The 113,618-nt window shown below is 64.8% G+C and carries 104 protein-coding genes, 1 pseudogene and 1 riboswitch (2 of these 106 running past the window's edge); of the genes and pseudogenes, 56 read left to right on the top strand and 49 right to left on the bottom strand.

Going from position 1 to position 113,618, the window contains the following annotated elements; all coding sequences use genetic code 11:
• From LIN44_RS18845 to LIN44_RS18815, 8 genes are all read left to right on the top strand, one after another.
• Positions 1-951 carry the end of a type VI secretion system Vgr family protein gene (locus LIN44_RS18845; RefSeq protein WP_227315778.1) on the top strand. Its footprint begins 2,346 nt before the window's first position, so only the last 951 of its 3,297 coding nucleotides appear in the window; the start codon falls outside the window, past its left edge; it ends in the stop codon at positions 949-951.
• 31 nt (positions 952-982) lie between these two features.
• Positions 983-3,952: a phospholipase D-like domain-containing protein gene (locus tag LIN44_RS18840; protein WP_227315777.1), complete on the top strand. Its 2,970-nt coding sequence runs from the start codon at positions 983-985 to the stop codon at positions 3,950-3,952.
• On the top strand, positions 3,953-5,377 hold the full coding sequence (locus tag LIN44_RS18835) for a T6SS immunity protein Tli4 family protein (RefSeq protein WP_370641724.1): 1,425 nt from the start codon (positions 3,953-3,955) through the stop codon (positions 5,375-5,377). It begins immediately after the preceding gene.
• A 186-nt stretch (positions 5,378-5,563) separates the two neighbouring features.
• On the top strand, positions 5,564-5,704 hold the full coding sequence (locus LIN44_RS27650) for a hypothetical protein (RefSeq protein ID WP_370641747.1): 141 nt from the start codon (positions 5,564-5,566) through the stop codon (positions 5,702-5,704).
• Positions 5,705-5,814: 110 nt separating this feature from the next.
• Positions 5,815-6,258 (top strand): DUF3304 domain-containing protein, encoded by a 444-nt coding sequence (locus LIN44_RS18830; RefSeq protein WP_227315776.1) that lies wholly within the window; start codon positions 5,815-5,817, stop codon positions 6,256-6,258.
• Positions 6,259-6,459: 201 nt separating this feature from the next.
• The gene (locus LIN44_RS18825; protein WP_227315775.1) at positions 6,460-7,575 is read left to right on the top strand and encodes an NADH:flavin oxidoreductase/NADH oxidase; all 1,116 of its coding nucleotides are present in this window, start codon (positions 6,460-6,462) and stop codon (positions 7,573-7,575) included.
• Positions 7,576-7,604: 29 nt separating this feature from the next.
• On the top strand, positions 7,605-8,027 hold the full coding sequence (locus tag LIN44_RS18820) for a VOC family protein (protein ID WP_227316364.1): 423 nt from the start codon (positions 7,605-7,607) through the stop codon (positions 8,025-8,027).
• 207 nt (positions 8,028-8,234) lie between these two features.
• Positions 8,235-8,402, top strand: a complete 168-nt coding sequence (locus LIN44_RS18815) for a hypothetical protein (RefSeq protein ID WP_010812488.1) — start codon at positions 8,235-8,237, stop codon at positions 8,400-8,402.
• A 32-nt stretch (positions 8,403-8,434) separates the two neighbouring features.
• On the opposite strand, the gene LIN44_RS18810 is transcribed toward LIN44_RS18815, so the two are convergent.
• The 5 genes from LIN44_RS18810 to LIN44_RS18790 all read right to left on the bottom strand — a co-directional run bounded on the left by LIN44_RS18810 (position 8,435) and on the right by LIN44_RS18790 (position 14,496).
• A complete protein-coding gene (locus LIN44_RS18810) occupies positions 8,435-10,273 on the bottom strand; it encodes a hybrid sensor histidine kinase/response regulator (protein ID WP_227315774.1) in 1,839 nt (612 codons plus the stop codon).
• The gene (locus tag LIN44_RS18805) at positions 10,270-10,902 is read right to left on the bottom strand and encodes a response regulator transcription factor (RefSeq protein WP_227315773.1); all 633 of its coding nucleotides are present in this window, start codon (positions 10,900-10,902) and stop codon (positions 10,270-10,272) included. The genes LIN44_RS18810 and LIN44_RS18805 overlap by 4 nt, the downstream gene beginning before the upstream one ends.
• A 294-nt stretch (positions 10,903-11,196) precedes the next feature.
• Positions 11,197-12,807, bottom strand: a complete 1,611-nt coding sequence (locus LIN44_RS18800) for a hypothetical protein (protein WP_227316363.1) — start codon at positions 12,805-12,807, stop codon at positions 11,197-11,199.
• Positions 12,808-13,015: 208 nt separating this feature from the next.
• Positions 13,016-13,660, bottom strand: coding sequence for an AraC family transcriptional regulator (locus LIN44_RS18795; RefSeq protein ID WP_227315772.1), 645 nt, complete (start codon positions 13,658-13,660; stop codon positions 13,016-13,018).
• A gap of 119 nt (positions 13,661-13,779) precedes the next feature.
• Positions 13,780-14,496, bottom strand: coding sequence for a Crp/Fnr family transcriptional regulator (locus LIN44_RS18790; RefSeq protein ID WP_227315771.1), 717 nt, complete (start codon positions 14,494-14,496; stop codon positions 13,780-13,782).
• A 230-nt stretch (positions 14,497-14,726) separates the two neighbouring features.
• Here LIN44_RS18790 and LIN44_RS18785 point away from each other — a divergent pair, with 230 nt between their 5' ends.
• Positions 14,727-16,361 carry an acyl-CoA synthetase gene (locus tag LIN44_RS18785; protein ID WP_227315770.1) on the top strand — a complete coding sequence of 545 codons (1,635 nt, stop codon included), beginning with the start codon at positions 14,727-14,729 and terminating at the stop codon, positions 16,359-16,361.
• 33 nt (positions 16,362-16,394) lie between these two features.
• On the opposite strand, the gene LIN44_RS18780 is transcribed toward LIN44_RS18785, so the two are convergent.
• Together LIN44_RS18780 and LIN44_RS18775 are read right to left on the bottom strand one after the other, a co-directional pair.
• Positions 16,395-16,673 (bottom strand): hypothetical protein, encoded by a 279-nt coding sequence (locus LIN44_RS18780; protein WP_062803237.1) that lies wholly within the window; start codon positions 16,671-16,673, stop codon positions 16,395-16,397.
• Positions 16,674-16,913: 240 nt separating this feature from the next.
• Positions 16,914-17,162, bottom strand: coding sequence for a hypothetical protein (locus LIN44_RS18775; protein ID WP_092312527.1), 249 nt, complete (start codon positions 17,160-17,162; stop codon positions 16,914-16,916).
• A gap of 134 nt (positions 17,163-17,296) precedes the next feature.
• On the opposite strand from LIN44_RS18775, the gene LIN44_RS18770 reads away from it, so the two are divergent.
• Positions 17,297-18,424, top strand: a complete 1,128-nt coding sequence (locus LIN44_RS18770; RefSeq protein WP_227315769.1) for an AGE family epimerase/isomerase — start codon at positions 17,297-17,299, stop codon at positions 18,422-18,424.
• Positions 18,425-18,572: 148 nt separating this feature from the next.
• On the opposite strand, the gene LIN44_RS18765 is transcribed toward LIN44_RS18770, so the two are convergent.
• From LIN44_RS18765 to LIN44_RS18745, 5 genes are all read right to left on the bottom strand, one after another.
• On the bottom strand, positions 18,573-18,776 hold the full coding sequence (locus tag LIN44_RS18765) for a hypothetical protein (RefSeq protein ID WP_227315767.1): 204 nt from the start codon (positions 18,774-18,776) through the stop codon (positions 18,573-18,575).
• Between the two features lie 148 nt (positions 18,777-18,924).
• The gene (locus LIN44_RS18760; protein WP_062803234.1) at positions 18,925-19,293 is read right to left on the bottom strand and encodes a hypothetical protein; all 369 of its coding nucleotides are present in this window, start codon (positions 19,291-19,293) and stop codon (positions 18,925-18,927) included.
• 57 nt (positions 19,294-19,350) lie between these two features.
• Positions 19,351-20,043, bottom strand: coding sequence for an alpha/beta hydrolase (locus LIN44_RS18755; RefSeq protein WP_227315766.1), 693 nt, complete (start codon positions 20,041-20,043; stop codon positions 19,351-19,353).
• A gap of 120 nt (positions 20,044-20,163) precedes the next feature.
• Positions 20,164-20,448 carry a hypothetical protein gene (locus LIN44_RS18750; protein WP_010812500.1) on the bottom strand — a complete coding sequence of 95 codons (285 nt, stop codon included), beginning with the start codon at positions 20,446-20,448 and terminating at the stop codon, positions 20,164-20,166.
• A 145-nt stretch (positions 20,449-20,593) separates the two neighbouring features.
• Positions 20,594-21,538, bottom strand: a complete 945-nt coding sequence (locus LIN44_RS18745) for an alpha/beta hydrolase (RefSeq protein WP_227315765.1) — start codon at positions 21,536-21,538, stop codon at positions 20,594-20,596.
• Between the two features lie 332 nt (positions 21,539-21,870).
• On the opposite strand from LIN44_RS18745, the gene LIN44_RS18740 reads away from it, so the two are divergent.
• From LIN44_RS18740 to LIN44_RS18725, 4 genes are all read left to right on the top strand, one after another.
• Positions 21,871-22,257, top strand: a complete 387-nt coding sequence (locus LIN44_RS18740; RefSeq protein WP_227315764.1) for a hypothetical protein — start codon at positions 21,871-21,873, stop codon at positions 22,255-22,257.
• A 271-nt stretch (positions 22,258-22,528) separates the two neighbouring features.
• Positions 22,529-23,095 carry a TetR/AcrR family transcriptional regulator gene (locus tag LIN44_RS18735; RefSeq protein WP_012355888.1) on the top strand — a complete coding sequence of 189 codons (567 nt, stop codon included), beginning with the start codon at positions 22,529-22,531 and terminating at the stop codon, positions 23,093-23,095.
• A 393-nt stretch (positions 23,096-23,488) separates the two neighbouring features.
• Positions 23,489-24,109 carry a copper resistance protein CopQ gene (locus LIN44_RS18730; RefSeq protein ID WP_227315763.1) on the top strand — a complete coding sequence of 207 codons (621 nt, stop codon included), beginning with the start codon at positions 23,489-23,491 and terminating at the stop codon, positions 24,107-24,109.
• 208 nt (positions 24,110-24,317) lie between these two features.
• Positions 24,318-24,905, top strand: a complete 588-nt coding sequence (locus LIN44_RS18725; protein ID WP_227315762.1) for a TetR/AcrR family transcriptional regulator — start codon at positions 24,318-24,320, stop codon at positions 24,903-24,905.
• On the opposite strand, the gene LIN44_RS18720 is transcribed toward LIN44_RS18725, so the two are convergent.
• From LIN44_RS18720 to LIN44_RS18680, 9 genes are all read right to left on the bottom strand, one after another.
• The gene (locus LIN44_RS18720; RefSeq protein WP_227315761.1) at positions 24,891-25,643 is read right to left on the bottom strand and encodes an alpha/beta fold hydrolase; all 753 of its coding nucleotides are present in this window, start codon (positions 25,641-25,643) and stop codon (positions 24,891-24,893) included. The genes LIN44_RS18725 and LIN44_RS18720 overlap by 15 nt on opposite strands.
• Complete coding sequence (locus LIN44_RS18715) at positions 25,640-26,659, bottom strand: M14 family zinc carboxypeptidase (protein WP_227315760.1); 1,020 nt, start codon at positions 26,657-26,659, stop codon at positions 25,640-25,642. The genes LIN44_RS18720 and LIN44_RS18715 overlap by 4 nt, the downstream gene beginning before the upstream one ends.
• A 5-nt stretch (positions 26,660-26,664) precedes the next feature.
• Positions 26,665-27,552: a LysR substrate-binding domain-containing protein gene (locus LIN44_RS18710; protein ID WP_227316362.1), complete on the bottom strand. Its 888-nt coding sequence runs from the start codon at positions 27,550-27,552 to the stop codon at positions 26,665-26,667.
• 157 nt (positions 27,553-27,709) lie between these two features.
• Positions 27,710-29,866: a phosphocholine-specific phospholipase C gene (locus LIN44_RS18705; protein ID WP_227315759.1), complete on the bottom strand. Its 2,157-nt coding sequence runs from the start codon at positions 29,864-29,866 to the stop codon at positions 27,710-27,712.
• A gap of 46 nt (positions 29,867-29,912) precedes the next feature.
• Positions 29,913-30,146: a hypothetical protein gene (locus LIN44_RS18700; protein ID WP_227315758.1), complete on the bottom strand. Its 234-nt coding sequence runs from the start codon at positions 30,144-30,146 to the stop codon at positions 29,913-29,915.
• Positions 30,147-30,244: 98 nt separating this feature from the next.
• Positions 30,245-32,299 carry a LamG-like jellyroll fold domain-containing protein gene (locus LIN44_RS18695; RefSeq protein ID WP_227315757.1) on the bottom strand — a complete coding sequence of 685 codons (2,055 nt, stop codon included), beginning with the start codon at positions 32,297-32,299 and terminating at the stop codon, positions 30,245-30,247.
• Positions 32,300-32,524: 225 nt separating this feature from the next.
• Positions 32,525-32,680 carry a DUF2474 domain-containing protein gene (locus tag LIN44_RS18690; RefSeq protein WP_018007587.1) on the bottom strand — a complete coding sequence of 52 codons (156 nt, stop codon included), beginning with the start codon at positions 32,678-32,680 and terminating at the stop codon, positions 32,525-32,527.
• Complete coding sequence (gene cydB / locus LIN44_RS18685) at positions 32,680-33,687, bottom strand: cytochrome d ubiquinol oxidase subunit II (protein ID WP_227315756.1); 1,008 nt, start codon at positions 33,685-33,687, stop codon at positions 32,680-32,682. The genes LIN44_RS18690 and cydB overlap by 1 nt, the downstream gene beginning before the upstream one ends.
• A 4-nt stretch (positions 33,688-33,691) precedes the next feature.
• Positions 33,692-35,125, bottom strand: a complete 1,434-nt coding sequence (locus LIN44_RS18680; RefSeq protein WP_227315755.1) for a cytochrome ubiquinol oxidase subunit I — start codon at positions 35,123-35,125, stop codon at positions 33,692-33,694.
• A gap of 373 nt (positions 35,126-35,498) precedes the next feature.
• On the opposite strand from LIN44_RS18680, the gene LIN44_RS18675 reads away from it, so the two are divergent.
• Positions 35,499-36,299, top strand: a complete 801-nt coding sequence (locus tag LIN44_RS18675; protein ID WP_370641723.1) for a sulfite exporter TauE/SafE family protein — start codon at positions 35,499-35,501, stop codon at positions 36,297-36,299.
• Here the strand turns inward: LIN44_RS18675 and LIN44_RS18670 are convergent.
• The 3 genes from LIN44_RS18670 to LIN44_RS18660 form a co-directional block, all read right to left on the bottom strand.
• On the bottom strand, positions 36,296-36,892 hold the full coding sequence (locus tag LIN44_RS18670) for a 2-hydroxychromene-2-carboxylate isomerase (protein WP_227315753.1): 597 nt from the start codon (positions 36,890-36,892) through the stop codon (positions 36,296-36,298). The genes LIN44_RS18675 and LIN44_RS18670 overlap by 4 nt on opposite strands.
• A 74-nt stretch (positions 36,893-36,966) precedes the next feature.
• Complete coding sequence (locus LIN44_RS18665; RefSeq protein ID WP_227315752.1) at positions 36,967-37,695, bottom strand: SDR family oxidoreductase; 729 nt, start codon at positions 37,693-37,695, stop codon at positions 36,967-36,969.
• A gap of 95 nt (positions 37,696-37,790) precedes the next feature.
• Complete coding sequence (locus tag LIN44_RS18660; RefSeq protein ID WP_227315751.1) at positions 37,791-38,726, bottom strand: LysR substrate-binding domain-containing protein; 936 nt, start codon at positions 38,724-38,726, stop codon at positions 37,791-37,793.
• A 143-nt stretch (positions 38,727-38,869) separates the two neighbouring features.
• On the opposite strand from LIN44_RS18660, the gene LIN44_RS18655 reads away from it, so the two are divergent.
• From LIN44_RS18655 to LIN44_RS18545, 23 genes and pseudogenes are all read left to right on the top strand, one after another.
• On the top strand, positions 38,870-39,874 hold the full coding sequence (locus tag LIN44_RS18655) for a tripartite tricarboxylate transporter substrate binding protein (protein WP_227315750.1): 1,005 nt from the start codon (positions 38,870-38,872) through the stop codon (positions 39,872-39,874).
• Positions 39,875-39,897: 23 nt separating this feature from the next.
• Positions 39,898-41,421, top strand: coding sequence for a UxaA family hydrolase (locus tag LIN44_RS18650; protein ID WP_227316361.1), 1,524 nt, complete (start codon positions 39,898-39,900; stop codon positions 41,419-41,421).
• 34 nt (positions 41,422-41,455) lie between these two features.
• Positions 41,456-42,928 carry an NAD-dependent succinate-semialdehyde dehydrogenase gene (locus tag LIN44_RS18645; protein WP_227315749.1) on the top strand — a complete coding sequence of 491 codons (1,473 nt, stop codon included), beginning with the start codon at positions 41,456-41,458 and terminating at the stop codon, positions 42,926-42,928.
• Positions 42,929-42,965: 37 nt separating this feature from the next.
• Positions 42,966-43,772: a 4-hydroxy-2-oxoheptanedioate aldolase gene (gene hpaI / locus LIN44_RS18640; protein ID WP_227315748.1), complete on the top strand. Its 807-nt coding sequence runs from the start codon at positions 42,966-42,968 to the stop codon at positions 43,770-43,772.
• Positions 43,773-43,797: 25 nt separating this feature from the next.
• A pseudogene (locus LIN44_RS18635) lies at positions 43,798-43,947 on the top strand (FAD-binding oxidoreductase); the annotation flags it as partial.
• A 157-nt stretch (positions 43,948-44,104) separates the two neighbouring features.
• Complete coding sequence (locus LIN44_RS18630) at positions 44,105-45,193, top strand: MBL fold metallo-hydrolase (protein ID WP_227315747.1); 1,089 nt, start codon at positions 44,105-44,107, stop codon at positions 45,191-45,193.
• A 1,140-nt stretch (positions 45,194-46,333) separates the two neighbouring features.
• Positions 46,334-47,761, top strand: a complete 1,428-nt coding sequence (locus tag LIN44_RS18625; RefSeq protein ID WP_227315746.1) for a capsule biosynthesis protein — start codon at positions 46,334-46,336, stop codon at positions 47,759-47,761.
• A gap of 225 nt (positions 47,762-47,986) precedes the next feature.
• A complete protein-coding gene (locus tag LIN44_RS18620) occupies positions 47,987-48,778 on the top strand; it encodes an ABC transporter permease (protein WP_227315745.1) in 792 nt (263 codons plus the stop codon).
• Positions 48,775-49,440: an ABC transporter ATP-binding protein gene (locus LIN44_RS18615; protein ID WP_227315744.1), complete on the top strand. Its 666-nt coding sequence runs from the start codon at positions 48,775-48,777 to the stop codon at positions 49,438-49,440. The genes LIN44_RS18620 and LIN44_RS18615 overlap by 4 nt, the downstream gene beginning before the upstream one ends.
• Entirely contained in the window at positions 49,437-50,609 is a 1,173-nt protein-coding gene (locus LIN44_RS18610; RefSeq protein ID WP_227315743.1) for a chain-length determining protein, read from the top strand. Before LIN44_RS18615 ends, LIN44_RS18610 begins: the two co-directional genes overlap by 4 nt.
• 57 nt (positions 50,610-50,666) lie before the next feature.
• Entirely contained in the window at positions 50,667-52,379 is a 1,713-nt protein-coding gene (locus LIN44_RS18605) for a polysaccharide biosynthesis/export family protein (protein WP_227315742.1), read from the top strand.
• Between the two features lie 62 nt (positions 52,380-52,441).
• Complete coding sequence (locus LIN44_RS18600; RefSeq protein ID WP_227315741.1) at positions 52,442-54,673, top strand: glycosyltransferase family 2 protein; 2,232 nt, start codon at positions 52,442-52,444, stop codon at positions 54,671-54,673.
• A gap of 34 nt (positions 54,674-54,707) precedes the next feature.
• Positions 54,708-56,555, top strand: coding sequence for a glycosyltransferase family 2 protein (locus LIN44_RS18595; protein ID WP_227315740.1), 1,848 nt, complete (start codon positions 54,708-54,710; stop codon positions 56,553-56,555).
• A gap of 16 nt (positions 56,556-56,571) precedes the next feature.
• Positions 56,572-57,849, top strand: a complete 1,278-nt coding sequence (locus LIN44_RS18590) for a glycosyltransferase family 4 protein (protein ID WP_227315739.1) — start codon at positions 56,572-56,574, stop codon at positions 57,847-57,849.
• A 17-nt stretch (positions 57,850-57,866) separates the two neighbouring features.
• Positions 57,867-59,045, top strand: coding sequence for a polysaccharide pyruvyl transferase family protein (locus tag LIN44_RS18585; RefSeq protein ID WP_227315738.1), 1,179 nt, complete (start codon positions 57,867-57,869; stop codon positions 59,043-59,045).
• A gap of 67 nt (positions 59,046-59,112) precedes the next feature.
• Entirely contained in the window at positions 59,113-60,096 is a 984-nt protein-coding gene (locus LIN44_RS18580; RefSeq protein ID WP_227315737.1) for a GSCFA domain-containing protein, read from the top strand.
• A gap of 73 nt (positions 60,097-60,169) precedes the next feature.
• On the top strand, positions 60,170-61,552 hold the full coding sequence (locus tag LIN44_RS18575) for a hypothetical protein (protein WP_227315736.1): 1,383 nt from the start codon (positions 60,170-60,172) through the stop codon (positions 61,550-61,552).
• A gap of 5 nt (positions 61,553-61,557) precedes the next feature.
• Complete coding sequence (locus LIN44_RS18570; protein ID WP_227315735.1) at positions 61,558-62,286, top strand: GDSL-type esterase/lipase family protein; 729 nt, start codon at positions 61,558-61,560, stop codon at positions 62,284-62,286.
• The gene (locus LIN44_RS18565) at positions 62,283-63,389 is read left to right on the top strand and encodes a glycosyltransferase (protein ID WP_227315734.1); all 1,107 of its coding nucleotides are present in this window, start codon (positions 62,283-62,285) and stop codon (positions 63,387-63,389) included. Before LIN44_RS18570 ends, LIN44_RS18565 begins: the two co-directional genes overlap by 4 nt.
• Positions 63,376-66,525: a capsular polysaccharide biosynthesis protein gene (locus LIN44_RS18560; RefSeq protein WP_227315733.1), complete on the top strand. Its 3,150-nt coding sequence runs from the start codon at positions 63,376-63,378 to the stop codon at positions 66,523-66,525. The genes LIN44_RS18565 and LIN44_RS18560 overlap by 14 nt, the downstream gene beginning before the upstream one ends.
• A gap of 485 nt (positions 66,526-67,010) precedes the next feature.
• Complete coding sequence (locus LIN44_RS18555) at positions 67,011-67,352, top strand: hypothetical protein (RefSeq protein WP_227315732.1); 342 nt, start codon at positions 67,011-67,013, stop codon at positions 67,350-67,352.
• The gene (locus tag LIN44_RS18550; RefSeq protein ID WP_227315731.1) at positions 67,349-68,530 is read left to right on the top strand and encodes an alpha/beta fold hydrolase; all 1,182 of its coding nucleotides are present in this window, start codon (positions 67,349-67,351) and stop codon (positions 68,528-68,530) included. Before LIN44_RS18555 ends, LIN44_RS18550 begins: the two co-directional genes overlap by 4 nt.
• Before the next feature lie 19 nt (positions 68,531-68,549).
• The gene (locus LIN44_RS18545; RefSeq protein ID WP_227315730.1) at positions 68,550-69,929 is read left to right on the top strand and encodes a cytochrome P450; all 1,380 of its coding nucleotides are present in this window, start codon (positions 68,550-68,552) and stop codon (positions 69,927-69,929) included.
• Between the two features lie 18 nt (positions 69,930-69,947).
• On the opposite strand, the gene LIN44_RS18540 is transcribed toward LIN44_RS18545, so the two are convergent.
• Entirely contained in the window at positions 69,948-70,997 is a 1,050-nt protein-coding gene (locus LIN44_RS18540) for a hypothetical protein (protein ID WP_227315729.1), read from the bottom strand.
• 238 nt (positions 70,998-71,235) lie between these two features.
• On the opposite strand from LIN44_RS18540, the gene LIN44_RS18535 reads away from it, so the two are divergent.
• The 4 genes from LIN44_RS18535 (at position 71,236) to alaC (ending at position 74,676) form a co-directional block, all read left to right on the top strand.
• A complete protein-coding gene (locus LIN44_RS18535) occupies positions 71,236-71,946 on the top strand; it encodes a PadR family transcriptional regulator (RefSeq protein ID WP_227315728.1) in 711 nt (236 codons plus the stop codon).
• A gap of 78 nt (positions 71,947-72,024) precedes the next feature.
• Positions 72,025-72,852 carry a siderophore-interacting protein gene (locus tag LIN44_RS18530; RefSeq protein WP_227315727.1) on the top strand — a complete coding sequence of 276 codons (828 nt, stop codon included), beginning with the start codon at positions 72,025-72,027 and terminating at the stop codon, positions 72,850-72,852.
• A 127-nt stretch (positions 72,853-72,979) separates the two neighbouring features.
• The gene (locus LIN44_RS18525) at positions 72,980-73,318 is read left to right on the top strand and encodes a hypothetical protein (protein WP_370641746.1); all 339 of its coding nucleotides are present in this window, start codon (positions 72,980-72,982) and stop codon (positions 73,316-73,318) included.
• 131 nt (positions 73,319-73,449) lie between these two features.
• On the top strand, positions 73,450-74,676 hold the full coding sequence (gene alaC, locus LIN44_RS18520) for an alanine transaminase (RefSeq protein WP_227315725.1): 1,227 nt from the start codon (positions 73,450-73,452) through the stop codon (positions 74,674-74,676).
• A gap of 19 nt (positions 74,677-74,695) precedes the next feature.
• On the opposite strand, the gene LIN44_RS18515 is transcribed toward alaC, so the two are convergent.
• The 6 genes from LIN44_RS18515 to LIN44_RS18490 form a co-directional block, all read right to left on the bottom strand.
• On the bottom strand, positions 74,696-75,361 hold the full coding sequence (locus LIN44_RS18515; RefSeq protein ID WP_227315724.1) for a Crp/Fnr family transcriptional regulator: 666 nt from the start codon (positions 75,359-75,361) through the stop codon (positions 74,696-74,698).
• A gap of 14 nt (positions 75,362-75,375) precedes the next feature.
• Positions 75,376-76,509 carry an enoyl-CoA hydratase/isomerase family protein gene (locus tag LIN44_RS18510; RefSeq protein WP_227315723.1) on the bottom strand — a complete coding sequence of 378 codons (1,134 nt, stop codon included), beginning with the start codon at positions 76,507-76,509 and terminating at the stop codon, positions 75,376-75,378.
• Positions 76,510-76,519: 10 nt separating this feature from the next.
• Complete coding sequence (locus LIN44_RS18505) at positions 76,520-77,290, bottom strand: enoyl-CoA hydratase (protein WP_227315722.1); 771 nt, start codon at positions 77,288-77,290, stop codon at positions 76,520-76,522.
• On the bottom strand, positions 77,287-78,192 hold the full coding sequence (mmsB, locus tag LIN44_RS18500) for a 3-hydroxyisobutyrate dehydrogenase (protein WP_227315721.1): 906 nt from the start codon (positions 78,190-78,192) through the stop codon (positions 77,287-77,289). Before mmsB ends, LIN44_RS18505 begins: the two co-directional genes overlap by 4 nt.
• A gap of 117 nt (positions 78,193-78,309) precedes the next feature.
• Complete coding sequence (locus LIN44_RS18495; RefSeq protein WP_227315720.1) at positions 78,310-79,833, bottom strand: CoA-acylating methylmalonate-semialdehyde dehydrogenase; 1,524 nt, start codon at positions 79,831-79,833, stop codon at positions 78,310-78,312.
• A 43-nt stretch (positions 79,834-79,876) separates the two neighbouring features.
• Positions 79,877-81,010 (bottom strand): acyl-CoA dehydrogenase family protein, encoded by a 1,134-nt coding sequence (locus LIN44_RS18490; protein ID WP_227315719.1) that lies wholly within the window; start codon positions 81,008-81,010, stop codon positions 79,877-79,879.
• 166 nt (positions 81,011-81,176) lie between these two features.
• Here LIN44_RS18490 and LIN44_RS18485 point away from each other — a divergent pair, with 166 nt between their 5' ends.
• Entirely contained in the window at positions 81,177-82,190 is a 1,014-nt protein-coding gene (locus tag LIN44_RS18485) for an AraC family transcriptional regulator (protein ID WP_227315718.1), read from the top strand.
• Between the two features lie 8 nt (positions 82,191-82,198).
• Here LIN44_RS18485 and fghA read toward each other — a convergent pair whose 3' ends face one another.
• The 10 genes from fghA to LIN44_RS18435 form a co-directional block, all read right to left on the bottom strand.
• Positions 82,199-83,041 carry an S-formylglutathione hydrolase gene (gene fghA, locus LIN44_RS18480; RefSeq protein ID WP_227315717.1) on the bottom strand — a complete coding sequence of 281 codons (843 nt, stop codon included), beginning with the start codon at positions 83,039-83,041 and terminating at the stop codon, positions 82,199-82,201.
• 13 nt (positions 83,042-83,054) lie between these two features.
• Entirely contained in the window at positions 83,055-84,161 is a 1,107-nt protein-coding gene (locus LIN44_RS18475) for an S-(hydroxymethyl)glutathione dehydrogenase/class III alcohol dehydrogenase (RefSeq protein ID WP_227315716.1), read from the bottom strand.
• Between the two features lie 160 nt (positions 84,162-84,321).
• Complete coding sequence (locus LIN44_RS18470) at positions 84,322-85,698, bottom strand: NTP/NDP exchange transporter (protein ID WP_227315715.1); 1,377 nt, start codon at positions 85,696-85,698, stop codon at positions 84,322-84,324.
• A gap of 12 nt (positions 85,699-85,710) precedes the next feature.
• Entirely contained in the window at positions 85,711-86,628 is a 918-nt protein-coding gene (locus LIN44_RS18465) for an aldo/keto reductase (RefSeq protein ID WP_227315714.1), read from the bottom strand.
• Between the two features lie 85 nt (positions 86,629-86,713).
• The gene (locus tag LIN44_RS18460; RefSeq protein WP_227315713.1) at positions 86,714-87,094 is read right to left on the bottom strand and encodes a type II toxin-antitoxin system VapC family toxin; all 381 of its coding nucleotides are present in this window, start codon (positions 87,092-87,094) and stop codon (positions 86,714-86,716) included.
• A complete protein-coding gene (locus LIN44_RS18455) occupies positions 87,091-87,297 on the bottom strand; it encodes a type II toxin-antitoxin system VapB family antitoxin (RefSeq protein ID WP_227315712.1) in 207 nt (68 codons plus the stop codon). Before LIN44_RS18455 ends, LIN44_RS18460 begins: the two co-directional genes overlap by 4 nt.
• Before the next feature lie 211 nt (positions 87,298-87,508).
• Positions 87,509-88,870 (bottom strand): GntP family permease, encoded by a 1,362-nt coding sequence (locus LIN44_RS18450; protein ID WP_227315711.1) that lies wholly within the window; start codon positions 88,868-88,870, stop codon positions 87,509-87,511.
• Positions 88,871-89,104: 234 nt separating this feature from the next.
• Positions 89,105-89,497, bottom strand: coding sequence for a RidA family protein (locus LIN44_RS18445; RefSeq protein WP_012355941.1), 393 nt, complete (start codon positions 89,495-89,497; stop codon positions 89,105-89,107).
• Positions 89,498-89,549: 52 nt separating this feature from the next.
• Positions 89,550-91,004: an amidohydrolase family protein gene (locus LIN44_RS18440; RefSeq protein ID WP_227315710.1), complete on the bottom strand. Its 1,455-nt coding sequence runs from the start codon at positions 91,002-91,004 to the stop codon at positions 89,550-89,552.
• Positions 91,005-91,006: 2 nt separating this feature from the next.
• The gene (locus LIN44_RS18435; protein WP_227315709.1) at positions 91,007-91,912 is read right to left on the bottom strand and encodes a MurR/RpiR family transcriptional regulator; all 906 of its coding nucleotides are present in this window, start codon (positions 91,910-91,912) and stop codon (positions 91,007-91,009) included.
• Between the two features lie 226 nt (positions 91,913-92,138).
• Between LIN44_RS18435 and LIN44_RS18430 the strand changes: the two genes are divergently transcribed.
• The 3 genes from LIN44_RS18430 to eda are packed head-to-tail and all read left to right on the top strand — an operon-like array spanning position 92,139 to position 95,052.
• A complete protein-coding gene (locus tag LIN44_RS18430; protein ID WP_227315708.1) occupies positions 92,139-93,407 on the top strand; it encodes an amino acid deaminase in 1,269 nt (422 codons plus the stop codon).
• 13 nt (positions 93,408-93,420) lie between these two features.
• A complete protein-coding gene (locus LIN44_RS18425; RefSeq protein WP_227315707.1) occupies positions 93,421-94,356 on the top strand; it encodes a sugar kinase in 936 nt (311 codons plus the stop codon).
• Between the two features lie 51 nt (positions 94,357-94,407).
• Complete coding sequence (gene eda, locus LIN44_RS18420; RefSeq protein ID WP_227315706.1) at positions 94,408-95,052, top strand: bifunctional 4-hydroxy-2-oxoglutarate aldolase/2-dehydro-3-deoxy-phosphogluconate aldolase; 645 nt, start codon at positions 94,408-94,410, stop codon at positions 95,050-95,052.
• Positions 95,053-95,124: 72 nt separating this feature from the next.
• Here eda and LIN44_RS18415 read toward each other — a convergent pair whose 3' ends face one another.
• The 3 genes from LIN44_RS18415 to LIN44_RS18405 all read right to left on the bottom strand — a co-directional run bounded on the left by LIN44_RS18415 (position 95,125) and on the right by LIN44_RS18405 (position 98,320).
• Positions 95,125-95,256 carry an entericidin A/B family lipoprotein gene (locus LIN44_RS18415; RefSeq protein ID WP_012355947.1) on the bottom strand — a complete coding sequence of 44 codons (132 nt, stop codon included), beginning with the start codon at positions 95,254-95,256 and terminating at the stop codon, positions 95,125-95,127.
• A gap of 143 nt (positions 95,257-95,399) precedes the next feature.
• Entirely contained in the window at positions 95,400-96,716 is a 1,317-nt protein-coding gene (locus LIN44_RS18410) for a GGDEF domain-containing protein (RefSeq protein ID WP_227315705.1), read from the bottom strand.
• Between the two features lie 290 nt (positions 96,717-97,006).
• Positions 97,007-98,320, bottom strand: a complete 1,314-nt coding sequence (locus tag LIN44_RS18405; protein WP_227315704.1) for a hemolysin family protein — start codon at positions 98,318-98,320, stop codon at positions 97,007-97,009.
• A gap of 193 nt (positions 98,321-98,513) precedes the next feature.
• Between LIN44_RS18405 and LIN44_RS18400 the strand changes: the two genes are divergently transcribed.
• Complete coding sequence (locus tag LIN44_RS18400) at positions 98,514-99,407, top strand: helix-turn-helix domain-containing protein (RefSeq protein WP_227315703.1); 894 nt, start codon at positions 98,514-98,516, stop codon at positions 99,405-99,407.
• Here LIN44_RS18400 and LIN44_RS18395 read toward each other — a convergent pair.
• Positions 99,382-99,906 (bottom strand): acyloxyacyl hydrolase, encoded by a 525-nt coding sequence (locus LIN44_RS18395; RefSeq protein ID WP_227315702.1) that lies wholly within the window; start codon positions 99,904-99,906, stop codon positions 99,382-99,384. The two genes, LIN44_RS18400 and LIN44_RS18395, sit on opposite strands and share 26 nt — an antisense overlap.
• Positions 99,907-100,269: 363 nt before the next feature.
• Positions 100,270-100,428, top strand: a riboswitch (FMN riboswitch).
• Between the two features lie 166 nt (positions 100,429-100,594).
• Between LIN44_RS18395 and ribB the strand changes: the two genes are divergently transcribed.
• Positions 100,595-101,302, top strand: a complete 708-nt coding sequence (gene ribB, locus LIN44_RS18390) for a 3,4-dihydroxy-2-butanone-4-phosphate synthase (protein WP_227315701.1) — start codon at positions 100,595-100,597, stop codon at positions 101,300-101,302.
• Positions 101,303-101,405: 103 nt separating this feature from the next.
• Entirely contained in the window at positions 101,406-101,993 is a 588-nt protein-coding gene (locus LIN44_RS18385; RefSeq protein ID WP_227315700.1) for a surface-adhesin E family protein, read from the top strand.
• 36 nt (positions 101,994-102,029) lie between these two features.
• On the opposite strand, the gene LIN44_RS18380 is transcribed toward LIN44_RS18385, so the two are convergent.
• The gene (locus tag LIN44_RS18380; protein WP_227315699.1) at positions 102,030-102,455 is read right to left on the bottom strand and encodes an RT0821/Lpp0805 family surface protein; all 426 of its coding nucleotides are present in this window, start codon (positions 102,453-102,455) and stop codon (positions 102,030-102,032) included.
• 196 nt (positions 102,456-102,651) lie between these two features.
• Between LIN44_RS18380 and LIN44_RS18375 the strand changes: the two genes are divergently transcribed.
• From LIN44_RS18375 to mdoH, 3 genes are all read left to right on the top strand, one after another.
• Complete coding sequence (locus LIN44_RS18375; RefSeq protein WP_227315698.1) at positions 102,652-103,023, top strand: hypothetical protein; 372 nt, start codon at positions 102,652-102,654, stop codon at positions 103,021-103,023.
• Between the two features lie 367 nt (positions 103,024-103,390).
• On the top strand, positions 103,391-104,989 hold the full coding sequence (locus tag LIN44_RS18370) for a glucan biosynthesis protein G (protein ID WP_304524193.1): 1,599 nt from the start codon (positions 103,391-103,393) through the stop codon (positions 104,987-104,989).
• Positions 104,962-107,586, top strand: coding sequence for a glucans biosynthesis glucosyltransferase MdoH (gene mdoH, locus LIN44_RS18365; protein ID WP_227315696.1), 2,625 nt, complete (start codon positions 104,962-104,964; stop codon positions 107,584-107,586). Before LIN44_RS18370 ends, mdoH begins: the two co-directional genes overlap by 28 nt.
• Before the next feature lie 67 nt (positions 107,587-107,653).
• Here mdoH and LIN44_RS18360 read toward each other — a convergent pair whose 3' ends face one another.
• On the bottom strand, positions 107,654-108,241 hold the full coding sequence (locus LIN44_RS18360) for a hypothetical protein (protein WP_227315695.1): 588 nt from the start codon (positions 108,239-108,241) through the stop codon (positions 107,654-107,656).
• Between the two features lie 278 nt (positions 108,242-108,519).
• Between LIN44_RS18360 and LIN44_RS18355 the strand changes: the two genes are divergently transcribed.
• The gene (locus LIN44_RS18355; RefSeq protein WP_227315694.1) at positions 108,520-109,743 is read left to right on the top strand and encodes a Bcr/CflA family multidrug efflux MFS transporter; all 1,224 of its coding nucleotides are present in this window, start codon (positions 108,520-108,522) and stop codon (positions 109,741-109,743) included.
• Between the two features lie 20 nt (positions 109,744-109,763).
• Here the strand turns inward: LIN44_RS18355 and LIN44_RS18350 are convergent, their stop codons facing one another.
• Together LIN44_RS18350 and LIN44_RS18345 are read right to left on the bottom strand one after the other, a co-directional pair.
• Entirely contained in the window at positions 109,764-110,633 is an 870-nt protein-coding gene (locus LIN44_RS18350) for a mechanosensitive ion channel family protein (protein WP_227315693.1), read from the bottom strand.
• A 214-nt stretch (positions 110,634-110,847) separates the two neighbouring features.
• Positions 110,848-112,050, bottom strand: coding sequence for an ammonium transporter (locus LIN44_RS18345; RefSeq protein ID WP_227315692.1), 1,203 nt, complete (start codon positions 112,048-112,050; stop codon positions 110,848-110,850).
• A 497-nt stretch (positions 112,051-112,547) separates the two neighbouring features.
• Here LIN44_RS18345 and LIN44_RS18340 point away from each other — a divergent pair, with 497 nt between their 5' ends.
• The 3 genes from LIN44_RS18340 to LIN44_RS18330 form a co-directional block, all read left to right on the top strand.
• Positions 112,548-112,829: an HU family DNA-binding protein gene (locus tag LIN44_RS18340; RefSeq protein ID WP_010814166.1), complete on the top strand. Its 282-nt coding sequence runs from the start codon at positions 112,548-112,550 to the stop codon at positions 112,827-112,829.
• A 148-nt stretch (positions 112,830-112,977) separates the two neighbouring features.
• The gene (locus LIN44_RS18335) at positions 112,978-113,463 is read left to right on the top strand and encodes an acyl-CoA thioesterase (protein ID WP_012355963.1); all 486 of its coding nucleotides are present in this window, start codon (positions 112,978-112,980) and stop codon (positions 113,461-113,463) included.
• A 24-nt stretch (positions 113,464-113,487) separates the two neighbouring features.
• Positions 113,488-113,618, top strand: the 5' end (the start) of a protein-coding gene (locus tag LIN44_RS18330; RefSeq protein WP_227316455.1) for a CreA family protein. The gene runs 352 nt beyond the window's last position; only the first 131 of its 483 coding nucleotides appear in the window; it begins with the start codon at positions 113,488-113,490; its stop codon lies off the right edge, out of view.

Here is a 113,618-nt window from a genome sequence, read left to right as displayed (position 1 = left end):
CAGGCCGCCGCAATGGTCCACCTGAACGGCCGTGCCGGGCTGACCATGGTTGCCGGCCAAGACTTGCAAATGGCCAACGGGGAGAGCGTGGCACTGGCCAGCGGCCTGGACAGCAACATCGCGGTTGCCGGCCAGGCACGCGTCCATGCGGGTCAGGCAATCGGCATGGCCGCGGGGTTGTCGGGGGCGGGGGATAACAACATTGGCTTGCAGCTGACGGCGGGCCAGGATGATATCGATATCCAGGCGCAGCATGATCTGCTGAAGCTGGCGGCGCGGGATGATCTGACCGTGGTCTCGGCCAATATGAACGTGGATTTTGCCGCGGCGAAGCGAATCCGTATTGCCACCGCCGGCGGAGCTTCGATCTTGATCGAGGGCGGGAATATTACGGTGGAGTGTCCTGGGGCGATTACTTATAAGGCGGCGCAGAGGAAGTTTGAGGGGGCGGTGAATACTGCCTACCCGCTCCCGGAGTTTCCCCAAGCCCCGATGCCGTACAAGCCCATGGAGTTCCGCATGCGCCTAGCAAATACGCCGGGTGAGGGCGGGCACGCCCTGGCACATGCGCCCTGGAAGATCGCCGTGGGCGAAGCGCCGCTGGGGCTTAGTATGGTCGGTGACGACGAGTTGGTGGTACAGGGAATCACCGACGCGGATGGTAACGTGGTGCTCAACCAGGCCCAGCAGGAAGCCCTGGCGCGCGCCTATTGCGCCAGTCCAGCCAATACCTGGCTGGTGTATCCGGGGCAGACTGTTCGCGTGCACGTTGCCGAGCAGGATCCGGCCTGGACGGACGCAGAGGCGGCCCGCCACGCGCTCAATGCCGGTGACTTCAGTGGTGGACTACCGCAATCGATGTCGGATGACAATACGCAGCAACGGCTGCGCTATGCGCGCGATGCGCTCGCCGCAGGATCGTCCAACCAGATCTACAAGAAAACTCAGTAAATAAGAAGCTATGGGTGCGCCAGACAAGCAGGTGTATCAGATCCTTGGTGAAGACCAGAAGGCCGTAAAGACGGCGACTTCTGCGCCCGGCTGCTTCGTGCACGGCAAGGACGTCTTCTCCGAACCCGTGAAGGGCAACGCGGTGCAGTTCTTTGTCACGGGCACAGAGTACTTTGACAACGTTGCCAGGGCGATAGAAGGTGCGCAGTCCAGCGTATTTATCACTGGCTGGCAAGTGAATTTCGACGTCGTGCTGACTGGAAAGAAGACGCTCTGGACTTGTCTGCGTACCGCCGTAAGGAACGGTGCCAGCGTCTATGTCATGCCCTGGATGTCTCCCAAGGTTGGGGTCGATACGGGAGACCTGGAGACCGCGCTGACGGTGATTCAGCTCAACGCCGGTTTGGCCGCACCGCGCGCCTTCGTCCTTCCGGCAGTATCGCAATGCGATCAGCCAGGTGCCTTGGGCATTGCCTTCTCGCATCACCAGAAGCTGGTGGTCATCGATAACAAGTTTGCGTACGTGGGTGGCATCGATCTCGCTTATGGCCGTCGGGATGATGGCAAGTATTCGCTCAAGGCGGAGGGGCGGCAGGGCAGCGAGTTCTATAACAGCTGCGTGCCGCCGATCCATAGTCTCAGCAGCGTCGAACAAACGGCATACCTGACACGCGCCGAACTGGTGGCGGCTTGCTTCGATAACAAGGCGGGTCGTGCTGCGCAGTTCTTTCTATCCGCACCGATGAAGCCGCTGGCTGGGGCAATGGACGCGTATTCCGCGGCTAGTGACAAGATCAAGGACGTCAACAAGCAAATCTCTGACTGGTGGGTCACGAGCGACGTCGTACCGGAATTCGTTCGCAAGGCCCAGGACCAGGTCATCGATGCGGCCCAGGAAACCGCAGCCGATGTAAGCAAATGGGCCAATCAGCAACTGGGTGCGATGCTGCAGACCAAGATCGAAAAATTGCGCGAGTACGGCGGCGCACAGCTGAAGGACGCAACCACCGCGCTGATGGCATGGCTGAATGGCGCCACGCTTGACAGCTTGCCGCCTACCCTGCTGCAGAGTACAGCCGATACGATCCAGGCCTTTGTCATGCGCCTGGTGCTGGCCCTTCAGGCGGAAGGCAGTCAGCGCAAGCAGTGCTATGCGAACCTGGAGAAGCTCGGCAAACTTTTGCCCGCCGGCGGAAAGTGCCCTGACAGCAGCGTACAGCCGCGCATGCCCTGGCATGACGTGCATTGCCGAATCGAAGGGCCGTCGGTTTATGACCTGAGTCGCAATTTCGTACGGCGCTGGAATGGCGTGGCTCTGCAGTACGAGCGCAGCGATGGCAGGACAGTCGACCCGCTGCTGCGGCAACTCGGTATCGCGGCTCGTCTCAAGGTACCCCGCATCGGGGCTGCACACCGGCCTGCCCGATCCAAGGCTCAGCCAGGGTCATGCTGGGTCCAGGTGCTCCGAAGCGCTCCGAAGAAGATGCGGGTGGCCGAAGCGGCCGGAGAGGCGGAAAAGACTGCGCCGAGCGTTGCGGAAAGTAGTTGCCTGAGCGCAATGCTGAAGAACATCGAAGGCGCGTCTCATTTTATCTATATCGAGGGTCAGTTTTTTCAGTCCGATTATGGCAGCACGATGATCGGGGAAGCGGAAGCGGAGGCGGACGGCGGTGCCCCTGTTTCAGGACCGATGCATGCGTTGATGGACGTCAAGGGCTCACCGGGATATCGGAAATATGCAGCGCAACTTGGCATACTTGGCGTGCCGCCAGGACAGATTCACAAGTCCCTCAAATGGAGCCAGCTCGATGATGTCCAGCGGGACATCAAGGGAGGTGGTGCAGATTTCGTCAATGACCTGAAGCGGGTCATGGCCACGCAAGCCCAAATTGCCGGATTTGCTGCACTGGGACCGTCTCAAAAGTCCCTGAAGAATCCGATTTGCCAGGCGTTGGGTGATCGTATTACACGCGCCATCTATGATGGCAAACCGTTCCATGTGTACATGGTACTGCCTGTGCATCCGGAAGGGACCCTTGACACTGTCAACATCATGACGCAGCAGCATCTGACGATGCAGTCGCTGGTGTTTGGCAGCCAGAGTCTGGTGAATCGGATCCGGCGTGCGCTGTTGGCGATGAAGTATGTGCGTGAGCGGAAGATGGAGGTGAAGAGGGCCCAAGAAGCTGCAAAAAACGCAAAGCTCAAGGAACTCGACGAGCAGATACCTCAAGAAGATTGGGAGCGTTACTTGACTCTGCTCAATTTGCGAAATTGGGATAGGCTAAATGGCCGACCTGTGACAGAGCAGATCTATGTTCACAGTAAGCTTTTAATCGTTGATGATCGTGTTGTTGTCTTGGGGAGCGCCAATATCAATGATCGTAGCCAGCTTGGTGACCGCGACTCGGAATTAGCAATCATCGTTCACGATGACACGCCTTCTTCTGTGCGACTAGATGGCCAACACTTGCAGTCGGTCAGCACCTTTGCCTGCCGTTTGCGTAAGGCATTGTGGCAGAAGCATTTCGGCTTAATGGACGGGGCAGCCAGGGGTAACAATTTGGCTTTATGCTTGGAACAGCCGGCTGCAAAAGAAACATGGGAGATGATTCAGGCGGTAGCTCGGCGTAACGCCAGCGCTTATGAAAGAGCATTTCCATTCCTTCCCAGACTAAATGAGCCCACTTCGATATGGCCAACCTGGAATAGGGCGAAGGGTGAACTCCGTGGCTATATGCCATTCAATGATCGGTTCTGGCGTGGCCCTGAACCCCGCGACGAGGGTTTCACATGGGATGCCAAACTATTGTTGCCTGAGCGTGCTCCCACTGGTATTCGCGGATTCATCGTGGCCTTGCCTGTAATGTGGATGCAGGGCGAGAACAGCAATTCGGGTATGAATTTGACTACGCTTGCTAATGTCGGCCCAGAAGAACGAGGTGAGTCTATGCAAACGGCGACTTTGAACACGTCGTCACAAGATCGATTAAATGCCTGAATGTTGAAGTTGGAGCAGAACTTGATGCGAATAATAATGCCCAGGCTTAAATTCGGTTTTGGCGGCATTTTTATGGCTATGATGAGTTTGGTCGCTTGTGGTCAAAGCGGGCAAGCTCAAGAACCGAAGACGGTAATTGGTACCGATCGATTTGGAAATCGTGTGGAGGTGCCGAATCCGACTCGCGAGGATCGGTTGCAGGCCACCGCGCCGGGCCATACTAGCCCTGATGGTACTCATACAGAGTGCTTTGGGCGGCTAATCATCGATGTACCGAAAAAAGTGTCATTGGAATGGGCTGTTCCAGTTGAGACCAGTGATATGGGTGCCTTTGATGGGCTTTCTCAGCATTTTAATGATGGTACCGGCAAGGGATACATCGAGATAGAGACTAAAGAATTAATTACCACGTTTGCCGTATATGGACCGGTTTCGCCAGAATTACGCGACGAAGTATTTTCATACAGGAATCGCCGGAATATTGCTTTGCTAGATAATCTACAGCGATTGCTGAAGGAAAAGAAGGAGCGGCGAGAGCGCTTTCGTGCGAATCATGTTGATCCTGATACGATAGCAAGTGTCGACGAGGATATTGCCACGTCTGAGAAGCGCATTGCCGATCTCAAGGCAGACCGTTACCGAAAAGCAATTGATCTTGGCCGTCCCCATAGCATGGCGTTTCGACATGACCAGCGTCGTGGCGGCGTTTCATACCTACGGGGCGCTATCATTTTAGGCAATCATTTGATCGCTTTTGAGTCGATGCTCAGAGCAGACATCCCGCAGTTCGAAGAGCCGACGGAAGCTCAATGGCAAGTGGCAGAGAATGCCCTGCGCCAGCTAATTGGCCAACTCCACCCCCGCGATCTCTACGAGATTCCCAAGGACCGAGGCTTCTGCCTGCCCTATGCCTTCCTGCGCGACGACGGCACCTATGGCAACAAGATCTCCACCTCCTTTCGCTTTGCCGACAGCCCGGCAGTGATCTACACACTCAGTGTTGCCTCGATTCCCGGCGGTGGGGCATCGGAGACCACGATCCTGAATGCAACAGGCCGCTCGGCGACCGGCATCCTGAGCCAACTACCTGAGAACACCACGGTGAAGCAACGTTTGGGTCCCCGTCCTGCCAAGATCGGTGCATTGAGCTCGGAGCAGGGCGGCATCGTCGTAGAAACCAAGCGTCCAGGCCAGCAACCGCGAGAGGGCTATCACGTCTACACGGGATACGCGGGATGGGCAGGATCACAAATCTTGCCGACCATCGAGGTAACGATGGAGTCTGCAGCGCGAGCTGCCTACCCCAAGCTGACGAAGGACGCGCCACCCTATGAGCAGGCCCGGCCGCGGCTGGACGCATTGCTCAAGAGCATCCGCCTGCGGCCGACGACGCCGCCGATGCCGGAGTTGGTGGGTATCCAGTAGTGTGGGTACCAAATTGCGAATTCAGCAAATGGCAATGGGTCAAGCATCGAGGCCCAAGCACGCATGGCAGTTTGGCATACTACCTCCTGGTGGCCACGACAATGGCTGCGTGCATGTAGTGCGAGCACTGCATGAAGGCAAGACGGGAAAGATGATCGATCGAATGAGTTTTGGAAAAGTAAAGTCATAAAAATTCCATATTATGGGTCGACGGGTCATTGCGCGGTGCATTTTTTTCCTCACGAAGAGGTTAGGGTTATAGATGACGTATATATTGGTCATGTGCGATACCCATTTCCATCTCCGTTTTTAAGGGGAAGCCAATGAGGCTATTTTCTGTTAGCTATTTTCGAAAATAGATTTCGCTTTTTTGGCTAGGATCCATGCCGCCAAGGTTTTCAAATATTTTGTTCGCGCGAAAATGGCGTACCCTAGGCTTGGGCCTGACGATCTCAATACTTGCCGCCTGCGGCTCGCAAGACATCGGTGTCAATGTCGTTGGATACAACCATACCGCGCGGGATATTGGTCACTTCACTGTGAATGGTCGTGGAGGTAGCTTTGTTGCTGCCCATGAAGGCGGCGGAAAATTCGCCTGCTGCGTTTCTGTCCCGGACCCATGGAAGCCCGGACTAACCGCGACAGTAGGTTGGACAGATGAGTACGACCAAAATTATCAGGAACGCATAGTACCCGTGCCGCGCTACGACAAAATGGGGGACGTTGCTGTCCATTTTTTGAGAAACGGGGAAGTCAGAGTGTTCGTCACCATGTACGCGTTATGGCACCCGGACTATCCCTTGAAAGGACCGGATGCCCAACTCGCGCCTCGCCGCGAGGTCACCGGGCCTTTCGGACGAACAAAGGGCATTACGAACTGAAGAGAGCATCACAATGCGCGAAGTGGGCGCTTCACGCCACGAGCTTGCGCTGATTCTTTCCACCGCGGTTACAAGGCCACATCCACCCGCGACCCTGACCGCTGGCGATCGTAAGCCACTGCCTGCAGCCACCCCCGCATCGGCCTAAAATCAGGCTTCTTGCCTGCCAGGCCAGCAAGATTCCCGCAAGGAGCACTACACATGAGCCAACTGTTCGAGCCGCTCGCGATCGGCGGCCTCACCCTCGCCAACCGCATCACCATCGCGCCGATGTGCCAGTATTCCGCGCAGGACGGCAATGCCGGGGACTGGCACATGATCCATCTGGGTTCGCTGGCGCTGTCGGGCGCGGGCATGCTGATCGTGGAGGCTACGGCGGTTTCTGCGGAAGGGCGGATCACGCCGCATGACCTGGGCTTGTATTCCGACGATAATGAGGCGGCGCTGGGCCGCGTGATCAACGCGATGCGCGCGCATTCGCCGATTGCGATCTCGATCCAGCTGGGGCACGCCGGCCGCAAGGCGTCGAGCCAGGCGCCGTGGGATGGCGGCCAGCAGATTGCCCCCGATGCAGCCGGTGGCTGGCATACGGTGGCACCTTCTGCGGTGCCGCACGGCGCTACGGAAGTCGCGCCCGTTGCGCTGGATCGCGCAGGCATGGACAAGGTGCGCGATGACTTTGTCGCTGCGGCCAGGCGCGCGGCACGGCTCGGGCTCGATGGCATCGAGATCCACGCGGCGCACGGCTACCTGCTGCATCAGTTCCTGTCGCCGCTGGCCAACCATCGCGACGACGAATACGGCGGCAGCCTGGAGAACCGCATGCGCTTCCCGATCGAGGTGTTCGATGCGGTGCGCGACGCGTTCCCGGCGCAGCGGCCGGTGTGGATGCGCATTTCGGCAACGGACTGGGTGCCGGGAGGATGGGATATCGAGGGAACGGTGGCGCTGTCGCAGGCGCTGAAGGCCCGCGGCTGCGCGGCGATCCATGTGACGACGGGCGGCGTGTCCCCGCAACAGGCCATCAAGCTTGGGCCAGGCTATCAGGTGCCCTACGCGCAGCGCGTGAAGGCAGAGGTAGGCCTGCCGACGATTGCAGTCGGTCTGATCACCGAACCAGAGCAGGCCGAAGCCATCATCGCCAACCAGGAAGCCGACGCGGTGTCGCTGGCCCGTGCGATGCTGTATGACCCGCGCTGGCCCTGGCATGCGGCGGCCCGGCTGGGTGCGAGCGTGCAGGCGCCAAAGCAATACTGGCGCTCGCAGCCGCGCGAACTGAAGGATCTGTTCGCCGGCGCGGCGTTTGGACAGCGCTAGGTTGCCAGCCCATCATGTAAGGAACTGCCATAAAACCGCGGATTACCCTGATTACGCTGGGCGTCGACGACTTGCAGCGCGCGGTGCGCTTCTATCGCGACGGACTTGGCTTGCCTACCGCCGGCATTGTCGGCGAACAGTTCGAGCACGGCGCCGTGGCGTTCTTTGACCTGCAGGCTGGCCTCAAGCTGGCGCTCTGGCCGCGCGCCAGCCTCGCGCATGATGCCGGACTGCAGGTTACGGCGCGCGCGCTGACCGATTTCTCGCTGGCCCACAACGTCGCCGACAAGGCTGAGGTGGATGCGGTGATGGCGCAGGCACTGGCCGCGGGGGCGAACGTGGTCAAGCCGGCACAGGACACCTTCTGGGGCGGATACGCCGGCTACTTCCACGATCCGGACGGACATCTGTGGGAAATCGCCTGGAACCCCGAGATGCTGCCGGCCGATTGATCTGACCTTTGCCGCGCTGGTGCAGCGCCGCAAAGGGATTTCCATAATTGCCACGCTCCGTCGAAGTGGTGACTATCCTTTGAACAGACCGCCATAGCATGCTGTCGACGGAGCGCCCCCCACGCAGTTCCGCAACACCCCACGCATCTTGCCCCGTCGGCAGCCCACCGAAGTAAAGCAATAAGAACAATGGCAAGGGAGACGTCCATGCAAGTCTATGACAGCCTGCTGTATGTGACTGCGATGGTGCTGGTGTGTTTGTATGTGTATCTGGGCGTGCTGTCCCGCAGCACGGCGATCCGCCTGGGTTCTCCGGCGATCGTGGCGGGACTGGTGCTGGCCTATTCGCTGTCGCCGCTGCATTCGGGCGGCTGATGGCCCTGACCCCGGCGTGACCGGGGCGTAGTTCATTGCGTGACCGCCGCCTGGCGGTCCGCCGCGCCGCTGACCTGTGCCGGGAACTCGCGCAGCAGGGTGTCGATGGCCGCCTGCAATTCCTGCGGTACCACCGGTTTGTGCAGCAATGCGGTACCGGTTGCGTGCGCGGTGCGCAGGCGGTCGGCCGCGGTATCCCCCGTGATGATGATGGCCGGCACGTGGCGGCCCAGCCGCTGCCGGATCGCGTCCAGCGCCTGCTGGCCGGTGCGGTGTCCGCGCAGGCGGTAATCGGCAAGCACCAGCTTGGGCGTGAATTCCGCCAGCGCTGCCAGTGCCTGTTCTTCCGATTCGACCGTGCGGCACTCGCAGCGCCAAGCCGACAGCAATTCGGACATCGCGCTGCGGATGGCTTCGTCATCATCGATCACCAGCACGCGCAGCCCGTCGAGTGCGCGCGCCGGCGGGCGCGAGCTCTCTTCGGGCGATTCCCGGGCCTGCGGCATGCCGAAGCGAAACACTGAGCCACGCCCGGGGCAGGACGCGAGCGTCACGCGCGTCTGCATGGTGCGCGCCAAGCCTTCGACGATGGCCAGTCCCAACCCGAGCCCCTTGCGCTGATCGCGTTCGGGATTGCCCAGCTGGTGGAATTCCCGAAAGATGTCGCGGTGCTGGGCGGCGGGGATGCCGATGCCGGTGTCCCAGACTTCGATCGTCGCGCGCGCGCCGCGCTGGCGGCAGGCCACCAGCACGCCGCCGCGTTGCGTATAGCGGATGGCGTTGGCAATCAGATTGCGCAGCACCAGTTCGACCAGCGTGGGGTCGCCATGGAGGGTCACCGTCGTATCGCGCGTGCGATACACCAGCCCGCGCGCTTCGGCCTGCGGCGCGAACTCGTTCTCCAGCTTGTGCAGCAGCGGCTGCAGGCGGAACGCGCGCGCGCGTGGCGTGATCACGCCGGCCTCGAGCTTGGAAAAGTCAAGCAGCGAGTTCAGCATCTCGCGCGCGGCGCCGGAAGAGGCTTCGATATGCGCCAGCAACTGGCGCTGGCGTTCGTCGAGGCTGGTGCGGCCCAGCGATACCAGGAACAGGCCCATCGCGTGCAGCGGCTGGCGCAGGTCATGGCTGGCGGAGGCCAGGAACACCGATTTGGCCCGGTTGGCTTCTTCGGCCGCGTGCTGCGCGGCCTCGGCGCGCGCGGTTTGCTCGCGCAGCTGCGAGATCAGTTCGACGTTCTCGAAGCGCAGCGCGATCGATTGCCGCGCCACGCGCGCATAGTTGCGCGCAAACACCAGCAGCACGCACAGGTACAGCGGCGTGGCCAGGAACATCGGCAGGAATTCGATATCGCCGGTAGCCAAGAACGCGATCCAGACCGGCACGATTGCCGGCACGAAGAAACCGATCGCCACGGGCAGGCATGCCGAGAATACCGCGAGCGCCGCCGCGCTCATGCCGGCGATCAGCGAGAGGATGCAGATCACCACGGCCGGCATGCGTACGTCCAGGTATAGCCATGCCACCAGTCCCCACAGCGCGCCGATCAGCATCAGCATGGCGGTCATGCCGCGCGCATAGCTCGCCGCACCGGCTTCGGTGAGCCGCCCGGGCAGCCGCAGCCGCCCGAAGTACGCCACGGCGCAAGCCAGCACCATCGCGGCGGCCCAGGGCAGGGCGCCGGGGCGGTTCCAGTTCAGGACCAGGCCCGCCGCCAGGAAGATCGCTGCCAGCGAACTGCCTGCCATCGCGCAACCGAAGCTTTGGTCGATCAGGCTCATCTGCGCCGCCAGAATGCGTGGCGCATCGTAGCGGGGCAGCCAGCGCAGCCGCGCGCGCGCGGGAACGGCTGGGGCTGTGGTCTGCGCCGTCATCGCACCGCCTGCACCAGGCCGCGCCGCTGGGCTTCGAGGATGGCTTCGACGCGGCTGACCACGCCGAGATGATCGAGGATGGCCGCGACATGGACGCGCACGGTGTTCTCGGACAGGCCCATATGGTGGGCAATGACCTTGTTCGAGCGGCCCAGCGTCAGCTGATGCAGCACCTCGAGCTGGCGCGGTGTGAGCGTGCTGGCAGCGTAGGACGCCTGGGACGGTGCGCCGGCATTGGCCTCGCCGGAAAAATGCGTGCCGCCGGCCAGGCAGCATGCAATGGCTTCCTCGATCTCGTTCGCGTCGGCGGATTTGGGCAGGAAGCCTGCGATCTCGCGCCGCACCTCGGCCGGGATGGTTTCCAGCCCCGACGTGCCCGACACGATCAGGATCCGTGCCGCCGGGAAATGCCGGCGCAATACCTTGACGCCCTCGATGCCGTTCAGGCCCGGCATCTGGATGTCGAGCAGCACGATGTCGACCGCCGCGCCGCCGTGGTCCTGCACCGCCTGCATGACCGAACCGGCCTCTATGATATGAGCCACGCTCGGGCTGTCGGCCAGCACCAGGCGCAGCCCGGTGCGGAACAAGGTATGGTCGTCGATCAGCAGCAGGCGGGCGTGGGGCATTGAAGGAAGGGGGGCGCGAGGGGCGATCCATTGAACAAGAATCGCGGGCGCTTGTCCATGCAACCGCTGTGGGGGCGCAACTAGTCCGGAAAGATTATTGGCGGGCTGGAATGTCGATGCAAAGATGCGAGCCGTGGGCAGTTCCGCGACGTGCCCGCACCACTTTGTTACCCACTACCACCCGGCTGTGGGTATTTTTTTGCCGGCGAGAATAAAAAAAGCCGGCACCGCATGGCGGCGCCGGCTTGGTTCGGTTCAGGTGCAAGGCACCCAAACGCGCACCTTGTGCCGAAGTTAAGGACGGTTGACCGAGATATCGTAGTACGAACCGGCAACGGAGATCCCCACGCTCAGGCCGGTATTGCCCGGGACCAGCGTGATCATCTCGGGAGCTCCGATGGTGGCTGCACGGTAGCGCAGGCCAATTGCCGGGCTGTTTATCTTCCAGCTGTCCAAACGGCTGTCTTGCAGGCGCTTGCGGGTGTAGGTGCCGGTTTGTGTATCCACCGAGGTGACCTCGTTCGACAACGCGGTAGGGCCGTCCAGCGTGGGCGTGATGCCGGAAAACAAGACCGAGTCCCAGTACGAGTTGGTCGTGCCCACCGCCGGCAGGGGGCGCACCACCTGCTTGGCGGCGATCATGAAGCCATCGTCGTGCGTGATCACGACTGTCACCTGGCCGTCGGTGCCCTTGAAGGCATAGGCAAGCTGCGAGCCGAAGCTGTCGCTGATCTTGAAGCTGCCGTCGGCGTTGGCGCTGAGCGTCGGCAGTTCTTCAGGCAGCCATGCCTCGCAGGTGTTCACGCCGGAGCAGTCGGCACCCTTGGTCAGCTTGCCCGCGGCATCGATGCTGAAGGTCACGCGGCGCGATGCGTAGGGCGTTCCGCTGTTGTCACGCTCCATGCCGAGACCGTTCCAGTCGCCTGCCAGGTCGGCCAGGGCAACGGACTGTGCGGGCACCAGCAGGGTGGGCAGATCACTCATCGGGCCCGCAGGCGGCACGGCCAGTGCGATGCCCGATTTGGCGACCATCACGGTGTTGGTGGTCCCGTTCGCGCCCGGCACGGTGAAGCGGCAGGCATCGTTGGCAACGGCGGTGAAGGGGACGGTCTCGTTGCCGACCTGCAGCTTGAGGGCGGCGGCGTCGAGGTCGCCGGCTTCCGCCGCTGCGGAGCCCAGTCCGATTACATGGTATTTGCCCGTCTTCAGTCCCGCGCAGCTCGACGCCGCCGGCTGCAGCGCGGTCTGGATCGCCGCCGCACCGGCATTGGAACCCACTGCCGAAGACAGCTCGCCCAGCGTGGTCTTCGACGCTTCCAGGCGATCGCCGAGCTGGTCCAGCAGCTTGTCCTGGGCATTGCCGGCGTTGGCGCCGTTGGCGGCCACCAGCGGATCCTTGAGCGGGTCGACGCTGGTCAGGTCCACCACGCCGGTCAGCACCAGACGAACCGACTCTGTGGCGCTGGTCAGGTTGCCGGAAGTCAGCTTGGCCTGCGCGGCGGCGTCGAACTGATCGAAGAAGGCCGTGGTGCTACCCTGTGCCAGCGATGCGGTCACCAGTTCGGTCAGCGGGGTGATGTTGGCCACGGCGGTGGTGCCGGTACCGGCCTCGACCACCGAATGCAGCGTGGTGCCGTCAGGCGTCTTGACGCTGAGCACGCACGGTCGCGTGGCGCCGTCGATGCTGAGCGTGAAGGTGCCATCGGCGGCGGTGGTGGCCGTGCCGCTGCCCGAGGCGCACTTGGCCTGGACCGTGGCACCGCCCAACGCGGCGCCCACGGCCGCGGTGCCGCTGATCTTCGTGGCGGCGGGCGCCGTGGCAGGCGCCGAGTCTCCGCCGCCGCCTCCGCAGGCCGTCAGTACGGCCGCCGCCAGACCCGTCAAAAACAGATGTTTTGTTTTCATCCCTGTGTTGTTTTCTGTGGTTTTTGTTATGGCCGGGCGCTGCGTGGTGGAACACTGGCTCATGCAGGACCCCGCCCACAGGGAGGCTGACCCGCCCTGCGGGCGCGATTTTGCGGGAAAGGCGTCGACCTGCCCAACCCGCGTTGAGGTGATTGACAAAGCGCGCGAGGCGTGGCGGATGGCTTGCCGCCAAGGAAAAGAAAGCGAATCAGGCTGCCGCCTGGGCCAGCCCCGGCCACGTTGGCCGTTCTGCAAGCGCCCGGCGACCACCGCGGCAATCTTCAACCAGCCGCTCGGCATCGATGCCGAACCAGTCGTGCCAGGCGCGCGCCAGCGCGTTGGCCGAACGCAGGCCCGCATGCATGGCCAACCGGTCCAGCGCGGGCACCAGGCCGCCTGCGCCGGCCAGCGCGTGCAGCGCATGTGCGGCGCGTTGCTCGCGCAGCAGCGGATGCAGCGCCTCGCCTTCGGCAAAGAGCCGTGCGCGGACCAGGCGCGCCGGCACTTGCCATTGCGCGGCCAGGCGCTCGGCGTTCCAGTCGGTCTCGGGGCGGGAAAAGACCAGGCCGGCGAACTGGCGCGACCACGGACGATCCGCGGGCTTGCCGGCCAGGCGGGGACAGTCGCTGTCCGGTACGGCGGTCAGGACGATGGCGCAGGGTTGCTGCCAGGTGCCCGGCAGGTCGCAGTCGAAGTGGGCGAAGGCGTGCACCACGAACGGGTCGCCGGGCCGGACTTCACGCCGCGCATTGGCGTCGCGCAGGCTGGCGGTGCCGTGCAGGGCTTGCACATGGACGGCAAAGGGAAAGCGCAGGCGGGCAAAGCGGAGGTGGTGACGGCTGACAAGCGGCATGCGGAAGACGACCCGGAAGCTGGCGGCGTTGCGGCGGGTAACTGTCGCAGGATTCCGTGGCCAGCGCAAGGCCACGGCCAGCGCGTTAGAAGCCAGCGCAGCCGCCGGCGTCTGCGGCGTTACAGGTCCGATATCCCGAAGTGGCGCAGCCGTGGCAGGTCGGTCACGCGGATGCTTTGATACGACAAGTGCACCATGCCCGCATCCGCCAGCCGCCGCAGCGCCTGGTTGACGCGCTGGCGCGAGAGCCCGGTAAGCAGGCCGATCTCCTCCTGCGACAGTTCCAGTACCGGGCTGGTGCGCGGATACAGGTCGGGATGGAACAGCTGTGCGATGGCTTGCGCCACGCGCGCATCGGCGCCCAGCAGGCGATCGTTCTGCACGGTGGCGATGAACTGGCCCATGCGTTCGTTGAGCTGGCGCACCACAAAGCTGGCGAACGGCAGGCTCTGCGCCAGCAGGGTGTTGAAGACCGGTTCGGGCACCAGCAGCACCTGCGAGTCGCGGATCGCGATCACGTCATAGCGGCGGTGTTCGCGCTTGATCACGCTGCCTTCGCCGCACCAGCCGCCGGCAGGCACACCCGAGAAGGTGCAGCCGCGGCCATCGGGCGTGTACACCGCCAGCTTGATCAGGCCGCTGTCCACGCCGATCCAGTGGCGCGAGGGCTCGCCGCGCCGGGCGATAAAGCTGCCCGCGGCAAAGGACTGCAGCAGGGTTTCGCGCGCGGCAAGAGACTGGTGTGCCGGGGCGAGTTCGCCGAACCAGGCATGGCCGGCCAGCACCGCGGCGGGGGCCAGCACAGGGAGGGAAGTGGGGTCTGCGGGTTCGCTCATGGCATGGACGGGCGCACTGCGCCGCATCCTGTAAGAATCGTGTAAGCCTTGCCTGGCGCGGGTTTGCGGCAGGTTTGTCGTCTCGACGACAGTGCGCCGGCGTGTGCGATGATAGCCTTGTGCAAGAAAAAGTGACAGCGCCGCAAGGCGCCACATCGACAGCGCCCGAACGACCCGGAATGACCCCGGAATGACCCCGGAATGACCCCGATAAGGCGGAGACACTAGCAATGCCAACCGATTTCGACAGCGGCCTGGCCCGCAACGCAGCCAATTTCGTGCCGCTTACCCCCATTGATTTCCTGGTGCGCGCCGCCGAGGTGTATGGCGACCGCCTGGCCATCGTGCATGGGCCGCTGCGCCAGAACTGGCGCGACACTTATGCGCGCGCACGGCGCCTGGCCAGCGCGCTGGCACGCGCCGGCATCGGCAAGGGCGATACCGTGGCCGCGCTGCTGCCCAATACGCCGGCCATGGTCGAAGCGCATTTCGGCGTGCCGATGGCCGGAGCCGTGCTCAATGCGCTGAATATCCGCCTCGACGCCGCCAATCTGCTGTTCATGCTGCGCCATGGCGAAGCGCGCGTGCTGCTGGCCGATACCGAGTTCGCCGACCTGGCGCGGCAGATGGCGCTGGAACTGCCGGGACTGAAGGTGGTTGCCGTGCACGACGTGCTGGGTCCGCAGTCGGCGCCGTTCGGCGACACCGACTACGAAGCCTTCCTCGCCGGCGGCGATCCGGCATACGCCTGGCAAATGCCCGCCGACGAGTGGGATGCGATCGCGCTGAACTACACCTCGGGCACCACCGGCGACCCCAAGGGCGTGGTCTACCATCACCGCGGCGCGGCCATCAATGCCATCTCGAATATCCTGGAGTGGGACCTGCCCAAGCACCCGGTCTATCTGTGGACACTGCCGATGTTCCATTGCAACGGCTGGTGCTTCCCCTGGACGGTGGCGGCGCGCGCGGGCGTCAACGTGTGCCTGCGCAAGTTCGAGCCCAAGCTGGTGTTCGACCTGATGCGTGAAGAGGGCGTGACCCACTACTGCGCCGCGCCAATCGTGCATACCGCGCTGGTCAATGCCCCCGCGGCGTGGCGGGAAGGCGTGCGCGGGCCGGTGCGCGGCATGGTGGCCGGCGCGCCGCCGCCGGCCGCGGTGCTGGCGCAGATGGAGGCGATGGGCTTCGAGCTGACCCATGTCTACGGGCTGACCGAGGTCTATGGCCCGGCCGCGGTCTGCGCCGAGCAGGACGACTGGAGCACGCTGTCCGAGCAGGACCGCGCGGTCAAGAAGGCGCGCCAGGGCGTGCGCTACCACCTGCAGTCGCAGGTGGCGGTGCTCGATCCCGATTCCATGCAGCCGGTGCCGGCCGATGGCGAGACCATCGGCGAGATCATGTTCCGCGGCAACATCTGCATGAAGGGCTACCTGAAGAACGAGAAGGCCACGCGCGAGGCCTTCGCCGGCGGCTGGTTCCATACCGGTGACCTGGGCGTTTGCATGCCCGACGGCTACATCAAGATCAAGGACCGCAGCAAGGACATCATCATTTCCGGCGGCGAGAACATCTCGAGCGTGGAAGTGGAAGACGCGCTCTACCGGCATCCCGCGGTGCTGGCCGCGGCGGTGGTGGCGCAGCCCGATGCCAAGTGGGGCGAGACGCCGTGCGCCTTTGTCGAGCTGAAGGACGGTGCCAGCGTCAGCGCAGAAGAACTGATCGCGCATTGCCGCACGCTGCTGGCGGGCTTCAAGGTGCCCAAGGCGGTCTACTTCGGGCCCTTGCCCAAGACCTCCACCGGCAAGATCCAGAAGTTCGAGCTGCGCCGCAAGGTGAAGTCGGATTCGGCGATCGACGTCTGAAATGCAAGCGGCGCCATACGGCGCCGCGTCCGCTTAGCGCGCCCGCACCTCGGGCGGCGTTGCGGTCCGGGGCGGTTGGTGCCAGTCCGGGCCGATGTCGGGGAACACCTCGCATTCGCCGCGCACGATGCTCTCGATGGTGGCGCATACGCATTCGGTGCCGCGCGGTCCCACGCAGACCAGGCTGCGCGGATGATCGCTGTGCTGCGGAATGGCGTAGACCCGCATGCCCTCGCGGAACAGCGGGTGCTTGGTGAGGCGTTCGTTCATCAATTCAACGAAGCGCTGGGGCGTGACGACCGGCTTGTCCATTGCATGCTCCTGCGGCCTTGGCCACCGTACCCATTTCTTGGGGCGGCATGGCGACCAGGGCAGTAAAGGCCAGGAAGATGACAGGCAGGTGGCAGAAAAGCGCACCGGGCAGCAGCGCGTGCCCGGGACGTGGCCGGAACGAAGAATCGCGGGCAATGCATCGCCCGCGTTGCCACTGCCACGCTTCCAGACTAGCTCACGCGGCGCGTAGTGCAAGTGGATCGCGAAATTTTGCGGGTATCAGGTGATGCGCAGTTCGCCTGCGGCGCGTGGGCCGTTGAGGATGCCGTTGCCGGCGGCCCAGCATGCGGCTTCGGCTTCGGCATACGAGCGGTAGGTGCCTGGTGCCGCGACCGTGCAGTCCTCGTCGGCAGCGCCGCACCGTTCTTCCATGACGATGCGCCAGGTGAACTGGCCCGGTCCGTCTTCGAGGACATGGAGCACCAGGGTGCGATGATTGTCGGTCAGCGTGAGAGGCAAGGTCGACATGAGTGTCTCCCGTTCGCAGGTTGGCGCATTGATGCTAGCAAGTGTGCGCGGTAAATGCCATGAGGCATTACGGGCGCGCCGTGGCAAGATACGGCCTTTGCGGCAGCTGCCGCGCCGGATCTTGTCGCCTGAACATGCCCCTCTCGCCCGAGCTCAACCAACGGATCGCCGCCCTGACGGCGCACTACGACACCGTCGTGCTGCCGCTGTGGACCGCCTCCGGCTGGAATCCCGACCTGTTGCTGCCCTATGAAGCGCTCGACGGCGGCAGCGCCGCGCCGCTGCCGCCGTCGCGCTATCGCGCCATGGCGTGCGCGCGCCAGCTGTACGTGTTCTCGCTGGCGGGGCAGCAGGCGCACGCCGATACGCTGTTCGGCTCGCTGCAGGCCTATTTCGGCAATGGCGAGGGCGCGTGGATCTACAGCGTCGACCCGGCCGGTGCGCCGCTCGACAGCACCCGCGACCTCTACACCCATGCCTTCGTGATCTTCGCCTGCGCCGCGTATTACGCGCGCTTCGGCAACGAGGATGCGCTGGAGGTGCTCGATGAAACCGTCGATATCGTCGAAGACCGCTTCGCCGACGGACAGGGCCTGTACCACGCCGCGCTGACCGAGCACTTCCGGCCCAAGGGGGCTGGCGTGCTGCAGAACCCGGTCATGCACCTGACCGAGGCCTACCTGGCCGCGCTCGATGCCACCGGCGACGAGTGGTACGCGGAACGGCTGCGCGAGATCGCGATGGCGGTGCATGAACGCTTTGTCGACGCCGCCAGCGGCTGCGTCGCGGAGCTGCCGCAAGGCAGCGCGGACAACCGCATCGAGCCCGGGCACCAGTTCGAGTGGTTTTCGCTGGTGGCAGCAAGGCCGGCGTTGTTTGGCGACCTGCCGCTGTCGGACGACCTGCGCCGCGCCTTTGCCTTCGCGCAGCAGCATGGCGTGGCCGCGGGCACGTTGGGTGTGTGCGCCGCGCTGGATGCGGGTGGCGCACGCATCGACGGCACCGAGCGCATCTGGGCACAGACGGAGTTCGCGCGCGCGCTGGCCGTGGAAGGGTCGGCGCAGTCGCTGGCCGCGCTGGCTGACTGGGTCGGGCAATTCCGCGGCCGTTTCCTGTCGGCGCAGGGTTGGCATGAGTGCCTGGCGCCGACCGGCGACGTGGTGCGCGCGGAGATGCCGTCGACCTCGCCCTATCACCTGGCGACGTCTTACCAGGCGCTGGCAGCGCTGGCAGGGCTGCCATGGCCCGCGCAGGATGCATGACCGCACGGACCAGCGCGTTGTCAATTCTTTGCAGTTGCCGGGAGAGCGCGGGTCTACACTCAAGCCCGCGCTCCAGCCCGCATCGCAATCCTTCTTAACTACCTGGTCGTCGTTCTGAAGTGCGGGCCGGGGCGCGCCTGCCGCTGCCTCAGCGGGCGCTGGCCTGCTGCAGCCGCTCGGCGTGCGGGGCCGGCTGCAGCCGTTGCGGCGACGGCGAGGGGGTATTTGCCTCAATCAGCGTGCCTGCCGGCCTGACGCGGACAGCCATTTGCTCGACGCGCTTCTGCGCCTGCGTTTCGGCGTGGTCATTCAGTATCAGGCACAGCAGCGTCAGCAAGGCTGCTGTGATCATGCTCAGCGCAATCCAGGCCAGGCAGTGCTTGCGTTCCATGGTGGCGGACAGTGGGGCGTCATCAGTGCGCGAAGTTTAAGCGCGCGTACGCCGGGCGATTGTCAACCTTTGCAAACGCAGCCGCCTTGCGGGGCCGCGACGGTCGTCCTTATTCCGTGACGCCGTGCTCGTGCAGCAGCCGCTCGCATTCCTCGAGCATGTCGTAGGCGAACGCGGACTGGTAGTTGGGGTCGAGCGCTTCCATCATTTCGTGCGCGGCGTAGAGGCCGGCTTCACGCGACAGGGTCTCGGCGAGCTGGCGCGCAAACTGGTCGCTCAGCTCGGACAGCAGGCGCCGCTCCGACAGCGGCAACTGCAGCTTCGAGCGCGACAGCCATTCGCCGGCCAGCGTGGCGCCCTGGGCGTCGGTCATCCACTTGCGGTGTTCGTAGTAGGCCGACAGGCGTTCCGCGGCCAGCGCGAACAGCAGCGCCTTGCGGGTATTGAAATCGATCCGGCGGGGTGGGGCGAGGGTCATGCTTGCAGCTTGGTGCGGACCGGCGCAGCGGGCCGGCCGTAGTCTTGGCGAACGGGATCAGGCGGACGCCGTGCCGGCCTGCGCAAAGCGCGCAGCCAGCCAGGCGCCGATATCGGCAATCTCTTCCAGGCACACCGAATGGCCCATCGGATAGGTGTGCCACGTCACCGGATGCTGCCGCGCCTGCACGAAATCGCGGGCGGCCACGCCGAGCGCCAGCGGCACGACTTCGTCCTGCGTGCCATGGGCGGCGAACACCGCCGTGGCGGCGTTGGCCGGATTTACTTCGGCAGCGAGCGTCGACGGTGCGGGCATGTAGGTGGACAGTGCGACGATGCCGGCGAGCGGCTCAGCGTGGGTCAGTCCGGTGGTGTAGGCGATGGCGCCGCCCTGCGAGAAGCCTGCCAGCACGATGCGCCCGCTCGGGATGCCGCGTGCATTCTCCCGTGCGATCAGCGCGCGGATGGCATCGCAGGAAGCGCGGATGCCCGCTTCGTCGGCGCGCCGGCCTGCCTGATCGAGGGAAACGATGTCATACCAGGCCGGCATGACATAGCCGCCATTGCAGGTCACCGGGATCGCCGGGGCATGCGGAAAGATAAAGCGCACGCCGGGCGAGGCCGGCAGCCGCAACTCGGGCACCACCGGGGCGAAGTCACTGCCATCGGCGCCCAGTCCGTGCATCCAGATGACGGCGCAGCCGGGATTGGGCGCGGTTTCAATTTCGATCGCGGGCAGCAGTTCGCTCATGGGGCCGGTTCCTGTGGGTGGTCTGCCTGCGCCATGTGGGCGTCAGGCAGCGCGAGTATCGCACAGGTCCGGACCTGCCTTGCCGCGTGCGCTGGCACGTGCCGCGGCATGGGGTCTGCTTCAGGCTGCGGACGGAACGATCGGCACCGTGGTCAGGCCGGGCGTGCGTGCCGGCAATTCGGGCATGGCCGGCGGCGTGGCGCGGCGCTTGTCGACCACGTCTTCCACGCCCTTGGCCGCGACATCCTCCAGGAACGCCACCATGTCGCGGTAGTAGGCGACCTGCATCTGTGCCTCGAGCAAGCGCCGTTCGGCCTGGAATAGCGTCAGCCTCATGTCTTGCAGTTCCCTTTCGGCGATTTTTTCCGGGGTCGGTGGACTGAACAAGTTTGCAAGCCAACGCATGGCAGTACCTCCAGTGCTGTCAACAGCGAGTTTGCGGGCTTTCGCCATGAGGACAAATATAGACAAGAAATCGCGAAAGCGTCCCTCGGACACTTGGCCGTGGCGCCTCGCCCACAAGGATGATTGCCGCTTGCGGGACTCTACGTTAGATTAATCGGCCATGTGATCGGCCATTGATGGGAGCGGCATCGCGTGCTTGCTGCGATGGCGCTTCCGGACCAGTCGCCTGCGCGTGCATGAAGCGCAGGATCGGCGGCCAGAAAGTCTCGATATGCTCGGGCAATATGGCCGCATCGTGTGGCATGGCCTCGTGCATGACCAGCGCATGCAGATGCCTGGCAGCGCTTGCCACGCGTTCCGCGTGGGGCGGCACGATGACCACGTCGTCACGGCTGTGCACCACCAGCAGCGGCCGTTCCAGCTTGCCCGCACGCGCTGCGTTGTTCCACGGATCCGGCAGCAGCCACGCAGCCCATGCGGGGATGCGCCCGGTCTGCACCGCAGCCAGCCGCGCCGAGCTGAAGCCCGCGGCTATCACATAGCCATCCGGCTGCGGCTCGAAACGCCGCGCCACATCCAGCAGGATGCCTGAGCCCAGCGAATGTCCCAGCACCACGCGCCGTTTCGATTGCGGCGTGGCGGCGATGAACTGCCGGTAGGCGGCCAGTGCATCCTGCCGCAGCCGACGCACGCTTGGCCGTCCGGTGCTGCGCCCATAGCCGCTGTAATCGAACACGTAGGAGGCGATGCCCGCATCGGCCAGCATCGCCTGCACTGGTGCCCAGTCCGGCAGGCATTCGTTGTCGCCGTGGCACACCATCAGGGCCGGTGCTTCGGGGTCTGCCACCGGCATGAAGGCCGCGTGCAGGATGCGGTCGCCGCTGGCGAAGGTGGCGTGCCGCACCTTAGGGGCGGAATTGTCAGGTGGTTGCGCGCGGCTTGTCTCATCCGTTGGCGTGACAAAGGCTTTGCGCTCCAGCGCACGAAACAGCAGATGTCGCGCCACCCCAGCGGCCACGGCCATGCCTGCTGCCGCAGCCAGCCAGCGGTGACGCGCGGTTTGGGAAGGAGGGCGGGGATCAGGACTCATCTTATTCAGGCTAGCAGGCCGGGCTCTGCAAATGAAGAATTGTTCATTCGGAAGCGCTTTTCCCTGGCGAGCGCAGGGCGGCTATCGCTTCGATAGAAATCTTTTTCCTTGACTATCTACCTACCAGTAGATAGCATTCAGTCCATGGCACCGCTGCACTGCCAACGGAAGCAAGAAGGCACGGAAATGTGGCGATTCCATTGCATGACCTGAACGGTCATTTTTTCAGGCTCGGAAATCTATCTACTAGTAGATGCGAGCCTGAAAAGCGACCCAATGATAGTCACACCGAATTTGACGCGATGCCGAACCATCGCACCCAGGAGCCCATCATGACCAAGACCGCCAAGACCCTGATTACCGCCGCCACCCTTGCCGCCGCGCTCGTCGGCGGTGTCGCGCAGGCTGCCAGCGTGCAGGACAACGCCGGCGACAAGTACGGCTACAGCTACCGCGTCGGCAACGCCGATGCCTTCACCGACGGTGCCCGCACCGGCAAGTTCGACCCGTTCACCGAAGGCGCGCGCAGCGGCAAGTTCGATCCGTTCACCGAAGGCGCACGCGTCGGCAAGACCGACCCGTACACGGACGGCTTCCGTACCGTGGCTGGCCTGGACCGCAGCGGCGTCTCCGCCGAGCCGGCCCGCAGCTTCGACCCGTACACGGACGGCGCGCGCGTCGGCAAGGCTGACCCCTATACCGACGGCGCCCTGGCCTGATTGCTGCCGGCACCGGCCGGCGGCCCACAACTTACGATGGCGGCCCGTGGCCGCCGTCCGATGGAGTCCATCATGAGTTTGCGTGACAGCATCCTGTTGCTTGGCGGATGGGTGGTACTTTGCGTGACGAGTGGCTCGATGATTACCTTCGCCGCGCAGGTCCTGCCTGGCTAACGCCCATGTAGTGCACAGTGCCCCGAGGCTAGGGAATTACCCCAGCCTCGGGGCATTTCAACTTGAGCGTCTATCTTCGCGTAGATAAACTGCTTGCATGAAGACCCAATCCGTACGCGAGCAATTGCTCGAGCACACCCTGATCCTGATCCGCCGGCGCGGCTTCAACGGCTTCAGCTACCGCGACCTCGCGGAACTGGTGGGCGTGAAGACCTCCAGCATCCACTATTACTTTCCGACCAAGGAAGACCTGGTCCAGGAAGCGGTGAAGGAATACAGCGCCCGCCTGGCCGAGCGCATCAACGCGATCGACACCAGCCTGCCGGTCACCGAGCAGGCCGCCATTTATCTGGCACCATTCCGCGCCAGCTGCGGCTCGGACCAGATCTGCCTGTGCGGCATGCTGTCGACCGAGACGCTATGCCTGCCCGAATCGGTCCACAAGATGCTGCAGGGCTTTTTCCTGCTGAACGAGCAATGGCTGGCCGGGCTGCTGGAGCGGGCCCAGCCCCATCGCAGCACGCCTTTCCCGGTACCGCCGGCGCGGCTGGCACAGGTGGTATTCGGCTCGCTGCAGAGCGGGCTGATCGCGGCTCGCCTGTTCGGCACGTCGGACCGCGTTGAAGCCGCCGCCGATACCCTGATGGCGGCCGTATCCGGCTGAGTTTGCGCGCGATATCAGTGGCGCGTCTGAAGCCGCCGTGTGGCGCAAGCCGCATGGCGGTTTTTTTGTTTCCCCGAGGCATTGCCACACCGATAGGGAAAGCCTATTCAAACAGGGACTTAAGGCTTCATCGGGAACGACTATCGCCCCGATAGAAATGTTTTTCCTTGACTCTCTACCTAGTAGTAGATAGTATCAAGTCCATGGAAGCGCTGCACCGCCACCAACAAGCAAGACCAGGCGGCACACGGCGGTCCCATTGCACGACCGGAAGCGGTCATTTTTTTGAGACTGGTTATCTATCTACTGATAGATACGGAATCGGAAGAAGACTGCAACAGCCACTGATACCGAATTGACGCGATCCCGAACCATCGCACCCAGGAGCCCATCATGACCAAGACCGCCAAGACCCTGATCACCGCCGCCACCCTTGCCGCCGCGTTCGCCGGTGGTGTCGCGCAGGCCGCCAGCGTGAATGCCAACGCCGGCGACAAGTACGGCTACAGCTATCGCGTCGGCAACGCCGATGCCTTTACCGACGGTGCCCGCACCGGCAAGTTCGACCCGTTCACGGAGGGCGCGCGCAGCGGCAAGTTCGACCCGTTCACCGAAGGCGCCCGCGTCGGCAAGCCTGACCCGTACACCGACGGCGCGCGCACGATTGCAGCCACGGTGCCGGCCGACAGCTACGGCTACAACTACCGCAGCGGCAAGGTCGATCCGTTCACCGATGGCGCCCGCGTCGGCAAGGCGGATCCGTACACCGACGGCGCCCGCACGGTAGCCGGCCTGGATCGCAGCGGCGTGTCGGCCCAGCCGGCCCGCAGCTTCGACCCGTACACCGACGGGGCGCGCGTCGGCAAGGCTGACCCGTACACCGACGGTGCCCGCACGGTAGCCGGCCTGGACCGCAGCGGTGTGTCGGCCGAACCGGCCCGCAGCTTCGACCCGTACACCGACGGTGCGCGCGTGGGCAAGGTCGATCCCTACACCGACGGCGCCATCGCCTGAGAGCCGGCCGGCCTGGCGCCGGCCACCGAACACTACAGGGCCGCCACGGTGCGGCCCCGCTTCAGGAGTTGATCATGCGTTGGCGTGACACTGCGCTGATCCTGGGCGGATGGGTTGGACTTTGCCTTGCAAGCGGGTCCCTCATCACGCTGATCGCACAAACGCTGCCGGCCTGAATGGCCCGGCGGCAAGCCGAGGAGTCGATGCCATGAATACCCCAACCGTACGCGAGCAACTGGTCGAACACGCGCTGGTGCTGATCCGCCGCAGGGGGTTCAACGGCTTCAGCTACCGCGACCTGGCCGAACTGGTCGGCGTCAAGACCTCGAGCATCCACTATTACTTCCCGTCCAAGGACGACCTGGTGCTCGAAGCGGTGCGCGAGTACAGCGCGCGCAAGCGGGCAAGGCTGCAGGCCATCGATACCAGCCTGCCGTGCGCCGAGCAGGCGCGGCAATACCTGCAGCCGCTGCGCGATGGTGCCTGCACCGACCAGGCCTGCGTGGTCGGCATGCTGTCGGCCGACGTGCTGGCCATGCCTGACACCGTGCGCGCCGCGATGCAGGACTTTACCCGCCTTAACGAGCAATGGCTGGCACGCCTGCTCGAGCAGGCCGGCGCCCGGGGCGCGGCGCCGTTTCCGCTGCCGCCGCCGCAGTTGGCGCAGGTGATATTCGGCGCGCTGCAGAACGGGCTGATCAGTGCGCGGCTGTTCGGTACGTGGGAACGCGTCGATGCCGCGGCAGCGCTGCTGGCCAGCGCCATGCCAGTAGAAGAGGCGCTAGCCGAAGCGTGACCCGGCGCGTGCGACCGCGTCGCATAGCCACTGCGGATCGTCGTGCGGCAGGTCATGGCCGGCCCACTGGTGCGTCAGCAAGGGCACGTCCCAGGCCTGCGCGATGCGCCCCGAACAGGCCGGGTTGACCAGGCGGTCCGCCGCCGAGGCCAGCAGCAATACCGGGCAGCGCGGCGGCTCGGCCGGCGCGCGGTAGCGCGCGGCGGCCAGCAATTGCGCCAGCGCGGCCTGCCGGCTGACCGGTGCGTCCGCTGCGATGGCCTGCCACTGCGCAAGGTCGCTGGCGAGCGTGTCGGTGCGCGCGCAGGTGATGGCGTGGATGGTCCGCTCGCAATATGCGCGATCCTGCCAACTCTGCGCCACGCGCAGCAGCCTGCCCCAGTTGCGCGGACGCAGGCGTTGCGCGGGCGTGCAGAAGGGCCGCATGCTGGTGTTGATCAGCACCAGGCCGCTCACTTCTTCCGGATACGTACTGGCCCACTCGGTTGCGGCCATCGCCCCCAGCGACATGGCCAGCACGCGGTACGGTCCCGGCACGCCGGCGGCGGTCAGCTGGCGCCGCACCGCCGTCACCATGTCGCGCACGCTCCACGGCGCCGGCTGTGCCGACAGCGCGCCATTGCCGGGCAGGTCAGGCAACAGCGGGCGTCCCAGCCCGGCTGCCTCCCAGCGCGCCGGCAGCGTTCCCCAGTGGCGCGATTCGCGCGTCAGTCCCCGCAAGAACACCCATCGGCTCATGGCGGCTCCGTATGCCAGTGCGCGCGTGCCTGCTGCAGCAGCTCGTCGCGCTGCGCGCCGCGCGGCAGCCAGCGGTCGGACGCAAAGGCGATGCGGCCGAGAAAGTCGAACAGGCTGACGTGCCGGCGCAGCACGCGCGCGGTGCGGTGCGCCTTGATCGGGTTGAAGATGCCCTCGCGCGAGAACAGCTGGCGCGGGTTTTTCTTGATCCACAGCCACGAGCCCAGCTCCAGCGTCATCGGCAGGAACAGGTTGCCGCGCGGCGCCAGGTCATAGGCATGGTCCCACAGGTCGCCGTGCAGCAGGTACTGGTGGCTCTGCGGCTCGAAGGTATAGCCATGGTGCGGATGGGCCTGCTCGAACAAAGTCTTGAGCAGGTACATCTCGGCCAGGTGCGGCATCGGCCGGCGCGTGCGCGCGTACGGGAACCAGATGCTGTCGCGCCAGCCGTAGCCGGAATGGCAGTCCACCGCAAAGCTGAGCGGACGCGGCAGCAGTTCCTGCCGGACCACGCGCAGCAGTGCGCTGCTTTCGGCCTCCATCGGCGCGCCGGCCGCGCCGCGGTACCACGGCAGCCAGGCGCCGAGGCGCTGGCCGCCGGCCAGGAAGGGCACGCGCGCGTCGGCATCCTGCGGGCCGTTGCGCATCAGGTCGACGCCGTTGGGGTTGGCGCGCGTGCCGGCCCACATGCCGCCGGGGTTGACGATGGGCATGAACACCAGCCGCACCGACTGCAGCTCGCGGTGCAGCAGTTCATCCCAGGCCAGGCGGGACAGCACCGAGCGCAGGTAATCCAGCACCAGCTGCGTGCCGATGCGCTCCAGCCCGTGAATGCCGCCGAAGATGCCGATGGCCGGCGCGCCCGGGTCGCGGCTGCCAAGCATGGCGACATGCACGCCGAAGCGGTGGCCCTGCACGGTGGTCTCGCATGCCACCTGGGTATCGAGCACGTGGCCGCCGGCGTCCAGCAAGGTCAGCAACTGGTCATATTCCGGGAAATCGGCGCGTGGGTGCATTGCCGTCAGGCGGCCTGGGCGGCGGCAGCCGGCTCATCCAGCGCCACGCAATCCAGGAAGGCGCCGACCAGCCGCGTCTGCCGCCGGCTCCGCAGGCAGTACAGGTATTCATGCAAGACCGGCGCGCCGGACGCGAACCGGATGACGCGCAGCAGCGGGTCGCGCGGCACCTCGCCCAGCGGCACCACGCTGGCGCCCAGGCCCTGGCGGATCGCCTCGTAGATGGCCTCTCTGCTGCCAATCACGGTGTGCGGCGGCAATTCCAGTCCGCACGCGGCCAGCGCCGTCTCCGTGGTCTTGCGCGTCATCGAGCCGTGCTCGCGCACCAGCAGGTGGCAGCCGCGCAGTTGCGGCAGGTCGATTTGCGCGAGCCGTGCCAGCGCATGGCCGGGATGGACCACCAGCACCATCGGGTCGGTCGCCAGCCGGATACAGGCCAGCCGGTCATCGTCCACCGGATGCGACGACACCGCCGCGTCAATGCGGTACTCGAACAGCGCTTCGAGCATCTGCTGCGAGTTGCCGATATCCAGGCTCACGTCGATCGCGGGATAGCGCTGCCGGAACGCCGCCACCGCGCGCAGGATGTAATACGGCCCGGTGGCACCGATGCGCAGGTTGCCAAAGCGCAGGTTGCCGGCGTTGCGCAGCAGGTAGTCGGCATTGCCTTCCTGCTGCATCAGCTGCTCGACCACCGGCATCAGGGCCACGCCCACATCGCTCAGGTCGACGCGGCTGGCACGGCGGTGGAACAGTTCCACGCCATAGGTCTCCTCCAGCTGGCGGATGCGTCCCGTGACCGTGGGCTGGCTCACGCGCAACTGCCGCGCCGCCATGGTGATGCTGCCCTGGCGCGCCACTTCGAAAAAGGTCATCAGCAGGTCGCCTAGCATGGTCATCCGCGCGCAGTTTGGGGGAAGGGTCCGGACCGGGCCGGACGACCGCGCAGTCTAGCGGCCCAATATGACAAAACGGCTACGCCCGCCCGGGCCGGTTCCGCTTGGGACCGGCCGGGGCGGGACTGGCGTGGCGCCGGATCGACGGGTTGCGTCAGCCGGCCGCGCCCATTGCCGAGTCGGACACGCCGTCCTTGCCGGTTTCGATGCGCCCGGCAAAGCGGCGCGTAAAGCCGCCTTGCGCGGTGGTCACGGTGAAGTCGTACCAGTTGCCCTGGCGCGCCACCGGCCAGTGCTGCTGCAGCTGCATGCCGGCGGGCACCTCGTAGGTCCACGGGCCGTCGGTGCGGTAGGCGTTGGCCTGGACGGTGAAGGTGCAGGGGGCGCTGCCGGTATTGATCATGTCGACGTACACCGCGGCGTTGGCGATGTCATAGCAGACCCGGATCTCCGGCGCGCTGGCCCCGGCCGCGGTCACCGCCGCCACGTCGCCGCGGAAGGCGCGGTGGAAGCCGTTCGGGCCCAGCACCCACAGGTCGTACTTGCCGCCATCGGTGGCAAAGACGTCCCAGCTGCCATGCAGCGCCTTGCCCGGCTCGACCATATAGCGGCGCGGCACGCGGTCCAGGTGCAGCCGGTCGTAGACGTGGAACACCGCCGCCGCCGTGCCGGTATTGCTGAACAGCAGCCACACCGCGCGCTGGTCGCGGGCGTCTTCGCGCGCGCTGACGTGCAGTTCGTAAGGCAGGGCGCGCGACGGGCGCGTGCCGGGGTCCTGCTGCGGCATCTGCTGGCTGCCGGCCGGGGGCAGCGGCACCTGCGGCAGCACGCCCTGCGCGGTGCGGATGGCGTCGGCGCTGGCCTTGTCGCGGCTGGGCAGTTCGGGCAGCGCGTTGGTGTTGGGGCTGACGAAGTTGAAGGCCGAAGTCAGGTCGCCCGCCACCGCGCGGCGGAAGCCGCTGATATTGGGCTCCGCCACGCCGAAGCGCGCTTCCAGGAAGCGCAGCACCGAGGTGTGGTCGAACACCTGCGAGTTGACCCAGCCGCCGCGGCTCCAGGGCGAGACCACGTACATCGGCACGCGCGGGCCGGGGCCGTAGGGACGCTTGTCGACGTGATATTCCGGCTTGAGCTGTTCCGGCTCGAGCGTGGTGGCGCCAGCCAGCGTGTCGCCGTCATAGGCCGGCGCGCACGGCGGCGGCAGGTGGTCGAAATAGCCGTCGTTCTCGTCGAAGTTGATCAGCAGCACGGTCTTGCTCCAGACCGCGGGATTGGCGGTCAGCGCATCGAGCACCTCCTGCGTGTACCAGGCGCCCTGCACCGGGCTGGACGGCCCGGGGTGCTCCGAGTACGTGGCCGGCGCCACGATCCACGACACCTGTGGCAGTTTGCCCGCGGCGATATCGTCGCGCAGCGCCTGCAGGAAGCCGCCATCGGGCATGGTGTTGGCCACGCCCTTGAGCAGCGGGCTGACCGCGTCGTCGGCGCTGGTGTACGGCGGATAGGGGCTGCCGTTGGCCTGGTTGCCGCGCGCGGCATTGGCGTCGCGGTACTGTTTAAACCCCGCCAGGGGGTTGTCGGTGAAGTTGTCCGGCATGTTCTGGTAGACCTTCCAGCTCACGCCGGCGCTTTCCAGGCGCTCCGGGTAGGTCTTCCAGGTATAGGGCGTGTTCGAGCCGGTGAACGAGTCGCCGCTGTTGTCGATTACCGGACCGCCATAGGCGCCGCCCGGATCGTTGGTGCCGGTCCAGTGGAACAGGCGGTTGGGATTGGTGCCGCCATGGAAGCTGCAGTGGTAGGCGTCGCACAGCGTGAAGGCATTGGCCAGCGCCACCTGGAAATCCAGCTCGGCCTCGGTGTAGTAGCCCATCGACTGGGTCTGCTTGTAGGTCGGCCACTTGTTCATGCGGCCCAGGTCCCAGGCGTTCTGCGCGTCGGGATACGAGTGCGGAGTGCCGCTGACGCGCTGCGCATTGCCGGCGCTGCTGTCGAGGTGGTAGGGCAGCACGGTGCGGGTGGTGCTGCCGTTGGTATAGGTCTGCTGCCAGACGTTCAGGCCGCCCGCCAGCGGGATCGGGAAGCGGTCGCCAAAGCCCCGCACGCCGCGCAGCGTGCCGAAGTAGTTGTCGAACGAGCGGTTCTCCTGCATCAGGATGACCACGTGCTCGACATCGCGGATGGTGCCGGTGGCGTTGTTGGCCGGGATCGCCAGCGCGCGGCGGATCGACGGCGGGAAGGCCGCCAGCGCGGCGGTGGCGGCGGCGCTGCCGCCGGCGAGCTTGAGGAAGTTGCGTCTGCTTTGGGGGTTCATGGGATTCGGTGCCGGAAGGTTGCGGGGAGGGTAGACGGGGCCGGGCTCAGGGCGCGCAGCGCAGCTGCGGCTTGACCGCCGGGGTCTCGCCAGGCCGGTCGCTGCCGTTCCCCTGGCCGGGGTTGCCGCCGGTGCCGGGTGCGCCGGGCGTGGTCGGCGCCGCGGCCGGGGTGCCGCTGGCGCCCTCGCCGGAGTCGCCGCCGCAGCCGGCGAGGGCCGCGCTCAGCAGCAAGGCGGCCAGCCAGTGCGGCCGGGCCAGGGTGGAAGGTCGAAAGGTCATGGTGTCAATCTCCTGCAGGGGGATCGGGATGCGGGGAGGGTGAAGCCCGGGCGTCACCGGCTCTTTCAGGGAGCGGGTGCGCCGCCGGATGCTGGAACTCAGGGGTTCAGCGTCGACAGGGGCTGGCGTGCGCCGGTGATGGCCTTCAGTTCGTCGAGCGTCAGCACGCGCGTCCACATCGCCAGGTCGTTCAGGCCCATCACGCCCTTGAGCGCGCCGGGGTTGTTGCCGACGTAGTTGTGGGTGGCATCGTCGTTGACGCCCCAGCCCGTGCCGAGGCCGGCGAGCCGGGTCACGTCGGTGTTGGCGATCGCCTTGTTCTCGGTCATCTGCAGGCCCAGCACCGGGTCGATGACGTAGGCGCTGAAGCGCTTCGCCGCCGCGTCGACCGACAGCGCCAGATAGGCCCACTGGTTGGCCGATACCTTCATGCCATTGATGTCGTCGCGCTTGCCGCTGCCGCTGCCCAGGTTGAAGCGGATCTCGCAACTGCCGAACAGGGCGATGGCAATGCCGGCATTGCCGCCCGAGATGTAGTTCTTGTTCGACAGGATCGGCTCGCCGGTGCCGTTGCCCTGGGTGCAGTCGGTGCGGAACCAGAGGCCGATGGTGAATTGCGGGCTTTGCGCGATATCGGCCGCGTTGTGCTTGAGCTGGTAGCTGTCGATGCGCGAGTCCAGCTGCAGCGACTGGCCGCCGAAGTTGTCGGCGGCGAGCGTGCCGCCGTCGAGGCTTGCCACCCACGGGCCCAGCGTGGCCGCGTTCCTGGCATCGGCGAACGGCTTGCTGTCCAGGCTGAAATACGACGCCAGCCCATCGAGCAGCGACGGCATCAGCGTGACGGGTTTGACGTAGTGGATCTGCGCCAGGTACGACACCGGCACGTCGTTGCGCACCAGCGTGTAGTTGAACTGATACAGGCCGGTCGGCATGTCGAAGGCCTTGTCGGTGAAGGTCCGTACCTCGGGTCCCAGCGCGGCGATCTGCACGCCGTCACGCAGCACGCGCGTGACACCGTATGCGGGGCTCGGGTTCTGCCAGGTCAGCGTGATGGCGTCGTGGTACTGGCCGATGCTGGCGCCGATGGCGCGCACGCCGGCGGTGGCGGTGGTCAGCGCGGAGCCGTCGAGGCGCGTTGCCGCGGGATCAAGCGCGACGCCGGCGTGGGCCAGCACGGTCGGGACGATATCGGCCTCGGTCGGCAGCGCGGACAGGTCCGCCGGGGTGTCGGGTGCGGCAGCGCCGGGCCGGGCCAGCGCGCCGTTCAGGGTCTTGTTGGTGGCGAGGAACGCGGTTCGGTTTTCCACGGTCGGCACCGTGGTGGCGGCGCCGGTGGCATCCAGGCCGTGGCTGGTGGTGACCAGCACCAGCCAGTCCTCGCCCGGCTGGGCCTGGCGGCGCGCGGCCACCGCGGCGAGCAGTTCGCCCAGGGCCCGGTCGGTCTCGGCCAGCGCGGCGGCATAGGCGCCGTTGCCGAAGCCACCGGCTTGCGCCGCCTGCGCCGGGGCGCTGTACTGCGCCATCACCACGCCATAGCCGGACTGCACCTGGCGCACGGCATTCTGCGTGACGCAGCGGTCGACGCCCGCGCAATCGACCAGCGTATCGAGCACGCCTGCGTCCTGGTCCGTCCTGAGCAGCACCGGCAGGGCTGGCGCGCTGACCGCAGCACCTTGCTGCAGTCCGGGTTTGCCGGCCGTGCGCAGGTAGTGGAACACGGTCGGCGCGCGCAGCGCGGTGCTGCCGGTGTCGTCGTCGATGCCATGGCGGTTGGCCCAGGCGCCGGTCAGCACCGTGGCCCAGCTGGGCGCGTCGAGCGGCGGCTGCGCGGTGATGGTGCCGGGCATGCCGCCGGTTGCGGTCGGCACCAGGTTCAGGCTGGCCAGGTTGGGCAGCTCGCGCCGCAGCACCGCGCTTTGCACCTGTGCATAGGTGGCGCCGTCGACGCCGACCAGCAGCACGCGCGGGCCGCCGGCGCGGGCAGGCTCCGGCGCGGGTTTGCTGGTGTCGGTATCGTTGGGCGCGCCAGACGGCGCGCTGTCGCCGCCGCCACAGCCTGCCAGCGTCGCGGCCAGCATGACTGCGACGGTGCCGGCCAGCACACGCCCGCGCCCCATCCCCGCCAGCCAGCCCGGTGCAAGGTTCCCTGCCATCGCTCATTCCCCTGTGTATCCGCGTTGTTGTGCGCCGGCGGCAATGGCCGCGCGGCGGATTGCGTGTGCCGCAATGCGATCGCAGAGTAAGAAACGGGGTTGTCACCGTGGTGACAGCGGGGCAAAGAATGCTGATGGGGCTATTCGGATTCTTGAGGCGGACCTGGCGAGCCTGCGACTGGCGCGTCACATGGCGCCGGGATGCGCCATGCCGGGCGCGGGGCGTCAGCTGTGGAAGCCCACGCCCCGCATGATCAGCCGCAGCACCCACGCGGCCACGCCCAGTGCCGCCACGCTCGCGGCCCAGATCAGCACCAGCCAGCCGACGCGGCGCAGCCAGGTGCCGGTGCGGGTGCCGCTTTCCGTATGCGGCGCGCCCATCAGTGATAGCCCTCGCCGTGGCGGACCTTGCCGCGGAACACGTAGTAGGCCCACACCGTGTACATCAGGATGAAGGGGACGATGAAGAGCGCGCCCACCAGCGCAAAGCCCTGGCTTTGCGGCGGCCCCGCGGCCTCCCAGATCGAGATCCCTGGCGGGATGATATTGGGCCAGACGCTGATCGCGAGCCCGCTGTAGCCCAGGAACACCAGCCCCAGCGCATACAGGAACGGCGAGATATCGGGCTCGCGGCGCAGCGCGCGCATCAGCATGAGCATGCACAGCGCCACCAGGATCGGCACCGGCGAGAACCAGAACAGGTTCGGCAGGCTGAACCAGCGCTCGGCAATCTCGGGATGCGTCAGCGGCGTCCACAGGCTGATGATGGCGATCACCGCCAGCAGCAGCCACGCCAGCGTGCCGGTCAGGCGGATCATGCGCTGCTGCAGGTCGCCCTCGGTCTTCATGATCAGCCAGGTGCTGCCCAGCACGGTGTAGGCCACGATCAGCCCCACGCCGCAGAACAGCGGGAACGGCGCCAGCCAGTCGAGCGGGCCGCCGGCAAAACGGTGGCCTTCGAGCTTGATGCCGTCGATATACGCGCCCAGCGCCACGCCCTGGAAGAAGGTGGCCGTGGCCGAGCCGAGGATGAAGGCGGCGTCCCACACCGGGCGTTCGCGGTCATTGGCCTTGAAGCGAAATTCGAACGCCACGCCGCGGAAGATCAGGCCGAGCAGCATCAGCATCAGCGGCAGGTAGAGCGCGCTCAGCACCACCGAATACGCCAGCGGGAACGCCGCCAGCAGCCCCGCGCCGCCCAGCACCAGCCAGGTTTCGTTGCCGTCCCAGACCGGCGCGACGGTATTCATCATCACGTCGCGGTCATGCCGGTCAGGCACGAACGGGTACAGCATGCCGATGCCCAGGTCGAAGCCGTCCATCACCACGTACATCATCACGCCGAAGAAGATGATGACGATCCAGAGAAGGGAGAGATCGATGCCCATGGTGTCAGCTCCGGGTGCGTGCGGTGGGGGTGGGGGCGAGGACTTCATCGTCATCCACCGCCGACAAGGGGCGCGCCGGCGTATGCTCGCGCCCTGGCCCGCCATGCGGCTCGGGCTCTTCCAGCAACGGGCCCTTGCGCACCAGCCGCATCATGTAGGCGATGCCGACGCCGAACACGAAGCAATACGCAACCACGAAGATCGCCAGCGTCGTCGCCAGTTCCGGCACGCCGTGCGGCGACACCGCATCCGCGGTGCGCTGCAGCCCGTACACCACCCATGGCTGGCGGCCGATCTCGGTGGTGTACCAGCCGGCCAGGATGGCGATCACGCCGGCAGGTCCCATCCACAAGGCCATATGGAGGAACGGACGGACGCGATAGATCCGGTCCCGGCGCCGCAACAACAGGCTCCACACGCCCAGCACGATCATCAGCAGCCCCAGGCCGACCATCACGCGGAAAGACCAGAACAGGATGGTGGCATTGGGCCGGTCCTCGGGCGCGAACTCCTTCAGGCCCTGGATCTGCCCGTCCCAGCTGTGCGTCAGGATCAGGCTGCCAAGATGCGGCACTTCGACCGCGAAGCGGGTTTCCTCGCGCTCCATGTCGGGCCAGCCGAACAGCAGCAGCGGCAGGGCCTCGTTGCCCTTGTTCTCCCAATGCCCCTCCAGCGCGGCGATCTTGGCGGGCTGGTGCTTGAGTGTATTGAGGCCGTGGAAGTCGCCGATCACCGCCTGGATCGGCGCGACGATCAGCAGCATCCACATCGCCATCGACAGCATCTTGCGGATGGCGGGATTGTCGCGCCCGCGCAGCAGGTGCCAGGCCGCGGACGCGCCGACAAACAGCGCCGTGGCCAGGAACGCCGCCACGCTCATATGCACCAGGCGGTACGGGAACGACGGGTTGAAGATAACGGCGAACCAGTCGGTGGGCACCACGCGGCCATCGATGATCTCGAAGCCCGCCGGCGTCTGCATCCAGCTGTTCGATGCCAGGATCCAGGTAGCCGAGATCAGCGTGCCCAGCGCCACCATTACCGTGGAAAAGAAATGCAGCCCCGGGCCGACCCGGTTCCAGCCGAACAGCATCACCCCAAGGAAGCCCGCTTCCAGGAAGAAGGCGGTCAGCACTTCATAGGTCAGCAGCGGCCCGGTGATGCTGCCGGCAAACTCGGAGAAAAAGCTCCAGTTGGTGCCGAACTGATAGGCCATCACCAGGCCCGATACCACGCCCATGCCGAAATTGACGGCAAAGATCTTGGACCAGAAGTGGTAGAGGTCGCGGTACAGCGGGCGTTGCGTGCGCAGCCAGCAGCCTTCCAGCACCGCCAGGTAGGCGGCCAGGCCGATGGTGATCGCGGGAAAGACTATGTGGAAGGAAATGGTGAAGCCAAACTGGATGCGGGCGAGGTCGAGCGCGGTCAAACCAAACATGTCGTGTTCTCCGTGGCGCTGGCCTGGCGCGTGCCTGGGTCGGGTGCGGACTGCCTCCAAGACGCTTTGGCAGTTCGACACCCAGGCAGAAGCGCGCCCGGGGAGCAGGGGGCGCAGGCGCGTGCGGTAAGCGTAGTGTACGTCGCGCGCGCCGCAAAGGGCAGCGTCGTCCCCGTCATCGGCCGGGCGACAAATCGCCGCACCTGCCGGCGCGTGCAGCGCTTGCAGCGCCGCCCTGGCCATTGCTGATGGGGAGATCGTAGCGGAGCGCCGCCAGCCGGAACAGAATCAAGTCAGCGGAAAAACACCGTATCAGATTGGCGCATCGCAGCACGGCTGAAAGCTGACAACGGGGGCGGGGAAGTGCATAGTTATGCGCCTTGTATCGTCAGGTCTTGCCTCCTTCGCCGTGTCCTTCGATTCCACCTTGCTGATCGTCATTGCGGGTGCCGCCGTGGCCGGTTTCGTCCAGGGCCTGTCCGGCTTTGCCTTCGGCATGGTGGCGATGTCGTTCTGGGCCTGGGCGATCGAGCCGAAGCTGGCCGCGGCGATGACGGTATTCGGTGCGCTGACCGGCCAGTTGCTGGCGGCCGCATCGGTGCGCCGCGGGCTCTCGTGGCGGCGGCTGTGGCCGTTCGTGGCTGGCGGTGTGGCCGGCATCCCGCTGGGCGTGGCGGTGCTGCCGCTGCTCGACGCGCAGTGGTTCAAGGCGGTCCTTGGCGCCTTCCTGACGCTATGGTGCCCGGTGATGCTGATGGCGCGGCGGCTGCCGCATATCGGCGTGGGCGGGCGCGTGGCTGACGGCGTGGCCGGCGCCGCCGGGGGCGTGATGGGCGGCATCGGCGGCTTTACCGGCGTGATCCCCACGCTGTGGTGCACGCTGCGCGGCTTCGACAAGGACGAGCAGCGCGCCGTGATCCAGAATTTCAACCTCGCCACGCTGGCCATGACCATGGCCGCCTATGTCGGCAAGGGCATCGTCACGCGCGAGATGTTGCCGATGTTCCTGGTGGTGGCGCCGGCGATGCTGGTGCCCACGCTGCTGGGCACCCGGCTTTACCTCGGCATCAGCGAGGTCGCCTTCCGCAAGATCGTGCTGACGCTGCTGACCGTGTCCGGCGTGGCACTGCTGGCCACTTCGGTGCCCGTGCTGGTGGCGCGCGGCGCGGGCTAAGGCCGCGCCAGCGCTTCCTCCACGAACAACAGACGGTCGTTGCCCCAGAACAGCTCGTCGCCGACGATAAAGCTGGGCGCGCCGAACACGCCGCGCGTGACCGCGTGTTCGGTGTCGCGCTTGAGCGCCTGCTTGACTTCCGGGTCGTCCACCAGCGTCAGCGCAGCGCGCGGATCGAAACCCGCGGCCGCAAGCACCGCGCCGGTCTCGGCCGGGTCGTTGAGGTTGCGGCCCTGTTCCCACATTGCGCTGAACATGGCGTCGGCATAGCGCAGGAAGGTGGCTTCGTCCTGGCGCAGGTAGCCGGTGGCGCCGCGCATCAGCATCAGCGTATTCACCGGGAAATGCGGATTCTGCCGGAACGGCACGCCATAGCGCCTGGCCCAGCGCGCGGTGTCGCCGTGCAGCCAGCCCGCCTTGGCGGGCACCTCGGCCGGGCTGTGATTGCCGGTGGCCTTGAACACGCCGCCGAGCAGGATAGGGCGCCAGACGATGGTGGCGCCGGTGCGCTGCGTCACGCGCGGCAGCTCCTTCCATGCCAGGTATGAATACGGGCTGCCGAAATCAAAGAAGAATTCCACTTGCCTGGTCACGTCCGGTCTCCTGTCGTGGTGGTCTGTATGCGTTGTGCGTTGTGCGTTGTGCGTTCGCTCGCGGCGCGGTCTGCTTACCAGCGCTCCATCCAGGGACGCAGGTCAAGCTCATGCGTCCACGCGTCGCGCGGCTGCTGGTGCAGCATCCAGTAGGTATCGGCGATGTGGTCGGGATTGACGATGCCGTCCTGCGCCTTGGCCGCGTAGCGCTCCGGGAAGTTCTCGCGAATCCACTCGGTGTCGATGGCGGCATCGATCACCAGGTGCGCGACGTGGATGTTCTTCGGCCCGAGTTCGCGCGCCATGCTCTGCGCCAGTGCCCGCAGCGCATGCTTGGCGCCGGCAAACGCGGCCATGTTCTCGCGCCCGCGCAGGCTGGCGGTGGCGCCGGTAAAGAAGATCGAGCCGCGTTGGCGCGGCAGCATCGCGCGCGCGGCCTCGCGGCCCATCAGGAAGCCGCCGAAGCAAGCCATCTCCCAGACCTTGTAGTACACGCGCGCGCTGGTCTCGGTGATGGGAAACTGCACGTTGGCGCCGATATTGAAGACCGCCACCTCCAGCGGCGCGATCTCGCGCTCGATGCGCGCGATCAGCTCGACGGTCTGGTCTTCCTTGCGCGCATCGCAGCCAAAGGCATGGGCTTCGCCGCCATCGGCGCGGATCTGCTGCACCAACGGTTCCAGCTTGTCGGCATGGCGGCGCGTCACGCAGGCAATGTAGCCCTCGCGGGCAAAGCGCCGCGCAATGGCGCCGCCGGTGGCGTCGCCGGCCCCGACGACGAGGATGGCCTTCTTCCCGGGCATGGATGTCTCCTGGCTCGCGGCCCCGTCTGGCACGGGGCTCCCGGAGCATGATCCTAACAGCGATGGCGCAAGCGTGCCGGACCCGGCCGCGAAGGCTATTCCCGTGCCGCCGCCTCTCGCCGCAGGCACGCCACCAGCTGGTCGGTGCCGATCGACGGCGCGCGCTCGCGCAGCGTGATGATGCCCACCGGCGGCAGCTCGACCGGCACCTCCATCTTCAGCACTTGCAGGCGGCCTTCCTGCTGCATTGCCAGCGCAACCGATTCGGCCATGAAGGCCGCCGCCCCACGCTCGGCAACAAAGGTCGCCTGCGCCAGGTACGAAGAGGTCTCGATCACGTCCTGCGGCGGGTGCAGGCCGTAGCGGAAGAAGGCCTGTTCGATCTTCACGCGCAGCGAAGCCCACGGCGGCGGCAGCACGCACGGCATCGCGGCCAGGTCGGCCCAGCCGGGCCGGGCCTTGCGCGCCAGCTTGTGGCCGCGCCGCACCACGACCACCATGGCTTCTTCATAAAGCGCCTCGGTCAGCAGGTCCGGCGCGGCATAGCCGGGCTCCAGCCGGCCCACGATCAGGTCGAGTTCGCGCAGGCGCAGCTTGGGCAGCAGGTGGGTCAGGTCGCCTTCCTCCACCAGCACGGTGGCGTGCGCGTGGCGCTGCTTGAGCGTGCCGACGGCCTGCGCCAGCAGCACCGGCAAGGCCGCGCCCATCGAGCCCACGCGGATGCGCCCGGATGCGCCGCTCTGCACCGCGGCAATCTCGTCGCGGGTCTGTTCGTACTGCGCCAGCACCGAGCGCGCAAAGCGCACCAGCGACTCGCCCGCGGGGGTCGGCTCGGTGCCGCGGGTAGAGCGCGTGAACAGCGTCAGCCCCAGCATTTTCTCGACTTCAGTCAGCACCTTGGACACCGCCGGCTGGCTCACCGACAGGAATTCCGCGGTGCGGCCGAGATGGCGGAACTCATCCAGCGCCACCAGCAGTTGCAGGTGGCGCAGCTTGATATTGGAGCGCAGCGCGCGGTCGATCTGTACCATGCCGCGAGTCTAGCTAACCATAAGGTTATGAAGCAATGCCAATTTTCGATTGGATTGTTATGACCTGCGCCGACACAATGCGGGCATGACGAGGCTGGCAGCGCCGGTCCCGCCGATAATCAAAACATCGGAGACACCCGCAAATGACTCAATCGTTCCCCATCGATGCCAAGCGCCGCCGCCTGCTCATCGGAGCCGCCGCGGGTGCCGCGGGGGTGCTGTTGCCCGCGGCGCGGTCGCTGGCTGCCGACTACCCCGAGCGTCCCATCACCTTTATCTGCCCGTGGCCGGTCGGCGGCACCGCCGACCAGTCGATGCGCGCGCTGTGCCAGGTGGCCGGCGGCATCCTGAAGCAGTCGATCGTGGTGGAGAACCGCGCCGGCGCGTCCGGCATGATCGGCACCAAGGCGCTGGGGCGCGCCAATCCGGACGGCTATACCATCGGCCAGATCCCGATCTCGGTGACGCGGTTTGCGCAGCTCGGCATGCTGCAGCTGGACCCGCGCACCGAGCTGACCTACCTGGCCCGCACTTCGGGACAGACCTTCGGCATCGCGGTGCCGGCCAACTCGCGCTACAAGACGCTGCAGGACGTGGTGGCCGCCGCCAAGGCCAGTCCGGGCAAGGTCACCTATGCGCACGCCGGCATCGGTGGCGCCACCCATGTCGGCATGGAACAGTTCGCGCTGGCCGCGGGCATCCAGTTCAATGCCATCGCCTACAAGGGCGGCGCCGCCGCGCTGCAGGACGTGCTGGCCGGACAGGTGGAGCTGCTTGCCGATTCCAGCTCATGGGCGCCGCACGTCGAAGCCGGCAAGCTGCGCCTGCTGGCGACCTGGGGCGAACAGCGCGCGAGCCGCTTCAAGGACACGCCCACGCTCAAGGAGCTGGGCTACAACGTGGTGGTGGAAGCGCCCAACGGCATCGGCGCGCCCAAGGGCCTGCCGCCCGCCGTGGAAAAGAAGCTGCGCGACGCCTTCCGCGCCGCGGTGGCCAGCAACGAGTTCAAGCAGGTGGCGGCGCGGCTGGACGCGCCCGTGATGTACCTGGACGGGCCTGACTACAAGAAGTACGTCGCCAGCGTCTATGAACAGGAAACCCAGCTGATCCAGCGCCTCAAGCTCAAAGAACTGCTGCAGCAAAGCTGATGGCACGCGAAGCCCAAGACCCAGTGAATTCCAATCCCGTTATCCGGCTGCACCCCAACGACAACGTGCTGGTCGCGCGCAGCGACCTCGGCCTGGGCCAGCAACTGGCCGATCCTGCGGTGCGCGTGCGCGCGCAGGTGCCGGCCGGCCACAAGATCGCGGCATGCGCCATCGCGGCCGGCACCCCGGTGCGCAAGTTCGACACCGTGATCGGCGTGGCCGCGCGCGATATCGCGCCGGGCGACCACGTGCATGCGCACAACCTGACGCTGGTCGATTTCTACCGCGATCCGGCTTTCTGCCAGGATGTGCGTCCGGTCGACTACGTGCCGGCGGCGCAACGTGCTACCTTCAACGGCTTTGTGCGCGCGGACGGCCGCGTCGGTACGCGCAACTTCATCGGCATCCTGTCGTCGGTCAATTGTTCGTCCACCGTGATCCGCCAGATCGCTGCGCATTTCACGCCGCAACGGCTGGCCGACTATCCCAATGTCGATGGCGTGGTCGCCTTTGCGCAGACCAGCGGCTGCGGCATGTCGTCGCCGAGCGAGCATTTCGACGTGCTGCGCCGCACGCTGGCCGGCTACGCGCGCCATCCCAACCTGGCCGGCGTGCTGATCGTGGGGCTGGGCTGCGAGCGCAACCAGGTCGCGTCGCTGGTGGAATCGCAAGGGCTGGAGCCCGGTCCCGCGGTGCATACGCTGGTGATGCAGGATACCGGCGGCACGCGCGCCACCATCACGGCGGGCATCCGCGCGATCGAATCGATGCTGCCGGCGGCCAACGCCGCGGTGCGCCAGCCGGTGCCCGCCAGCCACCTGAAGATCGGGCTGGAGTGCGGCGGCTCCGACGGCTTTTCCGGCATCAGTGCCAACCCGGCGCTGGGTGCGGCGATGGATATCCTGGTGCGCCACGGCGGCACCGCGATCCTGTCCGAGACGCCGGAGATCCACGGCGTGGAATTCATGCTGACCCGCCGCGCGGTCACGCCGGAAGTCGGGCAGAAGCTGCTGGACCGGCTGGCCTGGTGGGAGCGCTACACCGCCGGCCACAACGCGCAGTTCAACGGCGTGGTGGGCCACGGCAACCAGCAGGGCGGCCTGGCCAACATCTTCGAGAAATCGCTGGGCTCGGCCATGAAGGGCGGCACCACGCCATTGCAGGCGGTGTACGAGTATGCCGAGCCGATCGACCAGGCCGGCTTTGTGTTCATGGACTCGCCCGGCTATGACCCGGTGGCCGTTACCGGCCAGATCGCCAGCGGCGCCAACCTGATCTGCTTTACCACCGGGCGTGGCTCGATGTTCGGTTCGAAGCCGGCGCCGACGCTCAAGCTGGCGTCGAACTCGGCGATGTACCACCGTCTGGACGAAGACATGGACATCAACTGTGGCCTGGTGCTCGACGGCGAGCTGAGCGTGCCGCAGATGGGCCAGCGGATCTTCGAACACATCCTGCGCGCGGCGTCGGGCGAACCCACCAAGAGCGAACTGCTAGGCCTGGGCGACAACGAGTTCGTGCCGTGGCACCTCGGCATTGTCAGCTGAGCCGCGTTCTACCAATCTCTCCGCACACATATCGATGTTGAAGCTTTCCGAGCCAACGCTGCTGCGCAGCCAGAACCTGATCGACGGCCAATGGCGCGATGCCGGACTGGCAGCGCGCTTTGCCGTGACCGATCCGGCCACCGCTGAAACCTTCGCTAACGTGGCCGACAGCGATGCCGGCGATGCGCGCCTGGCCGTCGACGCCGCCGCCGTGGCGTTCCCGGCATGGAGCCGCCGGCCCGCGCGCGAACGTGCGCAGCTGCTCAAGCGCTGGCATGCGCTGATCCTTGACCACCAGGAAGACCTGGCGCGCATCATCTCGACCGAACAGGGCAAGCCGCTGAAGGAAGCGCGCGGCGAGGTGCAGTACGGCGCGTCGTACGTGGAGTGGTTTGCCGAGGAAGCCACGCGCATCTGCGGCGACATCGTCGCGGAAGCGGTGCCGGGCCGCAAGCTGCTGGTGCTGAAGGAACCAGTGGGCGTGGTCGCTGCCATTACGCCCTGGAACTTCCCGCTGGCGATGATCGCCCGCAAGATCGCGCCCGCGCTGGCCGCCGGCTGCACGGTAGTGGCCAAGCCCGCCGAAGACACGCCGCTGACGGCGCTGGCGCTGGCGTGGCTGGCGCAACAGGCCGGCATGCCGGCGGGTGTGGTCAACCTCGTCACGGCCTCGCGCGAGCGCACGCCCGGCGTGGTCGACGCCTGGCTGGCGGACAGCCGCGTGCGCAAGGTCACGTTCACCGGCTCCACGCCGGTCGGCAAGCACCTGGCGCGCGAATCGGCGGCCACGCTGAAGAAGCTCTCGCTGGAGCTGGGCGGCAACGCGCCCTTCATCGTCTTCGACGATGCCGATCTCGATGCCGCGGTCGATGGCCTGATGGCGTCCAAGTTCCGCAACGGCGGACAGACCTGCGTGTGCCCGAATCGGGTCTATGTGCATGACGCCGTGCACGACGCGTTCGTCGAGCGCCTGGCGCAGCGCGTGGGCGCGCTCCATGTCGGTCCCGCAACCGAAGACGACGCACAGATCGGTCCCATGATCAATGCCCGCGCCGTCGACAAGATCGCGCGCCATGTCGATGATGCGGTCGTCAGGGGCGCACGCGTGGTCACCGGCGGCAAGCGCGTGCGCAGCGCCGATGGTCCGCACTACTACGCGCCGACGGTGCTGGTCGATGCCACGCCGGCGATGGAACTGTCGTGCGAAGAGACCTTCGGCCCGGTCGCGCCGATCTTCCGCTTCCGCGACGAAGCCGAGGTGATCCGCGACGCCAACGACACCCCGTTCGGCCTGGCCGCGTACTTCTACTCCAACGACATCCGCCGCATCTGGCGCGTGGCGCAGGCGCTGGAGACCGGCATGGTCGGCATCAACGAAGGCGCGATCGCGGCCGAGGCGGCGCCGTTCGGCGGCGTCAAGGAATCCGGCTACGGGCGCGAGGGCTCGCGCCACGGGCTGGACGACTACATGCATACCAAGTACCTTTGCCAGGGCCAGCTAGGCTGAAGCGCCACGCGCCATCCTCTTCGCACCAGGAGTTCCCATGCCCGCAAACAATCCCTTCAAGACCGCACTGGCCGCGCGCCAGGCGCAGATCGGCCTGTGGCTGTCGATGGCGACGCCGTACCTGGCCGAAGTCTCGGCCACCGCCGGCTTCGACTGGCTGCTGATCGACGGCGAGCACGCGCCCAACGACCTGCGCTCGACGCTGCATGCGCTGCAGGCGGTGGCGCCGTATCCGGTCCAGCCCGTGGTGCGCGCCGTGGCCGGCGAAGTGCCGCTGATCAAGCAGCTGCTGGATATCGGTGCGCGCAGCCTGCTGGTGCCGATGGTGGATACCGCAGAGCAGGCGCGCGCGCTGGTCAGCGCTACGCGCTACCCGCCGAATGGCATCCGCGGCGTGGGCAGCGCCATTGCACGCGCCTCGCAGTGGAGCGCGCGCACCGATTACCTCGACGTGGCCGACGACGAAATCTGCCTGCTGGTGCAGGCCGAAACCGTCACCGCGCTGCAGAACCTGGAAGCGATCTGCGCGGTGGACGGCGTCGACGGCGTCTTCATCGGACCGGCCGACCTCGCCGCCTCGATGGGCTACCGCGGCCGCCCCGGCCATCCGGACGTGCAGGCCGCCATAGAAGGCGCGATGCGCACCATCATCGCCAGCGGCAAAGCCGCCGGCACGCTGACGTCGGACCCCGCGCTCGCGCGCCGCTACCTGGACCTGGGCTGCACCTTCGTGGCCACCGGCGTGGACGTGATGTTGTATGCCAATGCCGCGCGCAAGCTTGCCGCTTCGTTCCGCGAGCCGCAGCCAGGTGCCGCTGCCGACAAGCCTTCCGCCGCATATTGACCCGTACCTTCTCGACCATGCACCAGCCGAGCATGGCATCGGCGTGGCCAAGCGCGACGACCTGACGCGCTACAAGTCGCAGGTGGAGCTGGAACTGATGTGGCAGGTGAAGCAGGCGCTGGATCCGCTGAACCTGCTCAATCCGGGCAAAGTCCTGCCGGCAACGGCGCGCTAGCCGGGCATCGTTTCAGGGGCCGGAACGCGGGCGGGGCGCGCGTGGCAGGAATCGCCCATCTGGGCTAAGGTGTCAGCTATCCATAACGCGCCGGGCCGGTAGCATCGCTGCCCCGGCCACGGCGCACAGCACGGCCGGCCCACCGGCCCAGACACCGATGACCGCCCAATCCCCCGACATCGCGCTCGCAGCTGCCCCCATCTCCCTCCAAAAGCCCGAACTCGACTACCCCTGCGGCGACGCCCCCGAACCCGGCCGCGCCCGGGAAGTCGCACCCGGCGTCCTGTGGCTGCGCATGCCGATGCCGCTCGGCCTGAACCATATCAACCTGTGGGCCATCCGCGACGGCAGCGGCTGGGCCGCGGTCGATGCCGGCCTGCAGACCCCGGAAACCGCGCAAGCCTGGCGCGCGCTGTTCGCCGCTGGCGGCGCTCTCGAGGGCGGGCTGACCAGGCTGTTCGTGACCCATATGCATCCCGACCACATCGGCATGGCCGGCTGGCTGACCGGCAAGTTTGATTGCCAGCTGTGGATGACGCGGCTCGAATACCTGATGTGCCGCGTGCTCGCCGCCGATACCGGGCGCGCCGCGCCGGACGACGCGATCGCGTTCTATCGCAAGGCCGGCTGGGATGACGAAGCGATCGAGGTGTATCGCACCCGCTTCGGCGGCTTCGGCAAATATGTTCACGCCCTGCCCGAAAGCTTCCGCCGACTGTCCGACGGCGATACCGTCCGCATCGGCGCGCACGACTGGCAGGTCATCGTCGGCACCGGCCACTCCCCAGAACATGCCTGCCTGTTCTGCCCGGCGCTGAAGCTGCTGGTATCCGGCGACCAGGTGCTGCCGCGCATCTCGTCCAACGTATCCGTGTTCCCGACCGAGCCCGACGCCGATCCGATGGCCGACTGGCTGGCCTCGCTAGACAAGGTCCGCGCCGCCGTGCCGGACGACGTGCTGGTGCTGCCGGCGCACAACGAACCGTTCCGCGGGCTGCACGCGCGGATCGACTATCTGCGAGCCAGCCAGATGCAGGCGCTGGACCGGCTGCGCGGGGCGCTGGCCGAACCCAGGCGCGCGGTGGATGTGTTCGGGGAACTGTTTTCGCGGCCTATCACGGGGAGTGGCGGGCTGCTGGGGATGGCGACGGGGGAGAGTATTGCGCATTTGAACTACTTGTTGGCGCGGGGGGAGGCGGTGCGGGAATTGGGCATGGATGGAAGCTACTGGTATCGCCTGAGCTAGCGCCAGAACGTGGGTGAGAGCGCTGACTTGAAGCTGCAGTTGCGAAACAAGGGCGTTAATGCTTACCTACTGCGACGCTTTTCGGCGCGGTTTTCCGGTCCGGCAGTAGATCGGAGCGGACCGAAAGCGACCGCACTCTTAAGAAAGTACTAAGTAAATGCTTCATTGCGCAGGCGTGCGCCGAGGCTATGCCACGCACGTCGGAGCCTTCAGTCCTCGACAATTCGAAGAAATAGCATAGGGTTTCTTCCCACTTCTACGAGACAACTCGCGAGTTTTCGTGTTCACGGCTTCGCCCGCAGGTTTACGTTCCGCCCCCACAGCCGGCTTCTTGGGAGGATCGCCTTTGCGCTCTAACGAGCGTCGTCACGGCACATTAATTTCCCGTCCATTATATTGAGAGGCGTCTGTTACTATTTCGATATTAATTAATGCATTTAATACATAATCAAATTTTTATCGTTAGGAAACTGTTATCTACTCGGTTGAGAGTAATAAGTTGTCCCTTTCGTTGAACGGGTGACTTTGGAAAAGTCTCCCCTTGCTGCAAAGCAGCAGACTCATATGCCCGTAAGGCTGGAACCCAGCTCTGGCGCGGCTTTCCCCAGTGCTGAATAGACCACGTTTCTCTGCTAAGTGAACTATCAGGGCCGCCTCTGCTCGCCCGAAGTGACGCCCTACCCCTCTTTGGGGGATGATGTGGAAATTTGTTACTAGATGTTGCGCTCGCTGCAAGTGCACATTAGTATTGCGTGCTGAATTGACGGATGCCGTATAAGGCGCTGCTCAGAAGTAGGCAAATTCAATAATGAGCAAGCACCAGATCGACAGCCGGCGCGATGCCGCTCGCAGGTTGAACCAATTTTTGGGCCTTGCGGTTAGGCCCCTGGAAGAGTGACTCATTGTAGGGAAGGGAGCGACGTATAAGGAGCCATGGGCATAGGGCGGCGGCCAAGCCGCTACAAGAACCTAGCGTCGTGTGCACTTCGCGTCGCTCAGGCACGCTACGGGGATGCCTCTGGCCAGCATGCTTGATTTGACTCTGGTCAATCATGCTGCGGTACTTCGTCTGCCTCGCGACCTGGTGAAGTCTTCAGCAAAGAACTTAGCAGCGGATAACAAGCAAGAGTGGGGTCAAGGATGTTGCTGTTCAAGACGCCGGCGGAAGGCGCGACAGAATTCGATTCGCCGGGCGTTGCGGTGCTCGCAAAGCCTTCTGTCAATCTTGCTCGGCCGTTGCCCGACCAGGCAGGTTTTGGTCAGCTAACAAGGTATCGGCGCGTTCTATTGCTGCAAGGTCCAAACGGGCCGTTCTTTGCTCGATTACGGGACTACTTGCATGGGGCGGGACTCTGCGTATGCAAGGTCAATTTCAATGGCGGCGATGATCTGTTCTATCGGGAAGGCGACGTTGTTCGGTTCAATCGGCCGATGGTTGAGTGGGAAGCATTTCTGCGAAACCTCCTTGCAACGCGCGGTATCGACGCCATCGTGGTGTTCGGCAATCACCGGCGGCAACATCGTATTGCTGCGCGCCTCGCTCAGTCACTAGACATCGGGTTCTGGGTCTTTGAAGAGGGCTACGTTCGTCCGGACTACATTACCTTGGAGCCCGGAGGCGTAAACGCGGACTCGCCGCTTACAGCTTTGACGACGGCGGAAGTGCCAAAGATTGAGCGTCCTGTTCGCGCTCGCAGATTTCAGCACTCATTTCGCCTGATGGCGTGCTACTCATTCCTGTATTTCGCTGGTGGCATGATAGGTGCCGGCAGGTATCCGTATTACCGACACCACAAGCCATTCGGGCTGATCGAGCTTGCCAAATGGGTGAGGGCTGGTTACCGCAAGCACCTATACCGCTGGCAAGAGCGCGATCTCCGCAAGTGCTTGCTCGCCAGTGAGCATCCACACTTCTTTCTGGTCGCACTACAGGTCTATAACGATAGCCAGATCAGGGTGCACAGCCCTTGGCGGCGTATCGAGGATTTCATAGAGTGGACAGTTCACTCATTTGCACAGCACGCGCCCGCGGATAGTGTCCTGGTGGTCAAGCATCACCCAATGGATCGTGGCCATACGGACTACGCGACTGCCATTGAAGCCTGCGCGGCCAGGTTCGGCGTCAGTCAACGGGTACTCTATATTCATGATGCACACTTGCCGTCGTTGCTGCACCGTTGTATGGGCCTGGTGACGATCAACTCAACGACGGGCTTGCAGGCCTTGTTTCACCGGGTACCAGTGATCGCACTCGGACGCTGCTTCTATGCCAAGCCTGGATTGACGTACCAGGGATCGTTGGACGAGTTTTGGAACGATCCAGGGTCGGTTGATACTAGCGCGTATACACGGTTCAGAAGCTATCTGACGCGAGTTTCGCAAATTAACTCATCCTTTTACGCGGACGAAATGTTGCTGCCTGTCCCTGCTAACCGGGGCCGGCGTGCACATCGTTTTGTTCCCGCAAGATTGTTTTGTGCAGCAGGTCTAGTCATTGCTGACGCATACAGCGGTAGTCCGTGGGGGATAAGGGCAGCAGCAGATCTGTTGGCGGGACTGCTCGGATAGGCGGTTAAGTATCGGCAAGAAGTGGATATAGTTCGTGTCGAAACTCGGGAAATTGTTAGGCGGAATGATTAAATTCGGTCAAAAATTAGAACGAGCTGAGTGGCTTGAATGCTTTAGCTTGCTTGAGGATGCTCGCTGGTCGGGCCGAGCAAGCATTCCCCGCCAGCCGACGACTGCAGTGTGCACGTCCGATTGCGGGCTGGCGACTCTAGTGGGCGCTTCCTAATGAGAACGCATCAATCCCGTAAGTCGTTGACCATAACTTTCGCCGTTTGGAAGGCACTTTTCCTGCGAGAGGCCCTGAGTCGATTCTTCTCTGAGCGCGCGGCATGGTTCTGGTTGTTTGCAGAACCAGTCTTCCATGTCGCATATCTGCTGTTCATTTATACAGTGATCAGTGTGCACACCGTGGGGGGGATTGATACGGCGGTCTGGATCATGGTCGGCATGCTTGCATTCTTCATGTTCAATCGGACCGGCACACAAGTAATGAATGCGCTTAGCGCTAATCAAGCGCTATTCACATACCGGCAAGTCAAGCCAGTTGACACTACCTTGGTACGAGCGGGGCTGGAGGGCTTTCTCATGATCGTAATAGCGTCTCTGCTACTGACAGGAGCCGCATTGTTAGGCCACAACGTTACACCTGCCGACCCGCTGGCTGTGCTGGAGTCATTTTTTGGGCTGTGGCTGGTGGGGTTGGGGTTTGGGCTGATCGTTTCTGTCCCCAATCAGCTCATGCCGGAAGTAGGGCGCATTATCAAGTTGATGCTGATGCCGCTTTACATGATCTCGGGTGTGATGTTCCCCATTGCCCTCGTTTCGCAGCCTTATCGCGACTGGCTCCTTTTCAATCCCGTAGCGCATGGACTTGAAGCGGCAAGACTTGCCTTCGCTCCCTACTACCACGCAGCACCGGGCACAAGTATTGCCTATCTGTATGGGTGTGGCGTCGTGATGGTATTCCTCGGCTTGGCTTTGCATCGCCGTTTTGCTTTGAAGCTGGTAACCCAATGATCATTGTCGAAGATGTTCATAAGCGCTACCAGACTAGCCATGGCCCCGGAAAATGGGTTCTTCGGGGAGTTTCCTTTGCTATTCCGCCGAAACTCAACGTCGGACTCATTGGTTCCAACGGTGCCGGCAAATCGACCTTGCTGCGAATTGTAGGAGGGGTAGACCAGCCAAACAAGGGACGCATTGAGCGGCAATGCCGTGTCTCCTGGCCAATGGGCTTCGGAGGCGGTCTGCAAGGATCGCTAACAGGTCGGCAGAATGCCAAGTTTGTCTGCCGAATCCATGGCCATGAGGATGATATTCCTGATCGTCTTGCATACATCCAGGAATTTGCTGCGATCGGATCTGCATTTGACGAACCGGTTAAGACCTACTCGACAGGTATGCGTTCCAGGCTGCAGTTTGCGCTCTCACTGGCCTTTGATTTCGACGTCTACATCTCTGACGAGGTCACTGCTGCCGGTGATGCAGCTTTCCGTGCAAAGGCGGCTTCTGCATTCAAGCATCTCGCTGATCGGGCGAGCCTGATCATGGTTGCGCATGGTGAGGCAACGCTCAAGGAATTTTGCCAGGCCGGCCTTTGGATAAATGAAGGCCGAGCGTATTGGTTTGACCAAATAGACGATGCTCTGAAAGCCTATAAAGAGAGCCTGCGCGCATGATTAGCACATCCGAAATTTCTCGAACTACAACTACCAGCCTTCCGTCGCGGATCACAAGCTGGCCGCGCCGCGTGCTATGGTCAGCCCTTTTGCGCAGGAAAATTATAGGAGCCGCTGTTGTCGCGTCTTTGCTTGGAGCGATCTATTGGCTTGCTGTGGCCTCCGATCGTTATGTGTCGGAAGCACACGTCATCGTCCAGAGTACCGATCTGGTCGGGGGGCAAACCATGGACTTTTCCAGTTTGCTCAACGGAGGAGGTGTCGGGAGCCGGGCAGACCAGCTATTGCTGCGCGACCACCTTCTCTCTGTCGACATGCTCAAGAAGCTTGATGCGGAATTGAGCCTGCGTGCCCATTACAGTGACTGGCATCGAGATCCTCTCTCCCGCATGTGGTTCAAGGACGCGCCGCTAGAGTGGTTTCATCGCCACTATCTCTCGCGCGTCAGCATAGAACTCGACGACTACGCGGGCGTGCTTGTCGTTCGAGCGCAGGGCTACGATTCGAAGACTGCCCATGCCATTACCGGCATGCTGGTACGGGAGGGCGAACGCTTCTTGAACGACAAGGCCCACGCGCTCGCACAAAGTCAGGTTGCCTTTTTGGAAGAGCAGGTCCTAAAGCTCAATCAGGAGGCGGGGCGCGCACGGCAAAAATTGCTGGACTACCAAGACAAGAAGGGCCTTGTTTCACCTCAAGCAACGGCAGAGAACCTCGCCACGATCGTGGCACGTTTGGAAGCTCAAAGGACGGAGCTTGAAACGCAGCGTCGCATGCTTCAGGCTTACCTCGTGCCGAACCATCCGAATATTATCCAGCTTGACCAGCAGATTGCAGCGGTGGAGAAGCAGGTGGGCCAGGAACAGGCAAAGCTCGCCTCGCCAGGGGGTAAAACCTTGAACCGTACGGTAGAAGAGTTTCGTCGACTTGAGATGGAGGCCAGCTTTGCGCACGACATCTACAAGACGGCATTGGTGGCGCTGGAGAAGGGGCGCATTGAGGCTACTCGTATGATCAAGAAGGTTTCCCTTCTTCAGTCGCCCACTCAGCCCGAATACCCGCTTGAACCCCGTCGCATCTACAACACACTGGTGTTTGTGCTTGCCGTCTTGCTCATGGCCGGCGTAGTCCAACTTTTGGTTGCCATTGTGCGCGATCACAAGGACTAACTGAGCCGACCCGATACTCCGAATATGCGTTCCTTCTTTGTCGCCATGACTCTGGGCATGGCTATCGTCGCCACGTCACAAGCCGCCGCTGTCGACCCCTTGGGAATTAACCAGGCTTTGGGTTTGAGCAATGCTGCATCTGCCAATCCGCCACCTGCCAAGCTGCTCCCCGAGACCAGGCCAAGCATCCCTGATCAAACGGTTCCGGACATCCGTCCACAACCGCCTCAGTTCTTTGATTACTCCTCCAATGTCAGCAGTGATGTCTTTGGGGCCAATCTATTTACCGGCGCCTTTGCTCGCCAGGGAGCCACGCAGTTCAATCCCGACTACGTTGTCACCGTAGGCGACAAGATTCAAGTCCGCTTGTGGGGTGCGTTCGATTTTGAGGCACCGCTGACTGTTGATCCTCAAGGCAACATTTTTGTACCACATGCAGGTCCTGTGCGAGTGCTGGGAGTGCGCAATCAGGATTTGCAGCAACTCGTGCACGCGGCCGTCACAAAGGTTTTCCGGTCTAATGTCTTCAGCTATGCAAGCCTCGCCGCGGCCCAGCCGGTGAGGGTCTTCGTCAGCGGCTTTGTCAATCGCCCTGGGCTGTATAGCGGCACCAGCATGGACAGTTTGCTGCACTACCTGGACCAAGCCGGCGGTATCGATCCTGCTCGAGGTTCTTTCCTGACTGTGGAGGTGAAACGAGGGACTAGAGTTCGTGCTACCGCCAACCTCTACGAGTTTTTGCTCAATGGCACGATGCCATTGATCCAATTGGCCGACGGAGACGTGATTTTTGTCGCGGCCCGCCGCAACAGCGTCAAGGTCAGCGGCCTTGTCGAGAACGCGAAGCGGTTCGAGTTTGCTGACCAGAACCTTCGCGTGTCAGACCTAGCCAGAATTGCAAAGCCCCAGGCATCCGCGACTCATGTGCGTGTAATACGCAATACTGGCATCACAAGGCATGTGGACTACTTCGCGCTGAGTGACGCTGCTAATGCGATGCTCGGGAACGGCGACGAAGTCGAATTCATCGCAGACAAGAAGCCGGGCACCATTACCGTACGTGTGGAGGGCGAGCATCTGAGCGCGCAAGAATACGTGCTGCCGTATGGAGCTCGCATCGGCGATCTGCTCAAGCATGTCCAGTATTCCGAACGATCGGACAAAGAGAGCGTGCAACTGTTCCGTTTGAGCGTGAAGGAGCGGCAAAGAGAAATGCTACGCACTTCGCTGCGGACGCTGGAAAATGTCGCGCTCACTGCGCGCTCGGGTACCAGCGACGAAGCCAGACTGCGCAAGGAGGAGGCCGACCTTATTCTGCAATGGGTTGAACGCGCCAAAAAAATTGAGCCGAGTGGTCAGGTTGTAATTGCCCAGGCGTCGGGACGCGATGACCTGTTGTTGGAGAATGGAGACGTCCTGCGGGTCCCGACGCTGGACGGACTCGTGCTGATCAATGGTGAGGTCCTGTTCCCCAATGCGATTGCGTTCGACCGCGGCTTGAGCCTGGACGACTACATCAACCGCGCAGGTGGCTACACACAGAATGCCGACGCGGCGCGTGTCATCGTGGCCCGCCGTGATGGCACTTTCGTCCAGGCTACCGGTGATAAAGGCTGGTTTTTCCTCAGTAATGGCGATGTGTCGGTCCGCCCTGGAGATGAAGTCTTGGTTCTTCCAAAGATCGACGTGAAGTCGAGGCAGATCTGGAAGGACATGACTCAAATTCTCTACCAGATCGCGGTAAGCGCGAAGGTAGTGTTGGGCCTATGATGTTCTGGAGTCTCCACAAGTCGTTTCTCTCACGGGCAATGCGCAGTCGTTGGTGGCAGCATATGCGCCGTGAGTTCGGGATGGGGGATCTGCGTGCTGCAGCCGAGATCGATACGTTGTCTGTTGCGGGTGAGTACCGCTCCACGGGACACGATCCTCAGTTTCGGCTTAAAGGGTTTTTGCCCGCCGGTTGGTACATGGTAGAAGTGAATATGACCCTGGCACTCGGCCAGGCGGATGCTCGCTTCTACCTGGATACGGGGTATGGTGAGAGCGAGGAGATGTCCTTTGCATTGCCTGTGCGCTCCGGGAAAATGGCCAAGCGAGTGCTGCGTGTGCCTGCAGAGGCAAAGCTGCGGTTTGATCCTATGGCAGCGATGGGCGCTTTCACTCTTCAGCACTTTCGCGTGGTGCGAGTGCTGGAGGCCTTTGCGCGTCCACGTGTGCTGCGTAAATTGTGCACTATACATCCTCGGTATCGGCATTCCGACAAACGAAAACGTTGCCGACTGTCGCACTATTGGCATGACTACAACGCGCTGTTTGAAGGTAGCCAGCAGGACAGCGAGGGCTATGCACGATGGATCGAAAAGGCAGAGCGCACTTTGCTTCCGGACGCCGCTAGCCAAGAGCGAATTATCGCAAGCTGGAAGAGCCGTCCCACGTTCTCCATCATCCTGCCCACGTTCAACACTCGCGAATCCCAATTGCGCGATTGTCTCGACAGCGTCCTTGCACAGACTTACCCGCACTGGGACCTTTGCGTAGCGGACGACGCGTCGACGGAGCCCCACGTAGCAAAGATACTGGACGAATACGCGCAGCGCGATGCGCGCATACGGGTCACAGTGCGCGAACACAATGGGCACATTTGCGCCGCCAGCAACACGGCCTTGTCCGCTGCTCGCCACGACTTCGTTGTCCTGTTGGACCATGACGACACCCTGGCCGCAAACGCTCTGTTTGCTGTGGCACAGCACTTGCAATCACGACCAACCGCCCAGATCCTTTATTCGGACGAAGACAAGATCGGCGACGACGGGCACCGGTTTGCACCATTTTTCAAGCCGGACTGGTCGCCCGATCTTCTCTATGCGCAGAACTACGTTTGTCATCTGGGGATCTACCGCCGTGAGTTGGTAACGGCTGTGGGGGGCTTTCGCGAAGGCTTCGAAGGCAGTCAGGATTATGATCTCCTCCTCCGCTGCGTGGCCCGCGTCGCCGATTCGAGAGACATCGTCCACATTCCTATGGTGCTGTATCACTGGCGGGCTAGCGAGGGCTCGACAGCTCTCGGCCATGATCGGAAGGACTATGCGTCCGAGGCTGCACGCCGCGCATTGCAGGAGCACATGGACCGATATCATTCCGGAGTGGTGATGGAAGTCACGCGTCCGGGCATTTATCGCCCGCGCTGGCCAGTTCCAATGCCGCCGCCGCTCGTCAGTCTCATCGTGCCTACACGGGATGGCTATGACATCCTCAGAACCTGTGTCGAGTCCATCCTGCAGAAGACCAGCTACCCTAACTACGAGCTTCTGATCGTGGATAACCAGTCCACTTGCTCGCAGACCTTGGCCTACATGGAGGAAATCTGCGCAGACGCGTCGCACTCCGGTCGAGTGCGGTTGCTGCAGTTCGACTTTCCTTTCAACTACTCCGCCATTAACAACTTCGCCGCCAAAGAAGCACGTGGCAGCATTCTGGGCCTCATCAACAACGACGTCGAGGTCATCAATAGCGACTGGCTTACGGAGATGGTTAGCCATGCCGTACGGCCTGATATCGGTTGTGTTGGTGCCAAGCTTTATTACCCTGATCGCACGATCCAACACGCAGGCGTCATCCTGGGCATAGGCGGAGTAGCCGGTCATTCGCACAAGTATTTACCTGGTGATGCGGATGGGTACTTTGGGCGATTACTGACGGTCCACAACGTGAGCGCAGTAACGGGTGCCGCCTTGGTTGTAAGGCGTGCAGTCTATGACCTGGTAGGAGGGCTCGACGAGGAAGCGCTGAAGGTCGCCTTCAACGACGTGGACTTCTGCATCAAGGTCCGGAACGCCGGCTTCCGCAATCTCTGGACTCCGTTTGCCGAACTCTTCCACCATGAGTCCAAGTCGCGTGGCACCGATGAAACAGAGGACAAGCGGAAGCGCTTCGCCCTGGAGTGTGAAGTCATGCAAGAGCGTTGGCGCTCAGCATTGTCCTGCGACCCTTTCTACAACCCGAACCTGACCTTGGTCAGGGAGGACTATTCCCTCGCATCGCACCAGTCGCTGGTGGGGCGGTGATTGAGCTTTTTATCTATTCTGAGTCAAGCAGGCCGTGAAGATATTCAATACATCGCGATCCGCGAAATTTGCCGAAACCAACGTGGCAAAAATCGCGGACATCCAGTCGACGCCCATGCGATTTCCGTTACCCGACGGAGGTGCATCCTGCAACGTCAAGGTGGACGAGGCGTATCGCCTCGGCAATACCTGCGTCGTCGTCGGCTGGGCCACCCAGCCCGTCAAACTGGCGTTGCTAGCGAACGGGACCCAGCTGACTACTCGTGTCGTACAGGTTGAACGGCCTGATGTTGCAGCTCATTTCGCCATGCAATCTGACACCATGCTTGGATTCGTGCTGGTGGCCGAAAGCGTAGACGTGCTCGCCAATGTTGAGCTTGCCATCAGCGTTCATCCTGGGCCAAATGTCGTTCCAGTCTGGTCGCAGCCTCTTAAGTTCGCCAGTCTCGCTACCGACGTGGAAAGCAAACGGCAGGCATTCGGGCCAGCGGTGGGCTTGTTGGCACAGACGTGCGAGCCATTGTCGCAAGAGTGGCTGGATATCATCCGGCTTGCGCCCACGTCGAACCTGCCTTGCCGCGGCGCGAAGGGTTTTCTTGAAATTGCCGCGGCGCCTGAGCAGAGCAAGGAAGGCATAGTGGTAGGCTGGATTGTCCAGACCCCCCAGGCTGTTGTCTGGCTGGAGGATGACAAAGGACAAGTCTATTCCCTGGATAGCGCATACCGCCGCTTCCGGCAAGATGTGCATGACGCCGTCGCGCACGAGTTTGGCGCCTTCAGTCAGAATGCAGGGTTCATTGCGCGCGTACGTGGTCTCAGTCCCAACGGCACGGTGCTGCTCAAGGCCGTGGACGAGAACGGCGTGCACGTTCTGGGAAGCGTTCGCTGCCAGGCCATTTCTATGGACCCCGTGGCGGCCGCACGTTGGATCTTTGGCGTCGCCACCCCGATAGAAGACATGCACCGGCGCGTCGCCGTAGTTGACGAGCCCGTGCTAAATCCGCTCATTGCCCACCGCCAGGCAATGTGGAGAAACCTGCCAGTCGTAACCCGCGTTCTGGGAAAATTGCCGGTGCAGCCGCGGGTGAGCGTCATCGTGCCGCTGTATGGGCGCAGCGATTTCGTGGAACACCAGCTTATCGAGTTCTGCAATGACCCATGGTTTCAGCAACATGCTGAACTCATCTACGTGCTGGATGATCCGAAGTTAGCGGAATCGTTCCCGGCTCAGGCCGAGGGCTTATTTCGCGTCTACCGCCAACCTATGCGTTGGGTATGGGGCAACGTGAATCGTGGCTTCTCGGGGGCCAACAACCTGGGAGTTACCTACGCAACTGCCACTCAGCTAATCTTCCTGAATAGCGATGCCTTCCCGCAACGTCCGGGCTGGGCACAGCAGTTGTGCGATGTTTTGGATTCTCGGCCGGACATCGGTGCTGTAGGTCCTCGCCTGGTCTTTGCCGACGGTTCCATCCAGCATGCCGGAATGGAATTCTTGCGACGCGAGGAACTAGGTGTATGGACCAACCACCACGCCCAAATGGGGCTGGATCCGGTCCTCGATCCGCGCCGCGAACTTAGCATTGTGCCTAGCGTAACTGGCGCATGCGTGGCAATCCGCAGTGTGGATCTGGAGCGTATTGGGGGCTGGGACACGGGCTACCTCATTGGCGACTTTGAAGATTCTGACCTCTGCCTGAAGCTGCGCGATCAAGGGCTGGACATTGCTTATCTCCCTTCCGTGCAGCTAACGCATCTCGAACGCCAGTCGTTCAAGCTCCTCGGTCAGGGAGACTTCCGGACCCGTGTGGTCATCTACAACGCGGTGCGTCATCAAAGCCGATGGAGCTCCCTTATTGAAGCGTCTGCCACCCCGGCGTGAGTCGTACTGCATTCCTATGAACAAGAAACATCGCATCCTCGTCATGGCCCATGCCCACCCCGACTTCAGTCTTGGGGGGGGCGAGATCGCTGCCTACAACTTATTCAAGGCCTATCAACAGAACGGAAGGGTGGAGCAGGCCTGGTACCTCGGCCGGACTGACAAGGGCCGCGGCGCCACCGGGGCCATCAGCCTGCGCCGCCCCAACGAATACCTGTGGGAACAGGCCGTGCATGACTGGCACCTGATGAAGGCCGTACACCAGGAATCCCTCACGACTTGGTTCGCCGACCTCATCCGAGCCCTGAAGCCCACCGTTGTCCACACGCATCACTACGCCCATCTGGGGCTGGAATACCTACGCATCATCAAGCAGGTGGACCCCACGATCAAGATTGTGATGACGCTGCACGAGTACATGGCCATTTGCCGGAACAACGGTCAAATGATCAAGCCCGGTACTACCTTCAAGCTTTGCAGCCGGGAAAGCTATGACGAATGTCACCAGTGCTTCCCAGAGAGGACCGCCGAAGATTTTTGGCTGCGCAAGCACTTCTTTATGAGTCATTTCGCGCTGGTCGACCAATTTGTCTCGCCGTCGGAGTTTCTACGGCAGCGTTACATTGCCTGGGGATTGCCGGCTGACAAGATTGTCGTGATCGAGAATGGCCAAAGCGACGAGGGCATGTTGCCACCCCGCTCTTTGGCAGAAGGCGAAACGCGGAACCGCTTCGGATTCTTCGGTCAAATTAATCCCTACAAGGGGCTTCACGTCGTGTTGGAGGCGCTCCATCAATTGTCGAAGAACCAGCGTAAGAACATAGTGCTTGAAGTCCACGGCGCGAACTTGGAGCATCAATCGGCGGAGTTTCAGGAGAAAATTGAAAAACTACGCCAACCGCTTATCAAGCAAGGTGTCGTGCAATGGGTGGGGCCATATCAGCCGCATGAACTGCGAAGCCGCATGGCTTCGGTGGATTGGGTCATAGTTCCTTCCATATGGTGGGAGAATTCGCCAATGGTGATTCAGGAAGCGTTTGTATGTGGGAGGCCGCTGGTTGTCTCTGATATTGGTGGTATGCAAGAAAAGGTGCGTGACAACATTGATGGGTTGCATGTTGCCGTAGGAAATGTACTTGCATGGGCTTCAAAACTGCAAAGTGCATGTGCCACCACTGAAACCTGGGATCGGCTCAAGTCGCAGATCAAGCCGCCAATGTCTTTTGCTCAATGCGCCGACGTACATTTGTCGCTACTCGCATGTCAGGGCGACAGTGCTTTGGTTTCAATTTAAACCATTGGAAGCTCTGAATGACTCAGATTTCTCGCCCCATTCGCATCGGCTTAATTGATAATCTGGTGAATATTGACTATTTTTTAAGCCAACGTTTTCATGAGGCATCAGCGTCCCAAGTAATGGAGGCGACTGGTGGAAACACCGGGAATGTTGCATTTGTTCTCGGTGCAAGAAAAATGCTTGGCGGCACCATAACGCGCGTAGGTTGGGGCTGGGACCCCGAAGTCGTTCGTGCGCGATTCGATCATTTGGTCATTTGCTGTGCTAATCAACTTGGGTCTCATGCCGACTTAGGTCAGTGGGCTGACCGGTTGGAAAACTTTGGGCTTCCCGTAACTCTATTTGGCCTTGGTGCACAGACTGAAAGTGTTAATCAAATTCCCTCCATTCCAGAGGGGACAATTCGATTTCTTCAGGTTGTATCAAATTGTCGGAGGGAAGGGGGTTTTCCAAATATCGCAGTCAGAGGTGCATTCACCAAAAATATTTTGCATAATCTCGGTTTTCCGTCCGAAAATTTGGGGTGTCCATCCTTGATGATTTCGTCGGATAGAGGTCTGGGGGTGGATTTTAAAAGTATTTCAGAGCTTCGGGGTATTAGTAAGGTGGCAGTGGCGGCTGGTAATCCGTGGCACGGTTCCACTGCTTTCCTCGAAAAGATCTTGGTTGAGATTGTTGATAATTATCGTGGTGCTTACGTCTTGCAGCATCCGGAGTCGATGCTTCAGTTTGCATTAGGTGAGAAAGAATTAATAAATCAGAAAACGATAGACAGATTCCTTGCTGTCTATGAAATTGCGGATGTGAAACGGTTGATTGATTGGTACCAACACAACGCATGTTTCTTCGTGGACGCGCCCAATTGGATTAGATTTCTTCGATCCTTTGATATGGTCATTGGCCCTCGATACCATGGTGTAGCGCTTGGAGTGCAGGCGGGTGTGCCGGGTTGTGTTTTCACCATTGATGGAAGGACCGAGGAGCTATGCGAAGAGACTGCCATAAAGCGTATTTCTGCGCAAGGTTTGCAGGGAATGAAATCGAATGATATCGTGGAAATGTCTATTTGGACTGAGTCAGATGTCGACAAATTTCGCGAGAATCGGTTGAAGAAAGGTACAAAATTTTTACACTTTATTGAGGGAAATGGATTGGTCCCATCGGAGCAGCTCATGGGCTTGGCTTTGGGTTGATTTATATGGTTCAGTTATTAACTGGACTTTAGGCTTTTGGGTTGAGTCAATTGGAGGTTGAGGGTAAATGAAAATCGGTGAGGCGATTGACTTTAAGTCTGCGTTTGCTGAGACTAGCAAGAATGGAAATAGGATTTTTGCGAAGCGTGCGGGAATCAATGGCTCTGGCTTTGAGCGCGTAAATCTTCCTTCGCCGCAACTTGGTATCACGCCAAAGTTTTCAATTTCGAAAAGTGATTACTTTTTTACTATCGGTTCCTGTTTTGCAAGAAATATCGAGAATGCACTTGTAGCGGAAGGAATTAAATGCCTTACCACTGGATTCAAATTTGAGGATGCGCTGTATGAACAAACCGGGGTAGGGGCGAGAAATGGAGCGTTGAACGCGTATACTCCGGCATCGATGCTGGACTTGATTCGATTGGCCAAGAGAGAAAATCCGGAGCACATTGCAATGCTTCGTCTGGGCGATGACGAGTGGTGTGATATGCTCATGTCGGGACTCCGTTTCTTGAGTAGGACTGAGGCTCAAGGTGTTAGGGCAATGCTACTAGAGTGCTACCGATCCTTGGGCAGGGCGGATATCGTCGTTGTGACTCTCGGTTACACGGAAAGCTGGTTTGATAGGCAAGACGGTATCTTCGTGAACCGATCTCCGGGAGCCAGCGTCAGGACGGTCAGGAGGGGGGATCGCTATAGCTTCCAGAACATGTCCGCGTCTCAGGTAAGAGAATGTCTGCACAATATTGTCGGGGAAGTTAGGGAGATTACGAATAATCGCGCGAAGGTTATTTTTACGGTTTCTCCTGTGCCGCTCCATGGCACTTTTACTGAACGTGATGTTATTGTTGCGAATCAGTACTCAAAAGCGACACTTCTGACGTCAGCAATTGAGGTCGCGGGCGATTACGAATTTGTGGACTATTTTCCAAGCTACGAAGTGGTTTCTAATTCGCCAAGAAATACTACCTGGGAAGAGGATGGGGTTCATGTTCGGCCGGCAGTCGTCGCTCAGATTATGAAGACTTTCATTTCTGAATACATCAAGTAGATGCTTTATTCCTCTAGCCTATTGTGCGGGCGCTTGCAAGCTATCTGATTGATGTAAAGGAGATCGGAGCCATATGACGCAAGACGAACCCGGCGCCCCCGTTGGAGAGGCATTGCGAGCCGTTCACGTGAAGCGACTCGATACCGCCCACGTCGGTATCCGACGTTGGGCGCTGGACGCCCCTGCGCACGAGCGCCTAGTGGATGCCGGGGCGGTGGGCGTTCTGCTTCAGGGTTGGGTGCTCTGGGATGTGCCGCCCGATCAGTCCGTGCATGTGGTGGTAGCTAGTCTGGGGAACGTCGAGGTCCGACTACTTGCCTTCAATTGCAAACGCCCGGATGTTATCGAGCGCGTCATGTTTGAGCAAGCTGAAGGGCACCCGCAATTGTGCTGCGGCTTCGTCTGGCGGATTCCGCTGCCTCGGGATGGTTTCCGATTGGGCGTACAGGTTGGACAGTCCGACCCGATGTGGCTGGCCGAAGTGGAGTTTGTCACACCCATGCAAGTAATCATCGGGCCGGAGAACTGGCTGTTCCTGGACAACGATACCAATCGCAGCGTAGATCAATACACAGGCAAGCGGTTGCTGGGCGAAGATGAGCTGCGCCGCTGGCGCGATTACCTGGCGGGCTGTCGCGCACTAGCGGCGCGTGTGGAGGCACGCCACGCATTGGTGCTGGCTCCGTCCAAGGAGGAGGTGCTGCCTCACCGCTACCCATATAAGCGCGCACACATTACGGTGCTGGACCAGGTGTGCACGCTCGCCAAGCCTGAGGACCACGTCGTTAATGCAGCGCTGGTGCTGGCTGCGCACAAGCCACCAGAGGCCTGCTTCAAGGCGACCGACACGCACTGGTCTGATCGCGGAGCGATGCTCGCGATGCTGGCAGCCTTGCCGCACTTGGACGTGGATGTGGCACAGGCCTGGTCTTTGTTCACACACGACACATACGAGACGGTGAACGAAGTAGGGGATTTGGGCTGCAAGCTGCTGCCTGTGCGTAGTGCGCCGACAGAATTTCTGAAGGGCCCTGCCCCGGAGGCTGGGGCTTCATTCGACAACCGGTTGCCTAACATTGGACGGACGCTCGTTTTCGAGAACGAAGGGGCGCTGTATGAGCGGCGCCTGTTGTTGTTCGGAGCGTCGTCGAGCTACCCGATGCTGAAGTACCTGAAGCGCTTGTTCCAGCGTGTGGTATTTGTTCACAGTGCCGCGCAGATTGACGTTCGGGTGGTAGAGCATGAGCAGCCGCACGCGCTGCTGCTGCAATCGAACGGCCGTTTCCTGGTACAGGCACCCGACCTGGGCTTTGTCCTGCAGCACGCCATGCAAACCAAGCTCGCGGAGGCGTCACCTGCGCTTCAGCAGCATGTGCGCGCGCTTCTGGACGCGGCGCCGGCAGAGGGACCGAATGTGCTGTACCACCAGATGCTGGCGAAAGCAGCGAAGAATTAGCAACTATGGGCATCAATCAATATTTGTGGATGATTGCCGCCATGGCCAGCGTGCTGGCGGGATGCGGCGGTGGGGACGGTAACGAACCCGCTGCGCCGGTTGCAGCGCAGGTGCGCCTCGTTGTGCCAGGCCACTGGGCAGTCATGGGTTCTTCGTCCGCCCAGGGCAGTGGGGCGAGCGCCGGAACCGGGTGGGCAGCGCTGCTGCAGGCTCGGGTTCAAGGCGCAGGCGTTTCCATGGCGAACCTGGCCAAGGGGGGCAGCGTCACCTACGAAGGGTTGAGTGCCAGCGCATCACCCCCCCCCAATCGCCCGCAGCCGGACCTTCAGCACAATGTGGACGCGGCACTCTCAGGCAAGCCCAGCCTGCTGCTGCTGTCATACCCCACCAATGACTCTGCCCTTGGCTACACGGTTGATGAGACGGTGCGCAACCTCCTGGCAATTCGCGGCACGGCTCAGGCGGCGGGGACAGCGGTACTGCTGTTGTCAACACAGCCACGCAATATGGCGCCGGAGCTGCTGGCGCGGCTGCCGGCAATTGATGCGCAACTGGCCAGCGCCGCCGGGGCATGCTTCGTGCAAGTGCGCGAAGCGCTGGCTGGGCCGGATGGCAAGCTCGCGCCTGCCTACGATGCGGGCGATGGCGTGCATCCTAACGACGCCGGCCACGCCGTTATTGTTGCGCACATTCAGGCCACGCTGGACGCGGGCCAGTGTGTGCGGTTGAAATGATCAAGCGACGACACGCGACGCTTGCGGCGCCATTGCGTTTGGCATTCGTGGCATGCAATAAGAATGCCGCCCGCTGGCGCGAGGATGCGTCGTTCCTCTATCGTTGCGAGAACATTGCCGAGGCGCTGAAACAGCAGGGGCATACGGTGTGGCAGGGACACGTGACGCGCCTGCCGTGGCTGCAACGGTGGGATGTAGTAGTGTTTCACCGCCCTCGCGCTACCTGGCATGTACGCGTGGCACTGCACTGGCTACGCCATAGGGGCGTGACAGTCGTCGCGGATGTTGACGATCTGATCTTCGACGTTGGCATGGCCGAGTTTAGTCCCGGCGTGGTCAACGGACTTGTCACACTGGAAAGAACGGTGCAATTGTTCCGTGCTCATCATGATGCGTTCACCCACTTTGACCGCATCGTGGTCTCGACCGCACCGCTGGCCGAGCATGTTCGAAAGATGTTCCCACGTGCGGCGATGCATATTGCTCCTAACGCGGTGCACTGGCGCTGGCGGAATTTGCCTCGGCCGGCACTGGCAACCACTCAGGCGATTGCGTACTTACCTGGAACGCGCAGCCACGATCGTGATTTTGCGACAATTGCACCTGCGCTCAGCAGGGTCTTGACACGTCATCCCAAGGCGACGTTGCGCGTTACGGGACCTCTGCGCTTTTCATTAGCTGGTTTGCCCGGCCAAGTCGTGCACCAGCCCAAAGTGCCGTTCGACCGCTTTCATGAGTGTTTTAAGGGGGTACGGGTGAATCTCGCTCCGCTGAGCGATTCTCCCTTCAATCGATGCAAGTCGGCAATCAAGGTGATAGAAGCGGCATGGTGGGGAGTGCCAACGGTGGTTTCGCCGCTGGATGACGCCGAACGCTTGACGACTGCGGGGGCCCACATCGCGCCCACCGATAAAGCATTTGAAGACACGCTTGAGCGCCTGCTAACTGATGACACATCCTATCTACGTGCGGTCGACAGCTTGCGGGAGCGGATTTTGCATAGTGGAGACGTGTATCGAGTGGCGAGCGACTGGCTGCAATTCGTGATGAATGGTCGGAACTCCATGCCAAATTCGGGGAGTCGCGCCCATGATCGTGCTTGATTGGCTCAACCCTGTAGGTTGGGGCCTGCTGTGGTGGGCGCAGCGTCGCAGGGCGCAGGGGCGCTACGAGCGTGCTACGGAGCGTGCGTTCGCCATGGCCTGGCGCATGAACGGTACGCTGACAGCCTGGCTGGCCTACGCGATGTTCCGGCGGGATCTGGGCCGGCCGTTGCCCCGGCGCTGGCAACGGCAGTTGAGCGACGCCTTGTCCAAGTTGCCACCGCATAAGCGCCGTCAAGCACTCGGCCTGTTGGCTGAGGCCGGTGGTGCCGACCGCTTGTCGGTGCAACGGAATGATTTGATGGATGCCGCGATGCTGCCAGCGCTGGCCGATCTGGCGCAGGCTAACGTCAGTGACGGCGATGCAGGCTGGCTAGCTGAGTTGCACCGAAAACAGCCCCAATGGCGCGCGGCGTTCGCGCGTTGGGTGACTGATTGCTGCCAGTCCAACGGACTGTGCGTGGTTGGCAATGCCGGGGTCTTGAAAGGCCGCGGATTGGGCGCGCACATCGACCGTGCCGGTGGCGTGGTGCGATTCAATCGGTTTGCCCGTGGCGAGTGCATGGCAGCCGACGTCGGCAGGCGCTTGGATGTGTGGGTAGTTGCGCCGGGATATCGGGGGCGCGCACCTGAGTCGCCAGACTGGATTGTGGTGACGGGCCCTGACATGCGCTACCGCATGCAGGACTGGCAACTTGTTATGCCCTTCCTGAAAGCGGGCGTGCCGGTCCTGACGGTACCGTTGGGCATCTGGCGGGAGCTTGTCACGCGCCTGAAGGCGCCGCCGAGCGCAGGTGTATTGCTGCTGCACTGGCTGCAGCAGTTGAAGGGGGACGACAGCCAGAAGGGGCTAAGCTTTGCGGGCATTGGCCAAGGTGTCGTTGGAAAAGGGACGTATCACTTGGCTCTCCCTCACCACAAGCCCGTCGAGCGCCACAATTGGAAGGCTGAGCGACGGATGGTTGAACAATGGCGGCGACTCGAACCCCTGGGCAACTCCAGCGCGCCTCCTCAATCTGCAGCAGCGGCGCCAGGCTTCGCGGCATTCAGTCGGGCACTGTACGAAATGCCGCTGCTTGGAGAGCTACTCGGTGGTCCTGTCGTGCGAGCATGGTTATCAATGCCGCAACGCGCCGACGTTGCCGTCGGCTGGGGCTTCAAGAAATCGGGCGAGCGGGCACGGAATGCGGCGCAACGGGCCGGCACGCCCTACCTTTGCCTTGAAGATGGCTTCTTGCGTTCATTTGGCACGGGAGAACACTTTCCCCCGTTGGCCGTAGTGGTGGACGATGTGGGCATCTACTATGACAGCACTCGCCCGAGTGCCTTGGAGAACCTGCTCAATAGCGATGCCGATTTGCTTGCGGGAATCAGAAACGATGCGGCACGTGCAAAGGAGTTGATCCTCAAACACCGTCTAAGCAAGTACAACCATGCGCCGGATCGCTGGCTCTGCTCGCGGTCCGAGGTTCAGTCCGGGCAGCAGCGCGTGCGGAAGGTACTGGTGGTAGACCAGACGGCAGGGGATATGAGCGTGAAGCTTGGTGGCGCACAGGCGGACACGTTTCTGGCGATGCTGTCGGCGGCGTGCGCAGAAAATCCTGGGTCGACTATTTACGTCAAGACTCATCCGGAGGTGGCGTCTGGCCGCAAGGGTGGCTACTTGACGCATGTGCAGGAAAGCACGAAGCAGGGACAGCGCGTGGTATTGCTGCGCCAGTCGGTCAATCCCATCCACTTGCTTGAGCAGGTTGATCGCGTCTATGTCGTAACCTCGACCATGGGATTCGAAGCATTGCTGTTGGGCAAGCCGGTGACATGCTTCGGCCGGCCATGGTATGCCGGGTGGGGCGCTACCGACGACCGGCAGGCTAGTCCTCGCCGCACGCGCAAGCGCAGCGTTGATGAGCTGTTTGCTGCGGCATATTTTCACTACACGCGCTACTTGGATCCGGTCTCGCACCGGAGGGGAACGATCTTCGACGTCATTCAGTGGCTGGTGCGGCAAAAGGCAATGGCTGCGAACACTATCGGAGTCCAAGGACCCAGACGTATGATCTGTGTGGGTTTTCGACGTTGGAGAGGTCCCAACGTTCGGCCGTTGCTGTCGCTGGATCGAGATCGGGTGACGTTCGTGCACGGAGTAGCGGCTGCGCGCGACCTGTCTCCTCAGCCCGGTGAGGGGCTGGTTTTCTGGGGAAGTACTGCACCCGAAGGCGTCCGGCAGTTGGCACAAGAGCGAGGCGCGAAAGCACTACGCATGGAGGACGGCTTCGTGAGATCCGTCGGGCTTGGTTCGGACCTGATCCGGCCCCTTTCACTCGTATTGGACGAACGAGGCATCTACTTCGATCCGAGCCGACCGTCGGATCTGGAGCACTTGCTAAGCACAACGATCTTCTCTCATGAGGAACTCGGGCGTGCGAGCCAGGTGCGTGCATTCATTGCGGAACACGGCATCACCAAGTACAACGTGGAGCCACGTGCAAAAGCTAGCTGGCTAACTGGGGGCAGGCTCGTGGTGTTGGTTCCAGGTCAGGTCGAAGATGATGCTTCGATTCGCCTGGGCTGTACCGACGTGAAGAGCAATCTTGGTCTGCTGCGGTCGGTTCGAGGCACCCATCCGGATGCCTTCATTGTCTATAAGCCGCATCCGGATGTCGTCAGCGGCAATCGTGTTGGCAAGATGGCCTTGGGGCATGCTCGGGAGTATGCCGATCATGTGGAGACTAATCTATCAGTAGTCAGTTGCATCGAAGCTTGCGATGAAGTTCATACCATGACGTCGCTTGCCGGTTTTGATGCGCTGTTGCGTGAGAAACGTGTGGTAACTTACGGGCAGCCTTTTTATGCGGGCTGGGGACTGACGACGGATCTCGCCCAGAATGGCATTGCTTTTACTCGACGGACTCGTAGATTGAAACTGGACGAACTTGTTGCGGGTACCTTACTGCGCTATCCAATTTACTGGGATTGGGAACTGAAGGGCTACACAGATTGCGAGGCCGTGCTACAGCGGATTGTGGAAACGCGCAACCAGCTGGAATTAAATGGTGATTTAGAAAAGCTTAAAGTAGGATCGGTGCGACGAGCTTGGAGGAAATTGAGAGTTTGGGCCAGGAATTCGTTGCTTTGACGAAATGGTGGCGTGCACAGGTCCTTTGTGTTGCTTGTACACGCCCGGCCTATATGTGCTCATCGCTCCCATCTTGTGCCGCGGACTCAACAAGGATGGTGGCGAGGATAGCCACAGTGAAAAAAACAAGACCGAGCACTAGCATACGAGTCCTTTCGCGAGCCGGTACGGCTCTGTATGCCATTCAACGGCGGTAGGTTACCCTGGGCAAATAGGAGGAAACCCCTATGGTGAGGAGCCCTCTCAAATTATGGTCCTCGCGGGAAAGTCACGGGTAGTCGCATGTCATGACAGTTCGCTTGTTTCAAACAGCCGCAATCGAACATTGCCATCTATGTGCAGGCTTTTTTAGTGGGGCACTGGCGGCAATAAGGACGAACATCGTTATACTATTTCAGCGCTGACGCTCCCAGTAGTTTGCGTGTATAACCCGTTGCCCCTCAGCTGCAAAGCGCCCCCACGTCACCTCGCCCCCGCTCATCGCCATGAGAGAACGCATCGCCGGCTTCCTGCTGATGATCTTTATCGTCCCGTTGGCCGTCCTCGGATACCTCCTGATTGTCTATATCGGTTTTTTCGGCAAGACCGAGCGCGGCCGGGCAGGGGTGCGGGCGCTCGATCATTTCGTCAATGCGACGCTTTTCAATGGCTACGCCTGGGAATCGGTGTCTTCGCACGCCTGGCGCGAGCAGCATCGCTGGTGGGCGCGTTTGATTATCTGGCTTACCGACAAATTTCAGCAGGATCACTGCCGCCGCGCTAACAAGCGTGAGCAGCCGATCGTCGATCTGGTGCTGAAGAAGAAGCTGCACCACCGGACGCAATGATGAGCACAACGGTTCAGGAGAAACCTGCGCAGGCTGCTGCGGGTCGTGTAGGGCGTCGCAAGGTCTATTACGTCAGCGGCTTCGATCCGCGTGGCGCGGCGTTTTATCACCGCCTGTATCGCGAGGAATCGGCAAAGCAGGCAGTTCATCATGGCGGTTCGGTGACCGTAGGCGGGCGCTCGCGGCTGGGTGAGCACGTGAGCGCCTGGAACGTTGACGGTGACTGGGAAGGCCATACCGTTCGCACTGAATACCAGTTCCTGCATTGGGATGATCTGGTGCGCCGACACTGGCAACCCAGCGTGCCGCGGCTGGTGTTGGCGACGCTTGCCAGCTATGCGCGCTATATCGGTTGCGGTGCGTTCGGCCGCCTCAGCAAGACCTTCCGCGGGCCATTCTTCAGTGCGTTGTATCCGCTGGTTTATCTGGCGTTGCTGCTGATGCTGGCGGTCGGGGTCGGGGTTGGCGCCTGGGCGGCGCTGTCCGCGGTGGGAGCGCACGTATGGCAGGCCGGAGCGGGAGGGCTTGCCGCCGGCGCCGCGCTGTTCGGTGGCGGGGTGGCGTTGGCAAACCGCCTGGCGGTGTTCTGGCTGCTGCGAATCTACCGCTTCGTACAGGCTTGGGGCGAGCGTGAGCCCGAGGACGTCCGGCAGCGCATCGAGGCGTTTGCCGACTGGATCCGCCGTGACCTGGAGGCATCCCCCTGTGACGAGGCGCTGGTGGTCGGTCATAGCGTCGGCTCGATCGTCGGCGTGTCGCTGGCAGCCCGGCTGGCGGATGTGCTGACGCCGGAGCAGCGCCGCGGCCTGACGCTGGTAACGCTTGGACAGTGCATTCCACTGCTGAGCCTGATGCCGTCGGCCACCGAATTCCGCAGGGACCTGCAGCGCTTGTCGGCAGAGCGGGACATGCAGTGGCTCGACATGAATGCCCGTGCCGATTCGCTGTGTTTCTCGCAGGCCAATCCGCTCGATATTTCCGGGATTGCGGGTGCGGCCACCGGGCGCCCAACCGCACAGGTGGTGCGCCCGTTCCGCATGTTCGACAAGCAGGAATACGCGCGCATGAAGCGCAGCAAGCAGCGCCTGCATTTCCAGTACCTGATGGCAAGCGCCTTGCCTAACGAGTACGACTATTTCCGGATGACGGCGGGCCCGCGCCGCATCCAGCCTTTCTGATACCTGCAGTTCGCCCCCAATGAATTTCCAGCCCCCATATCCCAAGCAGCCCCCATATCCCAAGCCGCATGTGCGCAAGAGCTCGTTCCTGTTGCGCTTCTTGCGTGGCTGGAATTCCTGGATCGATGTCCTGTTCGAGCGCAGCTATTCGATGAAGATGGGCAAGATCTCGCAGCCCGGCATGGACATCTTCATGGTGAACGATGCCGACTGGGTGCGCCGGATCCTGGCAGATGCGCACGCGTATCCCAAGCACAAGCTGATGCACCGGATGCTGGAGCCGCTGCTGGGCACCAGCATCTTCACCACCAACGGTGATCTATGGGAGCGCCAGCGCCGCCTGGTGGAGCCGGCGTTCGCGCAGGCGCGGCTCAGGCTGGTGTTCGCGCTGATGGCCGATTCGGTGGCGGGCATGACCCGGCGCATGGATGCCGCGGCGGACGGGCGCCCGTACGAGGTCGACGGCGAGATGACCTACGTGACGGCCGACATCATCTTCCGCACCATTCTGTCGGAAAACCTGGAGGAGTCCGCGGCAAAGGAGATCTACGACGCTTTCCTCGAATTCCAGCATCACGCGCAGCGGGCGATGATCCTGATGATCTACCGGCTGCCGCCGCTGTTTTCGGCGTGGGCCAGCAAGCGCGCGGCGAAGAAGATCCGGACGATCCTGTCCGGGATCATCGCGCGGCGGATGGCGGAGCGCGACAGCGGGGAGGGCAGCGCAAGGCAGGACATCCTGGCCGCCATGATGGACGCTGTCGATCCGGTCAGCGGCGATCGCTTCACCTATGAAGATCTGGTGGACCAGGTCTGCACGCTATTCCTGGCCGGTCACGAGACTTCCGCCAGTGCGCTGACGTGGGCGCTGTACCTGATCTCGCAATGCCCGCACCTGCAGGACCAGATGTTGGCGGAAATCCAGGCCGCGGTGGGAGACCGGGATTTCGAGCTGAGCGATATCAAAAGCCTCCCGACCGTGGGCAACGTGTTCCGTGAAACGCTGCGCCTGTACCCGCCCGTGGGGTTCTTCGTGCGCGAGGCCGCGCAGTCGCAGTGCATCCGCGACAAGTCGGTGAAGCAAGGCTCGCCGATCCTGATTTCGCCGTGGCTGCTGCATCGGCACCGCACGTTGTGGGAGCGGCCGGACGAGTTCGATCCGGATCGTTTCGACACGCCTGCGGGCAAGGAATCGTCGAAGTGCGCGTATATCCCGTTCAGCAAGGGGCCGCGCGTTTGCATCGGCGCTGCCTATGCGACGCAGGAAGCGGTGCTCATCCTCGCCAGCATCGTGCGTCGATATCGCGTCGAAGCGGATCCGGGGCACGTGCCGAAAGTGGTGGGGCGCGTGACGATCCGTTCGGGCAATGGGGTACGCGTCAGGCTGCGGCGCCGCTGACCCGCGTGCCCGCCGCGGCTAGAACCCGCTGATCCGCAACCCGAGCGAAAACAGCCCGTAGGTCCGGTCGAGCCGGCTTGCGGTGACGGGGTTGTACAGCAACGGCACATAGCCCATCAGGCTGTTCTGCGCGCCTTGTCCGCGCACGAAGATGTCGACATGCCGGTTGATCGCGTACGACGCCTGCAGCAGCACGGTCTGGTTGAACTGGGCCCTGGCTGAGCCATAGGCCATGTAGCGATTGTCCAGTTCGCGGAAGAAGTACTGGACGTGGTAGCCCGCGCTCAGGCTCCAGGCGCCATGGCCCCAGCGCCATGAGCCGCCCGCGCCGATGAACGCGCCGCTGTCATTGAAACTGTTGCCGGCGTCGACACCGAGATCGGCGGCATTGAGGCGAAAGCCGCCACTCGGGACGGTAGCGCGCCCCACGCGGCAGGGCGCCGCAAGCGTACCGGTTGCCATGTTGTCGGCACTGACCCTGACGTTGTACAGGCAAGAGCCTTGCTTGAGCGTGCCCTGGATATCGCCGGCCCGGACCCAGCTATAGCCGCCGCTGATAAAGCCGGTCAGTGCCTGGCCGGGCCAGGGGCGGCCGGTGTAGATGAGGTCGGCCTGTACCTGCGTGTCGTTCGGGTGGGCGATGCTGTAGTCGGCAAGCTTGTTGCCCGGCATCGCACCCGACTTACGCAGGCTGCCGGTGTAATTGCCCCAGGCCGACAAACGCAACGCCAGTTTCCGTCCGGCATCGGGCGTCGCGATCAGGCCATAGCTCGTCGACGCCAGCCAGCTATCGATTCCGGCGGAGTCGTCGCCATGGCTGACATGGCGGCGCCAGTAGCCCGCCTCCAGCGACCAGGCAGGAGACAGCTTGTAGCCAAGCCGCAGGTGTCCACCCTGATAATGGCTGCCCACGTCATACGCCGGCTCAACGTAATAGCTATGCGCCGCCGGTCCCGCCGGTTCCGCGCTCAGCAGTGCATCCTCCATCGCGCCCAACGCTGCTCCCATTGGCGCCAGCATCATGGCGCCGATGCAGGCCCCCAGCCTGCGCTGAATCCTGGCGTCCATCTCGTCCCCCGATTGGCCTTGTTGTTGTTCACTGTCGTGCCGGCCGTGGCACCGTCTGTCGCGATGCTTGGCGCTAAATGCATGTTGGAAAGCGGCGCGGCGAGAGACAACCCGGCTTGGTACGCCAGCGCACGCATGGCGTGCGGGGCAGCAGGTCGGCCACGGCAAGTGGCAGGCTTGACTTTAGATCGTAAGATATATATCGTAAGATATGTCTGGCGATATGCAGGAGAGGCGCATGCATCACCACCACTCGCATCCCTTCGGCGCTGGGCCGCATCCGGACCTTTTTGGCCGGGCCCGTCATCTCATGCTGCGCTTCACCCCGCACCTGGTTCATCACGCCATGGGCCGTGGCCACGGCGGCGGCTTCTGGGGCGGCCGGGACGATGACGGTTTCGGACCTGGCGGCCCGGGCGGCTTCGACGAAGAAGGCTGGCGCCGCGGCCGCAAGTTCAGTGCCGACGACCTGCAACTGCTGCTGCTGTCCTTGCTCGAAGAAAAGCCCAGCCATGGCTACGAGCTGATCAAGGCGTTGGAGACGCGCACCAACGGCTTCTACAAGCCGAGCCCTGGCGTGGTCTATCCCGCGCTGACGTATCTGGAAGAAGTCGGCTATGCCACCGTCGACACCGAGGGCAACAAGAAGCGCTATCAGTTGTCGGAGACCGGCAGGGCGCACCTGGCTGCCAACCGCGAGCGTGTCGATGTGATGGTGGCGCGGCTGCGCCACGTGGCGCGCAAGATGGAGTGGATGCGCCGGGCGATGCGTGGCGAGCAGCAGCCTGAGCCGGAGCAGGGCGGGTGGCTGCCCGAGCTGATGCAGGCGCGTGCCGCGCTGAAGCAGGCGCTGGTGATGCGCAGCGAAGCGGGTGCCGACGAGCAGCGCCGCATTGCCGCGATCCTGGCGCGCGCGGCGGCAGAGATCGAAGCAGGCCCGCAGGCCTGAACCATGGCGCTGACCCTGGCATCGGCCTTCGGCAATCGTGCCGCGCAGGCGCAGCGCACGCATACAAGGAATCCCGATATGACCCAAAACACGACTGAACCCGCACGCAACCTGACCGTCGAGCGCGTGCGTCATCCGCTGAAGATGCGCCTGCTGCAGGTGGTGCGCACCACGCTGGTTTCACCGCAACTGCTGCGCGTGACGCTGGGCGGCGCTGACCTGCAGGGCTTTGTCTCGGCGTCGTTCGACGATCACGTCAAGGTGTTTTTCCCGGCTGACGGCGCTGACAAGCCGGTGTTGCCGCAGGTCACCGCGGACGGCATTGCATTCCCCGAGGGCCAGCCGCGACCGGCGGCACGCGACTACACGCCGCGCCGCTTCGATGCGGCAAAGCAGGAGCTGGACCTCGAATTCGTCCTGCACGGTGACGGCCCCGCGTCCACATGGGCGGCGCAGGCGCGGCCGGGCCAGTACCTCGGCGTGGGCGGGCCGCGCGGCTCGTTCGTGGTGCCGACGGGGTTCGACTGGCACCTGCTGGTCGGCGACGATACGGCGCTGCCGGCCATCGGGCGCCGGCTGGAAGAGCTTGGCGCCGGCACCCATGCCATCGTGGTGGCGGAGGTGGGCGATGCCGCCGCGCAGATCCCGCTGCCGAGCGCCGCGCAGGTGGACCTGCACTGGCTGCATCGCGGCGATGCGCCGGAAGGCAGCCTGCTGGAAGGCGCGCTGCGCCAGCTGGCGCTGCCGCGTGGCGAGGGCTATGTGTGGGCTGCCGGCGAGGGCGCTGCGATGAAGGCGGTGCGCCAGTACCTGGTCACGGAGCGCGGCATCGACAAGCAGCGCATCCGGGCCTCCGCCTACTGGAAGCGCGGGGCGTCGGCGGTGCACGAGACGCTGGACGATTGAACGCTGCGGCGCGGTGTACGCGGGCGCCGGCATGCCATAAGATGGCGGCATCGCCATTGCCAGGAGCAGCGCCGTGCCGTTTGCCATCCAGCCATTGCGCCTCGCCGCCGCGGCCGCCTCCATTGCCATGCTGGCCGCGTGTGCGCCGGATTCCGTGCGCAATATCGAGGCCAGGGGCTTCAACGCCTATCTCGATTCGCTGCAGACCGCTTGCCCCAATATGGTGGTCGGCTCCAGCAATATCAGCGAGTGGCTGCGTACCAGTGGCAGCCGGGACGACGACAACTACGTCTACTGGCTGGACCAGACTTCGCGGCTGTATTACCGCCGCATATCGCCGGCCCAGTATCGCGATTCGGTCAGCGCGGCGCTTGGCGGCAAGTTCGATTCGCGCGCGCTGGACTGCATCGTACGCAACCTGCCGGCGGAACGGCCGACGCATCCCCCGGGCGGCAAGCTGCTCTGATCGGTCGCGCACGGCCGCACATGGCCGTTGTGCAATCTCCGCATCCCCGCTAACATGAGTCCCCGGCAGCCGAGACAAAAGCTGCCGACGTCGCTCGGACGGTTCCGGGCGCTTACGTAAAGGACCTCTTCATGACTGCCGCTTCCTCCGGCAAGCGCCGCTTTGCGCGCATCGATCGCCTTCCCCCGTACGTTTTCAATATCACCGCCGAGCTGAAGATGGCTGCCCGCCGCCGTGGCGAGGACATCATCGACATGAGCATGGGCAACCCCGATGGCGCCACGCCGGCGCATATCGTGGCCAAGCTGACTGAAGCGGCGCAGCGGCCCGATACGCATGGCTATTCGGCATCCAGGGGCATTCCGCGGCTGCGCCGCGCGATCTCGCACTGGTACCGCGAACGGTATGACGTCGAGATCGATCCGGATACCGAGGCCATCGTCACCATCGGCTCGAAAGAGGGCCTGGCGCACCTGATGCTGGCCACGCTGGATCGCGGCGACACCGTGCTGGTGCCCGACCCCAGCTATCCGATCCACATCTACGGCGCGGTGATTGCCGGGGCCGACATCCGCTCGGTGCCGCTGGTGCCGGGCATCGACTTCTTTGCAGAGCTGGAGCGCGCCATCCGCGGCAGCTATCCCAAGCCCAAGATGATCGTGCTGGGATTTCCGTCGAACCCGACGGCGCAATGCGTGGAGCTGGACTTCTTCGAGCGCGTGATCGCGCTGGCGCGCAAGCACGATATCTTCGTGGTGCACGACCTGGCCTATGCCGACATCGTCTTCGACGGCTGGAAAGCGCCGTCGATCATGCAGGTGCCGGGCGCCAAGGACATCGCGGTGGAATTCTTCACGCTGTCCAAGAGCTACAACATGGCGGGCTGGCGCGTGGGCTTTATGGTCGGCAACCCGGACCTGGTGGCGGCGCTGACGCGCATCAAGAGCTATCACGACTACGGCACCTTCACGCCGCTGCAGATCGCGGCCATCGCCGCGCTCGAAGGCGACCAGCAATGCGTCAGCGAGATCGCCGCGCAATACCAGTCGCGCCGCGACGTGCTGGCGCGCGGGCTGATCGAGGCCGGCTGGCCGGTGGAAATCCCCAAGGCCTCGATGTATATCTGGGCGCGGATTCCCGAACCCTACCGCGCGCTGGGCTCGCTGGAATTCTCGAAGCAATTGCTGGCCAAGGCCAAGGTCTCGGTGTCGCCGGGCATCGGCTTCGGCGACTATGGCGACGAGTACGTACGCTTCGCGCTGATCGAGAATGAATCGCGCATCCGGCAGGCGGTGCGCGGCATCAAGGCGATGTTCCGGGCGGACGGGCTGGTGAAGCCGTCGTCGGCGGCGGCATAGCCGTGAACGTTTGCCGCCTTCAGTAGCGGCGCAGCGCCTCCAGGTCGAGCACATGCACGGCGCCGTGCTCGACCGCCAGCAGGCCTTCGCTCTCCAGCACCTTGAGCGCCGCATTGGCCCGCTGGCGCGAAATGCCGGCCAGCAGGCCCACTTCCTCCTGGGTCAGATGCAGCGCCGGACCCTGGCCAGGGCAGAGCACCGGATTGAACAGCGTCGCCAACGCCCGCGCGACGCGGCCCTCGATGCCGTGCAGCCGTTCGTGCTCGACGGTGGCGATGAACAGGCCGAGCCGTTCGTTGAGCTGGTCGAGCAGGTAGCGGTTGAACGGCAGGCTGGTTTCCTGCAGCCAGCGGAAGGTCGCGCCCGGCATGCAGGCGATGCGTGAATCGCGCAGCGCGACCACGTCATAGCGCAGCGCCTCGCGCTTGAGCAGGGAGCCTTCGCCGAGCCAGCCTCCGGCCGGCACGCCGGTCAGCGTGGCGCGCTTGCCGGAGGGCACGGCGCTATGCACCTTGACCAGACCCTCGGCGACGCCCAGCCAACTGTCGGCCCGGTCGCCCTTGCGGATGACGTAGGCGCCTTGCGGCACCGCGCGCTCGCGCATCTCGGCGCGAACGCGATCGCGTTGCGCCGGGGTCAGGGCCGCGGCCCAGGGGCTGCGTGCCAGCAGCGCGTCGAGGCTCACGGCCGTGCATCCGCTCAGGGGTGCAACGCCAGGGGCAACGGCTGCTCGCCGGGCGCCCACCAGGGCCGGAACAGCGCCTGTACCACGGCGTCATCGACCGCGTCATAGCGGGTGACGCGCCAGCGCGGGGCGTTGTCCTTGTCGACGATCAGCGCGCGCACGCCTTCGACGAAATCGCCTTGCGCGAAAGCGTTGACCACCACCGCCAGTTCCATGCGGAAGCAGTCGGCCAGGTCCATCCTGCGTCCGCGCAGCAGCAGCTCGCGCGTGGCGCACGCGGACAGCGGCGAACGGGTACGCAGGACATCGATGGTGCGGGTGGCCCAAGCGGTGTAGGCGGGGTCGTCCTCGCCAGCCAGGCTGGCCAGGATTTCCGGCAGCGTCGCATGCGCCGGGAAATGCTCCAGCAGGGCCGGCAGCACTTGCAGCAGCGGCGCTTCGGCGGCGCTGGCAACGGGCTCGCGCACCAGCGCGTGGCGCAAGTCCGCCAGCGTGTCGTGGCCCCAGTCGATGCCGGCGAGGGTTTGTTCCAGCCCGGCCAGCGTGGCGCTGTCCACCGCCGCATCGGCCAGTCCGCACAGCAGGGCGTCCGCCGCGCCGATGCTCACGCCGGTCAGCCCCAGGTAGAGCGCCAGCGGCACCGGCAGTTTCGACAGGAAGTGGCTGGCGCCCACATCCGGCACCAGGCCGATGCCGGTCTCGGGCATGGCCACGCGCGAGCGTTCGGTGACCAGGCGCAGGTGCGCGGCCTGTGCCAGGCCCATGCCGCCGCCCATGACGATGCCATCCATCAGCGCCACCAGCGGCTTGGGATAGCGGTGCAGGCGGTAGTCCAGCGTGTATTCGTCGATAAAGAAGCGCCGGTGCAGCGGCGTGCCGTCGCGGTAGCTGTCGGTCAGCGCGCGGATATCGCCGCCGGCGCAGAAGGCCTTAGGGCCCGCGCCGCGCAGCACCACCGCGCGGATGGCATCGTCACGCGCCCAGGCCTCCATCTGTGCGCCGAGCGCGACGATCATCGGGTACGACAGGGCATTGAGCTGGCGCGGCCGGTTCAGCGTGGCAATGCCGACGCCGTTGACCACCTGGAACAGCACCTCCGGCCCGGCAACATCCAGGTTGGCGGCCTTGGTTTCTTCGGTCAGGCGCATGGCGGGGCTCCTAGGCGTTGCGCCATTGCGGCGCGCGTTTCTCGAGGAAGGCGTTGACGCCCTCGCGCTGGTCGGCATCGTCGAACAGGTCGACAAAGCGCTCGCGCTCCAGCGCCAGCGCCGCGTGGCGCGGCACGCCCTGGCGCGCCAGGTGCACCAGCCGCTTGCTGTGTGCGGCGGCACGCGGGCTGACCTGACAGGCGCGCTCGGCCATCGCCAGCGCCGCGGCAAGGGCCTGGCCGCGCGGCACCACCTCTTCCACCAGTCCGATGCGCAGCGCGGTGGCCGCATCGACGCGTTCGTTGGTCAGGATCATGCGCTTGGCCCAGCCTTCGCCCACCAGCCACGGCAGCGTCTGCGTGCCGCAGCCGCACGGCAGCAGGCCCACGGCGGCTTCGGGCAGCGCCATCTGTGCCTGTTCCTCGGCGATGCGGATATCGCAGGCCAGCGCGCATTCCAGCCCGCCGCCCATGGCATAGCCGTTGATCGCGGCAATCACCACCGGCCGCGCGTTCTGCAGGGCCTCGAAGGCGCTGCCGAACTGCTGCGCCATCACGCGCGCATGCGCGCGATCGCCGTCGGCAAAGCCGTTCAGGTCGGCACCGGCGCTGAAGAACTTCTCGCCGGCTCCGGTGACGACCACGGCGCGCACTTCCGGGTTGGCGTCGATCTTTGCAACCAGCTCGCGCAGCTGCTGCAGGCCCTCGGCGGTGAACGCATTGGCGGGCGGGCGGCTCAGCGTCAGCGTGGCGACGTGGCCCTGCAGGGCGAATTCGATCATTGCTGGCCCTCCTTGTCGGCGGCCGACAGGTACTGGCGGATGACGCCGGAGAAGTCGAGATGGCCATCGCCGGCGTCGCTCACGGCCTGGTAGACCTGTTGCGCCAGCGCGCCCAGGAACAGGGGCTGCTTCACGCTGCGCGCCGCGTCCGTGGCCAGGCCCAGGTCCTTGAGCATCAGGTCGGCGCCGAAGCCGCCGCTGTAGCCACGGCCGGCCGGCGCGGTCTCGATCACGCCGGGCCACGGATTGCAGGTATCGGAAGCCCAGCAGCGGCCGGTCGAGGTATTGACGATGCCCGCCAGCACTTTGGCATCGATGCCGAGCTTGACCCCCAGCGCCATTGCCTCGGAGACGCCGATCATGGAGATGCCCAGGATCAGGTTGTTGCAGATCTTGGCGACCTGGCCGGTGCCGGTGCCGCCGCAGTGGACCAGGTTGCGGCCCATGCCGGCCAGCACCGGGCGCACCTGCGCGAACAGCGCCTCGCTGGCGCCGACCATGAAGGTCAGCGTGCCGGCCTGCGCGCCAACGGTGCCGCCGGAGACCGGCGCATCGGCCAGCGCATTGCCGTGGGCCTCGGCCGCGGCCGCCAGTTCGCGCACGGTGGCCGGGTCGATGGTGCTGGAGTCGACCAGCGGCACGCCGCGCCGCACCCCGGCGAGCACGCCGTCTTCGCCGAGGTAGGCGCTGCGCACATGGGCGGCGGCCGGCAGCATGGTGATGACGAAATCGGCCTCGGCCACCGCCTTGCGCGCCGAGTCGGCGCTGGCGGCGCCCTCGGCGCACAGCGATGCCACCGCGGCGGCGTTCAGGTCGAATACGGTCAGCGTGTGACCGGCCTTGAGCAGGTTGCGCGCCATGGGCGCGCCCATGTTGCCCAGGCCGATGAAGGCGATATGCATGGGGTGTCTCCTTCGTATCAGGTGTCAATATCCCGCTTGTTTTCTCCCCTCTCCCGCAAGCGGGAGAGGGGAGCACACAATCGGTTCGCGTCCGGCATCAGGATTTCGTCGTCTCGCTTACTTCAAACTGATCGTCGTATTCACCCCATCATTCACCGTGGCATCGTCAAACCACCGCGCCGTCACCGTCTTGGTCTGCGTGTAGAACTGCACCACCTGCTTGCCGTACGGACCCAGGTCGCCCAGCTTGGAGCCGCGCGAGCCGGTGAAGCTGAAGTAGGGCACTGGTACCGGGATAGGGATGTTGATGCCGACCTGGCCGACATCGATCTCGCTCTGGAACTTGCGCGCCGCGGCGCCGCTTTGCGTGAACACGCCGGTGCCGTTGCCGAACGGGTTGCGGTTGACCAGCGCGATGGCGTCGTCGAGCGTATCGACGCCGATCACCACCAGCACCGGTCCGAAGATCTCTTCGGTGTAGATCGACATGTCGGTCTTCACATCGGTGAAGATGGTCGGGCCGATGAAGTTGCCCTGCGGATAGCCGGGGACTTCCACGCCGCGCCCGTCCAGCACCAGCGTGGCGCCTTCGCGCTCGCCGGCAGCGATCAGGCCGAGGATGCGCTCCTTTGCCGCGACCGAAACCACCGGGCCGACATCGGTGCCCGGCTCGGCGCCGGCGCCAACCTTGAGCGACTTTGCCCGCGCCACCAGATCGGGCACCCAGTCACGCGCCGCGCCCACCAGCACCACCACCGAAGTGGCCATGCAGCGCTGCCCGGCCGCGCCGAAGCCGGCGCCCGCCAGCGCATTCAGGGTTTGCTCCTTGTGCGCGTCGGGCAGCACCACTGCGTGGTTCTTGGCGCCCATCATCGACTGCACGCGCTTGCCGTGCGCGCCGGCCAGGTTGTAGACATGGGTGCCGACGGCGGTCGAGCCCACGAACGACACCGCCTTGATGTCCGGGTGCGTGCACAGCGCATCGACCACGTCCTTGGCGCCGTGCACCACGTTCAGCACGCCCGGCGGCACGCCAGCTTCCAGCGCCAGCTTGACCAGTTCCATGGTCGACAGCGGATCCTGCTCCGACGGCTTGAGCACGAAGGTATTGCCGCAGACGATCGCCATCGGGAACATCCACAGCGGGATCATCGCCGGGAAGTTGAACGGGGTGATGCCGGCGCAGACGCCGATCGGCTGCTGCAGCGTGTAGGTGTCGACGGTGGCGGCGACGTTCTCGGCAAAGCCGCCTTGCTGCAGCGTGCCGATCGAGCAGGCGTGCTCGACCACCTCCAGCCCGCGGAAGATGTCGCCTTCGGCATCGGCCAGGGTCTTGCCCTGCTCGGCGGTCAGGATCGCGGCGATGCGCTTGCTGTGCTCGCGGATCAGGGCCTGGAAACGCAGCATGATGCGCAGCCGCGCGCCGATCGGCGTGTGGCGCCAGGTGGCAAAGGCGCGGTGCGCGGCGCCCACCGCTGCCGCCACTTCACTGGCGGTGGCGAGCGGCACGCGCGCCAGCACTTGCTGCGTCGCGGGATTGACCACGTTGCGGAATTCAGTGGCGGACGAGTCCACCCATTCGCCGTTGATCAGCAGCGGTACGGTGGGCACGGCAGGGTCGGTCTTGGTCACGGCGGTCATGGTTGTCTCCGGGTGGTCTGTTCTGTTGGCTGGGAAAGTGGCCCTACAGGCTGCGCGCGATCAGCATGCGCTGGATCTCGCTGGTGCCTTCGTAGATCTGGGTGATGCGGGCGTCGCGGTAATGGCGCTCGACCGGATAGTCTTCCAGGTAGCCGTAGCCGCCGTGGATCTGCAGCGCCTTGGAGCACACGCGCTCGGCGAGTTCCGACGCATACAGCTTGGCCTGCGAGGCTTCGGACAGGCACGGCACCCCATCGCTGCGCATGCGCGCGGCGCGGTGCACCAGCAGCCGCGCGGCATTCAGTTCGGTGGCCATGTCGGCCAGCATGTTGGCGATGGGAGGATGCTCGCGCAGTGCACGGCCGAACTGGATGCGTTCTGACGCGTAGCGGCAGGCGGCCTCGAAGGCCGAACGGGCGATGCCGATCGCCTGCGCGGCGATGCCGATGCGTCCGCCCTCCAGGTTGGACAGCGCGATGCGCAAGCCCTCGCCGGGCTCGCCGAGCAGCGCGTCGTGCGGGACCACGCAGTCTTCCAGCGTGATGGCGCAGGTATCGGAGGCGCGGATGCCAAGCTTCTTCTCCGGGGCGTGGACGATGAAGCCTGGCGTGTTGGTGGGCACCAGGAACGCCGAGATCCCTTTCTTGCCGCGTTCCGGTTCGGTGGCGGCAAACACCACCGCCACGCCCGCACGCTGGCCGTTGGTGACAAACTGCTTGCTGCCGTTGAGCACCCAGCCGTTGTCGGTGAAGCGGGCGCGGGTGCGCAGGTTGTGCGCCTCGGAGCCCGCCTGCGGTTCGGTCAGGCAGAACGCGCCGATCAGCTCGCCGCTGGCAAGGCGTGCCAGGTAGCGTTCTTTCTGCGCATCGGTGCCGTAGTGCAGGATCGGCCCGCAGCCGACCGAGTTGTGCACGCTCATCATGGTCGCGCAGGCGGCGCAGCCGGCGGCGATTTCCTCGATGGCCAGCGCATAGGCGACGTAGTCGGTATAGGTGCCGCCCCATTCCTCCGGGACGATCATGCCCAGCAGCCCCAGCGCGCCCATTTCGGCGACGACCTCGTCGGGCAGGCGGCCATCGCGGTCCCATTGCGCGGCGCCGGCGGCCAGCCGCTCGATGGCGAAGGCGCGCGCGCTGTCGCGGATCATGGTTTGCTCTTCGGTGTAGTCGCTATGCATGGCAGGTTGGGATGGAGCGTTTGGAGCCGCGCTGCAACTCAGGCAGAATGCGCGCGCGGCGTTTGACCTGCGGGCAGTGTAGGAACGCCCGGAGTCGGCTCCTATGCCAAAATCCGCCAATCTTCGTGAACTCGTTTGCCACCCTCGCTTTTCCGCCCTCAGCACCATGGAAAAAGGCAGTGTCGCCATCTGTTTCGTCCACCACGCCATCGCGGGGCTGCGCGCGCGCGGCATCGATCCCGATCCGGTGCTGCGCGGTGCCGGCATTGCACCGGCGCTGCTGGCCGTGCCGCAGGCGCGGGTCTCGGCCGCCAGCTACAGCGAGCTGTGGCTGGCCGTGGCCGCGGCGCTGGATGATGAGTTCTTCGGCCAGGACTCGCGCAGCATGAAGTGCGGCAGCTTTGCCATGCTGTGCCATGCGGTGGCCGGAAGCCGCACGCTGGCGCAGGCGCTGGAGCGCATCACGCGGTACTTCCGGCTGCTGCTCGACGATATCGGTGTGCGGCTGGAGCGCCATGGCGACGAGGCCGCGCTGGTGCTGACGGCGCCGCGCGCGCATCTGGGCCACCAGCCCGGCGTGTTCGCGCAGGAGACCATGCTGATCATGCTGCATGGGCTGATGAGCTGGCTGCTGCGGCGGCGCGTGCCGGTGCGGCTGGCGGCATTCAACTATGCCGAACCGCCGTACAGCGCGGAATATCGCGTCATGTATTCGCGCCAGCTGGCGTTCGCGCAACCGGCCACGGCGCTGGTGTTCGATGCGGCGCTGCTGGAGCAGCCGGTGCGCCACGATGAGCGCAGCCTGAAGGCGTTCCTGCGCGACGCGCCACACAACGTGGTGGTCAAGTATTCGGACCGCAGCAGCATGGGCGCGCGCGTGCGCCGGCTGCTGCGCAACCAGCGTCCGGACCAATGGCCGACCTTCGAAGACCTGGCCGTCAGCCTGAACCTGTCGGCGTCGTCATTGCGGCGCCGGCTGATGGAGGAGGGCGTGAGCTACCAGGACCTGAAGGATGCACTGCGGCGCGACCTGGCGATCGAGGCGCTGAGCCACTCCGGGCGCCCGGTGGCGGATATCGCGGCCGAGCTCGGTTTTGCCGAGCCGGGCGCGTTTCACCGGGCGTTCCGGCGCTGGACCGGATCGCGCCCGGGGGCCTACCGCCGCGTCGCGGAAAGCTGAACCGGCGGCTACAGCTGCGTGGCGTGGTGCCGGATGTGGTCCGCGATAAAGCTGGTGATGAAGTAGTAGCCGTGGTCGTAGCCGCTGTGCCGGCGTAAGGTCAGCGGCTGGCCGACCGCCTGGCAGGCCGCGGCAAACGCCTCCGGATGCAGCTGGCTCTGCAGGAACTGGTCGTCCAGCCCCTGGTCGACCAGGATGCCGGCCGGGAACGGCGCAGCCTGCTGGCGTGCCATCAGCTCGCTGGCGTCATATTGAGCCCAGCCGGCGCGGTCGCTGCCGAGGTAGCCGGTAAAGGCCTTCTCTCCCCACGGGCAGCGCGACGGCGCGGCGATCGGCGCGAAGGCCGACACCGAGCGGAAGCGCTGCGGATGGCGCTGCGCCAGCACCAGCGCACCGTGCCCGCCCATCGAATGCCCGAAGATGCCGGCGCGCGCGGCATCGCCCGGCAACGCCGTGGTCGCCAGTTCGAACAGTTCTTCCGCGACGTAGCTTTCCATGCGCCAGTGCTTGTGCCACGGTGCTTCGGTGGCATCGACATAAAACCCCGCGCCCACGCCGAAGTCCCACGCATCCGCCTCTCCCGGCAGGCCCGCGCCGCGCGGGCTGGTGTCGGGAGCCACCAGCATCAGGCCGTGCTCGGCGGCAAAACGCTGCGCGCCGGCCTTGATCATGAAAGTCTCTTCGGTGCAGGTCAGGCCGGCCAGGTAGAACAGCACCGGCACCCGTGCGCCAGCCTGCGCCTGCGGCGGCAGGTAGACCGAGAAACGCATCGGCAGCCCGATCGCCACCGAGTCATGTCGATAGAAGCGCTGCACGCCGCCGTGGCAGCCATGTTGCGAGATCAGTTCCATGTCGGCGCCGTCCTCAGTACAACACCACGGAACGGATCGACTCGCCGCGCTTCATCAGGTCGAAGCCTTCGTTGATGCGCTCCAGCGGCAGCGTGTGCGTGATCAGGTCGTCGATATTGAGCTTGCCCTCCATGTACCAGTCGACGATCTTCGGCACGTCGGTGCGTCCGCGCGCGCCGCCGAAGGCGGAGCCTTTCCACTCGCGTCCGGTCACCAGCTGGAACGGGCGCGTCGAGATCTCCGCGCCGGCCTCGGCCACGCCGATGATGATCGACTTGCCCCAGCCCTTGTGGCAGCACTCCAGCGCCTGGCGCATGACCTGCGTATTGCCGATGCATTCGAACGAGTAGTCGGCGCCGCCGTCGGTCAGCTGGATGATGTGGTCGACCACGTTGTCGACATCCTTCGGGTTGATGAAATGGGTCATGCCGAACTTGCGCGCCATCGCCTCGCGCGCCGGGTTCAGGTCGACGCCGATGATCTTGTCGGCACCGACCATCCTGGCCGCCTGGATCACGTTCAGGCCGATGCCGCCCAGGCCGAACACGACCACGTTGGCGCCGGCCTCGACCTTGGCGGTGAACAGCACCGCGCCCACGCCGGTGGTGACGCCGCAGCCGATGTAGCAGACCTTGTCGAAGGGCGCATCCGGGCGGATCTTCGCCAGCGCGATCTCCGGCACCACGATGTGGTTGGCGAAGGTCGAGGTGCCCATGTAGTGGAAGATCGGCTTGCCGTCGAGCGAAAAGCGCGAGGTGCCGTCCGGCATCAGGCCCTTGCCCTGCGTCGCGCGGATGGCCTGGCACAGGTTGGTCTTGCGCGACAGGCAGAACTTGCACTGGCGGCATTCCGGCGTGTACAGCGGGATCACGTGGTCGCCCGGCTTGAGCGAGGTCACGCCCGGGCCGACGTCGGTGACGATGCCCGCGCCCTCATGGCCCAAGATTGCCGGGAAGATGCCTTCCGGATCGGCGCCCGACAGCGTGTAGTAGTCGGTGTGGCAGATGCCGGTGGCCTTCACTTCCACCAGCACTTCGCCGGCGCGCGGGCCGTCGAGGTCGACGTCTTCGATGGTCAGCGGGGCGCCGGCTTTCCAGGCGATGGCGGCTTTGGTTTTCATGGGGGAGTCCTCCGGGATCAGGAATATGGGGGCGGCTTGCATGGCTCAGCGGTTCTGGCGCCGCGCGGCGAAAGTTCGGCGCGGTGCGCAAGCCAGCCAGTCCGAGGACATGACTATACGGTCTTCCTGCGGCATGAGGCCAGCTTTGGCCGATCAGCGGTCAGCGCCCGCGCGTCACGGCCGCATGGCCGGCACGACTGCCAAGGCCGTCATCCGTCGGCCGCAATTGCCCTTCATGCCGCCGCCCCAGCCACCACCCCAGCCCCGCCCACACCAGCGCCAGCATGGCACCCGCCAGTGCCACCGCGGCCGGATGCCCTGACAGCGCATCGATCCCCGTTTTGACCCACGCACTGACCGCATCGCCCGCGCGATAGACGGCGGTGTCGATGACGTTCTTGGCCTTGTACTTGGTTTCGGGATCGACCACGGTGAACAGCATTTCGCGCCCGGGGCGCAGCAGCGCGTATTCGCCCACGCGCCGCAGGATCATCACGCCGGCCAGCACGCCGAAGGTCGGCAGCATCGCCAGTACGAGAAAGCCGCAGACAACGGCCAGCGGCACCGCGGTCAGCAGCACGGTGACGCCATAGCGGCGTGCCATGCGGCCGGTGAAGAACAGTTGCACCAGGATGGTCAGGGCTTGCACCACCGCATCCAGCGCGCTGAACACCTGGGTCTGGCGGGTGCGCTCGGGGAAGGCCTCGGCGACGAGCCGGGCCTGCTCGAAATACAGGAAGGTGCTGGCCGTGGCCAGCAAGATCACGAACAGGCCGATGCCGAGCAGATAGCGCGAGCGCAGCAGCAACGACAGCCCGGCCAGCAGCCCGCCGCCAATCGGATTGGCGGGATCCTGTGTCGCGCTGGCAACGGCCTGGTCGGGCGGCCCGACGCCGGCGCCGGCTCGACGGCGCCAGCCGAACAGCCAGCCCACGCCCGGCAGCGTGGCGGCCAGCAATGCGGCCGACAGCAGCATCAGGCCGGTCAGTCCGATATGCGGCACCAGCCAGCCGCCCAGCATCGGCCCGGCCAGTCCGCCCGCGCTGGCACCGGCGGCCAGCAGCGCGAACAGCCGGCGCGACTGCTCCGGGCGGAACACATCGGCCATCAGGCTCCACGCCACCGAGACCACGAACAGGTTGAACACGGACAACCACACGTAGAACACGCGCGCCAGCCAGACGTTGTCGGGTAGCGCGCGCGTGGCCAGCGCAAAGGCCAGCAGGTTGGCAATGAAGAAGGCGTAGACCCACGGCACGAAGCGGCGCCGTGGCAGCCAGGCGCAGACGGCGCCGTAGAGCGGGATGGCGGCCAGCATCACGACGAAGGTGGCGGTGAACAGCCATTGCAGGTTCTTCACGCCGCCGGCAATGCCCATGGTTTCGCGCACCGGGCGCAGCATGAAATAGCTGGCGAACAGGCAGAAGAAGAACAGGAAACCGGCCACCACGGCGCCGGCTTCGCCGCTGCGGACGCCGAAGCCGCGCCACAGGCGGGCCAGGCTGGCGGCGGGGGCGTTGGGTGCGGGCTCGTCCATGGCAGCGCCGGTTTAGCGCAGCAGCGCCGCAATGCGCTCGCGCTGCCCGGGATCGGGCATGCGGCCCAGCCCGGCGCCGAGGTTGTCGGCCATATTGCGCGGCTTGGAGGTGGCCGGGATGGCAGCGGTCACGGCCGGATGGCTGACGACGAATTTCAGGAACAACTGGCCCCATGAGCCGCAGTCAATGTCGCCGGCCCATGGCGGCAGCGGGCGGTCCTTGACCACGCGGAACAGGCGGCCATCCTGGAACGGCCGGTTGATCAGCACTGCGACGCCACGCGCCTCGCACAGCGGCAGCAGCGTGCGCTCGGCATTGCGCTCGCCCACGGAGTAATTGATCTGGACAAAGTCCACACGCTCGGCGTGCAGGATTTTTTCCAGGGCTTCGTGGGCGTCGTCGCGGTAATGGGTGATGCCCAGGTAGCGGATGCGGCCTTGCTCCTTCAACTGGCGCAGCCAGCGCAGGTTGTTTTGCCAGTCGATCAGGTTGTGTATCTGCAGCAGGTCGACCTTGTCGACGTGCAGGTCGGCCAGCGAGCGTTCCCATTGCGCCTGCGCCGGTGCGCCGGATCGGGCCGAGATCTTGGTGGCGAGGAAGACCCGGTTGCGTGCATTCGCCGCGCGCAGCAGATCGCCGGTCACGGCTTCGGCACTGCCGTAGCTGGGCGCGGTATCGACCACCGAACCTTCGGTCTGCAGCAACAGCCCCATGACCTCCGCCAACGGCTTGCGTTCGTCAGGGCCGGTGCCGACGTCGAAGGTGTCGGCGGTGCCCATGCCGATCACGGGCAGGGCTTCGGTGGTGCCTGGAATGGTGCGGCGCAGTGGCGCGGCGACGGTGGCGGCATGGGCCGGCAGCGCTGGCCCGAACCCGGTGGCGGCCAGTCCGGCGGCCAGGCCAAGGAATGAGCGACGGTCGATCGACATGGCACGGTTTCATGGCGAGTCACTGACTGGTTGACCTTAGGCGGTGGGCCCGGCCATGTAAACCGTTGCGTGCGCGGCGGCATCCTTAGTGGAGACGAGGACGATATCCCACGCCAAAGCGGGCGGACAAAGCGTTCAGGCGCTGGTCCAGTGTCCAAAGCCGGGCGCCGGGGGTAATCAGGGTCGAAGCTAGCAACGTGACATCCACCAGGCCGCAGCCCAGCCCATACAGTTGCTCGCGCTCGACCAGTGCGATGACTTCTGCCTGCGTCGCCTGCCTGGCCGCCTGCAACAGCCCCAGGTCGCCGAGCGTCTGTGCCCGGGGCGCCGGTGGCGTGCCGCAGGCCAGTTCCGCCACGACCATGGGGTGGATCAGCACCTGGTCCGCCTCCATCAGGCGGATCAGGGCGTCGTTGCGGTGCCGGAAATGGCTCACCCACACCGAAGTGTCGACGAGCACGCTCATTTCACGTCGGGTTCGGGACTGCGGCGGGGGATGTCCTGCATGTCGGGGGCGGCGCCGCCGAGGGCCGCGAGGCGCTTGGCGGCCTGCACCCGAACGAATGTCTTGATTGCCTCGCGAAACAGGTCTGCTTTGTCCATGCCGGGGTCCGCCATCTCCAGGGCTTGTTCATACAGGGCGTCATCGATCGTGACAGTCGTGCGCATCGCAGGCTCCTTGAATCAATATTGATGCCAATATGCATCAAAAAAGGAATCATGGCAAGGCCGCGATCGATTGCGGAGCCGGGCGCCGACGACACCCTTGCAGTATTGGCTGCCGGCGCCAGGGCGTCGATGAGAGGTGTCGCATTCCGGGCCCGCCAGGGCAGGCATGCTGCCGGACCGGGCGGGGCGGTCCCGCGACCCCGGCTTGCCGTCAGACCAGCGTGGCCAGGCCCAGCGTCAGCAGCAGCGCCACCACCGAGATGATGGTTTCGCAGACCGACCAGGTCTTGAAGGTCTGGGCCACGGTCATGTTGAAGTACTCCTTGACCAGCCAGAAGCCGCCGTCGTTCACGTGCGACAGGATCAGCGAGCCGGCGCCGGTGGTCAGCACCAGCAGTTCGGGGCGGGTGCCGGGCACGCTGGCGGCGATCGGCGCGACGATGCCCGCGGCGGTGGTCATGGCAACCGTCGCCGAGCCCGTGGCGATGCGGATCATCACCGCGACCAGCCAGCCCAGCACCAGCACCGACACGTTGGCACCGGTGGCAACGTCGACGATGGCGGTGGAGATGCCCGAGTCGCGCAGGATGCGGCCGAAGCCCCCGCCGGCACCGACTACCAGCGTGATGATGGCGGTGGGCGCCACGCACTCGTTGGTGAACTTGAGGATGGTTTCGCGATTGAAGCCGCGCGCCTTGCCGAAGGTGTAGAAGCTGACCAGCGCCGCGATCAGCAGCGCCATCACCGAATTGCCGATCAGTTTCAGGAAGTCGTTGGCGAAGGTCTTGGGCGTAGTGAACAGGTCAGCCCAGCTGCCGATCAGCATCAGCACCACCGGCAGCAGGATGGTGAACACCGTGATGCCGAAGCCCGGCAACTGGTGCGATTCCTTGACGCGCTCGTCCTCTTCGGTGAATTGCTCGGCGAGCGGGTTGTATTCGGGCAGCTTGACGTAGCGGTCCATCAGCCGGGCGAACAGCGGACCCGCGAGCGCGGCGGTGGGGATGCCCACGATCAGCGCGTACATGATGGTCTTGCCGATATCGGCGCCATAGGCGGTCACCGCCAGCAGCGCGGCCGGATGCGGCGGGATCAGGCCGTGCACCACCGACAGCCCGGCCACCATCGGGATGCCGACCAGCACCATCGACGTGCCGGTGCGCTTGGCCACGTTGAAGGCGATCGGCACCAGCAGCACGAAACCCACTTCGAAGAACACCGGCAGGCCGACGATGAACGCGATGGTGGCCATGGCCCAATGCACGTTCTTCGCCCCGAAGAAATCGATCAGCGTGTTGGCGATGCGCTCGGCGCCGCCGGACTCGGCCATCATCTTGCCCAGCATGGTGCCCAGGCCTACCACCAGCGCGATATGGCCGAGGGTGCCGCCGACACCGGCTTCAAAGGACTTGACGATCTCGCTCATCGGCATGCCCACGGCAAAGCCGAGCAGCACCGAGACGACGACCAGGGTAATGAACGGGTTGAGCTTGTAGCGCGCGATCAGCACCACCAGTGCGATCACTGCGATCAGCGCATACACCAAGAGCGTGGTTCCGGTGACGGCACCCATATTGTCTCCTTGCGTGGAAAAAGAGCCGCTCGTGGCGGCAGACGTCAGGCTTCTAGCTTGTTTTCTCCCCTCTCCCGCACGCGGGAGAGGGGCAGGGGGTGAGGGCAGGCGCCTGCCAGGTACGATGGCGCTCGCTTCGTGGAGGCTCCCGCCCTCACCCCCGCCCCTCTCCCATTTCATGGGAGAGGGGAGCAGACCCTCAGCAGGCAATCAGGAATCAAGCAGGCAGCAGGCTCAGGCCGCCGGCTTCTTGTAGGCGATGCAGTCGACCTCGACCTTGCAATCGACCACCATGCTCGACTGCACGCAGGCGCGCGCGGGCGGGTTGGCGCCGAAGTATTCCTTGAAGATCTTGTTGAACGAGGCGAAGTCGCGGGTGTCGTCCAGCCACACGCCGCAGCGCACGACGTGCTCGGGGCCGTAGCCGGCCTCGGCCAGGATGGCCAGCACGTTCTTGATGGCCTGGTGGGTCTGGGGCACGATGCCGCCGTCGATGACCTCGCCGTTGACCATCGGCACCTGGCCGGAGACGTAGAGCCAGCCGTCGGCCGCGACCGCGCGGGCGAAGGGCATGTGCTGGCCGCCGGTACCGGTGCCGCCTTCGACGCCGAATCGTTTGATGTCCATGAGTACTCCTGGAAATTGGTTGGATAGTGAGGGAAGCGGCGGTGCGTGCGGGTCAGCCGGCACCGCGGGGCAGGAACCGGCCGGCGCGCACGCCGGTGCTCTGGCGCTGCTGCCATGACAGCTCGCCGTTGACCCAGACCGAGGCGATGCCCTCGGCCGGCTGCATGGGATCGGTAAAGCTGGCGGCGTCGCGGATCGTGGCGGCGTCGAACAGCACCAGGTCGGCCCAGTAGCCTTCGCGCACGAAGCCGCGCTGGCGCAGGCCGAAGCGCTCGGCCGACATGCCGGTCATCTTGTTGACGGCCACGGTCAGCGGGAACAGTTCGCGGTCGCGCGCGTAGTGGCCGAGCACGCGCGGAAACGCGCCCCACAGGCGCGGATGCGGCAGCGGGTCGTTGGGCAGGCCGTCCGAGCCGACCACCGTGGCGGGATGGCTCAGGATGCGATCGACGTCGGCGTCTTCCATGCAGTGGTAGACCGCGCCGGCGGGCATCAGCCGGCGCGCCGCCTGGTGCAGGTCGACCTGCCATTCGGCGGCGATGTCGGCGAGCAGACGGCCGCTCATCTCCGGCGCGCCTTCGGACCAGGTCACCATGATGTCGAAGTCCCCGGTGACCTGCTTCAGGTCCAGCGTGGAAGAGCTGGCGGTGTACGGATAGCAGTCGCAGCCGACCGGCTGCCAGCGCTGCGCGCCGTCGAGCGCGTCCAGCACTTCGGTGCTGCGGCCCCAGTTGGCCACGCCGGCGCATTTCAGGTGCGAGATCACCACCGGCACGCGCGCATGGCGGCCGATGCGGAAGGCCTCGTCCATGGCCTCGAGGATCTCGGCGAATTCGCTGCGCAAATGGGTGGCGTAGAGCGCGCCGGCGTCGGCCAGCGGCTCGGCCAGCGCCAGCACTTCGTCGGTCGGCGCGCTGAAGGCGTTGGCGTAGGCCAGTCCCGTGGACAGGCCCAGCGCCCCGTGCCGCAGCGCTTCTTCCAGCTGCGCGCGCATCGCGGCGATTTCCTGCGGCGTCGCGGCGCGGTCGAAGCGGTCCATATGGTTGCTGCGCAGCGCGGTATGGCCGACCAGCGCGGCGACGTTGACCGCGGGCTGCGCGGCCTCGACCGCATCGACATAGGTCTTGAAATCCGGATAGCGGAAGGCGTCGGCATGGCCGAGCAGGTTCATCGGGTCGGGCGGATCGCCCGCCAGCGTGACCGGCGCGGCGCTGATGCCGCAGTTGCCGACCACCACCGTGGTCACGCCCTGCGACAGCTTGGGCGTCATCTCGGGCTGGCGTACCACGTTGGTGTCGTCGTGCGTGTGCACGTCGATAAAGCCCGGTGCCAGCACCAGGCCATCGCCCTCGACCACGTGCGCGGCCGCATCGGGATCGATCGCGCCGGGGGCATCGATGCGGGCGATGCGGCCATCGCGCAAGGCCACGTCGGCCAGGCGCGCGGCCGCGCCGGAGCCGTCGATCAGCGTCACGCAGCGAATCAGGGTGTCGAACAGGTGTGGCATGGTCAGTCTCCCAGCGGCTGGCGGCTGTCGGGGCCCTTGCCGGGGCCGCTGTCGCCGCGGTGGCTGTCGAGCACGTACTTGAGCCGGCGCAGGCGCTCCTTGCTCTGGTCCGGCTGCAACAGCGCGCACTGCGTCGCCAGTACGTCCAGCACCATCAGCATGGCGTAGCGCGAGGCCGATGGCTTGAAAATGAAATCCGTCTCGAGCGTGCGCACTGGCAGCAGCACGTCGGCACGCGCCGCCAGCGGCGAGCCCAGCGCGGTCACGGCCACCAGGCGGGCGCCGTACTCGCGCGCGATATCGCAGCTGGCCAGCATCTCCGGTACGCGGCCGCTGGCCGAGAAGGCCAGCACCACGTCGTCGCGGCCCAGCGTGGCCGCCACCATCTTCTGCAGCAGGGCATCCTGGTAGCTGGCCACCGGCAGGCCCAGGCGCGCCAGGCGGTGGCGCGCTTCATCGGCCATGAACGACGAGCCGCCGCCCATGCCAAAAGCGTAGACCATGCGTGCGCCCAGCAACAGGCGCGCGGCCTGCTCGATGCGCTGCGCATCCAGCAGCCCGCGATTGGCTTCGAGCGCGCTGAGGATGTCGGCGTGGATGCTGTCGGCCAGCGTGGCGGGCGCGGCTTCAGCGGCGGGAACGTTGCCGGGCTGCAGGAAGCGCGCACCCACCGCCGCGGCCTGGGCCAGCCGCAGCTTCAGGTCGCGCACGTCGCGGCAGCCGATGGCCTTGGCGAAGCGCGTCACGCTGGCTTCGCTGACGCCGGCCTGGCGGGCCAGCTCATTGATGCTTGCCGCCGCCGCGCCGGCCAGGTCTTCCAGCACTACCTGCGCCACCTTCTGCTCGGCCAGGCGCAGGGCGGGGCCGCGCTCGGCGATGCGGGTCAGGATGTCGAAGGGCGCGGTCATGTTCGGAGAGGGCGTGGTGGCGAAACGGGCCGGAATCGTAATGTGACGAAATCTGCAGGCAGCGTGGGCAGGGGCTATAACAGTGACTAGCGGCCGCTGCATGGCTCGCTTGCTGCCAGCGCACCGGCTCGTCCGGGTCTCGTATGTTACTTTATAACAGGGATGAAATATCTTATTTTCAGGGATATCATTACGTCAATCAGATTTTTTCAGGGTGATGATAGGCATGCGTGAAATAAAGTATCAGGCTGGCGTGATCGATCCGCTCAACAAGGCGCTGGGTCGGATGGAGGCTCCCATCGCCCCGGACGCGGCTGGCCAGACCGGCTGGAATCTGTTGCAGGAAGAATTGAGCCTGCCCGCCGCGGTGCTCTATGAAGACCGGCTCGCGCACAACCTGGAATGGATGCGCCGCTTCATGGACGAATACGGCGTGCAGCTGGCGCCGCATGGCAAGACCACGATGGCGCCCAAGCTGTTTGCCCGGCAACTCAAAGCCGGCGCGTGGGGCATCACCCTGGCCACTGCGCACCAGACCGCGGCCGCGCATGCGCATGGCGTCAGGCGCGTGCTGATGGCCAACCAGCTGGTCGGCCGCCGCAATATGGAAATCATCGCGGACCTGCTGCGCGATCCCGGGTTTGAATTCTTCGCGCTGGTGGATTCGGCCGCGCTGGTCGACCAGCTCGGCAAGTTCTTCCGGCAGCGCGGACAGAAGCTGCAGGTGCTGCTGGAGCTGGGCGTCGAAGGCGGGCGTACCGGCGTGCGCGACGACGCGCAGCAGCAGGCCGTGCTCGACGCGCTGGCGCGCTGGCCCGAGGCGTTGTCGCTGGCCGGCGTGGAGATCTACGAGGGCGTGCTGAAGGAAGAAGCCGAGATCCGCAAGTTCCTGCAGCGCACCGTCGCGGTGACGCGGCAACTGGCCGCGCAAGGCCGCTTCGGCCGCAGCCCGGTGGTGATGTCCGGTGCGGGCTCGGCCTGGTACGACGTGGTCGCCGAGGAATTCGCGCGCACCGACATCGGCGCGCCGATCGACATCGTGCTGCGTCCCGGCTGCTACCTGACGCACGATGTGGGCATCTACCGCGCCGCGCAGCAGCGCATCCTGGCGAGCAACCCGGTCGCGCAGAAAATGCGCGAAGGCTTGCTGCCGGCGCTGCAGCTGTGGGCCTATGTGCAGTCGATTCCGGAACCCGACCGCGTCATCATCGGCATGGGCAAGCGCGATGCCGCCTTCGACGCCGGCATGCCGATCCCGGCGCGCCTGTACCGCCCGGGTGCCGAGGCGCCGGTGGACGTGCCCGCGCATTGGGAAGTCACCGGCATGATGGACCAGCACGCCTATCTGCAGGTCAAGCCGGGCGACGATATCCAGGTCGGCGACATGATCGCCTTCGATATCTCGCACCCGTGCCTGACCTTCGACAAGTGGCGCCATATCCCGGTGCTGGATCGCGACATGCGCGTGATCGACATCGTGCAAACCTTCTTCTGAGGCAAGCGGTCCCATGAGCATCGATATCCTCGCCTATGGCGAGCCGCTGGTTGAATTCAACCAGCAGCCGGACGATCCGTCGCGCTACCTGCAGGGCTTTGGCGGCGATACCTCCAACTTCTGCATTGCGGCCGCGCGCCAGGGCGCCAGCACCGGCTATATCTGCGCGGTCGGTGCCGATACCTTCGGCGAGCGCCTGCGTGCACTGTGGACGCAGGAGCGCGTCGACACACGGCATGTGCTCGTCGACGCCGGTGCGCCCACCGGCGTCTACTTTGTCTCGCACGACAACCACGGCCACCGCTTCGACTACCTGCGCGAAGGCTCCGCCGCCAGCCGCTACCAGCACGACCAGCTGCCGCTGGGTGCGATCGCCGCGGCGCGCTACCTGCACCTCTCCGGCATCAGCCTGGCCATCAGCACCAGCGCCTGCGATGCCGGCCTGGATGCGATGGAGCACGCGCGCAAGGCCGGCACCAGGGTCACGCTCGACACCAACCTGCGGCTGCGCCTGTGGTCGCTGGCGCGCGCGCGCGGCATCATGCGCGAAGCTTTCCGGATGACCGACGTATGCCTGCCCAGCTGGGACGACATTACCGTGCTGACCGGGCTGGACGACCGCGATGCCATCGCCGACTACCTGCTCGGCTGCGGCATCGGCCTGGTCGCGCTGAAGCTGGGCGAGGAGGGCTCGTATATCGCCACGCCCGAGTCCCGCAGCCTGGTACCAGCCTATCCGGTCAAGCCGGTCGATGCCACCGGCGCCGGCGATTGCTTCGGCGGCAGCTTCGTCGCGCGGCTGGCCGCGGGCGCCGATCCGTTCGAGGCGGCGCGCTATGCCAATGTGGCGGCGGCGTTGTCGACCACCGGCTATGGCGCGGTGGCGCCGATTCCGGATGCGCAGACCGTGCTGGCGCGGCTGGCGCAGTCGGTATCGGTGATCGCATGAGCCGTTGCCCGAACCTGATGTTTTCCTGAACCCATATACCGCGAGATCGCCATGTCAAACCAGACTTCCCCGCTGCTTCAACGCCTTGCCGATGTGCCGGTGATCCCGGTGCTGGAATTCCACTCGGTCGACGAGGCCCTGCATGTCAGCGAGGCGCTGGTAACCGGTGGCCTGCCGCTGCTTGAGATCACGCTGCGCACCCCGGTGGCGCTGGCGGCGATCCGCGCGGTCGCCGCCGCGCTGCCACAAGCCTGCGTGGGCGCCGGCACGGTGCTGAACGTGGAACAACTGCACGCGGTGCGCGACGCGGGCGCCCAGTTTGCGGTCTCGCCCGGCCTGACGCCGGCGCTGGCCGAAGGCGCGCAAGGCGCCGGGATCTCGCTGCTGCCGGGCGTCGCCACCGCCAGCGAGGCCATGGCGGCCCTGGAAGCCGGCTTCACTTTCCTCAAGTTCTTCCCGGCGCAGGCCGCGGGCGGGGTGCCGATGCTGAAGTCGCTGGGCGGGCCGCTGCCGCAGCTGCGCTTCTGCCCGACCGGCGGCATCGATGCCGCGCTGGCGCCGTCCTACCTGGCATTGCCCAATGTGGTGTGCGTGGGCGGGTCGTGGGTGGTGCCCAAGGATGCCGTCGCCGGCGGCGACTGGGGCCGCATCCGCGCGCTGGCCGAACAGGCCAGGGCCCTGCGCAGCAAGCCCTGAGACCGCGCGGCACAAAGCAAAACGGCACGCCATCGGGCGTGCCGTTTTGCTGTCGATGCAGCCCTGGCAGGCTTACTTGTGGCGTTCTGCCGAGCTTTCCAGCTTCTGGCCGCCGCGCTGAATGTCCTGGCCGAGCCCCGCCATCGTGTTGCAACCGGCCAACAGAGTGGCAAACAAAACGCACCAGATCCAACCTTTCTTCACGCCGGGCTCCTTTCGATAGGGTTGAGAATCGCGAGATTCTCCGAGTTTGGGATTGACGCGATTTTACCGCTGCTGCGCGCGGCTTTGATAGCTGGTCTGTCGCAATTTGTAAATCGTGCAACCACCCGCCCTGCGCCGCATGGTCAGGCTGGCGGCGCCAGCAACGCCCGCGCGCGCTGCTGGATTGCCGCATGGGTCTGCAGCAGCCAGACCGCGGGAAACGGCTGCGCCAGCAGGTAGCCCTGCACGCTGTGGCAGCCCCAGGCCCGCACCGCGTCCAGCTGCTGGCGGGTTTCGATGCCTTTGGCGCAGACCGAGGCGCCGGCGCGCCGCGCCGCGCGGCAGGCTTCGCGCAGGCTGTCGGCGCGGCAGCAGGCCTCGCGCGCATGGCCGAGGCCCCTTGCATCCAGCGTGACGGCGTCCGGATGCAGCGCTGCCAAAGCCTTGCGGCAGGCCAGGCTGTCGTCGAAATCCCCCAGCGCCAGCTGCAGGCCGCGCCGGCGCAGGGCGGCAAAGCGGTCGATGAGTTCAACGTCGGTCGGCATCGTGCTGGCCGGCAGCTCGATGCACAGCTGCTGCGGCGCGATGCCGCCCGCATCGAGCGCCTGCGCCAGCGCCTCCACCATTTGCGGGCGATGCAGTTGCGCGCTCGAGGCCAGCAGCGTGAACTGGAGCGGGGCGAGGGTCTCGGCGGCACGCATCAGCGGCAGCACGCTTTCCAGCAGCCAGTTGCCGATGCGCCCGACCAGTCCGAGCGCTTCGACGCCGGGCAGGAAATCCTGCGGCGCCACGCGGCCGAGCACGGGATGCTGCCAGCGCAGCCGCACCGTATAGCCGCTGACGGCGGCGCCGGCAAGATCGGCGCGCGGCTGCAGTTGCAGGCTCAGTTCGCCGCGCTCGAGTGCGTCGGGCAGCGCCGCCAGCAACGGGGCGGCGGGCGGGGACCGCGGCTTGTCGGCGCGCGCCAGGCCGGCGCCGCCCTGGCGGTTGACCCGCAGCATGGCGTCGAACGCCTGCTGCAGGCTGCGCTCGGCCGGGATGTCGGCATGATCGTTGGCCACGCCGATACTGCAGGACAGATGCAGCTCGAAGCCGTCCAGCGCGAACGGCCGGGACAGGTCGTCGGCCACCCGGCTGGCAAGCTGGCCCGGATCCGGCATGCCTGCGGGCAGCGTGGTGATGACCACCAGGTCGGCCGCGCCAATCCAGTGCATGAACGCGCCCGGCGGCAGCAGGCAGGCGATGCGCGCCTGCACGATGCCGCGCAGCCTGCCGGAGCGGCCGGGCCCGAGGGTTTCGCAGGCGCTGGCAAAGCGATCCAGGCGGATCGCCAGGATGGACGCGGGCTGACCCGCCTGGGCGCGGCGCGCGGCCAGCGCGCACACCAGCGCGGACGGTTGCATCGTGCCACAGCCGCCGCAGGCAGCGCTCGCTACGAGGTCGTCGGCATCAGGATCCATGCATGATCTTGCGGGCCGCCCGACAATGGCATGCGGCACACGCGTCTCCCCGTGTCTGAAATGGTTCTTCGGCCGGCCGCCGGGCAGTCGTCGCCTGGGTGCAGCCATGCCTGCCGCGGCCGCGTGGGGCCGCGAAGCCCGATCATAAGCGAAGGGCAGGGGAAGGCGCGTTGCAGATTGCGCCAAAGTGATTCGGCCACAACTGCATTTGATTTAGATCAACGCGGCGCCATCCACCCAGGGAAATTGCGATTGACGCCGCCGAGCTGCGGTGTGCCGGCCTCCGGGACTCAGCCGGTGGTGTCTTCCTCGGGCCCGTCCTGCGGCGGCAGGCGCTCGGCCAGCACCTTGTCGATGCGCTTGCCGTCCATGTCGACGATCTCGAAGCGCCAGTCGCCCCATTGCACGGTGTCGGCAATCTGGGGCAGGCGCCCCAGCAGCAACAGCAGCATGCCGGACAGCGTGTGGTAGCGCTCCTTTTCTTCCTCGGGTACCTGGCGCAGGCCGATGCGGTCTTTCAGTTCGGGGATCGGGATCAGGCCATCGAGCAGCCATGAGCCGTCTTCGCGCTGGACCGCCCATTGCTCGCCGGCGGCCTCGGCCTTGAATTCGCCGGTGATGGCCTCGATCAGGTCGCGCAGCGTCACCAGGCCCAGCACTTCGCCGTATTCGTCGATGACAAAGGCGATCTGCCCGCCCGAGGCGCGGAAGTTTTCCAGCAGTTCCATGCCGGTCACGCTTTCCGGCACGAACACCGCCGGCTGCACCGCCGCCTGCAGGTCGGCTTCCTCGCCGCGCAGCCGGCGCGCCAGCAACTGGCGCGCGCTGACCACGCCGATGATGTCGTGCATGCCGCCGCGCACCACGGGGAAGCGGGAGTGGTCGGATTCTTCGATGCGGCGCAGGTTCTCGTCCAGCGTGGCTTCCACATCGAGGTACACCACGTCGCCGCGGGGCACCATCAGCGACGCCAGCTGGCGATCATCGAGCCGGAACACGTTGCGCACCATGGTGTGCTCATGCTGCTCGATCACGCCGGCTTCGGAGCCTTCCACCAGCAGCGCATGGATTTCTTCCTCGGTCACGCCGGGGCCGCGGTCAACCTTGGTGCCGAGCAGTCGCAGCACCAGCCGCGTGGAGCTCGACAGCAGCTTGACGAACGGGGTCGAGGCCACCGCCAGCCAGCCGATCGGGCGCGCCACCAGCCGCGCGATCGCCTCGGGCGCCATCTGGCCCAGGCGCTTCGGCACCAGTTCGCCCAGCACGATGGAAAAATAGGTCAGCCCGGCCACCACGATCGCGGTGGCCACATAGCCGGCGGTGCTTTCCGAGATACCGTAACCCTGCAGCCACAGGCCCAGCGGCTGCGCCAGCGTCGATTCGCCGACCACGCCGTTGAGCACGCCGATCGAGGTGATGCCGATCTGCACGGTCGAGAGGAAGCGGGTGGGATCCTCGCCCAGCTTTGCCGCCGCAATGGCGCCGCGGTCGCCGTTCTCGATCTGGCGTTGCAGGCGTGCCTTGCGGGCTGTTACGAGTGCGATCTCGGACATCGCAAACAAGCCGTTCAGCAGGATCAGCGCCAGTAATATGGCAATTTCCATCAGGGTGCGCGCCCTCTGCGCGCCGGGTGTCTGAAAAGATCAAGCATACCATTCGCCTGTTACACGACCTCGCCACTGTGATGCGCCCGCCGCAAACGGTGGCGCTTTTCCGGCCATCGGCCAGGTCTATGGATGGCTGCGATTACCTGTGAGGTATTCGCGGCGAGGCCGCCGCCATGCTGTAATAACGCGCATGGAAACGCTGACCCCTGCCTCCGAGGCCACGCTCGACTTCCCCGGACTGTTGCGCTACTGGCGCGGCAAGCGCGGCTACAGCCAGCTGGCGCTGTCGCTGGCCGCCGGGGTGTCGCAGCGCCACATCTCCTTCCTCGAGTCGGGGCGCGCCCGTCCCAGCCGCGAGATGGTGCTGGCGCTGGCCGAGCGCCTGGGCGTGCCGCTGCGCCAGCGCAACCGGCTGCTGCTTGCCAGCGGCTTCGCCCCCGCCTACAGCGAACACGCGCTGAGCGCGCCGCCGTTGCAAATGGTGCAGCAGGCGATCGCCCTGATCCTGGCCAAGCAGGAGCCGTACCCGGCGGTGGTGCTGGACCGCTTCTGGAACCTGGTCGACGCCAATGCCGCCTACCGCCGCATGTTCGACACCTTGCTGGGCGGCCGCGCGCCGGCATCGCTTGCCGACGATCCGCACCGGATCAACCTGATGCTGACCGTGTTCGATCCCGACGGCCTGTGGCCTGTCATCGAGAATGCGCGCCAGGTCGGCCGTTACCTGTTGCGGCGCGTCTGGCAGGAGCTGCAGGTGCAGGCGCACGACCAGACCGCGCGCGCGCTGTTCGCACGCATCGCCGACTGGCATCCGGACATGGTGGGGCCCGGCGGTGTGCTGCTGCCCGAGGATGACGGCAGCGACGGGCCGCCGCCGCCGCTGCTGCCCGTGGTGCTGCATGCGGGCGCGTTCCGTGCGTCGCTGTTCTCGACGCTGACCACGCTCGGCATTCCGCAGGACGTCACGCTGCAGGAGCTCCGTATCGAATGCTTCTTCCCGGCCGACGACGCCACGCGGCTGCTGTTTGAAACGCAGGGCGGGGCGCAGGATCGCGCAGTCAGAAGCGGTAGCGCAGGTAAATGACGTGGAAGGTGGTGCCAGGATTGGGCTCCTTGATGCCGCCATTGGACAGATGCTGGATGCGGTAGCCCGCGGCAAAGTTGCGGTCCTTGCCGAGCATCACGCCAAGACCGGCGTATTCCGAGAACTGGAACGCGCTGGAGATGACGTGATCGTCCGAGGTGCGCGTGCCGCTCAGCACCCGCGCGCCCACCGATAGCTCGAGGAACGGCACCCAGGTGTGCCGCCACCATCCGATCCGCACCACCGGCGAAGCGCCGAACTCCCACAGATCGTTCGGATTGTTGTTGCTGTCGCTGAGCCAGCGCGCAACGTTGACCTCCCACTGCAGGTCCACCTGCCAGCCCTGCGGGTTGCCCCATGCCAGGCCGGAATCCCACAGCATGGCGATCTCCGCCTTTTGCACGTGATGGCTGTCGTCGAAGCCGTAGCCAAGCTGAATCGCAGGCGCCGCGCATGCGGCCGTGCTCAGGCACCCGGCCAGCGCAAGCAGCGCCGCCACGGCGGCGCGGCGCGGCCGTCGCCAGCGCCGCGCGGAGAAGGTTGAAAGGAGGGGGATGCAACTCGCATGGCTGTCTTGTCTGGCTTCTTGGTCTGGTCGGCGCATGGGAAGCACGCTGAAAAGATGCTGCGTTGTTGTCAGGCAGGCGATGGGGAAACTGCCGCTTGCAGCTCCCAGGCGCTGCCTCCTTATCCTATTTGTAGTACACCGGAAGGCACGTTGCCGAGGCCGAACGTGGCCGGCACCGCGGCGCGGGCCACAACAGGGTACAGGGTACGGGCCGCGCGCGGCGTGCACAGTGACCAGGGACAATCGTGCTAACATGCGCGGGCCGGTGCCGGCCGCTTGGCCGGCCCGGTTACGTTACGTCTTCAGGGCGGGGTGGAAGTCCCCACCGGCGGTATGCCGCGACGCGCAGCGCGTGTCCGGCGAGCCCGCGAGCGCTCGCATTCCCGTGCGAGGTCAGCAGACCTGGTGTGAGGCCAGGGCCGACGGTCATAGTCCGGATGAAAGAAGATGAACGGAGCTTGCCCGCGTGGCCTGGCGCCTGCCAGGCCCGTGGTTTGCCGAGCCTTGCGCGCGCAAGGCTCGGCGGTTCGTGCGCGTGCGGTCAGCATGGCGTGCGGGCATTGCAGTTCCGTTGACCCTTCCCCTGGAACGCCCATTGATGCTGAACCAGGAGCGTTTCATGTCTAGCTTTTCCACCGAAGCCATTGCCCCCGCGGCGTTCGCGGATGCCACCGCGCGTGCCACGGCCGATACGATCGCGCACGCCGATCCGCGCGCGCTCGACTTGCGCATCGAGCAGGCCCTCGAAGCCATGCGCGCAGGCCGTCCCGTAGTGCTGCTCGATGACGACGACCGCGAGAACGAGGCCGACCTGATCCTTGCCGCCGAGCGCCTGACCCAGGCCAACATGGCCATGATGATCCGCGAATGCAGCGGCATCGTGTGCCTGTGCCTGCCGACGGACAAGGTGCGCAGCCTGGGCCTGCGGCCGATGGTCGAGCACAACCGCAGCCAGTACGGCACCGCCTTCACCGTGTCGATCGAGGCCCGCGAGGGCGTCACCACGGGAGTCAGCGCGTCCGACCGTATCACCACCATCCGCGCGGCGATTGCCGCGGATGCGGGCGCCGATGCCGTGGTCAGCCCCGGCCATGTGTTCCCGCTGGTGGCGCGCGACGGCGGCGTGCTGGAGCGCCGCGGCCATACCGAAGGTTCGGTGGACCTGGCGCGCATGGCGGGGCTGTCGCCCGCCGCGGTGCTGTGCGAGCTGATGAACCCGGATGGCACCATGGCGCGGCGCGCCGAAGCGCTGGCCTTTGCCGAGATGTACCGGTTGCCGGTGCTGACCATCGAGGATCTGGTCGCCTGGCGGCGCCGGCACGGCTGAAGGCCACTGGGATGCATGGGTCAGGGCGCGCCGGCGCGCCGCAATGCATGCATCCTGTGCGACAATGCGGATCGCTTTTTCCCGTCTACATGAGGGCAATTCCATGATGTTCCGCATTGTTCGACACGCAGCCGCGCTGGTCGGCTGCGTGTTCGGCCTGGCCCTGCCGCAGGCGCACGCCGATGACGGCGCTGTGCCGGCCACTGACGTGGCGCCGGCCTCTGCATCCCGGCCGGCCGCTGCCGCCGGCCTCTACGAATGCCAGGTCCCCGGCACCGCCACCGTATTCCGCTCGACACCCAAGGAAGGTTGCCGCCTGGTGGCCGCACCCGATCCCGGCGCGCCGGACCCGCAGCGCTGGCTGCCGCTGATGGGTGCCAATGGCGTGATTTCCTATTTCGATCAGTCGGCGGTGCGCCGCCAGGGCTCGCAGGTTGGCGTGGTGGTGATGCGCAATTCGCCGTCGGGCGTGATCCGCACCGCCAGCGGCGAGCCGATCCGCTCTTCGCTCAAGCGCATGGTGCTGAACTGCGCCACGTCGATGTATGCCGTGGTCGAGCAGACCCTCTACAGCAAGCGCTTTGCGCGCGGCGACTCGCTCTATACCATCCGCGCGCCGCATTCCGGCACCTTCCAGGTGGCCGGCCCCGGCACCATCGCCGGGGAACTGCTGCGCAAGCTATGCCGCTAAGTCCCGGCCGCGCGGCACAGCCTGCTGCCGGCCAGCTTATTCGCCCACGTGGCGGGACTTCCATTGCCCGTTGGACTGCTTGCAGAACCAGCCGCTCCAGTGTTCTTCGGCACTGCCGCGCTTGAGTTCTGACTTCAGGCGCCGGCACGGCTGGCCCTTGTCGGTCTTGCTCTCGACCGGGGTGATGGTGCCGTCGATCTGCTGGCGCCGTCCCGCGGCCGGAAAGGTCCACGCCACCGACTGGCCATCGGCCGTATCGTTCAGCGCGGTACGCACCGACTTGGCCAGCGACGCGCCTTCCTTGTCGTTGAGCGTGCCGATAATGGTGCCGCTCAGGTAGTTGTCGAAGTACGCATGCGCCGGCGCGGCGCAGAGCAGCACGGCACCCAGCGCGCCTGCGAGTGCGGCACGCAGGGCGGGGCGGGCGAGGCTGGCGGAGGGTGTGGTTTGCCGGGTCAGCATGATGGTTCCTTGTGCTCCATGGTGGCGTTCGAGTGGCATTGTAAGCGCAATGCGCGGCGATGGCCGCGATTGGCGACGCGCCTCGCCAGCCGCGGCCACCGGCCGCGGTTGACACGTGCGTGGCCCTGACCTAGCGTTGATTTCTGCCCTCATGCCGCCGGCACGACGGGTGCCCATTCCTGCAAGAGGAGATCCCATGACGCTGCGCTATCTCACAATCGGCCTGGCCGTCGCCTGCGCCTTTGGCACGCTGCACGCCCAGACCCCGGGCAAGGCCGACCAATTCAATCCGTATACCGACGGTGCCAAGCAGGGCAACTTCAATCCCTACACCGATGGTGCGAAGCAGGACAAGTTCAGCCCGTACACCGACGGCGCAAAAAGCGATAACGTGACTGCGCTGAACCCGGGCGCCAGGCCCGACCAGATGGAACCGATCCAGGGCGGGGCGCAGAAGTCGTTTGACTCGTTCAGCCAGGGCGGCATGAACAGCGGCAAATTCGATCCCTATTCCGAAGGCGCCAAGAGCGGCAAGTTTGATCCATACAGCGAAGGCGCCAAAAAGTAACAGTGTATTAAACGGGCCGGACGCGTTCCGGCCCGCATCGCTGTGCGACCGGGGCTGCCGATCGGGACTGACCGCGCCGACGCTCGCGGCGATGTGACCTGATCGCCCGCAAAGCCATGCGTGGAGCGGCTTTCGGGCTACCCCGCCAACAATTTGTTTCAAACCTTGCGTGATCGAAACGTGACTTTTGCGTCTCGAATTGCTATGGTTTATTGCGCATCGCAACAAACCGGACACGGTGCCCCGCGGGCCGCTTGCCCCGCGTCAGGGCCACGCCACTCGGCGCCCGGCTCATCTCTTGCCGTGTCCTTCATCGTTCAGGCCGTCGATGCCGGCCACTCCGTTTCAACCGCTCACCCTGGCATACATGTCACAGATCGCCACGCCACGAATAGCCGTACCGTTTACCTTGCCCGCTGCCGGCCCGGAGGCCCGTCGCCGCTCTGCGCGGGTCGGGGCACGGATCGCGGCCTGGCTCGGCGGCGGGGCGCTGGCGCTGTGTGCGATGGCGGCCCATGCGTTCGACTTCGACACCGTCGCGGCGCGCGCGCGCCAGCTGGCGGCTTCGCCTTACAAGGCGCCGGCGCAGAACCTGCCGCGCGAATTGCGCGAGCTGACCTACGAGCGTTACCGCGAGATCGAGTACAAGCCCGAGCGCTTCGCCTGGCGCGGCACGCGTTCGCCGTTCGAGCTGTCGTTCTTCCACGAGGGCATGGTGTTCGACCAGCCCGTGCGCATCCATGAAGTGGTGGGCAACAGCGTGCGGGAATTCCGCTTCGACCCTTCCGCGTTCAACTACGGCCCGCACAAGGTCGATGCCGCCAAGCTGAAGGGACTGGGCTACGCCGGCTTCCGCATCCTTTATCCGCTGAACCAGGGCAAGCGCAAGGACGAGCTGGCGTCGTTCCTCGGCGCTAGCTACTTCCGCGCGCTTGGCAAGGACCAGTGGTACGGGCTGTCGGCACGCGGCCTGGCGGTGGATACCGCGCTCAACTCGGGCGAGGAATTCCCGCGCTTCGTTGAATACTGGATCGAACGTCCGGGCGCCAATGCCAAGGAGATCACCATCTATGCGCTGATGGATTCGCGCCGCATGAGCGGGGCGTACCGCTTCACCATCAAGCCCGGCGCGGAAACCGCGATGGAGGTCAAGTCGCGCCTCTACCTGCGCGAAAACGTGACCAAGCTCGGCCTTGCGCCGCTGACCAGCATGTACCTGTTCGGCGAGAACCAGCCGGCGCCGGCGCAGGATTTCCGGCCGGAGGTGCATGACTCGGACGGCCTGTCGATCCACCTCGGCACCGGGGAATGGGTCTGGCGTCCGCTGGTCAATCCCAAGCGGCTGCTGGTGACGTCGTTCGCCGCGACCAATCCGCAGGGGTTCGGGCTGATGCAGCGCGACCGCAGCTTCAACAGCTACCAGGAAATCGGCGCGTGGTACGAGCGCCGGCCCAGCGGCTGGGTGCAGCCGCGCGGCAACTGGGGCTCGGGCCGGGTGGAGCTGGTGCAGATCCCGACGCCGGACGAGACCAATGACAACATCGTCGCGTACTGGGTGCCCGACAACCCGCCCAAGCCGAAGCAAGCCTTCGACTACGAATACCGCCTGCTGTGGCAGAAGGATGGCGAACAGGAGCCGCCGCTGTCGTGGGTGACGCAGACCCGGCTGGGCCAGGGCCAGACGCGCAGCAAGGAGGACACGAGCTTTTCGCTGGTGGTGGACTTCGAAGGCCCGGCCTTCCGCAGGCTGCCGGCGGACGTGCGCATCGACCCGGTGGTTTCGGCCGATGCCAACGGCGAGCTGCTGAAGACATCGGTGCAGCGCAATGACGCGACCGGTGGCTGGCGCATGACCATGTTGATGCGCCGCAAGGACGAAACCAAGCCGGTAGAGTTGCGCGGCTATCTTCGCAACGGCAATACAACCCTGTCCGAGACGTGGAGCTACATCTTACCCCCCGCCTAAAGCAGCGACCGGCCCAGGCGGCGGCATGCGAGCGCTATCTCGACCGCCTGCCCGTATCGCCTGAAGTGCGCAGCGAACTGCTGGCCGATGGCGCAAGCATGGGCGCCGCGGCGGCACCGGTCACACCGCTGGCTTCCGTGACGCCGGTGATCCCGGTCACGGCCGATGGCCGCGACGCGCAGGAGGCCATCACGCGCCTGCAGTCGCGCCTGGCCGGCAAGGAAGCGCCGCCGGCGCACGGCAGCAGCGCCTACGCCTCGGTGCAGCGGCGCTTCGCCATGGCCTACGGCAATCCCCAGGTTGGCGGCGCGCCGCTGCTGCGGCGGCGCGAAGACGGCACCGTCAAGGTCGATACCGGCCCCGCGCCCGAGCGCAGCTCGATGGTGCCGCGCCAGTGGCCGCCGCATATCGTCACCGGCTGGCTGCGCAACACGTGGCGCCGCATGCTGGGCCGCCCGCCGGTGCCCGAGACGTGGGACACATTGCACGACGGGCCCGACGCGGAAGGCAAATGGCATCCCGCCGGCTCGCACCGGCGCTGGGTGCTGCTGGGCCTGGTCTCGATCCAGACCGTGCTGGCCACCTACTTCATGACCAGCGTGCTGCCGTACCACGGCACCGACCCGCTCGAGATTGCCATCCTGGTGCTGTTCGCCATCCTGTTCTCCTGGGTGTCGGCCGGCTTCTGGACGGCGATGATGGGCTTCCTGGTGCTGGCCAAGGGCGGCGACAAGCATCTGATCTCGCGCTCGGCGGTACCGGACCGGCCCGACGCGCCGATTGCGCCCGAGGCCCGCACCGCGATCATCATGCCGATCTGCAATGAAGACGTGACGCGCGTCTTCGCGGGCTTGCGTGCCACCTATGAATCGCTGGCGCGCACGCCGCACCTGGCCAACTTCGACTTCATCGTGCTGTCGGACAGCGGCAATCCGGACCTGCGCACGGCCGAGCACGATGCCTGGATGGAACTGTGCCGCGCCGTCGGCGGCTTCGGCCGCATCTTCTACCGCTGGCGCCGGCACCGCGTGAAGCGCAAGACCGGCAACGTGGCCGATTTCTGCCGCCGCTGGGGCAGCAAGTACCGCTACATGGTGGTGCTCGACGCCGACAGCGTGATGAGCGGCGACTGCCTGGCCACGCTGGTGCGGCTGATGGAAGCCAACCCCGGCGCCGGCATCATCCAGACCGCGCCGCTGGCCGTCGGGCGTGAAACGCTGTATGCGCGCGTGCAGCAGTTCGCCACCCGGGTGTACGGGCCGCTGTTTACCGCCGGACTGCACTACTGGCAGCTGGGCGAGTCGCACTACTGGGGCCACAACGCCATCATCCGCGTCAAGCCGTTCATCGAACACTGCGCGCTGGCGCCGCTGCCGGGCCGCGGCCCGTTGTCGGGGGAAATCCTGTCGCACGACTTCGTCGAGGCCGCGCTGATGCGCCGCGCCGGCTGGGGTGTGTGGATTGCCTATGACCTGGAAGGCTCGTACGAAGAACTGCCGCCGAACCTGCTGGACGAGGTCAAGCGCGACCGCCGCTGGTGCCAGGGCAACCTGATGAATTTCCGGCTGTGGCTCAAGCAGGGCTTCCACGTGGTGCACCGCGCGGTGTTCCTGACCGGGATCATGGCGTACCTGTCGGCGCCACTGTGGCTGCTGTTCCTGCTGCTGTCGACGGCGATGCTGGCCAAGCACGCGCTGGTCCCGCCGGAATACTTTACGCAGCAATACCAGCTGTTCCCGACCTGGCCCGAATGGCATCCGGAAAAGGCCCTGGCGCTGTTCTCGGCCACGGCCACGCTGCTGTTCCTGCCCAAGCTCGCCAGCGTGGCGTTGCTGATGAAGCAGGCGCGGCGCTACGGCGGCGCGGTGCAGCTCTTTGCCAGCATGCTGATCGAGGTGCTGCTGTCCGCGCTGCTGGCGCCCACGCGCATGCTGTTCCATACCAAGTTCGTGATCGCGGCGTACAGCGGCTGGGGCATTTCGTGGAAATCGCCGCCGCGTGAAGATGCCGAGACCACCTGGGGCGAAGCCTTTCGCCGCCACGGCTGGCATACCGCGCTGGGGCTGGCATGGGGCGGGCTGGTGTACTGGCTGAACCCGTCCTATGTGCTGTGGCTGCTGCCGATCGTCGGTTCGCTGGCGCTGTCGATCCCGTTGTCGGTGATGCTGTCGCGGGTGTCGCTGGGCCGCGCTTCGCGCAACGCCGGGCTGTTCATGATCCCGGAAGAAACGCTGGTGCCGCGCGAGATCGTGGAAACGCAGCAGCATGTCGAAAATGCCGCCGAAACGCCGAACTTCGTCGACGCCGTGGTGGACCCGGTCACCAATGCGCTGATGTGCGCGACCGCGACGCCGCGCGTGGTGCAGCCGGAATCGGCGCGCAAGCGCCACGAGAGCCTGGTCGAGCATGCGCTGACCCACGGGCCGCGCGCGCTCACGCCGGCGCAGAAGCACGTGTTGCTGGGCAATCCGTTCGCGCTGGCGCGCCTGCATGAACTGGTGTGGGGTTCGCCACTGGCCGACGCCGGCTGGAAGGACACGCGCATGCTGGTACGGCGCGCCGCCAACGTGGTGCCGCTGCGTCCGCGCGCCGCCTGAGCGCGTTGCATCAGACAAAAAAACGGCCCGCTTGCGCGGGCCGTTTTTGCGTGGCGCCGGTCGCTGCTCAGCGCAGGGCAGCGCTGCAGATCGGGCCGTTGATATAGACGTCGCCGATGCGGCGCTCGCCGCGGTCCTTGCGGGTCATGTAGCGGAACAACATGCTGACGCCCAGCTTGGTCAGGATCTCGACATCGCGGTTTGCGCAGATATTGCGCTGCAGCGGCGCGGCGTAGTTGACCTCGAAGCTGGCCAGGTCGAGCATCGGCCCGCGGTAGTTGGTCAGTTCCAGCTGGAACAATACATGTTTGCCCGGCACCGACTGGCAGCGGCGCAGGCGGGTCTCGCCGTCGATCTCGATCGGCAGGGCATCGTTGAGCTGGCGGCAGGCGCGCGCCAGCACGTTGTCGGGGCGGGTGGCGTTGCGCAGCAGCTCGGGCACGCCGGCGGCGCCGGTGTTCTGGCCGGTGGCCGCGCCCTTGAGCATGCGCGCCACCGGGTCGGCTTCATCGGCCGCGGGAACCAGCAGCGGGACGCTGGCATTGCGCAGCTGCGCCGGCGCTGCCTTGGCCGTCAGGGGCAGCGGCAGCAGCAGCACGGCCGCAAGTACGGCGGTGCCTGGCGAAGCGGAAAGCGGCGTTTGTCGTATTCTCATGCAGGCTAATGTTGCGGGGACCGGTACTGTCGTCCCTCTCTGCGAGGCCGACGGCGAGTCTTACGCCGACAGGCTGGCATTGTACCCTCCACCCCGGCGCGCATGAAAGTCGCGCTCCGCGAGCGTCGTGGCATTGCTGCCATGCAAGGCCCCGGAACAGGCTGCGCCGGGCTGCGGCTGCATTGGTTATGTTGTGCAACAATTGCGTCTTTCGTGGGGCTGCCCGTGCGGTACGGCCGCGCAGGGCAGCGCCATCGCCCTCGGATACCTGTCCCCCCATGTCTCATTCCCCAAGCGCCGCCCCGACGCCGCGTTTTCCTGCCTGGCTGCTGATCTGCAGCTCGCTGATGGCGATCGCGCCGCTGTCGATCGACATGTACCTGCCGAGTTTCCCGACCCTGGCCGGCGACCTGGGCGTCGATATCGGCCAGGTCCAGCTGACCCTCGGCACCTTCCTGGTCGGGCTCGCGCTCGGCCAGGCCTTCTATGGTCCCTTCAGCGACCGCTTCGGGCGCAAGCCGCCGCTCTATGTCGGACTGTGCCTCTACGTGGTCGCCGCCGTGTGCTGCGCGCTGGCGCGCAACGTCGAAGCGCTGATGCTATGGCGCTTCCTGCAGGCGCTGGGCGGCTGCGCCGGCATGGTGATGGCGCGGGCGGTGATCCGCGACCGGCTCGAGGCACATGAATCGGCGCGGGCGTTTTCCTCGCTGATGCTGGTGATGGGCGTGGCGCCGATCCTGGCGCCGATCATCGGCGGCGCGGTCCTGACCGTATCGGGCTGGCGCGCCATTTTCTGGGTGCTGGCGGGCGCCGGGCTGCTGATCCTGCTGCTGGTCCACCTGCGCATGGAGGAATCGCTGGACCGCGGCCATGCGGCGCCGCTGCGGCTCGGCAGCGTGGCCCGCAGCTATGCGGAGCTGCTGCGCGACCGCGAGTTCCTGGGCTACTCGCTGTCGGCCGGCTTCGGCTCGGCGGGCATGTTCGCGTATATCTCGGGATCGCCCTTCGTGCTGATCGAACTGCACGGCATCGCGCCGTCGCACTATGGCTTTGTGTTCGGTGCCAATGCGCTGGGGCTGATCACGATGTCGCAGCTCAATGCCCGGCTGGTGCGCGGGCGTTCGCTCGACCAGGTGCTGGGAGCCACGCTGCTGGCGGCCCTGGGCGCGGGGACGGTGCTGGCGGTGGCCGCACTGGCGGGGATGGCGGTGCTGCCGGTGCTGCTGGCCGGCTTCTTCGTGTTTATCGGAGCGCTGGGCTGCGTCTCGCCGAACGCTTCGGCGCTGGCGCTCGCGCACCAGGGACATCGCGCCGGCACGGCTTCGGCATTGATGGGCACGTTGCAGTTTTCGCTCGGCACGCTGGGCGGCGCCGCGGTCAGCGTGTGGCGCGACGGCAGCGCGCTGCCGCTGGGCGTGGTGATGGCGGCCTGCGGTGCCGGCGCGGTGCTGATGCGCCATTACGGGCGCTCGGGCGCAAGCACGCGCCCGGGCACCCGCTGAAACGGCCGCCGCGCGCCAGTTCAGGCCGCCTGCTGTGCGGCGGCTTGCTCGGCGGCGGCGTGCGGCAATCCGGCCTGCTGCACCACCACCATGTGGGCCGGCATCGGCGCGGCGTAGCCGGCCTGGCCGAAGCATTCGCGGATGACGCGGTTGGTGTCGAAATAGACCTGCCAGTAATGGTCGTTGTGGCAATAGGGCCGTACCGCCAGCACCGGGCCGACCAGCGTGAACTCCAGGATTTCGACGTCGACCGGCGGCTCGGCCAGCACGTTGGGGATCTCGGCGATGCGGGTCTTCAGCAGCGCCACCGCGTCGGCCACATCGGTGCTGCCGGCCAGCTGCGCTTTCAGTTCCACGCGCCGGAACGCATTGGCGGTGAAGTTCTGGATGGTGTCGCTGAAGATCTTGTTGTTGCCGATCACGGTCTGGACATTGTCCGGCGTGTCCAGCGTGGTGGCGAACAATCCGATTTCGCGCACCGTGCCGGTCACGCCGCCAATGGTGACGAAGTCGCCGACCTTGAACGGCCGCAGCACCACCAGGAAGGCGCCGGCGGCGAAGTTTGCCATCAGTCCCGACCAGGCCATGCCGATCGCCACGCCGGCGGCGGCAATCAACGCGGCAAAGGTGGTGGTCTGGATGCCGAAGTAGCCGAGGATGCCGATCACCAGCACCACGTTCAGCGTCACGGTGACGATGGAACCGACGTAGCGCAGCAGCGTGGGGTCGACCTTCTGCTTGCCGAGCGCGTTCTGCACCATGCGCACGACAAAGTGGATCAGCCAGCGGCCAATGACCCAGAAGGCGAGGGCCGCCAGGATCTTGACGCCGAATTCGGTGGCGTAGGAGACCACCAGGGTCTTGAGGTTGTCGAAGGTAGAGGCGTCCATCGGCGTATTCCTTTCGTGTTGGTGTAACCGGCCAGCCGCCGACCCAACATCCCCCGAACCAGCCGGCTGCAGCGTGCGAGCCCCTGCGCGTTGCGCGCAATTCCCGGGCACGGCAATTATTGAGAGGCCGCGCGCGGAAGTGCAAGTAAATCATTGTTAAGACAAGCCGCGTGGCACGGCTCGTCCATTTATATCGGAATTGCGCTGGCGGGTATTACCAGTTGGTTTCGCGCTCGGGCGTGGCGGAAATCCGGTGCAGCGTCAGGTCGGCGCCGTTGAACTCGCCCTCGGGGTCGAGGCGGATGCCCACCAGCCGCTTCAGGGTGCCATAGACCAGCGTGCCGCCGGCCAGCGCCACCACGATGCCAAGCAAGGTGCCGAGCAGTTGCGCGCCGAGCGACACCCCGCCGAGGCCCCCCATCGCCTTCGCGCCGAAGATGCCCGCGGCGATGCCGCCCCAGGCGCCGCATAGCCCGTGCAGCGGCCACACGCCCAGCACATCGTCGATATGCCACTTGTTTTGCGCCAGCGTAAACATATAAACGAACAGCGCGCCCGCCACGGCGCCGGTGACCAGCGCGCCCAGCGGATGCATCAGGTCCGAGCCCGCGCATACCGCCACCAGGCCGGCCAGCGGCCCGTTGTAGACGAAACCCGGATCATTGCGTCCGGCGATCCAGGCGGCCAGCGTGCCGCCGGCCATCGCCATCAGCGAATTGATTGCCACCAGGCCGCTGATCTTGTCGACGGTCTGCGCGCTCATCACGTTGAAGCCGAACCAGCCCACCGCAAGAATCCAGGCACCCAGCGCCAGGAACGGGATGTTCGAGGGCGGATGCGCGCTGATGCGGCCGTCCTTCTGATAGCGGCCGCGGCGCGCGCCCAGCAGCAGCACCGCGGGCAGCGCAATCCAGCCGCCCAGCGCATGCACCACCACCGAGCCGGCAAAATCATGGAAGGGGGCACCGGCGACGCGCGCCAGCCAGTCCTGCACGCCATAGCGCTGGTTCCAGACCATGCCTTCGAAAAAGGGGTAGACAAAACCTACCAGGACGAACGTGGCAACCAGTTGCGGATTGAAACGCGAGCGTTCGGCAATACCGCCTGAGATAATCGCCGGAATTGCCGCGGCAAAGGTCGCCAGGAAAAAGAACTTGACCAGTTCGTAACCGTTTTTCTGGGCCAGGGTTTCGGCGCCGGCAAAGAACTGCACCCCATAGGCGATGGTGTAGCCGATAAAGAAATAGGCGATGGTGGAAACTGCGAAATCCACCAGAATCTTTACCAAGGCATTGACCTGGTTTTTCTTGCGCACCGTGCCAAGTTCGAGGAACGCAAAGCCGGCGTGCATGGCCAGCACCATGATGGCGCCGAGCAGGATAAACAGCGCGTCGGTGCCGGTCTTCCAGTTGTCCATAGTGACCTCATGCTCAAAATGGGCGCATCAGTATGCAAAAAGCGTTCCAGAAACGGCTGCATCCTGGTGCCGCTTGCACCGTCGCGGGTAAAACGCCGCACCGGCATGCCGCACGGCTTCATCGGTCGGGCCACGGTGCGGTCGGTCCGCGAGCGGCGGCAGGATTTGCGCTGCGCCAGAATGGAGCGGGCCAGGCGGGTCGGGCGACCCGTTGTGGTGCGTCGCCCCATTTAGGGGAATCTGTCCTATGCTGGATAGCTTTGGGACGTGCGAATCCGGACGGCCGCTCCGGCCCGGCAAAAAGGTGCTTCTGGCAAGCACGAATAGCGGGGGAAATTGCCCGCTAACCGGCCTCAAGCAAGGATTTGCGGGTTTTTTTGTCGCATTGGTGCCACTGGGGATTGCTCAACGCGCGACGGGCAGATTAGACTGCGCCGATCGATGGCCTGCCGCGAGGCACGCACATCGGTGACGACGACCAACAAGGGAAATCAGCCATGAATAAAGGTGAACTGGTATCGGCCATCGCCGCGGAAGCAGAATTGAGCAATGCCGCCGCCGAGCGTGCGCTCAACGCAGCGCTGGACAGTATCAAGAAGGCAGTGGCAAAGGGTGATTCTGTAACGCTGGTGGGTTTCGGCAGCTTCAGCGCCGGCAAGCGCGCTGCCCGTACCGGCCGCAATCCGCGCACCGGCGAAACCATCAAGATTCCGGCCGCCAAGACGGTCAAGTTCTCGGCAGGCCAGGGTTTCAAGGACGCCGTGAACAAGAAAAAGTAAGCAGTTTGCGTCCATTGCGAAAGAAGCGGCCTGGCAGGCCGCTTTTTTTTATACGCCGCGCCCGCCGGGCAACGGCGCGGCGATCCGGGTTAAACTGCCGGCGCCCGCAGCCGGCAATCCCGCCCCCGCAATCCTTGTATCCCGCATCATGAATGACCTGTCCCACCAGCTTTCCATGACCGTGCTGATGACGCCGGACATGGCCAACTTCTCTGGCAACGTCCACGGCGGCACCATCCTCAAGTACCTGGACATGGTGGCGTATGCGTGCGCCAGCCGCTATGCCGGCCGCTACGTGGTCACGCTGTCGGTAGACCAGGTGGTGTTCCGCCAGCCCATCCACGTGGGCGAGCTGGTGACCTTCCTGGCATCGGTCAACTACACCGGCCGCAGTTCGATGGAGATCGGCATCAAGGTGGTGACCGAGAACATCCGCAGCAAGCTGGTGCGCCATACCAACAGCTGCTATTTCACCATGGTGGCGGTGGACGACAACGGCACCCCCGCCGAGGTGCCGCCACTGGAGCCGCGCGACGAGGTCGAGCGCCAGCGCTTTGCCGCCGCGCAGCAGCGCCGCGCGCTGCGCCAGGAAATGGAAAAGCGCCACGGCGACATCAAGTCGTCGGTGAACTGACTGCCCATGCCCCGCGATACCGCCATGAAGCGCAACCACCGAATCGTGCGCACCTTGCTGGCCGCCACCTGCCTGGCAGCGGCCACGGGCGCCAGTGCCGAGGAAATCGGCAGCGTCAGCACCAATTTCCGCATGACCGGATCCGACAAGGTCGT

The organism is Cupriavidus sp. MP-37, assembly GCF_020618415.1.
Classification (GTDB): Bacteria; Pseudomonadota; Gammaproteobacteria; order Burkholderiales; family Burkholderiaceae; genus Cupriavidus.
The sequence above is the reverse complement of the archived record's forward strand: the minus strand, read 5'-3'. Positions and strand labels throughout refer to the sequence as shown.

What these genes read in the sequence shown, in the direction of transcription:
- LIN44_RS18835 (WP_370641724.1), top strand. Translation starts at nt 3,953, where the DNA reads ATGTTGAAGTTGGAGCAGAACTTGATGCGAATAATAATGCCCAGGCTT.
- LIN44_RS18825 (WP_227315775.1), top strand. Translation starts at nt 6,460, where the DNA reads ATGAGCCAACTGTTCGAGCCGCTCGCGATCGGCGGCCTCACCCTCGCC.
- LIN44_RS18815 (WP_010812488.1), top strand. Translation starts at nt 8,235, where the DNA reads ATGCAAGTCTATGACAGCCTGCTGTATGTGACTGCGATGGTGCTGGTG.
- LIN44_RS18810 (WP_227315774.1), bottom strand. Translation starts at nt 10,273, where the DNA reads ATGACGGCGCAGACCACAGCCCCAGCCGTTCCCGCGCGCGCGCGGCTG.
- LIN44_RS18805 (WP_227315773.1), bottom strand. Translation starts at nt 10,902, where the DNA reads ATGCCCCACGCCCGCCTGCTGCTGATCGACGACCATACCTTGTTCCGC.
- LIN44_RS18800 (WP_227316363.1), bottom strand. Translation starts at nt 12,807, where the DNA reads ATGAAAACAAAACATCTGTTTTTGACGGGTCTGGCGGCGGCCGTACTG.
- LIN44_RS18795 (WP_227315772.1), bottom strand. Translation starts at nt 13,660, where the DNA reads ATGCCGCTTGTCAGCCGTCACCACCTCCGCTTTGCCCGCCTGCGCTTT.
- LIN44_RS18790 (WP_227315771.1), bottom strand. Translation starts at nt 14,496, where the DNA reads ATGAGCGAACCCGCAGACCCCACTTCCCTCCCTGTGCTGGCCCCCGCC.
- LIN44_RS18785 (WP_227315770.1), top strand. Translation starts at nt 14,727, where the DNA reads ATGCCAACCGATTTCGACAGCGGCCTGGCCCGCAACGCAGCCAATTTC.
- LIN44_RS18780 (WP_062803237.1), bottom strand. Translation starts at nt 16,673, where the DNA reads ATGGACAAGCCGGTCGTCACGCCCCAGCGCTTCGTTGAATTGATGAAC.
- LIN44_RS18775 (WP_092312527.1), bottom strand. Translation starts at nt 17,162, where the DNA reads ATGTCGACCTTGCCTCTCACGCTGACCGACAATCATCGCACCCTGGTG.
- LIN44_RS18770 (WP_227315769.1), top strand. Translation starts at nt 17,297, where the DNA reads ATGCCCCTCTCGCCCGAGCTCAACCAACGGATCGCCGCCCTGACGGCG.
- LIN44_RS18765 (WP_227315767.1), bottom strand. Translation starts at nt 18,776, where the DNA reads ATGATCACAGCAGCCTTGCTGACGCTGCTGTGCCTGATACTGAATGAC.
- LIN44_RS18760 (WP_062803234.1), bottom strand. Translation starts at nt 19,293, where the DNA reads ATGACCCTCGCCCCACCCCGCCGGATCGATTTCAATACCCGCAAGGCG.
- LIN44_RS18755 (WP_227315766.1), bottom strand. Translation starts at nt 20,043, where the DNA reads ATGAGCGAACTGCTGCCCGCGATCGAAATTGAAACCGCGCCCAATCCC.
- LIN44_RS18750 (WP_010812500.1), bottom strand. Translation starts at nt 20,448, where the DNA reads ATGCGTTGGCTTGCAAACTTGTTCAGTCCACCGACCCCGGAAAAAATC.
- LIN44_RS18745 (WP_227315765.1), bottom strand. Translation starts at nt 21,538, where the DNA reads ATGAGTCCTGATCCCCGCCCTCCTTCCCAAACCGCGCGTCACCGCTGG.
- LIN44_RS18740 (WP_227315764.1), top strand. Translation starts at nt 21,871, where the DNA reads ATGACCAAGACCGCCAAGACCCTGATTACCGCCGCCACCCTTGCCGCC.
- LIN44_RS18735 (WP_012355888.1), top strand. Translation starts at nt 22,529, where the DNA reads ATGAAGACCCAATCCGTACGCGAGCAATTGCTCGAGCACACCCTGATC.
- LIN44_RS18730 (WP_227315763.1), top strand. Translation starts at nt 23,489, where the DNA reads ATGACCAAGACCGCCAAGACCCTGATCACCGCCGCCACCCTTGCCGCC.
- LIN44_RS18725 (WP_227315762.1), top strand. Translation starts at nt 24,318, where the DNA reads ATGAATACCCCAACCGTACGCGAGCAACTGGTCGAACACGCGCTGGTG.
- LIN44_RS18720 (WP_227315761.1), bottom strand. Translation starts at nt 25,643, where the DNA reads ATGAGCCGATGGGTGTTCTTGCGGGGACTGACGCGCGAATCGCGCCAC.
- LIN44_RS18715 (WP_227315760.1), bottom strand. Translation starts at nt 26,659, where the DNA reads ATGCACCCACGCGCCGATTTCCCGGAATATGACCAGTTGCTGACCTTG.
- LIN44_RS18710 (WP_227316362.1), bottom strand. Translation starts at nt 27,552, where the DNA reads ATGCTAGGCGACCTGCTGATGACCTTTTTCGAAGTGGCGCGCCAGGGC.
- LIN44_RS18705 (WP_227315759.1), bottom strand. Translation starts at nt 29,866, where the DNA reads ATGAACCCCCAAAGCAGACGCAACTTCCTCAAGCTCGCCGGCGGCAGC.
- LIN44_RS18700 (WP_227315758.1), bottom strand. Translation starts at nt 30,146, where the DNA reads ATGACCTTTCGACCTTCCACCCTGGCCCGGCCGCACTGGCTGGCCGCC.
- LIN44_RS18695 (WP_227315757.1), bottom strand. Translation starts at nt 32,299, where the DNA reads ATGGCAGGGAACCTTGCACCGGGCTGGCTGGCGGGGATGGGGCGCGGG.
- LIN44_RS18690 (WP_018007587.1), bottom strand. Translation starts at nt 32,680, where the DNA reads ATGGGCGCGCCGCATACGGAAAGCGGCACCCGCACCGGCACCTGGCTG.
- cydB (WP_227315756.1), bottom strand. Translation starts at nt 33,687, where the DNA reads ATGGGCATCGATCTCTCCCTTCTCTGGATCGTCATCATCTTCTTCGGC.
- LIN44_RS18680 (WP_227315755.1), bottom strand. Translation starts at nt 35,125, where the DNA reads ATGTTTGGTTTGACCGCGCTCGACCTCGCCCGCATCCAGTTTGGCTTC.
- LIN44_RS18675 (WP_370641723.1), top strand. Translation starts at nt 35,499, where the DNA reads ATGCGCCTTGTATCGTCAGGTCTTGCCTCCTTCGCCGTGTCCTTCGAT.
- LIN44_RS18665 (WP_227315752.1), bottom strand. Translation starts at nt 37,695, where the DNA reads ATGCCCGGGAAGAAGGCCATCCTCGTCGTCGGGGCCGGCGACGCCACC.
- LIN44_RS18660 (WP_227315751.1), bottom strand. Translation starts at nt 38,726, where the DNA reads ATGGTACAGATCGACCGCGCGCTGCGCTCCAATATCAAGCTGCGCCAC.
- LIN44_RS18655 (WP_227315750.1), top strand. Translation starts at nt 38,870, where the DNA reads ATGACTCAATCGTTCCCCATCGATGCCAAGCGCCGCCGCCTGCTCATC.
- LIN44_RS18645 (WP_227315749.1), top strand. Translation starts at nt 41,456, where the DNA reads ATGTTGAAGCTTTCCGAGCCAACGCTGCTGCGCAGCCAGAACCTGATC.
- hpaI (WP_227315748.1), top strand. Translation starts at nt 42,966, where the DNA reads ATGCCCGCAAACAATCCCTTCAAGACCGCACTGGCCGCGCGCCAGGCG.
- LIN44_RS18630 (WP_227315747.1), top strand. Translation starts at nt 44,105, where the DNA reads ATGACCGCCCAATCCCCCGACATCGCGCTCGCAGCTGCCCCCATCTCC.
- LIN44_RS18625 (WP_227315746.1), top strand. Translation starts at nt 46,334, where the DNA reads ATGTTGCTGTTCAAGACGCCGGCGGAAGGCGCGACAGAATTCGATTCG.
- LIN44_RS18620 (WP_227315745.1), top strand. Translation starts at nt 47,987, where the DNA reads ATGAGAACGCATCAATCCCGTAAGTCGTTGACCATAACTTTCGCCGTT.
- LIN44_RS18615 (WP_227315744.1), top strand. Translation starts at nt 48,775, where the DNA reads ATGATCATTGTCGAAGATGTTCATAAGCGCTACCAGACTAGCCATGGC.
- LIN44_RS18610 (WP_227315743.1), top strand. Translation starts at nt 49,437, where the DNA reads ATGATTAGCACATCCGAAATTTCTCGAACTACAACTACCAGCCTTCCG.
- LIN44_RS18605 (WP_227315742.1), top strand. Translation starts at nt 50,667, where the DNA reads ATGGCTATCGTCGCCACGTCACAAGCCGCCGCTGTCGACCCCTTGGGA.
- LIN44_RS18600 (WP_227315741.1), top strand. Translation starts at nt 52,442, where the DNA reads ATGCGCCGTGAGTTCGGGATGGGGGATCTGCGTGCTGCAGCCGAGATC.
- LIN44_RS18590 (WP_227315739.1), top strand. Translation starts at nt 56,572, where the DNA reads ATGAACAAGAAACATCGCATCCTCGTCATGGCCCATGCCCACCCCGAC.
- LIN44_RS18585 (WP_227315738.1), top strand. Translation starts at nt 57,867, where the DNA reads ATGACTCAGATTTCTCGCCCCATTCGCATCGGCTTAATTGATAATCTG.
- LIN44_RS18580 (WP_227315737.1), top strand. Translation starts at nt 59,113, where the DNA reads ATGAAAATCGGTGAGGCGATTGACTTTAAGTCTGCGTTTGCTGAGACT.
- LIN44_RS18575 (WP_227315736.1), top strand. Translation starts at nt 60,170, where the DNA reads ATGACGCAAGACGAACCCGGCGCCCCCGTTGGAGAGGCATTGCGAGCC.
- LIN44_RS18570 (WP_227315735.1), top strand. Translation starts at nt 61,558, where the DNA reads ATGGGCATCAATCAATATTTGTGGATGATTGCCGCCATGGCCAGCGTG.
- LIN44_RS18565 (WP_227315734.1), top strand. Translation starts at nt 62,283, where the DNA reads ATGATCAAGCGACGACACGCGACGCTTGCGGCGCCATTGCGTTTGGCA.
- LIN44_RS18560 (WP_227315733.1), top strand. Translation starts at nt 63,376, where the DNA reads ATGATCGTGCTTGATTGGCTCAACCCTGTAGGTTGGGGCCTGCTGTGG.
- LIN44_RS18555 (WP_227315732.1), top strand. Translation starts at nt 67,011, where the DNA reads ATGAGAGAACGCATCGCCGGCTTCCTGCTGATGATCTTTATCGTCCCG.
- LIN44_RS18550 (WP_227315731.1), top strand. Translation starts at nt 67,349, where the DNA reads ATGATGAGCACAACGGTTCAGGAGAAACCTGCGCAGGCTGCTGCGGGT.
- LIN44_RS18545 (WP_227315730.1), top strand. Translation starts at nt 68,550, where the DNA reads ATGAATTTCCAGCCCCCATATCCCAAGCAGCCCCCATATCCCAAGCCG.
- LIN44_RS18540 (WP_227315729.1), bottom strand. Translation starts at nt 70,997, where the DNA reads ATGGACGCCAGGATTCAGCGCAGGCTGGGGGCCTGCATCGGCGCCATG.
- LIN44_RS18535 (WP_227315728.1), top strand. Translation starts at nt 71,236, where the DNA reads ATGCATCACCACCACTCGCATCCCTTCGGCGCTGGGCCGCATCCGGAC.
- LIN44_RS18530 (WP_227315727.1), top strand. Translation starts at nt 72,025, where the DNA reads ATGACCCAAAACACGACTGAACCCGCACGCAACCTGACCGTCGAGCGC.
- LIN44_RS18525 (WP_370641746.1), top strand. Translation starts at nt 72,980, where the DNA reads ATGCTGGCCGCGTGTGCGCCGGATTCCGTGCGCAATATCGAGGCCAGG.
- alaC (WP_227315725.1), top strand. Translation starts at nt 73,450, where the DNA reads ATGACTGCCGCTTCCTCCGGCAAGCGCCGCTTTGCGCGCATCGATCGC.
- LIN44_RS18510 (WP_227315723.1), bottom strand. Translation starts at nt 76,509, where the DNA reads ATGCGCCTGACCGAAGAAACCAAGGCCGCCAACCTGGATGTTGCCGGG.
- LIN44_RS18505 (WP_227315722.1), bottom strand. Translation starts at nt 77,290, where the DNA reads ATGATCGAATTCGCCCTGCAGGGCCACGTCGCCACGCTGACGCTGAGC.
- mmsB (WP_227315721.1), bottom strand. Translation starts at nt 78,192, where the DNA reads ATGCATATCGCCTTCATCGGCCTGGGCAACATGGGCGCGCCCATGGCG.
- LIN44_RS18495 (WP_227315720.1), bottom strand. Translation starts at nt 79,833, where the DNA reads ATGACCGCCGTGACCAAGACCGACCCTGCCGTGCCCACCGTACCGCTG.
- LIN44_RS18490 (WP_227315719.1), bottom strand. Translation starts at nt 81,010, where the DNA reads ATGCATAGCGACTACACCGAAGAGCAAACCATGATCCGCGACAGCGCG.
- LIN44_RS18485 (WP_227315718.1), top strand. Translation starts at nt 81,177, where the DNA reads ATGGAAAAAGGCAGTGTCGCCATCTGTTTCGTCCACCACGCCATCGCG.
- fghA (WP_227315717.1), bottom strand. Translation starts at nt 83,041, where the DNA reads ATGGAACTGATCTCGCAACATGGCTGCCACGGCGGCGTGCAGCGCTTC.
- LIN44_RS18475 (WP_227315716.1), bottom strand. Translation starts at nt 84,161, where the DNA reads ATGAAAACCAAAGCCGCCATCGCCTGGAAAGCCGGCGCCCCGCTGACC.
- LIN44_RS18470 (WP_227315715.1), bottom strand. Translation starts at nt 85,698, where the DNA reads ATGGACGAGCCCGCACCCAACGCCCCCGCCGCCAGCCTGGCCCGCCTG.
- LIN44_RS18465 (WP_227315714.1), bottom strand. Translation starts at nt 86,628, where the DNA reads ATGTCGATCGACCGTCGCTCATTCCTTGGCCTGGCCGCCGGACTGGCC.
- LIN44_RS18460 (WP_227315713.1), bottom strand. Translation starts at nt 87,094, where the DNA reads ATGAGCGTGCTCGTCGACACTTCGGTGTGGGTGAGCCATTTCCGGCAC.
- LIN44_RS18455 (WP_227315712.1), bottom strand. Translation starts at nt 87,297, where the DNA reads ATGCGCACGACTGTCACGATCGATGACGCCCTGTATGAACAAGCCCTG.
- LIN44_RS18450 (WP_227315711.1), bottom strand. Translation starts at nt 88,870, where the DNA reads ATGGGTGCCGTCACCGGAACCACGCTCTTGGTGTATGCGCTGATCGCA.
- LIN44_RS18445 (WP_012355941.1), bottom strand. Translation starts at nt 89,497, where the DNA reads ATGGACATCAAACGATTCGGCGTCGAAGGCGGCACCGGTACCGGCGGC.
- LIN44_RS18440 (WP_227315710.1), bottom strand. Translation starts at nt 91,004, where the DNA reads ATGCCACACCTGTTCGACACCCTGATTCGCTGCGTGACGCTGATCGAC.
- LIN44_RS18435 (WP_227315709.1), bottom strand. Translation starts at nt 91,912, where the DNA reads ATGACCGCGCCCTTCGACATCCTGACCCGCATCGCCGAGCGCGGCCCC.
- LIN44_RS18430 (WP_227315708.1), top strand. Translation starts at nt 92,139, where the DNA reads ATGCGTGAAATAAAGTATCAGGCTGGCGTGATCGATCCGCTCAACAAG.
- LIN44_RS18425 (WP_227315707.1), top strand. Translation starts at nt 93,421, where the DNA reads ATGAGCATCGATATCCTCGCCTATGGCGAGCCGCTGGTTGAATTCAAC.
- eda (WP_227315706.1), top strand. Translation starts at nt 94,408, where the DNA reads ATGTCAAACCAGACTTCCCCGCTGCTTCAACGCCTTGCCGATGTGCCG.
- LIN44_RS18410 (WP_227315705.1), bottom strand. Translation starts at nt 96,716, where the DNA reads ATGGATCCTGATGCCGACGACCTCGTAGCGAGCGCTGCCTGCGGCGGC.
- LIN44_RS18405 (WP_227315704.1), bottom strand. Translation starts at nt 98,320, where the DNA reads ATGGAAATTGCCATATTACTGGCGCTGATCCTGCTGAACGGCTTGTTT.
- LIN44_RS18400 (WP_227315703.1), top strand. Translation starts at nt 98,514, where the DNA reads ATGGAAACGCTGACCCCTGCCTCCGAGGCCACGCTCGACTTCCCCGGA.
- ribB (WP_227315701.1), top strand. Translation starts at nt 100,595, where the DNA reads ATGTCTAGCTTTTCCACCGAAGCCATTGCCCCCGCGGCGTTCGCGGAT.
- LIN44_RS18385 (WP_227315700.1), top strand. Translation starts at nt 101,406, where the DNA reads ATGATGTTCCGCATTGTTCGACACGCAGCCGCGCTGGTCGGCTGCGTG.
- LIN44_RS18380 (WP_227315699.1), bottom strand. Translation starts at nt 102,455, where the DNA reads ATGCTGACCCGGCAAACCACACCCTCCGCCAGCCTCGCCCGCCCCGCC.
- LIN44_RS18375 (WP_227315698.1), top strand. Translation starts at nt 102,652, where the DNA reads ATGACGCTGCGCTATCTCACAATCGGCCTGGCCGTCGCCTGCGCCTTT.
- LIN44_RS18370 (WP_304524193.1), top strand. Translation starts at nt 103,391, where the DNA reads ATGTCACAGATCGCCACGCCACGAATAGCCGTACCGTTTACCTTGCCC.
- LIN44_RS18360 (WP_227315695.1), bottom strand. Translation starts at nt 108,241, where the DNA reads ATGAGAATACGACAAACGCCGCTTTCCGCTTCGCCAGGCACCGCCGTA.
- LIN44_RS18355 (WP_227315694.1), top strand. Translation starts at nt 108,520, where the DNA reads ATGTCTCATTCCCCAAGCGCCGCCCCGACGCCGCGTTTTCCTGCCTGG.
- LIN44_RS18350 (WP_227315693.1), bottom strand. Translation starts at nt 110,633, where the DNA reads ATGGACGCCTCTACCTTCGACAACCTCAAGACCCTGGTGGTCTCCTAC.
- LIN44_RS18345 (WP_227315692.1), bottom strand. Translation starts at nt 112,050, where the DNA reads ATGGACAACTGGAAGACCGGCACCGACGCGCTGTTTATCCTGCTCGGC.
- LIN44_RS18340 (WP_010814166.1), top strand. Translation starts at nt 112,548, where the DNA reads ATGAATAAAGGTGAACTGGTATCGGCCATCGCCGCGGAAGCAGAATTG.
- LIN44_RS18335 (WP_012355963.1), top strand. Translation starts at nt 112,978, where the DNA reads ATGAATGACCTGTCCCACCAGCTTTCCATGACCGTGCTGATGACGCCG.